Raw genomic sequence first — 115,343 nt, 5'->3', positions numbered from 1 at the left:
TAAATATAAAACTAGCTCCCATATTCTGGGCCGATCTCCATAATACCCCGAGGTTTTCAGGCGTTTTCCCGTTCTGAATCCCAATCCCAAAAAAACCCTGTTTCAAATTATCTGTTTCCATGAGACAAAAGTAATATTCTTTGAGATTCATCCATAAAATACCTGCTTACAGGTATTGCTAATAATATTTATCAAAAAGAAATTCGATGGTTATTTTACTGTATTTCAAATGTTTGAATTAAATTTAATTTCAATCAACCAATCAATTTCACATGTTTAAAACTAAATTTAAAAATGAGCCATGGGATAATTATGCGCTAAAATTTAGCTTGGCCCTATCCCTGATTTTTCTGGTTTCCTGCAATGACAAGGACTATAAGGAAGTACCGGAACAAAAGACAATGACTAAGAACGATAGCATAAAACGAGGTGAATACCTTGTAGAAACTATTGGATGTCGCGACTGCCATTCTCCAAAATCATTCACCGAAAGAGGTCTCGAAGAGATCCCTGAACTGGCTTTGAGTGGTTATCATACCGGGGATAGCCTACCTAAAATTAATTCTGAAGCATTACAAAATGGATGGATGTTATTCAACGGTGACCTTACAGCGGCTGTGGGTCCTTGGGGAGTTTCTTTTGCAGCCAACATTACCTCAGACGATACCGGAATAGGAAACTGGACTCCAGAACGCTTTAAAACCGCAATGAGAGAAGGGAAGTTAAAAGGAGATAAAGGTGGGCGAATGATCCTACCACCAATGCCCTGGCAAAATTTTGGTAAACTATCTGATGAAGATCTGGAATCTATGTTCAAATACCTGAAAAGTACCAAGCCTATCGAGAATGCGGTACCGGCTCCCATTCCTCCGAACAAACTCGATAGTTTAAAAACAGCTTAAAAATGAATCCCGCCAAAAAGCGGGATCTATTTTTACTTCACACTGAAGGTTTTCAGAAAGCCTTTACTTTGAGGGTCGGGAATTTCTGAAATAAGCACATAATTACCTGGTCTTAGTTCTGCGGTAAAATAACCAGTTCCTCCCTCGGCCATTTCCTGCATTCCTCCTATAAATCTAAAGCCTTCTGGCGCCGGAGTCTGCAAACCATTGGGATCTGCCCAGTTCATCCAGCTGTTCAATTTTGAAAGGTCGGCACCTTCATCTACCCATACCAGGTGAACATCGTGCATCACGAAATTCTCATGAACCTTTTGTTCTCCAAATTCCACTTTGAAGATCTTTTCCCCGGGAGAAACATTATCGTTGAAAGTGATGCCTTCATTGGCCGCAATGTTTATAGTATAATCTGCAGTTATACCTACATCGGTACTATCTGCCTGGGTAACTTTAATTTCTTTCGCCATTCCCTGAGTATTGTGAAAAACTCCATTGGCCATTTTCACATAGCACTCAATGATATACGTTCCCGGTTCAAGATAGAAGGTAGACTGCGCTGTGCTTTTTGCTGAAATAAGGCCAACCCCACCGGTGAATTCAACTTTCTGAAACCATTCTGGTAATTTACCAAACGCAACATTGGCTTTTTCAAACTCACCTGCGTTGATCATATCCATACCTTCCTGAAAGGGTGGTCCTATCTCCTTTTCTGCATCTTCAATACCTTTTCCTTCAGGGTATTTATCAAAAAGGATAAAATGTGTCTCATTGGAATTATTGCGATATTTCACAGTTTTCCATCCTGAGGTCCATTCGTCTTTGGTCTTGAATTCCATAGCATTTGTTACTACGGTAATAACATCTGAAGTCTTTTCCTTATCCTGCTTTTTAGTATCGGTAACTTCTTCTTTCTCCTCCCCATCTTTTCTCTTCCCATCCTGGCAGGCGAAGATCATGAAACTAAAAATTAATAAAAAAATTACCCGGGCAAATACTGAAGTGAATCTCCTGATTTTCATATATATAGAAATTGAATGATTGATTTAAAATTTATCAGGGCTTACTCTAAATTCTTAAATTTTCACAAGAACACCAAGAATTAGCAAAGAATATTAAAAATATAAACCCCTAAAACTTAATTAATTGTCAAAAATCTAAACAAGTTTCAAAATAGCTGCTTAATTAGATTTCAGTTTATTAAATTTAAGATTCTGGTTATTCATGAATTACATAAAATAGAACTCATATGCTGGAAAAGAGCAGAATTGTTATTGAAAATATAGAACCTGAAGTTAACTGTGGGGAATATCCCATAAAAAGAGTGGTGAATGAGATCGTTCAGGTAAGTGCAGACATATTTGGAGATGGCCATGATATTATTCAGGCTTCCGTTTTTTATAAGCACAATAAACAAAGAAGCTGGAACGAATCTAGAATGCTCCCAACCGTAAATGATAGCTGGAGTGGTCACTTTAACGTAGAAAAGCAGGGAGATTATGAATATTACCTTCAGGGTTGGGAAGATCACGGATTAAACTGGCGCCACGGTATTGTAAAAAAGATCGAGGATGGCCAGCATGTAAATTCTGAATTACTGGAAGGAGCAGAATTGCTGAAGCCTATTCTTAAAAAATGTACGAAATCTGAAGCTGAACTGGTTAAACGTGCTATCTCAACTTTTCAGAATAAAGAAGAATATGACGAAGCGGTCAATATTTGTGTTAATCAGGACCTGGAAAATATATTTATAAATTATCCTATAAAGGCTGTTCCCTATGAAACTAAAAAATTACCGGTTTATGTAGACCGTAAAAAAGCACGATTCAGTACCTGGTATGAATTTTTTCCACGCTCTGCTTCACCTGAAGAAAACAAGCATGGAACTTTTAAAGATTGCGAAAACATACTTCCAAGAATCGCAGAAATGGGGTTCGATGTTCTTTACTTCCCTCCAGTCCATCCAATTGGAGAGGTAAATAGAAAAGGAAAGAACAATGCGACAGATGCCGCACCAGGTGACGTTGGGTCACCCTGGGGCATAGGTTCAGAAAAAGGTGGCCATACAGATCTTCATCCGGAATTGGGAGACCTAAAGGATTTTAAATCGCTTGTAGACCGGGCGAAGGATCTGGACATAGAGATCGCCATGGACTTTGCTTTACAGGCCGCACCAGACCACCCTTATGTGAAACAACATCCAAAATGGTTTAAGTGGCGACCAGATGGTAGTATTCAGTATGCTGAAAATCCACCAAAGAAGTATCAGGACATTCTCCCCATTCATTTTGAATCTGACGAGTGGAAGAAAATGTGGTCTGAGTTCCGGGATATAGTATTATACTGGATAGAAGAGGTAGGAATAAATATTTTCAGGGTAGATAATCCGCACACCAAACCCTTCTATTTCTGGGGTTGGCTTATAGCTGAAGTAAAGAAAAAACATCCTGATACACTCTTCCTTTCTGAAGCCTTTACCCGGCCTAAGATCATGGAGCAACTTGCCAAACAGGGCTTTACCCAATCTTATACCTATTTCACCTGGCGAACTAATAAACATGAATTAACGGAATATGTAAATGAACTTACAAAGACCGACCTGAAAGAATATTTTAGACCTAACTTCTGGCCTAATACTCCAGATATTAATCCTTTTCATCTACAGGGAGCCAATGAATCTCTGTATATGATAAGATATTTCCTGGCCGCTACTTTAAGTTCTAATACCGGTATTTATGGGCCTGTTTTCGAATTTATGATCTCAGATGCCGTTCCTGGAAAAGAAGAATATCATGATTCTGAAAAATACCAGATAAGGCATTGGGACTGGAAGGCAGAGAATAAATTAATGCGCGTGATCACCAGGATAAACCAGGCCAGAAGATCAAATCCCTCCCTGCAGCAAACCAATAACATCCAGTTTTGCGAGATCCATGACGATGGCATGATGGCCTATTACAAATTTGATGAGGCCAGGGAGAATAATACGCTTATGGTGCTAAGCCTGGATCCATACAATTTTAAACAAGCCTCGGTAAAAGTCCCACGACACGAACTGGGACTCGATTTTGGACAATCTATCACTGTAGAAGACCTTATAACTGGCAATTCTTACCATTGGGACCAGGAATGGTGCTATGTAGAATTGCATCCGGGTATGCCATTCCACCTATTCCGAATTCATAAAAATTAAGAGTATGAACAAAAAGGCTAAACCAGAGATCAACACTTCAGACTTTCAATTTAAATGCACCTGGGAAGATGCATTTGAAGACCAGGAATTCATCAAGACCTTCAGCACTGAAATTCTTGAGGATTATATTCTGAAAAAACGCTGGTATGCCGGAAAGTCAAGCACTCTAAAATATATCGAGGTCGTAGATCACGGTAAACTGAGTTCAGAAAAAAATACCTTTTACGGGGTTTTAATAGAGATCAACTTTAGTGAAGCTTTTTTTCAGGATTACTTTATTCCTTTAAGTTTTATCCCCGATTCCAAAGACAAACTGGAAACGAATACCGTCATTGCTCCGGTTACCTTTAAGGGAGAAGAAGGATATCTCATAGATGCACTGCATATTGAAGATTTTAGACACCTGGTGTTTGATAAGATCATGGCCTACACTTCAGACCAGGAAGACGATAAGGTCATTTTTCACAGATCTGAAACTGTAAAACCGGTGAAATATAAATCTTCCAAATTCATGGGAGGCGAACAAAGCAACACCTCGATCATCTACAATGAAAAATTTGTGATGAAATTCTTCAGGAGGATCTATACCAGTAAAAACCCAGATTATGAAATTAGCCGTTTCTTAACTGAAAAAAGTAATTTTAAGAATACTCCGGCCTACGTGGGAAGTATCAACCTGGCCCTGGTCAATGGAGATACCATAACTCTTTCGTTAATGCAGGACTTGCTGGAAAACGAGGGAGATGCCTGGAAATATATGCTGCAGGAATTAAAGTCGGTTTTTTCCAATATTGAAAAGAAAAAGATCAAGGTTAACAACCTGCCCGATATTTCTCTTTATCAAAGACAACCTATAAATACGATCCCGCCAGAAATCATTGATTTCGCAGGTCTCAATATTTTTCTGAAGGTTTCCAAACTGGCGCTGAGAACCGCTGAAATGCATATAGCACTGGGAAGCGACATGCAGGACACTGCATTCACACCCACAAAATATAATGGTGATTATGCGGTATGGTTAAAGAACAGGCTTATCTATATGTTCCAAAACAGGCTCAATACCATCGAAAATAACATGCATAAGCTGGATGGTGAGGCGCTCAAACTGGCGAACGACTTCCTGGATAAGAAAAAAGAGATCAGGGAACATTTTCTGAATTTCGACTGGACCAAAATGAAAAGTGAACGCATCAGGATACACGGTGATTACCATCTGGGACAGGTCCTTGTAGATCATGATGATTTTTATTTACTGGATTTTGAGGGTGAACCAGAAAGCACTATTCAGGATAGAAAAGTAAAGCAACCACCATTAAAGGATGTTGCAGGTATGTTTAGATCTTTCCATTATGCTATTTATTCCACGATTTTTAATAACACTGGCAGCTTTTCTACCTCACAGGACGAAATGTTCAAGGCTGGGGAAGTTTTGTATAAGTATATGATTGGTGTATTTATGGAAACCTATGTAGATAAGGTACAAACCGAAAATCTTAACATTGGTTATAAACAGGAAATAGAATTTTTACTGGATTATTGCCTTCTGGAAAAGGCGGTATATGAATTAGGCTATGAATTGAATTCCAGGCCGCGCTGGACCATCATTCCCTTAAGAGGAATAGCCAGCATTTTAAAGAACAAGAAAAACTAAAACCAACTATGAAAAAAGAAGTACAGGTACACTCTTTATTTTCAGATTTCGATATATCATTATTCAGAGCAGGAAAGCATTATAGACTCTATGAAAAATTTGGCGCTCATATCATGGAAGTCAATGGTGAAAAAGGTGTTTATTTTGCCGTTTGGGCACCTACGGCCAAATCTGTTTCTGTCATTGGAGATTTTAATTTCTGGCTCGAGGGAGAGCATCCATTAAATGTCCGCTGGGATGAAAGCGGTATTTGGGAAGGTTTTATCCCAGGTGTAGAAAAAGGAGCGAAATATAAATACAAGATACATTCTAATAACAGCGATATGAAGCTGGAAAAAGCAGATCCTTACGCTTTAAAATGTGAGCATCCGCCAAATACCGCATCTATCGTTTGGGACCTGGATTATAAATGGAAAGACAAAAAATATCTTTCTACCAGGAAAGATAAGAATTCACTGGACAGCCCATATTCTGTATATGAAGTTCATTTAGGATCCTGGAGAAAGAATATGCATGAGCACCGGTCTTTAACTTATAGCGAAATGGCAGACGAGCTGGTTTCGTATGTTAAAGAACTTGGTTTTACTCACGTAGAATTTATGCCAATTATGGAATATCCATATGATCCTTCATGGGGCTATCAGCTTACCGGATATTTTGCTCCTACCTCCAGATTTGGAACACCTCAGGAATTCATGGAATTAATGGACGCTTTTCATAAGGCTGGAATTGGAGTGATCCTGGATTGGGTGCCTTCACATTTCCCGGAAGATAAACATGGTCTCGGCTTTTTTGATGGTTCTCACTTATATGAGCACCCAGACCCTCGCAAAGGATATCATCCAGACTGGAAAAGTCTCATCTTTAACTACGGAAGAAATGAAGTTCGCTCCTTCCTTATAAGTAATGCCGTTTTCTGGTTGGATAAATATCATGTAGATGGCCTTAGAGTAGATGCTGTTGCCTCAATGTTATATTTAGACTATTCCAGAGAAGATGGCGAATGGGAGCCTAATGAACACGGAGGTCGTGAAAACCTTGATGCCATTAGTTTTGTAAGAGATCTTAATACTGAGGTTTATAAAAGTTTTGAAGGGGTGCAAACCATTGCTGAAGAGTCCACATCTTTTCCTATGGTATCCAGACCTGTAGACCTTGGAGGACTTGGTTTCGGGATGAAATGGATGATGGGCTGGATGCACGATACTCTTGAATATTTTAAAAAAGACCCTATTTACCGGCAATATCATCATAATGATATTAGCTTTAGTATGACCTATACTTTTACTGAAAATTTTGCTCTTCCCTTAAGTCACGATGAAGTTGTCTACGGAAAGAAATCTTTATTGGGAAGAATGCCGGGAGATGAATGGCAGAGATTCGCCAATTTAAGGTTGTTATATTCCTATATGTTCACTCATCCGGGTGCGAAATTACTCTTCATGGGAGCCGAAATCGGGCAATATGAAGAATGGAACTACAATACGAGTCTGGACTGGCATCTCTTGGAATACGAACCTCATCAGGGAATCAAAAAATTACTTACAGATCTCAACAAACTTTATAAAAGCAAACCGGCTCTATATGAAAAGCAATTTTCAGCGGAAGGATTTGAATGGATCGCGTATGATGACAGTCAAAATTCGGTCTTGAGCTATTTGAGAAAGGGAAATGATGCAAAAGATACTTTGGTAATCGTGTGTAATTTCACTCCTACCATACTAAAAGATTACAGGATCGGATTGCCATCTAAAGGAAAGCTCAAAGAAGTTTTCAATTCAGACGATAAGAAATACTGGGGCTCCGGCTTAAAGAACAAATCCATAAAAACTGAAGAAATTTCCGCCCACGGAAAAGATCATTCTACAGAAATTTCCATTCCGCCATTAGGCACTGTTGTTTTTGAAATTTTATGAACAACTAAATAAAAATTCAGTAGAATAAGCTTCTTTTGTATTTTTCAATAAAGATTGTAAGGCTATGATTACCAATACAGAACTAGAACATAAAGGGAATTTGTATCCCACCGCATTGTTATCTTACGAATACGACCAGGACACCATTGATTTTATTACTAAAAATGGGGTTCGCCTCCATATTAGGGTGCTACGTGATAACATGCTTAGATTAAGATATTCCACTACCGGAATTTTTGAAGATGACTTTTCTTATGCCGTAGATGAAAATCACCCTCACGGTTTTAATCAGCTTAAAGTTGAAGAAACCGAAACTCATATTGTGATCACTACAGAAAAATTCATTTGTAAAGTTGCCCGAGATGACATTCGTGTTGGAATGTATGACCTGAACGGAAAACCTATCCTTGAGGATGAACTTGGTTTCCACTGGGAAGAGAGTTTTGAATTTGGAGGCAATTTTGTAAAAATGAGCAAGTCTTCGAGGGACCAGGAGAACTTCTTCGGTCTAGGAGATAAACCCACCAACTTTAACCTTAAGGGAAAAAGACTAAGCCTGTGGAATACAGATCAATATGCTTATGGAAAGGATACTACCGAGCTTTACAAGGCGGTGCCTTTCTACATGGGCTTGCACAGCAATGTGTCTTATGGGATCTTCTTCGATAATACTTTTAAAACACATTTCGACTTTTGTGCTGAAAGAAGACATGTTACCAGTTTCTGGGCAGATGGTGGCGAAATGAATTATTATTTCATTTACGGACCACAAATGAATGATGTTCTTACTACCTACACAGATCTTACCGGTAAACCAGAGTTACCGCCTATGTGGGCACTTGGATTTCATCAATGTAAATGGAGTTATTATCCTGAAAGTAAAGTAAAAGAGATCACCTCAAAATTCAGGGAATTGAATTTTCCTTGTGATGCGATCTATTTGGATATCGATTATATGGACGGTTTCAGATGTTTCACCTGGAACAAAGAATATTTTCCAGACCCAAAAAGAATGGTGGCAGAGCTGGAAGAAGATGGCTTTAAAACAGTAGCCATTATAGATCCTGGAATCAAAATAGACCTTAGCTATGATATTTTCAAGGAAGCCCTGGAGAAAAATTATTTCTGCCGAAGAGCTGACGGTCCCTATATGCGCGGAAAAGTATGGCCGGGAGAATGTTATTTCCCAGACTTTACCAATCCCGAAGTAAGAGAATGGTGGAGTGGTTTATATCGTGAATTAATTGGCGATATAGGCGTAAAAGGTGTCTGGAATGATATGAACGAGCCGGCAGTAATGGAAGTACCAGGAAAAACTTTCCCTCTTGATGTACGCCATGATTACGACGGGCATAGATGTAGTCACCGTAAAGCTCACAATATCTACGGAATGCAAATGGCGCGGGCTACTTATGAAGGAGTTAAGAAATACAATTTCCCAAAAAGACCATTCATCATTACCCGTGCAAATTATTCTGGAGGACAGCGATATACTTCTACATGGACGGGAGATAATGTGGCTACCTGGGAACACCTTTGGCTTGCAAACGTGCAGATACAGAGATTATGTATGAGCGGAATGAGTTTCTCAGGATCTGATATTGGCGGTTTTGCAGAACAACCCTCGGGAGAACTTTATGCTAGATGGCTACAGTTGGGAATCTTCCATCCATTTTGCCGTGTACACTCTTCAGGTGATCACGGGGAACAGGAACCATGGTTCTTTGGGGAAGAAGTTCTGGACATTGCCAGGAAATTTGTGGAATTGAGGTACCAATTATTACCATACCTCTATACAGCATTCCATAATTATGTTCAGGAAGGTATGCCAATATTGAAACCTCTGGTTTATTTTGACCAGGAAGATGTACAGACACATTACAGATCTGATGAATTTATATTCGGAAATCAGATCCTGGTTTGCCCAGTGCAGGAACCAAATGTACAGGGACGACGAATGTATATCCCTAGAGGAAAATGGTATAACTTCTGGAACGATAAACTCATTGTTGGTGGAAAAGAAATGTGGGTGGACGCTCCTTTGGATATCATCCCTATTTATATAAAGGAAGGTGCCGTTATTCCAAAATATCCGGTTCAGCAATATGTAGATCAGATTAAAATGGAACAAATGACGCTGGACCTATATTATAAACTCGGAAAGGAAAATTCAGAGTTTTATGAAGATGCTCATGATGGATATGAATATCGTCAGAATGTATATAGCCTGCGTACTTTTAAGATGACCGGGAAGGAAGATGAGATCATTTTACAGCAACATAAGAGTGGAAAATATTCAGCTCCTTATACCAGCTTTAAATTGAAATTACACGGTCTTCCTTTTAAGATCAAGAAAGTATTCTATGAAAATGAAGAAGTACCACTGGAGAACCTTCATTTTAATGCCGAAGAAAATTCTATGATCATAGACAAAGAATTTAGTGAACTCCACCTGGTAGGATAATCCAGGTCTCATTCTTAATATAATTAGCCTGTCTGGAAATGATCCAGACAGGCTAATTTTTGTCAGGGCAATTGGTATTAAGATCCTTTCTCTACAGATTCACTTATGCTATGTCCATAGAATTTTTTCAGTGAACTATCGAAAATTTTCGGGCTGGAGAAACCAGATTTATAGGCTATTTCCATCACATTCATATCTGTGTGCTCCATAAGGTCCCTCGCGTAATTCAGTCTTGTGAATTCCATAAAATCTTGCGGTGAAAGATCCACCAGGCTTTTAAGTTTCATAAACAAAGTATTACTGGTAATCCCCTGGGCAGCGCTTAGATCGTGCACCGTAAAATTCTCGTTATTGATATTCTGAATAATAACATCATTCAGGCCGTGAATGAATTTCTTATCACTCTCTGTTCTGAATTCAGGCTGGGAATGTTCCTTATAAGACTTCACGTAAGAATTCCTGAGGTCCCGTTGCCAGATAAGTATTTTCGAGATCTTTTCCAGCAGATCAATAATATCCACAGGCTTTCTAATAACTTCGGTCATTTCATCTAACTGCAAATCATTAATTTGCTGATCTTCATCTGCTACCAGGAAGATATTAATATGGTTAAGACCGATATTCCTTTTTATCATCTTTGAAAGCTGAAAAGCATTCATTTCGGGCAAAATGGTTGCAGCAATAATTATATCTGGAAATATCATTCCTGCTTTCTCCAGCCCTTCTTCAGCACTGGTCGCCTGATAGATCTGGCAATATTCACCAATTCCTCTTACCAGGAGTTCCCTATTCCTGGTTTCGCTTTCAATGATTAGGATCTTGCTTTCGCCTAGATGAGTAAGACCAGAAGGAATTTCGAACTTTTCCCTGGGCTTCGATGTTTCAGCCTTTAAAATAGCAGCCGCTCTTTCCGGCACTTTACGATAATCTTCTTTTCTGTTCTTCAGTACGACCGTAAAGGTAGAACCTTCATTTTTTTCGGTTTCATAGCTAAAGCTTCCACCTGCTTTATTAATGAGATCCTTTGCTTTAAGAATATACCGTAATCCGCCTTTATCCCTAAATCCTGGGGATGATCCTAAAGGCTTTTTCTTTTCCAGGATCCTAAGATCGCTTTCAGGAATTCCCCTTCCATTATCGGTTATCTGTAACTTTAGATCTCCAATACTTGTTCCTATAAGATTGATGATAATTTTACCGTTCTTTAGAGAATAACCGGCGCTGCCAGAGATAAGACTAAGCATGATTTTATCGAGCATTTCCATGTTATAATAAAAACCTTCCTCTCCCCATTGATCGTTAATGATCACTTCAAGGTCCTTTAGATTATATACCGGCTCAATTTCTTTTATCAAATTGGGTAGATGGGTCTTTAAATGGATCTTCGAAATTTCGTAAACCGAACCCTGATAATTGAAGTTCAGGATCTGATTGAAAAGATCATCAAACCTGGCGGCATATCGCTGCAGGTCTTCATTGCTTCCCTGTTCAGCTTCGGAAGAAATCTTACTAAGAGATTTTACCGCGCTTTCCACAGGCTTCTTAAACTCTTTTTGGAGCTGATCGCGCAATTCTGCCCTCGCCGCCAGTTCAGCATTCTTTGACCTTTTAATAAAAACCACCACAAAGATCACTACCATTGCCAGCACGCTAATCCCCATGAAAAGGTAAACGCTACTGATAGTCCCTCCTACTGCGGCTACCTGGATATTCAAAGTTTCAGGTTTTGTCCAGGCAGAACCATCCAGTTTCGCCTTTACCTTGAAGGTATAAGTCCCGGGTGCAAGATTAGAATAATTGGCATAGGTTATAGATGAGGGTTTACTCCAGTCATTTTCAAGGCCCTCCAGCTTCCAGGAATATTGAATATCTCCAGGAGCAAGATGGGAATATCCCGCGAAACTGATCCTGAAACCGGTGTTTTCATCAAGTTCTACTTCATTGGCTTTAGCCAGGTCTATATTCGATTTTCCGGAGTCTTTATTTTTTGGAAGAAAGAGTGACCTAATCTGAAGGCGAGGCTTGAGATCCTGCTGAGCAAGCATGGTTTTAGGCTTGAAGATGTTCACTCCTCTGGTACTTCCCAATACCAATGAACCATCGTCAAGTCTGGTAAAATCAGTAGTAAGTTCGGAGGTTGACAAACCGTTTAATTCGGAATAAACCTTAATAATATCATTCCCTGGTTCATAATAAACCATCCCTTCGTCTGAGGAAATCCAGTATCCCATATCTTCATTTATAGCTATTCCACCGATATTATTGGATGGAAGACCACTAGCTTCATTTATGATTTCAACTTCTTCAGTTTTAAAATCATAAGATATTAGTCCGGATCCTTTTGTGGCAAAGAGCCCAATACCTTTCTGGGTGATCTTCAAATCGTTCATTGCATAATACATCATCCCTTGACTAGCAGAAAGTTTTTCAATATCGGTTAACCTTCCCGTATTAGGATCTAAAGAGTGTACGCCAGAACCGGTAGCAAGAATTATCTTCCTTGGTCCAAGTTCTGCGATGGCCTGGACATTATTTACCGGATAATTCTTTATCTGGTTATTTGGTGCGATCCTGGAGATATAGCCCTCCTCCCCTCCAACCCAGATATTATTTCCGGAATCAACGAAAAGTGCATTAGCCGAGCTCACTTTTATCTTATAAAGCGCCTCCTCGGAATAATGCGCCCTTAAAAGGGTATGAATATTAATTTTATAAACACCGTCATTAGCCGTAGAAACCCACATATGCTCATCCACAGCTGCCAGGTTTGTGATCTCATCGGGTTCATTCAAATGTTTTTTATAATTCAGATTTTGAATATGCTGCCAGCGATCTGTTCTGGTGTCCCAAATACTTAAACCTTTGGCAGTTCCAAACCAAACTTTAGCATTTGAATCCCTTTCTACAGCAGTCACGTAATTATCTCCAAGACTTGAATATCTATTTGGATCGTTTTTAAGTTTTTCCACGACCATACCTGAATAATTACTCAAAAACAGACCTTCTTTAGCAACTATCCATAATAGATTTTGTTCATTCAGAAAGACTTCGTAAACATTTTCCGGATAAATTGATCCATCCTCAAGCAATTTCAGCTCCTTATCCAACCTTATGATTCCAGTACCTTTGGTTGCAATAAGAACCTCATCATCAAAACTTGTAATATCTGTGATCTCATTCTGTGAAATAGAATAAGGTATCGAGTAAACCTTTTGAATGTTCTTTAGATCAGCATCGATCTTGTATAGACCCTTGTTGGTCGTACCAATCAGCAGAATATTCTCCAGAGCCAGCAGGCTGCTTATCTGAAGATCCTTATGATACCTAAGATCTATTTTATTGAATTTTCCAGAGCGCCTGTCAATGGTCAGGATTCCGTTTGGTCCGGCAAATACGATCTTGTTATCGAATAAGGCGATATCGTTTGCCAGCGTATTTTCAGAAAGGAATCTGGAAAGTCCGAAATCATTTTTATTTGAATCGATGTTCAGCTTAAAAACACCGTTTTCTGCAGCGATCCATAACTGCTTTCCTGGGTCTTCTTTCATGGAGTATACCCTCCCGGTGATATCACTTACAAACTCAAAATGATTTTTGTCTGGTTGAAAAATTGCGATCCCACGGTTTCCGTAAAGCCAGGTTTTATTCTCAGAATCGGTATAGGTAGCTATGTATTCATTGCCGATCTCCCGAGGTACTCTCCGGAACTTGTTGTAATCTTCAACCTCCACAGAATTATATCTCGTGATCTTCATCGGAGTGGTAATCCAGAGATTATTCCCTAAATCCTGTTGAATTTGTACCACTTCTGCTTTTGAAAAAGGCTCAATAGCCTTAACCCTTTGAACTAAATTTGTATTCTGCCCGATAAGCTTACCGGTAATCCCTAAAATGATCATAAAGGAAAACAGAGTCCTGAATATAATATACCCCAAATCTCAAATTTTAAACAGTGAAAACATTGATAATTTAGGAAATAAGAGTTTTATAAACCTCTGCCATTTAGAATTTTAGAGCATATTTATTAAAATGATATTAACAAATTAAAGAAGGAATTTTCAGACAAAAACTGATAAGAATAATAAAAAAAGGCTAACCAAAATATACAAACGCATATCAAGTTAGCCTCCGTGTAATCGTTTTACCGATTAACAACATATAAATTTACGAAGTAAAATTTTTAGATCCAATGCGTTTTTAAAACCTGACGAAAAATACAGGAAAACCCCCATAAAATTTAATCCTTCTTATTCCGGTCACTATTTACCATCCTATGAACTATTAACATTAAACCCAGACAAACCAAGCCAAATACAATGATTATTACTGTTCCGAGAGTCCAGTTGACCAGTGGAATGATGAGTTGTGGAGACATTTTTTTATGATTTAGAAGTTAGTATTGGAGTATGACATTCAAACTGAGAAGAAACATTCTCGGTTTGTTGTTTTGGAGACAGATATGGGATATCCAGACCCATTCCTCTTAAAATAAACATGATTGCAATAATTCCTACAAAAACAGGAATTGCTTTGCGTATATATCTGCGAGTTTTCAGAGAAATAAAATTTCCTATCCAGATGGCGCTAGTCATTAAGGGGATAGTTCCCAGACCAAAAAGCATCATATACAAGCTACCTTCGAAGGCATTTCCCGAAGCTATTGCTCCGAACACCGCCATGTATACGAGACCACAGGGAAGAAAGCCGTTTAAGAACCCCACGGTAAAGAACGTATCGGGACGTTTTTTTCTAAGTTCCCGGCCCAGGCTATTCTTTAATTTGCCGATCATTCTTAAACCTGAGCTGGAAAAATTAAAGTAATTCTTAGAGTTTGGGATCAGGACCAGTATTAGCATGATCACTCCGGTGATGATTGAAAGTTGCTGTTGGAGTCCGAAAAGAGATAAACCCTTTCCTACGATTCCGAAAGCCAAACCAATGATCGAATAAGAGAAGATCCTACCTGAATGATACAAAAGGATCTGCAAGAGTCTTTTACCTTTATGATCCCTGTCCAGCGGTAATAAAAAAGCTATAGGCCCGCACATCCCTATGCAATGGAAACTTCCCAACAATCCGAATATGAGTGCCGATAGTAACATCTAGTGGTTGATCTCTTTTTTGAAAAGGAATTCCTTTCCTTCTTGTTTCCAGTTCACACTTACGTTCCATCTGCCTCCTACCAGTTTTTCTGAAGGAACAGCAAACGTTTTAGATTCAATCTCTGAAAATGGTATACTAAAGTCCAGTAGTTTGTTGGAAGGCCTGTAAAAATTCACCTGTCCCTCCAAGGCTTCCAGGTCTAATTCTTCCGGAAAATGAATAAGGATCCCGGAATTTTTATTTTCAAGAGTGATCTTTTCATCCATTCCCAGGGCATTACGCTCTGCGTCAATATCCTGCTGGTATTGTAATTCTGCCTTATAATAATCTTCCACTACCAAGTCATGATCAAATTCTTTACTGCTTATCATCGTAACCACGAAATACATGATAAAGGAAATGAAAGCGACCATCCCGATTACCAAACCTGTTCCCCAATTGATCTTCATAATTTCTATTTTTTAGTTCTATTTATCTTTTCAATTTTCAATACCCTTTGCTTATATCTAATTATAACTTCTGGGTCCTAGAAAAGTAGTTCCGGTTGTTTCTATTAGACGGTCACCGCTATATACCGCGATCTTCACTTTATCTTTATCATCATTTAAAACCGACTTGTTTATCTCTATAAAAAGTGTTCCTTCAGCAAGTCCGTTTGCTGGCACATTGATATGTTCTTTTACAGTATTAATCGTTCCATTATGAGATATCAGCCTGAATTGAACATCTTCGTAACCTATAGAGGTCTTATTGATAAGTTTATAGGTATATACATTACTTATCATGTTGTTCTCCTTGTGTTCATAAAGCTGTCCGGGCAATCTCAAAATATTAGCTTCGATATCACTTCTTAGAAAAAGCATACCCGTAAGCACCGATACCAGGATAAAAAGTACCGAGGCGTAACCTTTAAGCCTTGGTGTGAACCTGAATTTTGCTTTCTTCTCAATATTCTCCTCACTGGCATATCTTATTAGACCTCGCGGAAGGTCTACCGCATCCATCATATTATTGCAAGCATCTATACAGGCGGTGCAATTCACACATTCCAGCTGGGTCCCATTCCTTATGTCAATCCCGGTAGGACAAACCTGCACGCACTGGAAACAGTCAATACAATCTCCCTTGCCCGTATCTTCGCGATCCTCATTTTTCCTGAATTTAGCTCTACCTTTTTCTTTCTCTCCCCGTTTATGATCATAGGCTACAACTATAGACTTTGTATCCAGCAGAACTCCCTGTAACCTTCCGTAAGGACAGGCGATAATACACACCTGCTCCCTGAACCAGGCAAAAACGAAATAGAAAACACCGGTAAAGATCAAAAGTGAAATGAGGGTACTTAAGTGCGCCAGCGGACCATCCTGTATATATAGCAACAACCTGTCGCTACCTATTAGATAAGCCAGGAATACGTTAGCGATAAGGAAGGAAATCACAAAGAATACGAACCATTTAAGTCCCTTTTTCCTGATTTTTTCGCCATTCCAGGGCTGTTTATCCAGCCTTATCTGTTTCCCCCGGTCACCTTCTATCCAGTATTCGATTCTGCGGAAAACCATTTCCATAAAAATGGTTTGAGGGCATATCCAGCCGCAGAATATCCGACCAAAAGCAACCGTGAATAGAACCACAAAAACTACCCCTATCAACATCATTAATACGAACAGGTAAAAATCCTGTGGCCAGAAGATCTTCCCGAAGATATGGAACCTGCGTTCCAGCACATTGAACATTAAGAACTGGTTCCCGTTGATCTTAATAAAAGGAGCTGAAAAAAGTATCGCCAGCAGGATATAGCTTACCCATTTGCGATATTTATATAATATCCCATCAGGTTTTTTAGGATACACCCAGGAACGTTTACCTTCTGAAGTAACTGTTCCTATACTATCCCTGAATCTTTCGTTCTCCTGCTTTTCCAAAATCGAATCTTTTCGTATTAAACTCTATTCATTATTTTGCCACGGGCATTCGCAGTACTGAAATAAATCTTCAATTATTCTCAACTATTCCAGGATATTTTCTGATTTATAGTCCATTTCGATCTCTACCGAGCTGGTATCTGTCATTTCTACCTCCACCTCATCTACCCGGGCATCAGGATCTACCCAAAGTTCTCCCTGGGGTTCCTTAGGATCGGCTGGAGTAGTTCCATGCAGGCTAAGCACATAACTGGCCACCTGGGCGATCTCTTCAGGATTAAGATCTGTTTTCCAGGCCACCATCCCTTTGCCGGCACGGCCACCTTCAGAAATTGTATTGAAGACATTTTTAATTCCTCCACCAAGGATCCAGTAAGAGTCAGTTAGGTTAGGTCCAATACCTCCACCCCCATCTATTTTATGGCAGGCAGCACAGTTTCCAGAGAAAAGTGCTTTACCTGAATTAATATCAGCTTCTCCGGTAAGTAATTCGACGGTATTAGCATCTATAAGACCTTTTGCGTTCTTTTTGTATTCTTCTACTGCCGCTCTCGCTTCAGCTACTTCCATTAGATATTCTTCCTTTTGGGTAGATCCATCAAAAATGTGATACCTGGCAAGGTAGATTCCGGCGAAAATGATCGTTGCATAGAAACCGTAAAGCCACCACGGCGGGAGATTATTATCAAGCTCTTTGATCCCGTCATAATTATGATCCAGGATGATCTCTTCCTCTCTTTCTATAGGTTTTTTGTCAAGTAACTTATCATAGGTCTCTTTGAACCAGGAAAAACTCTTTTTCCTTTTTAAGGCAATTGCTTTATCATACTCTGCCCTGGCCTCCGGCTTTAAAGACATATACAATGTTCTTTCAAGGGCCGCTACAGAAACCTCGATCGCAATTCCAATTAAAAGGATCACTCCCAAAATGAGCCATATTATAGGATAGGCTTCAAAAATATTTTGATCGCCTGTTTCCAGAGTTGCGTTAGCAAGGATAATAGCAAGAGCAAGAATTCCTGTGATTCTTAATGCTGAAAATAGTTTTTTCATCTGTTTATATTTTGTTGTTAGGTCAGATGTAATTCGCCAAAATTTATTTCGATGAAATCCGAAATTAGGTCATGGCTTACTTTATGATCTGCTATCGTTTAGTATAGAATCCATTTCAATATTATCATCAAGTTCCAGGGGGAGATCACTCACTTTTTTTATGTATTCTTTTTTGGCAGTGAACACCCAGAAAAAAAGAGCTGCGAAAAAAATGAAAAATATCAATAAGGAAATGATAGGATAGATCTCCACCCCTTCTATACTTTCTAATGGACCTTTTACGAATTTCAACATGGTCTCAGGTTTTAGTTAGTTGATACTTGTTTTAAATCTTCGGCCTTGATATCTGTTCCCAGTCGCTGCAGATAAGCGATAAGAGCTACAATCTCACGATCTCGCATTTCTGTAAATTCCAGTCCGTTCTCTTCAGCATACTTTTTATCTGCCTCATAACTGGAAACAAAATCCGGATCGGCATATAGATTCTGCTCTATCTGAGTTCCCTGCTGCGTCATTAATTCCTGAGCTTTTTCTATTTCCTCATCGCTATAAGGCACTCCCAGGGTCTGCATTGCCCTCATTTTATCTTCTGTGTCAGATTTATCAAGTTCATTTTGAACTATCCAGGGATAGGATGGCATTATTGAACCTGAAGAAGTGCTCTGCGGATCATACATATGGTTCAAATGCCAGTTATCTGAATATTTCTGCCCCACACGATGCAGGTCGGGACCGGTTCTTTTACTTCCCCAAAGGAATGGGAAATCATACCTGTATTCTCCGGCTTTGGAATATTCGCCATAGCGCTCCACTTCACTTCTAAAAGGCCTTACCATTTGTGAATGACAGGATACACAACCTTCCCTGATGTAGATATCCCTTCCTTCCAGTTCCAGCGGGGTATATGGTTTTACACTAGAAATAACAGGAACATATTCGTCTACCATTAAAGATGGTATGATCTGTACCATTCCTCCAATTAAAATTGCGATCGTAGCGAAAATGGTAAGTTTTACCGGTCTTCTTTCCAACCAGCTATGGTATGCTTCACCAGCTGTTCTTTTAGTGGTCACCGGTTGCAAGGCAGCAGCTTCAGCTAATTCGTCTTCGACGCTGCTACCCTGGCGAGCGGTTCTTACAATGTTATAAAGCATTACAAATGCACCAAGAATATAAAGGCTACCACCTATGGCACGCATCCAGTACATTGGGATGATCTCTGATACTGTTTCCAGAAAGTTCCCGTAGGTAAGAGTTCCGTCAGGATTGAATTGTTTCCACATAGAGGCCTGCACAAATCCAGCGACATACATAGGCAACGCATAGATGATGATCCCCAGTGTTCCCATCCAGAAATGGGTGTTGGCTAATTTTACAGACCATAATTTGGTCTTGAACAACCTTGGTACCAGCCAGTAGACCATACCAAAGGTCATAAAACCATTCCAGGCAAGAGCTCCTACGTGAACGTGCGCAATGATCCAGTCACTAAAGTGCGCAATGGCATTCACATTTTTAAGCGAAAGCATAGGGCCTTCAAAAGTTGCCATTCCATAACCAGTAATAGCAACTACCATAAATTTAAGAACTGGGTCTACCCTTACTTTATCCCAGGCTCCACGCAGTGTTAGCAGCCCGTTGATCATTCCTCCCCAAGATGGGAACAGCAGCATTACAGAAAAGGCAACCCCAAGGTTTTGCGCCCAGTCTGGCAAAGAGGTATATAATAAGTGGTGTGGCCCTGCCCAGATATATATAAAAATGAGCGACCAGAAGTGTATTATAGAAAGCCTGTATGAGTAAACAGGTCTGTTGGCAGCTTTCGGTACAAAATAGTACATAAGACCTAAGAACGGCGTGGTTAAGAAGAATGCTACCGCATTATGCCCATACCACCATTGTACCAGAGCATCCTGAACCCCCGAGTAGAATGAATAACTCTTTAATGCAGATACAGGAATTTCAATATTATTTACAATATGAAGTACAGCAACGGTTACGAATGTGGCCAGGTAAAACCAGATAGCCACGTAGAGATGTCGCTGTCTTCTCTTGATCATGGTCCCGATAAGGTTCGCTCCAAACGCTACCCAGATGATAGCAATAGCAATATCGAAAGGCCATTCTAATTCCGCATACTCTTTTGAGGAGGTGAATCCAAGCGGCAAGGTAATGGCAGCACCCACTATGATAAGTTGCCAGCCCCAGAAATTGATATTACTCAAGGCATCGCTCCACATTCGTGCCTTTAATAGCCGTTGAGTGGAATAATATACCCCGGCAAAAATTGCGTTACCTACGAAAGCGAAGATAACGGCGTTGGTGTGCAAAGGGCGAAGTCGGCCAAAACTTAACCATGAAATACCTTCGGTCACACCAGGGAATATAAACATAAAAGCGAGCAGTAGTCCCACGCTCATACCAATAATGCCCCAGAACATGGTGGCAATGATAAATTTCTTTACGATCTTATTATCGTAATAAAATTGCTGTACTTCCATAATTATTCAGATTTCACTTTATTGAGAGGTTGTTTGTTTTCGGAATCTGGTTTTACCAATTCATCATCGAAGAGCATTCTTACCGAAGGGGTATAAACATCATCATACTGCCCCTTTTTTACGGAAACAATAAAGGCTATAAAGAAAATGATAGCGACTATCACACTTATGGCCAGTAACAGGTAAATAATGCTCATTTTGCTCGATTATGGGTGTAAAAGTATCTTGAGGGTCGCATGTAAAAAATGACCATTGTCAGATTTAAGACCTTGTTTTAATTTTTCAGCTTTTTTGAAAGAAATTGTGTGGCCAGGGTGGTGAAGATCACAATGCTGATAGAGCTTAATGGCATAAGAATCGCGGCAACAACCGGCATTAGGTTTCCTGATACGGCAAATGCCAGCCCAATTAAATTATAACAAAGAGATAGCAGGAAGCTCAGTTTTATCACCTTTATAGATCTTTCTGAAAGTTTGAAAAAGCTCCCCAGGTCTCTGAATCGTTTTGCATCCAGAATACCATCACATGCAGGAGAAAAAACATTGATATCTTCAGAAATAACGATACCAACATCGCTTTGAGCCAGGGCTCCCGCATCGTTAAGGCCGTCACCAACCATCATTATCTTATTTCCCTGTTTTTGAAGATCTTTGATGAACCGAAGTTTATCTCCTGGTTTCTGATCAAAATACATCTTGGTGCCTTCTGGCACCAGGCGACTTAATCTTTCACGCTCCCCGTCATTATCTCCGGAAAGTATGATCAATTGCCTGTCTACAGAAAGTTCTTTGAATAGTTCTGAAAGTCCTTCCCTGTAAGAATTATGAAAGCTGAAACATCCTTTATACTGATTATTAGAACTTATATGTACTGAAGTTTTCTCGTTCTTTTTCTCTGCAGGCCGTTCCGGCACCAGGATCTCAGATCTATTCATAAAAGTGGAAGAACCTATCTTCAAATTAAGATCCCTGTAACTGGTTTCCAGTCCCAGGCCTGTATGCTCGGTAAAATCTTCAGGAGTAGAAATATTGTTCTTATCGAGAATATTGTAAAGTGACCTACTCAGCGGATGATTAGAAGCACGGAGGCTACCTCCCAGAAGGTTTTTTTCTTCTTCGGTCAATTCCAGGCCTTCATATTCGATCTTGCTTTTGTCATTCGCGGTAATGGTTCCCGTCTTATCAAAAACCACAGTATCTATATTAGCGGTTTGCTCTATAATATTAGTATCCTTGAGATACAGGTGATTTTTACCGAAAATGCGCAGCATATTACCCAAAGTAAAAGGCGCTGCCAAGGCAATTGCACAGGGACATGCAATAATGAGTACAGCGGTGAAGACGTTCCAGGCTTTGGAAGCATCATAGAACATCCAGAAGATGGCCGAAAGAATTGCTATTCCTAATACGGCATAAGTAAACCGTTTACTGATCTGGTTAGTAAGATTCTGAAAAGCGGAATTCTTATCCTTGCTAAAAACCTCATCGCTCCATAATTGGGTAAGATAGCTTTGCTTCACGGGTTTTAAGGCTTCGATCTCGATAATACCACCCTGCTGCCTGCCACCTGAAAATAATTTATCTCCACTCACTTTTTCCACAGGCTCTGCTTCACCGGTAACAAAACTGTAATCTATACTGGCATTTCCCTTTATCAAAATGGCGTCCATGGGAATGAGTTCTTCATTCCTTATAATGATCCGGTCGCCTTTCTGGATCTTATAAACCTGTATTTGTTCTTCCGTAATTTTTCCGGCTTCAGTAGATACACGGGTCACGGCAATAGGAAAATAGGATTTATAATCCCTCTCAAATGACAGGAAGGAATAGGTTTTCTGCTGGAAAAATTTTCCGAGTAAAAGGAAGAAAACGAGTCCGCTAAGGCTATCATAAAATCCGGTTCCTAAATCCAAAACAATTTCTGCAGTACTTCTTAGAAAAAGGACCAGGATTCCCAGCGCTATAGGCACATCTATATTAAGGATACCCGACCTTAAACCTTTATAGGCCGAAGTAAAATAATCCCTTCCTGAATAAAATACCACCGGCAGGGAAAAGCTGAACATTAGCCAGCGAAACAAATGTTTGAATTGATCTAGCCAGAATTCATTTATTTCGAAATATTCCGGAAATGACAGGAACATGATATTCCCAAAGGCAAAACCCGCTACTCCTAATTTATAGATAAGGCTTCGGTCTACATCAGATTCCTTTTCTTCATAGTGATCCAAAGAAATATTTGGTTCGTAGCCAATACGGCTAAGTAAAAGCACAAGGTCCTTCAGGCTTATCTCTTCAGAAGAAAAACTCAACCTGATCTTCTTTTTAGGGAAATCTACCTGCGAGCTTTTTATTCCTTTGTGTAGTTTATGGAGGTTCTCCAGGATCCAGATACAGGAACTACAATGAATAGAAGGTATATCGAAAGATACTATCTGGGTATTTCCATGGTCAAACTCGAGTAATTTCTCAATGATCTCCTTATTCTGCAGGTAATCATATTTGCCTTCCCTGATCTTAGGAGATATCCCCGGGGTTTTTTCGAGATCATAATAATAGGTAAGGTCGTTACTGTTCAATATTTCAAAAACGGTTTTGCAACCCGAGCAGCAAAAGGTCTTTTCTGAATATAATATTGTCTCGTCCTGGCATTCTTCGCCGCAATGAAAACATAGTTCCATATCTATAAATAACTATAAGGACACAAAACTGAGCATTTGATGTTTTTGAAAATATGACCACGGTTAGGGAATGCTTTTTTTCTAAACTAAAACGTTATCGCGGATTACGGCCTTTTCAAAATTTTACAAAAGCTGATATTCATCATTATTTCCCTTGCATTCGTAGTGCAACTTTGTACTGATTAAAAAATGCAATCGATATGAAACCTTACAGAAATTTATGGATGTTAACAGCAGTACTTCTTCTAAGCTTTGGAATTAATGCTCAATCCTACAAACTGAATAATGAAGCTTCTAATCTTATTATAGATGGTACTTCTAATATTCACGACTGGACGATCGAAGCCGAAAATACCGGCGGAATCCTGATCACTGAATTCGATGACAAGAAACTGGAAGACATCGAAAAACTGGAATTCACTGTGAAAGCTAAAAGCCTGATGAGCGGTAAAAGCGGAATGGATAAAAACACTTATGCTGCTCTTAATACAGATGAATATGAGAACATCACTTATAAATTGAAAAAGGTGAATGGCATCAATAAGATCTCTGAAGACAATTTCGAAGTAAAAACCACCGGAAGTTTAATGATAGCCGGAACAACAAAAGATATAAATCTCAATTTCAAACTAAAAAACAATAATAATGAACTGGTTCTAACCGGTGAACATAAAATTAACATGACCGATTATGGAGTGGAAGCTCCAACCGCAATGTTCGGCACCATTAAAACCGGTGAAGATGTGGTGGTAAAATTTGAATCTCACTTTAAAAAATAACCTCAACCTTAAAATTAATAACGATGAAAACTATTACGCAAATACTCAGTCTAGCCCTCATTACAATTATGGCGCTGCCGACAATGGCCCAAAACAAAAGAGACCTGGATAATTATAGAAATCCAGATCAAAGAGGGATCAGCCAGTTCGAGGCACCTAAGGACACTGTAAGCACCTATGATGGTGTACATGTTAGAGTTGGTGGTGCTTCCACCATCCAATTCCAGGCATTAGATCACGAAAATTCAGGTAATGAAGCCACTCCAGAACTAATTGAAATAGGAGAGAACTTTAACCTTGCTACAGCCAACCTTGATCTTGATGTAGTTCTTTATGATGGGGTAAGAATGCACCTTAGAACCTATCTTTCTTCTCAACACCACCCTGAAGCCTGGGTAAAAGGAGGATATATTCAAATTGATAAACTGGATTTCATCAGCGAAGGTTTTGCTGAAGATCTAATGGATAATCTTAGAATCAAGATTGGTCACATGGAGGTTAACTATGGTGATGCTCACTTTAGAAGAACCGATAACGCGATGTCTTTGTATAACCCATTCGTTGGAAACTACCTGATGGATAGTTTCACTACAGAAGTTGGTGCTGAGCTTTACTACTTCAATAATGGATGGTTAGGTATGTTAGGAGTGACCAATGGTAAATTAAACCAGTCTGTTGAAAATCCAGATACTACCAGCCCTTCATTCTTAGCTAAAGCAGGATATGACAATTATATATCTGAAGATCTTAGATTTAGATTAACTGGTTCTATTTATCATACCGCTCAAACTGCAAGTGCATACCTTTATAGTGGAGACCGTTCTGGATCTAGATACTATTCTATCTTCACTGATATTGATGGAAACGGTGACGGATTTAGAGCAGGAAGAATCAACCCGAACCTGAGAAATGAGATGACCTCTTTCATGATCAACCCATTCCTTCAGTTTGGCGGACTAGAATTCTTCGGAATCTATGAAAGAGCTAAAGGTAAAGCTGCTGCAGAAGCTGATGAAAGAACCTGGAACCACTATGCCGCAGAGCTTATCTATAGATTTGGTGGCGATGACGATCTTTATATAGGAGGACGTTATAGCCTTGCAGAAGGTGAACTACAAAGCGGAGATGACGTAGACATTAACCGATTCCAGCTTGGTGCAGGATGGTTCATGACCAAGAACATCCTTATGAAATTGGAATATGTGAACCAGAAATACAATGATTACCCAGTAACCGATATACATAACGACGGAAAATTTAATGGATTAATGGTTGAGGCCGCTATTAGTTTCTAGTGTTTGAATGATGATTTTCGGGCGGAGTCTCAAGTATAAATACTTAAGAAACTCTGCCCGAATTATTTTCTAACCTTCTCAATTTTCAGGATCATGAAACGACTTTTAATAATATCCGGATTATTATTTTACTCCCTAATCCTAAATGCTCAAAAGGATTTCGAAAAAGAGAATATTACGATATTAACAGACAGTGAATTGATCATTGCTGGAAAAACCAACGTGAATAAGTTTGATTGTAAATTTGATATTGATCTTATAAACCATGAAAGAATAATTAAATACATCGAAGATGATGGTTTTATTAACTTCCATAACCTGCAACTTAATTTACTTACAAAAGGATTCGACTGCGGTCATAAAAGAATGAATTCAGATTTCCAGGATCTCCTAATGTGTGAAAAGTATCCTGAGATCGTTATAGAATTAGATAGAATAGAATTCGTTTCCCGTGAATTCGTAAAGGCATTTATCACCGTCCATCTCGCCGGAATGACCAATTCTTATAATCTACCTGTTCAAATTAGCAATGATCGTTTTAGTGGTAAATTCGAAATGAACATACGTGATTTTGGACTGGAGCCACCAACCAAAGCATTAGGACTTATTGAAGTTGACGAAGAAATAGAAGTTCAGTTCAATCTTAAGATCTCCCGTTAGTTTAAGTCTTTGAATTTGATTAAATTCTTAGGCTTTGAAAAATGATAATAAAGAAATAAAAAATCCTATGAAAAGTTTGAAAATTGTCTCTCCGCAGGAAGCTGTAAGCCAGGTGAAATCTAACCAACGAGTTTTCCTTCAGGGAGCTGCAATGACACCGAATGTTCTTATAGACGCACTTTGTAACCGATATAAGGAATTAAAGAAAGTTGAACTTATTCAAATTCACACCGAAGGAAAAGCCCTTTATACCCAGCCACCTTACCAGGATTCTTTCATGACCAACAGTTGTTTTGTTGGGACCAATGTAAGAAATGCGGTAAACTCAAATTTTGGTGCTTATATCCCGATTTTCTTAAGTGAGATCCATGTACTTTTCAGAAGGAATATCCTTCCTCTTGATTTTGCTTTTATTCAGGTTTCCCCACCAGACAAGCATGGTTATTGCTCGCTTGGGGTTTCTGTAGACATCACTCTTCCTGCGATCCAAAATGCGAAAAAAGTGATCGCCCAGATCAACCCGAATGTTCCCAGAACTCATGGCGACGGTGTAATTCATATTGACAAGATAGATGCCGCAATAGAAGTAGACCAGCCTATACATGCCCATCATTTAAGTGAACCTACCGAAATTGAAAAACAAATAGGAAAACATGTAGCTGAATTAGTAGAAGACGGCGCTACCCTGCAAATGGGAATTGGCGGTATCCCTAACGTGGTGCTAAATAATCTTACCAACCATAAACGACTGGGTATTCATACCGAAATGTTCTCTGACGGAATTTTACCTCTTATAGAAAAAGGAGTAATTACCGGTGAGGAAAAAGAAGTAAAAACCGGGAAACTGGTAACCTGCTTTGCGGTAGGCTCACCAAAATTATATGATTTTGTAGACGACAATCCATTAGTTCATTTCAAAGAAGCAGCTTATACTAACGATACTTCTATCATCAGGAAAAACCCTAAGGTTACCGCGATAAACTCGGCTATAGAGATAGACCTTACCGGCCAGGTTTGTGCAGACACTATTGGGAAGATCCAGTACTCGGGTGTAGGTGGACAGATGGACTTCATACGAGGTGCCTCGCTTTCTGAAGGCGGAAAAGCGATCATCGCCATGCCTTCGGTAACCAAGAACGGAGTTTCTAAGATCGTTCCTTATTTAAAAGAAGGTGCTGGGGTGACCACCACGCGTGCTCACGTGCATTATATCGCTACTGAATACGGAGTAGTTAATCTCTTCGGAAAGAATCTTAAACAGCGTGCAGAGGCTCTTATTTCGATCTCTCACCCAGATCACCGTGAAGAACTTTCACGGCAGGCTTTTGAAAGGCTTAACGCCTAAAAACCGTATCCTTTTAAAAGTTTACTTAAACTGAATAACAGAAACCTGCTTGAAACAATCTTCAAGCAGGTTTTTTGCTTTTACTGAGATTGGTCATATTTCAAAAACATCTCCCTTGGTAAATTTGATCTGTAATTAAAAAAATAGAAGAGATGAACATTTATCAAAAACAACTTTCGGAATTTAGTCGTGATTATTACGCGGGAGCTTCTACAGGAATTTTAGTTTCCAGCTGCCTTGGTGCTATCGCCGCAATGTTGATCCTAATGAATGGACATGGTGTTGCCGAAATGATCCAGCTTGGATTGGTCGTAGTGGTTTGTATGTGGTTCAATGCCTCTGTGCTGGCTCAGCTAAAATCTAAATTCGTATTTAATTCCCTTATCATTAGTATACTTGTTAGCACTACTTTTATACTTATCAATATTCTATAACCTGTTATGAGAGACCTTGAAAACCGTGACGACATCAATAAACTTGTAAAAAGCTTTTATAGCAAGGTCAGGAAGAATGAAGAGATAGGTTACTTTTTCAATAACAGTATCCAGGATTGGGATATGCATTTAGAGAAGCTCACCGATTTTTGGGAAAGTAACCTTTTTTTCACAGGCAGTTTCAAAGGTAATCCCGCCATGGCGCATGTGAAAGTGGATCAGGAACATGATCACAGTATTACCGAATATCATTTTGGTATCTGGATGAACCTCTGGTTTCAAACCATCGACGAACTTTTTGAAGGTGAAATGGCCCAGCGCTTAAAGAACAATGCCCGTAAGATGTCCACACATCTTTTTTTAAGGATCTACCAGGGCAGGCAGGTAAAATTGTAATTTCCTGTTATTTCTGAAAATCCGCTCTGGTTATTTAGACTTCTATTCTTTCTGAATATTTTCACCTCGAAGCAAATTCGATATCGTTCCTTACTCAAGAATATCATTTTACCAAAGGAGGTCCTGAAATAATTTCAGAATGACCATAGTCATTAAATTATGGGGAATAATCTGCTGAAGTTGATCCTGAAAGACAACCTATATTTCTCAATAAAATCCATTAAGATAAATTTACCCGTGGTAGACAAAAATGGGAATCTCCACATTCATATGAGCAGAGAAACCATATTCGGTATGTAGCAACCTGTCACAAATGCTCAGGTTTTTTCCAATGATAAAGATGATATCAAACTGTTTCTGAATATCCTTGAAAAGTTCCCTTGTAAATGGAACCGGTGTTTTGAAAGGGACCTTATCATTAATCGCATCAGGATATTCAATATCCCCATCCTTTATTTCCAAAAGAGTAAATTCTGAGGTTTTTAAATAATCTAAATTATCCAGGATTCTATTCTTTTCATCGATAGACAGGATCGCCTGATCTATGGGGAAAACCGCTTTTTTTAAATTCTGGTAAGTACATCCTGTTGGTACCGCGATGATATTGCATTTGATTTTTCTCACAATATCATAGGCATGATCGCCTAAAATTGGGTGAAAGTGTTCATCCTGGCTTACCGCCCCAATGAATATCAGGTCTATCTTTTTATCTACGAGCGCTTTTCTAACCGCCCCTATCAAATTTTCAGACGAAAGTATCGTATGAAATTTATGCTTTTTATTCCGGGTATATTTTTTCAGCGTCTTCACTCCGTCCTGAAGCTGGCTAAGGGTGCCAACCAGTTCAGATTCCAGATTTTCACTGGCAGACCTATTGAAATTAAAATTGTGGATATTCAATAGATAAAAGTTCGCCCCTGTTTTCTGAAGAAAATCGACGGCATATCTACCTGCGTTTCCGGAAGTTTCTGAAAAATCGGTTAGAATTAAAACGTTCATGGATAATCACTTAATACAACGAAATTAGGTGAAGTATCCAACCGAAAAAATGATGAAAATCAGTTCTTATAAATTAATGAAAAACGTAGGCTACCTGATTCTTTTAAGTGCATCTGAATCGAGCAATTTAATATTGCGTCCTTCGATCTCGATAAGCCCTTCTTTTTTAAATTCTGAAAGAGTTCTGATAAGGCTTTCTGGTGCCATTCCTGCAACACCGGCAAGATCTGCCCTGGAAATCCTAATGCTTTTTAGTGGATGTTTCTTGATCCTTTCAGCAAAAAGCAGAATAGTATTGGCGGTTTTTTTCTTAACTGAACCGTAAGCCATTTCCATTAAATGTTGTTTTAATTCGGAAAGGTTATTATTCAGAACTTCTACCAGTTGCATGGCGATCCTGGAATTCTCTGAAAGTATTTTTTGAAATTCTTCCCTGGACATCGCATAAAGCTGGGTATCTTCCATAGCGGTAGCATAATCTTCATAAGAGGACTGGGGATCATTGGCGTGATTTCCAAAGAAATCATCTTCCTTATATAGCTCGGTAATTAGTTCCTTACCCTGGTTATCCATTCTATGTGCCTTCACCACTCCCCTTTTGATCAGGTAGAAGAAATTGGCGTGTTTATCTTTTTCATATATAGCCTCCCCCTTTTTGAAATATTGAAGTTCCTGTTGGCTAAAAACTTCCCGAAGATCTGCAAGGTCCTTAAGTTTATCCTCCTTTTTGGGAGTATTTTCTTCTTTTCTATAGGATCTAAGAATGGCTACTTTAGCCAGGCGACTTTCGATCGCGCTCAATAATTCTTCCTCCTCAAAGGGTTTGGTAAGATAATCGTCTGCCCCAAGGTCCATTCCTTTGCGAATATCCTTATGCTCGGTCTTTGCCGATAGAAAAATAAAAGGAATATTCAGGGTTTCGGGATTCTTGCTAAGAGCCTCCAGAACGCTATAACCGTCAAGTTCGGGCATCATGATATCGCAAACAATAATATCTGGCACTTCCTTCTTTGCTTTTTCAATTCCCAACTTACCATTGGAAGCCGTGATCACATCGTAATCTGAAAGTTCCAGCAATTCTGCAGTATTCTCTCTTACCGTTACATCATCTTCGATTAGCAATAATTTCTTCATAAGGCTATCTAAAATTAGTTTCCCGATTTTATGATTTATCTATAGGCACTTTTACCGTAAAAGTGGTGCCTTTATTCTCTTCACTTTCAAAATTGATAGTTCCCCCGAGGTTTTCTAAATGCGTTTTTGCAATATTCAACCCAATCCCGGTTCCCTGATCCAAAAGGGCGTTTTCTGCCCTGAAGTATCTTTCAAAGATATGTTTTTGATCTTTCTCTGGTATACCTCTACCCTGATCTTCAACCACAAATTCTATTAATTCTCCTTCAAAATTTACGCTGAATTTTATGAGCGTGTTTTCAGGGGAATATTTTATGGCATTTCCCAATAGGTTAGAGAGAATTAACTCCAGGATCTTTTCATCCATATATAGCTCAATATCTTCAATATCTTTGGGATATGCTATTTCCTGTCCATCCTTCAGAGTGATATTGGCATTGTAGATCACCTCATTAATGAGCCTTCTAAGGCGAAAATGTGAAAATTTATATTGCCCTCTTCCACTATCAAGACGTTCGATAGAAAGAAAATCATTCAGAATATTATTTAAATAATGAACTTTATTGCGAATGGTAATTAAATGCTTTTCCCTTTTTTCCTGGTGTTCTTCCTTTTTATATTTTTCAGCCAGGGTTGCCGAAGTCAATATCCCACTCAAGGGAGTTTTAAATTCATGGGAAACAAGGGAAAGAAATTTGGTCTTCAATTCACTTAGCTCCTTCTCCTTTTGGAGGGCATCTTTGATCTTTTTTTCAGCTTTCTTTCTCTTGGTGATCTCTTCTTCCAGTTCGAGGTTCAAATTCTGCAAATTTTCAACACTCTCTCTCAACTCCTGGGTTCTTATCTTGATCTTGTCTTCCAGCCGGTTATTAAGTTCTTCTATCTGCCTTTGAGTCGCCTTTCTAACGGTAATATCTATTATCAAGGACATCACATAATCCTTACCATTCATCTTAAACGGGTTAAGACCAGCCTCTACCGGAAATAAAGATCCGCCCTTTTTAACCCCGTGGAGGTCACGACCATGTCCCATCTGGCGCTTTTCACTATGCTCCAGAAATTTATTAAAATGATTATGATGACTATGGTGATATTTTTTCGGAATAAGCAAATCGAGATGCTGATGAATAAGTTCACCCTTTTCATACCCAAACATATGCTCTGCCGCAGTATTAGCTGCCACCACAACCTGATCTGAATTTACCACTATGATACCCTCTGATGCAGATTGAAATAAAAGGTTGAAGGCATCTTTATTATCTAAAAAGGAATCTCGCAAATCAAGTTTTGTTTAATAGCAACTAAAGGTAAAATCTTTTTTAGAAAAAACATGAATTAAGAAAGATTTAGTCACCCATTCCGGGAGAATGATCTTCATATCTATCTTCAAAAGTTTTATCTGTATGATAATCGTCTGTAAGTACCTTATAGACCGTGAAAATTAGCAAAAGCTGGCCGAAACACATGATATAGAAAAGCAGGCCGAATGGAAAATTGAAGAAAGCGAGCACAGATAATATTACCAGCACCACGCTTGTAAAAATTAGCAACCCAATCCCTATAATCTTCATTTTTTCTTTATAATTTACATAGAAGAAATTCAAATCACTCTTAAGAATTCGCTAAAAAACTAATCTACATATCTTTAAATTAATGATTTCTATCATGTTTTTAAAAAGCAACTAATCATAGCTTTGAAATAGAATCTAAAACCTAGATCATGAAAACTATCCTTGTTCCCGTAGATTTTTCAGAACATTCTGAATATGCCCTCGAAGTAGCTGCCAGCATCGCAAAAAAACAAGATGCTGAAATTATTGTAGTCCATATGATGGGACTCAATGAATCTTACCTAACCAGAGATGAGCAACAGGAAGTTTTTAATGCCATATACTTTATGAAACTTACCAAGCAGCGCTTTGATAAGTTTCTAAAAAAGGATTATTTGAAAGGTATTGATGTTACCCAAGCTGTAAAAACGCATAAGCTATTCAATGAGATAAATGAAGTTGCCGGAGAATATGAAGCAGACTTGATTGTGATGGGTTCTCACGGAGCTGCCGGAGTTAAGGAAGTTTTCATTGGTTCCAATACCGAAAAGGTGGTTAGAACTTCAAATATACCTGTACTTGTTATCAAAGAAAGAATTCCCAACTTCAAGATTGAAAAAGCAGTCTTTGTTACAGATTTTGAGCTGGACACCCTTAACTCATTCATGAAGGCCAGAAGTTTCTTCAAGGTTTTTAATGTGGTTCCGAGAGTACTTTTCATAAATATTCCAGAGAAATTTTTGAGCACCAATGAAATGAAATTGAAGGCCTACAACTTTCTGATAGATGTAGGAATGGATAATAAAAAATTCCAGGACGATATTGTCTTTTATAACGATTATACCGCCGAGAAAGGAATCTTCAATTACTGTAATGAGGAAAATATAGATGCCATAGCCATTCCTACACACGGCAGGAAAGGTCTGGGCCATTTCTTTTACGGCAGTATAGGAGAAGATGTTGCCAATCATGCGAATATTCCGGTAGTTACATTTAAGATCTAATCTCCGATCTTATAAATAGATTATCGGGGGGAACTTTAAATTTAAGCGCTATGAGAATCCTGTTCATGGTGATGCTGTTTCTTCATCTGCTAATCCATTTAATTGGGTTCGCAAAGGCAAATCAATGGATGGATACGGCTTCTGGGACCAAAATGATTTCCCAAACCCAGGGAATTCTCTGGTTACTGGTTTCTATTCTGTTATTAGTAACTATTATCCTTTTCATTTTAAGAAAACCCGCCTGGATCCTGTTATCCATTCCCGTGGTCATAACCTCGCAAATTCTAATTATTCTTAACTGGGACGAGGCTAAATATGGAACTATTTTCAATTTAATCATCTTGATTGTTCTCATTTTCTCTGTAGCTGGCTGGAAATTTGAAAATAAATACAAAGAAGATAAGGTCCAGGCTATTCTATCTAATCCCGGCAATAACGAGATCATTTCAAAAAAAGACCTGGAACATCTCCCGGTGATCGTTCAAAATTATATCGTTTATTCAGGTTTTGTAGGTAAACCTAAAATTGAGAATTTCCAATTAAGCTTTACCGGAGAAATGAGGGAGCAGAATAAGAAGTGGTTCAAATTCAGGTCTGAACAATTGAATATCATAAGATCTCCAGCAAGGTATTTCTTCATGAAAGCCATTTTTAAAGGTATTCCTACGAAGGGTTATCATAGATATGATGGAATAACTGCAAGAATGACCATTAAACCGTTTTCAATTTTTAAGGTTATCGATATTCAAACCAGCGAACTCCTGATCTCTGAAATGGTCACCTGGCTCAATGATCTCTGCATTTTTTCACCCGGAGCACTAATCGACAAGAAATTCGCCTGGGAAGAAATTGGAGAAAATACAGTGAAGGTGAAATTTGGCAGTAAGGGAAAAGAAGTTTCTGCAGTTCTCGAGATCAATGAAAAAGGACAGCTTATCAACTTCTTTTCGAATGACAGATACTCTGTAGATCACAACAAGCAATATATGTTCTCCACACCTGTTGGAGGTTATCAAAATTTCAACGGGTATAGATTAGCAAGTTACGGGGAAGCCATATGGCATTATCCGGAAGCCGATTTCGTATATGGAAAATTTGAATTGAAGAAGGCCAAATATAACCTGCACGCTTAGACTTAAAAAGTATTAAGCGCGATCCTGACCATTTCATTTAATTTATTTTCCCTTACTTCTGAAGAAACCTCCTCTCCATTTACCAGTGAATCTGAAATTGTAAGTATAGACAAGGCTTTTACTCCGAATTTTGCTGCCAGGGTATACATTCCGGCAGTTTCCATTTCCGCACAAAGCACACCATGATCAGCCCATTTTTTGTAATAATCAGGATCGTCGTCATAGAAGATATCTGATGAAAGTACATTTCCGGCCCTAAAATCGATTTTGTGCTCTCTGGCATATTCCACAGCCTTCATCAATAGATCGAAATCTGCTGTTGGAGCATAATCGGCTCCATTAAAACGATCCCTGTTTACCGATGAATTTGTAGATGCAGACATGGCAATAACGATATCCATTAAATTCAAGTCTGGTTGAAATGCTCCGGCACTCCCAACCCTAATTAGGGTTTTCACACCATATTCTTTTATTAGTTCGTGACAATAGATCATCGCAGAAGGAATACCCATGCCGGTACCCTGAACAGATACCTTTTTACCTTCAAAAGTACCGGTATACCCCAGCATCCCCCGAACATCATTATAACAAACACTATTTTCAAAGAATGTTTCTGCAATCCATTTAGCCCTTAAAGGGTCGCCGGGAAGAAGTACAGTTTCTGCAATGTCCCCTTTTTTTGCTTCAATATGAATACTCATGATGCTGGATTATTTATTCGAAATAATTTTAATACCTGAAGAAGTTCCGATGCGGGAAACGCCAAGGTCTATATATTTACTGGCAGTTTCAGCGTCTCTGATGCCACCAGATGCTTTGATCTTCACCTTGTCTTTAACCACTTTCTTCATGATCTCGATATCCTTTAAACTGGCGCCCCGACTTCCAAAACCAGTAGAGGTCTTCACATACTCAGCACCGGCCTGCATCACCAGTTCTGTGGCTTTGGCAATCTCCTTATCGGTTAAATAACAGGTTTCTATGATGACCTTAAGAATTTTATTACCGATCGCTTTTTTAATTTCCTGAATTTCAGATCTAACCTCATCATACTTTCCATCTTTAAAAAAACCAATATTAATGACCATATCTATCTCCTTTGCCCCATCTGAAACTGCGGTTCGTGCTTCCTGAATTTTTGCAGGCCTTGAAGAGGCTCCTAACGGAAAACCTATAGTAGCTGCAAGCTTTACCGATGAATCTTTTAGAAAATCCTTTGCAAGAGAAACATAACTGCTATTAACACAAACCGCATAAAACCCATGCTCTTTTGCCTCTTCGCACAAGTTCCTGATCTCGGCCTCTGTGGCTGTTGCAGCCAATAAGGTATGATCTATATAATCCTTCAATTGTAACATATATTTAGTTTCTGATAATTAAAAATAGGGCTTTAAATCAAAAGGTTTCTAACGCCTTAAAAATATGGTCTTGTGATCCTTTTAAAAATGACCAAAATCACACAAATTGGGATTCGGTATTTTATTAATATATTATCCAGGGTAAAGATTATAAACTGGAACCAAATTTATTTATCTTGTTCAGGTTTTGGCGAAATACCTAAAACATTTGCATTTTTCAGCACTAATTTATCATATAATCTTTACCTTCCAGAAATACTGTAAAATATGGATAAACAATGATTCTTTATGAGAGTGAATTTCTTCAGATCAATTTTGAAGAAGAAAATAATTGCTTTGTTCAATTTTGGAAAAAATCACCAAAATGCTATTCTAAATTAAAAGATGAGTTTTTAGAATTCATTGAACTTTATAAGAAATATTGCCCAGAAAAAACACTTTGGCTTCAACAGAATTTTCAGTTACCAATCAATTTAGAAACCCATAGGTGGATAGAAGAAAATGTGAATATCCCAGGTGTAAATTATGGAAATGAAAAAGTTGCTTTTGTAGTGGGTAAGGATGTTCTCGTACACTTAAGCGTTATGAACTATTTCGAAGAAGATAATTCTGTTATTCATCCTCTTCATTTTGCGACGGAAAAAGAGGCCAGACAATGGTTAAATGGCCAAAAAGACAATTGTAAGAACAGTACCAGCATCAAGATCCTTTTTGAAGGAGTTGATGCAGAAGGAAATTCGATTATAAAGATCAAAAGACCTTCCAAGGATATTACAAGTACACTGTTATCTATAGGTCACGTGATCGATGAAAACAATTTCATAAAATCTAATATTTCCAAATATTCCAGGCTTACCAAAAGAGAAAAAGAGATCATGGTCATTTTCTCAAAGGGATTCCGCCAGCAAGAAGTAGCCGACCAATTATTTATTTCTATCGAAACCTTGAGAACACATTGGAAAAACATCAAAAAGAAACTAGACATCAAGTCTATTGCAGATGTAAGCAAATATGTGAATGCTTTTGATATGAAATAAGATCAGATCACCTATAAAATTATAAAAAAGCCGCTTCCTTTTAAACGGTCATTGAAAATAATTTGGTTTCAGGTTTATTCCTTTGCAGTCTTCTATCGAAAGCCATACAAATATTCCTTACAAATGGTCTACCCTTTTCGGTTACCACCAGATAGTTGCTATCTATTTCTATAAGTCCGTCTTTTTGCATTTCCCTTAAACCTATCAACACATCTGGCAGATCTGTAAAGAATTCATTACGAGTATACCAGGAAGTCTTGAATTTACACATGAGATTAAGAATATGTTTTCTAATTACAAGATCTTCCTCTGTAAGTATATGCCCCCGGAACACCGGGAAGATTCCGTCATATACTAATTTTTCATATTCTTCCACTCCCTTCACATTCTGAGCGAAGCCATACCAGCTGTCACTAATTGCTGAAACTCCCAGGCCAATCATCGCCTGCGTTTTGGAACTGGTATACCCCATAAAATTGCGATGTATGGTTTTATTTTCCACAGACCTGAACAAGCTATCAGATCTTAAAGCAAAATGGTCCATACCAATTTCTACATAACCTGCTTCCAGCAACATCTGCTTTCCGGTTTCGTATTGTTCTCTTTTTTCCTCTGCCCCAGGAAGATCTTCATCTTTAAAACCTCTCTGACCATTTCCTTTGATCCATGGAACATGGGCATAGCTATAAAAGGCTATTCGATCTGGCATTAATTCCATGGTCCTCTCTATAGTATGAACAATATCTTCTTTAGTTTGAAAAGGAAGTCCGAAAATGATATCATGGCCTACTGAAGAAAATCCTGCTTTCCGGGCATTATCAGTGGCCGATTTTACATTTTCAAAAGGTTGAATCCGATGTATGGCGTGCTGTACTTTTGTATTATAATCCTGTACACCATAACTTACCCTGCTAAAGCCAAGGCTAGCCAGGGTTTCAAGATGCTCTTTAGTTGTATTATTGGGATGTCCTTCAAAGCTCAATTCGGCATCCTCAGACTTACGAGCTAGGCTAAATATTCCATTGATAAGCAAACTAAGGTTTTCCGCAGAAAAGAAAGTTGGAGTACCTCCACCAATATGAAGTTCTTTTATTACCGGCCTTTTTCCTAATAGATCACAGTACATTTCCCATTCCCTTACAACAGAGCGTATATAAGGAATTTCAACGCCATGATTTTTGGTGATCCTTTTGTTACAACCACAAAAAGTACAAAGGCTTTCACAAAAAGGTAAATGAATATATAAGCTTATTCCTTCAGAAGCATTGCTCTCATTAAAACTTCTGGCAATTGAAGATTTCCATTCTTTTAAAGAAAACTGCTTATCGTCCCAATAGGGAACTGTTGGATAACTAGTGTATCGTGGACCGGGAATATTATATTTCCCGATCAATTTTGAAGGCAACATATTCTTGATTTTAGGGTCAAAAATATAATGCGCCTTTTTAAAGAATAATGACGATTGTCAGCTTAAGATAGGATTTAGAAATTAAAGTTCTAGCTTTTCCAGTTCTACCATTCCCGTGCCGGTAACAGATACAGAGATCCAGAGTTCATTTTCTCCTGCTTTAAGATTGGAGATCTCCAGGTTATCTAAGGAGCCAATTAAATGAACACCTTCTTTGGCTTCCAGCTTATTTTCCAATTTTTCATTAAGAGATCCTAGCTTTTCTTCTATTTGAGGCATGAAATTGAAATTCATTTTCTTTTTAAGCTTGTCATACATCCATTTATTCAAAACAGTTTCCAGTAATTGATCTGCCAACCAGTTTTTGGTCTTACCGTCTATCTCATAATCCTTTAATGAAATATGCTGATTTTCGCGGTCCAGTTCCAGGGCTGCATGGAAATATATCTTTACCTGTTTGTTTTTGAAAAGGCTGGTTAAGGTTTGGAGATCAATTTCCAGACAAAGATCATAGTCTTCGGCTTCGCTCTTGCTTATAGCAACATCAAGAACCTGGGCATAATTAGACGTTTTACCGTTAGAGCTCTCCTTGCTAATTATTTCTCCTACTAATTTCTGTCTGAGATATTTATCCAGAACCGAGTATCCTATAATAACCGGAACAGTGATATTAATATTCTGACTGTTCAATTCATCCTTCATATACATAAATCAGCATTTTTTAAATTAAAAGCTAGTTATCATGATTTGTATGATTCTTCAGCTTTATATTCAAATATCCAAACACTAAATTAATTACCACTACAAAAACGGTAAAAATTAATAGAGGAAGAAATAAACCAAATCCGGCGAAGCAACCTGCAGCCGCACTGCACCAGATAGTTGCAGCCGTGGCAAGACCCTCCACTTTTTTTCCTTCTTCTCCATGCAGAATGACGCCGGCTCCCAGAAAGCCGACTCCAACCACTACCTGACCAACAATCCTGGTCATGTCTGTTCCGGCAGCTTCACTAAATAGCAGGGATATTACAATGAACCCACTGGCTCCAAGGGATACAAGCATGTTCGTTTTCAAACCTGCAGGTTTACCTTTGAACTGTCTCTCCAAACCCATAAGTAAACCTGCAAAGGCGGCGGCACCAATTTTTAAAAGAAACTCATAAATATCAATTTCCATCGAAGAATCATTTAACTAAAGCTAGCAAAAACAATTCATATTTGTTTAATTATCTGAATTTCAATTATTGAAGTGAATTATATGAAAGCAAAAACCTTTCAGCGAACTGAAAGGTTTTGAAGGTTAATCCAAGCACGGAATTATAGGTTGAGAATAAATTATTTCTACCCTACATTGAAATAATTTAATTAACTCCGTGAATACGAATTAACAAAAGCTAATTTAGTAATAGATAGAACACAAAGAAATACCCATAAAGGGGTATTTTTCAATCTAAAATCCCGTCTTTTTTTACGATTATCTTACTAATTATAAGTTTTAACTGTATTAATCTTAAAATAATTTGTCTGTATAGACAGACAACTAAAAATTGAATATGTAAAGTTTTATTTACTTTTTGTAAAGCAAACCATTCATATTTAAATAAATTTATAATGTTTGTAAAAGAAACTTTACATTAATTTTTTTAGTATGAAAACACAACCTCAAAATTGGGCCAGAGATTGCAGAAAAAATACATTGAATCTTGCCATATGGACCGGGGCATGGGTAATTTCCATGGCGATCGTAACCTTCGGTCCTTTGTTCCTCTGGCAAGAAAATCCCACGAACACTTTAATTGGTATTCTCGTCAACCTTGGAATAGGAATTGGAGTCATCTATGCCAATAAAAAACATTTAAATTCGCTGGATGAGCTACAACGTAAGATACAGTTAGAAGCAATGAGTATTACCCTTGGTGTGGCAGTAATTTTTGGGTTAAGCTATTCTTTACTTGACACCACAAATTTGATAGGATATGACGCAGAAATATCTCACCTGGTAATTCTTATAGGCTTAACCTATTTGGCTGGTATTATTATCGGAAATTTAAGATACAGATGAAGAACAAGATCAAAGTCTTACGTGCGGAGTTCGATCTAACACAAGCACAGTTAGCAGATAAATTGGCCGTTTCCAGGCAGACGATCAATGCTATTGAAAAAGGTAAGTTTGATCCCAGTTTACCACTGGCATTTAAGATCTCTAAACTTTTCAGAAAACCTATAGAAGAAATATTTGAGGAAGAGAAATGAAAAAGGGGGCGACTCCCTACAATATCGCACCCCTTTATTCTTTAACTAAATTCTATAACAAATATATTCCTATAGAGTTAATAGAATTGACTCTATGAAGAAAAATATTAGCATTATACATTAAAATAAAACAATTGTTAAAATACTACTGCTTAACACATTACGAGACTATTTCTCAATTGCAGTATGATTATTACTACAAAATATCTATTAGAGATTAAAGGGATAAATCTACAGCCAAAACAAGTGCAAAAAATATGCTCCATAAACACTGAATCCCGCCAGAATTCGATTTTAACATTATTCTTAATTGGTCATTAAACCTTTATTAAATAACTACCCATTAACAGGCTTTGGTAATAGTATCTTCTACATTGGCACTAAACCAAAAAATCAATTATTATGAAAAATTTAAATAGTTACTTAAGTAAAATAGGTCTATTGGCCTTATTTATTACAATAGTAAGTTGCGGACCTGGAAAAGCTGGTGATGCAGACACCCTGATGCAAGACGCCACAGAGGCAAAAGCTGCGATGATTCAGGCAGATGCTAATGTAGCAGAGCTATTTACTAATTCTGCAGGTTATGCTATTTTCCCGAATGTTGGAAAAGGAGCTTATGTTATTGGAGGCGCTTCTGGAAACGGAATAGTTTATGAAAACGGCCAAAACGTTGGTTACGCTAACCTGAAACAAGTAGATGTAGGACTTCAGGTAGGTGGTAAAGCTTATAGAGAAGTTCTTTTCTTCAAGAATCAAGAAGACCTTGAAGATTTTAAAAGAGGTGAATATGAACTTTCTGCAAACGCCTCAGCTGTCGCAATTGAAAAAGGAAAATCCAAGACGGTAACCTTTCAGGATGGTGTGGCTGTAGTTACAATGCCAAAAGCAGGAGCAATGGTAGGAGTATCTGTTGCCGGACAAAGATTTGGATACACAGAAATGTAATTCTTTCAAATAAAGAATTAAAAAGCCACTCTTTCGAGTGGCTTTTTTTATAAACTTCATTTTACCTGAACAGATTAAACCTCTTTTAATACAAGCCAAATCGTATATGCCAGATAAGTAGTCAATAGAACTAAGGCTTCCCACCTATCTAACTTCTTTTTCTTACCTGTAAACATAAAGATGATTAGAAATACTGTTCCACCTAATAAAATATAAACGTCTGTATTAAAAACTGGATCATAAACCAAAGGTTTTACCATGGCACTACATCCCAGTATCAGTAAAATGTTGAAAATATTAGAACCTACAATGTTACCTACGGCGATATCTGCATTCTTTTTAATACCTGCCATGACCGAGGTCGCAAGTTCTGGCAGGGAAGTCCCGGCCGCAACAATGGTTAGACCAATTATCTTTTCACTTACGCCAAAGTAACCGGCAATGTTTGAAGCGCTATCTACCACTAGTTTTCCACCCAATACCAAACCAATAAGCCCGATAAATATAAGTCCGGCTATTTTTAAATTGGAAATATCCTGGGGTACACTAATACTCTCCTCTGGTTTATTGCTCAGTTGTTTTTTGATATAAATTAGAAATGCCAGAAAAAGGGCGAAAAGTATTACCCCGTCGAACCTGGTTAAAACAGACTCACTGGAAATAAAATTATTGGCAAGAAAAAATAAGATAAGTGTAGCCACTAAGGAAATAGGAATCTCCTTTCTAATCGTGTTTCTCTGAACCACCAATGGACTAATTAAACCGGTAACGCCCAGAATAAGGAATAAATTGAAATTATTACTTCCAATCACATTCCCAAAGACCAACTCTTCCCTCTCTTCGAAAGCTGCTACAGTATTCACAATTAGTTCTGGTGCCGAGGTACCAAAAGCTACTATGGTTAATCCAATAATAAGGTCTGGAACATTCCTGGCTCTAGCCAGACTTGAGGCTCCATTTATAAGCCAGTCTGCTCCTTTGATCAATAATACAAAACCAACAATTAAGAGTAAAATTTGAAACAACATCTATTAGTAATTAAATCGCTTTACTTATCAGTAAAATATACTGTAGGGAGTAATGATTTACTGGAATGAATTGCAAAGCTAATGTATACAAGAACTTTGTTAAATAAACGATAATAAAATTAATTTTGAAAATAATAAAGTGGCTTAAACAGCCACTTAACAGGCTAAAGGTCAGGGATAAAAATTATTTTTCATACAATGTAAAAGTGATTTGATTTTGAATTACATTTGACCCGTTTAACAATTAATATTTCATTATAAAATGAAAAAATCCTTAATGACTGTTGCGGCTTTAGCGATGGTTTTAACTTTTAGCTCTTGCAAAGAAACTACTGAACAAACAACAGAGGAAACTTTAGAAGAAGCTACAGAAATCGAAGCTACTGAAGAAACAATTCCTGCTGAAGAAGTAGAAATGGAAGTAGTAAATGATTCAACCAGTGAAGTTGATATGACAGAGATTACACCGGCCGAAAATCCAGAATCTGATAAAGAATAATCTTTAAGTATATCATCCCGATACTAAATAACTAACCGTGGCCAATGCCACGGTTTTTTTGTGATAATTTTTCTGTCCAAATAGATCTAAAAAAGATTTCGAAAATGGTCAAAACCGATCTAAAATAAAAAAGCCACTCGATTTGAGTGGCTTTGAATTTAGTAGCGGGAACTGGACTCGAACCAGTGACCTTCGGGTTATGAGCCCGACGAGCTACCTACTGCTCTATCCCGCGATATTGGACGGCAAATATAATATCATTTTTAGGATTACACCAAACTTTTTTGATAAAAATTTTAATGGGAAATCCAATGAATTGCTTCGAGCCTGTCCTTCAGCTCAAAAGACTCCACTTTAGTACTAACAAATATGTCATTCACGTCCATAACACCCCTGATCCATGTGAGATCTGTTACTACCGCCATCTTATTAATCTGGTGAGAATTTTGAAATTTGAATTGAAGGTCTTTCAAAAGTAACTTTAAAGGCACCTCATTACCTGGCATAATTTCACAAAAGAGGTTTATGTTATCATGCTCTTCCAGTTTCTTCTCTATACGGGAGTGAAATTCCTGAATATATTCTTTGGTGACATCCTTATCTACCATAATGCCAACTATATGGCCCGCAAGTTCAAAACTTTTTATCATAACTACAATTAGCTTTAATCTAAAAGTAGCATTTATTTTGGGTTTTCCCTAAAAAAGCCTTGATTACTGCTCTATGTCAGACGCTTGGAATTCAATGAGTTCACCATCTTCAAAGGCAACCCTGAATTCGATAGGGCGGCAGCAGACCTCGCAATCCTCTATATAGGTTTGCTGAGAGACAGATGGATCTAAAAGTACCGAGATCTCTTCCCAGCAATAAGGACATTGAAAAAAATGTTCGAACATAAACTATAACTCTACATTCAATAACTGCCCCGTCAATTGAAGCACCTGCAGCTCGGCTAGTTTAGCGTCATATTTAGCGAGATTCAGACTTGTTCGTGCATCCAGAAGATTTATCTGCGCCTGCCTGAACTCGATCGAGGTGATCCTACCAAGCTTATACTGCTCCTGAGACCGGTTAAAGTTATCGAGGTTAGTATCTACATTTTGCTGTTGTACCTTCAAAATATAAAGTTTATTGCGATAATTACCCAACGCATTGGCAATATCTCTTTTTACCTCGCTTTCAATTTGTTGTTTTCTTATTTCCTGGCTTTGATACCTGATCTTGGAATTCTGAATTAGTACATTGGTTCTACCACTATCAAAAATATCCCATCTAAGGCTTACTCCAGCAGCGAAACCATCGGCTGTAGTAGTAGATCCGGGAAAGAAGGCCGTAGCGGCACTTCTATTCCGATTCCATCCGTAGGAACCCGTTAAGTCCACAGTTGGAAGATATCCGCTTTTACTAATCTTGATATCATAATCGCTAATCTCAAGATTCTGTTCTATTTGAAGTAGCGAAACATTGTTTATTTCAGCTTCGTCCACAAAACTCTCCAATTCGAGTTCTGAAACAAAATTTACCGTGGTATCAACCTGAAACTGATTATCATTGATTTCCCTGTTCAACAAAACATTAAGATCCCTCTTTGTATTTCTCAATTGTTGTTCAGTTTCAATCAACGCGATACTATCGTTATTCACATCTACTCTGGCATTCAAAACCACCAGATTATTCGCCTGTCCGTACTCGAACTGATATTGCGCCCGCGTGACCCGGTTCTGGGATATTTCCAGAGTTTCTTCAAGAACGTCAATATTTTCAGATAATCGTGCTACTTCATAATACACGCTCATGATCTGTAAGATGCTATTCTCCACTGTTTCCCTGGCATCTAGCTGGGAAAGGTCATATTGTTCCTTAAGGCTCTTATAATTATAATACCGGCCAAGACCATCAAAAAGGGTATACCCCAAATTTATAGAGGCATTATACCTGTTGCTTTCTATTCCCTGCTGATCAACTATATCTCCATTTTCAGGCTCGGTTATCCTGTCATTCAGATCATAGTTGGCACCGGCCAAACCGGTAAGTGTTGGCAGGTATCCGGAATTCCAGATACTCTGGTTATTATCTGCGATCTCTACCTCATTATTCGCGAGTCTAATTCCGAAATTTTCTTCCAGTGCCCTGGCAATTACTTCTTCTTTGGTTAACACTTGCTCCTGAGACCATACAGAACCGAAAGTGAGAATAGTAAGAATGAGGAGTGATCTATGTAGTACTTTCATGCGCTGCTTCTTCTTTTTTCTCTTTTATAGCTCTTTCCATATCTTCTTTAGAAGGTCTTTCCCCTGTTTTAAGCCATCTTCCCCCTACTTTAATGCTGTTCGTTATTGAGATCAACAAGGGTAATAATAACAGGGTTAAAATAGTTGCTATTGCGATACCATATGAAATCGAGATCGCCATTGGTTTAAGGAACTGTGCCTGCCTGCTCTTTTCCAGTAGTAACGGAGCCAAACCGGCTATAGTGGTCAGGGATGTTAAAAATATAGCTCTGAATCTCGACTTTCCGGCTTCAAATAAAGCTTTTTTAAAGTCCATGCCTTCCCGCAGATAACTGTTATATTTTCCTATTAACACCAGGCCGTCATTTACCATGATTCCTACTAGCGCGATGATCCCCAATGCCGAAAGCACATTGATTGGAAAATCATGTAACCAGTGTCCCCAGGCTACGCCAATAATACTGAAAGGAATCATAATCATTAATAACAATGGCTGACTGTAACTTCTGAATGTGAAAGCAATGGTCGCATAAATAAGGAAAAGGATGACCGGAATCACTGCCGCGGCAGAGCTCGATAGCTTTGAAGCCTCCCTGTTCTGTCCTTCATAGGATACACTAATACTAGGATATTTCTCAAGAATTGGCGGCATCACATTCGCCTTGATGTCTTCCAGGATCTCTGTAGAACTACCATTAGGATCTTCCATATCTGCAGAAACCCTGATCTCACGCATTCCGTCGAGGTGACTTATAGACTCAGTCCCTCTTACTATCTCGTAATCTGCGATCTCATCGAAAGGAACTCTTTCCCCGGAAGGGGTTACCAATCTCAATTCGTCAAGATCATTAATAGAAGACCTGTTTTCAAGATCATATCTAACCCAGACTCTTATTTCATCCTGTCCACGCTGAAACCTTTGTGCCTGGGCACCGAAGAATCCGTTTCTTATCTGGCGCATAACTTCTCCCAGGTCTAAACCAAGAGCATAAGCATTATCTTTTAATTGTACATTGATCTCCTTGATCCCTTGTGGGTCGTTATCTGTTACATCTTTAAGCAAGGAATTATTTTCGAAATTCTCTTTTAATTCTTCCTTTGCTGCTTCCAATTCACTAAGGTTATTTCCCAACAGCGATACTGAAACCGGAGAACCTCCAAAATTACCTCCTGAACCAAAGGTGAGGTTTTCAACCCCGAAGACCGGACCTACTTCGTCCCTTATGGCATTTGTGATCTCTGGTGAACCAAAGTCACGTTCTTCCCCGGGCAAAAGGTTCACCTGCAATGATGCCTTATTGTTACCAGGCCCTACCCGTTTTATAATATTTTCAACAACCTGCTTATTGCCGGTTTGATTTTCGGTATATTCTTCATTCACTCTCCAGGCGGCAGCTTCAACCATAGAAATTATAGAATCGGTCCTTGCCGGGTTTACACCTTCAGGCATTAAAAGATCTATACTTACCCTGTCACTGGCAATACTCGGGAATAAGGTTACCCTTATCCAGTTTCCACCAATAGCGCCTATGGTTAATACAAGTACCACTATCAAAATACAAAGCGACAATACCTGCTGGTTAAGTACAAACTTAAGTGTAGGACTGTAAACCCTGTCTCGCATATAAGCCATGGCTCGATCACCATACTTATTTATCACCTTCATTTTCGCGAAGAACTTCGCCAAACCTTTTTTAGGCTGTCCATTAGGCTCAGGTCTCCTCAAAGCCTTTGAATGAGCAATATGAGCCGGCAGAATAATTAGAGCCTCAATTAATGAGATCACCAGGGTTAAAATAACTACGGTAGAAACTTCCCCGAAAAATTCCCCTATCCGGCTGTCCAGAAATAGGAAAGTTGAAAAAGCAAGAACAGTGGTTATGATCGCAGAAAGTATTGGCGGAACTACCTCCATAGTTCCATCCATTGCAGCCCTAATGGGGCTTTTACCCATTTCTGAATGCTGAAAGATATTTTCTGAGATCACAATTCCATCATCTACCAGGATCCCGATTACAATGATCATCCCAAATAGAGAAAGCACATTTATGGTCACCCCCAGAGAACCTGCAAATATGAACATTCCCAGGAATGCAATTGGAAGTCCGAAAGCTACCCAGAAAGCCAGTCTGATGTTCAGAAAAAGTGAAAGAAAGAACAGCACCAGTAACATTCCCATGATCCCGTTCTCAACCAGTAGTTGCGTACGCTGATTTAAAGTAATAGACTGGTCATTCACCACGTTCAACTGAACATTGCTATTCTTCTGGTTAAAAGTTTCTACATACTCATTGATCTTCTCAGCCGTAGCCAATAGATCCTCGCTACTGGTATTACTAACCCCGATATTAACCGCTACATTACCATTAAAATAGAGTGCGTTAGGAGTTTCTGAGAACTGATCTTTAACAGTCGCGATCTCACCAAGTCTTACGATCTCACCAGTAGAACTTGATTTTAGCACAATATCATTGAGGGCATCGGCATAATACGCCCTGTTGTTAGCACGTATCAGGTAATCTTCAGCATCTGTTTTAATCGTACCACCTGTAGAAAGTATATTCGAATTTCTAACTGCCTGCGCTACCTCTTCAAAAGTTAAGTTATATCCTAGAAGATCATTCTGGCTTACTGCGATCTCGATCTCCTCCTCCGGAAACCCAGAAATACTTATCTGTGAAACTCCGTCAAGCAGCCTCAGATCGTTCTCAATTTGCTGACTTATTTCTTTTAAGTTGGCTAATGGAACATTTTCTCCACTCACCGCAAAATTGATGGTTTCCCTGATAAACTCCTGCTTAGAAACCACCAGTGGTTCCATACCACCGGGAAAAGTTGGAACACGGTCTACCGCATTCTTCACTTCGGTAAGCATGGCATCTATATTCTCACCCCTTTCGATCTCAACAGTAATAGAACCTCCACTTTCACGTGCAACCGAGGTTACCCGGTCTATTCCTTCAAGCCCCTTTAAGTTATCTTCGATCTTAAGAATGATACCTTCTTCTATTTCTTCTGGAGCAGAACCTGGATAGGCAATATTAATATTTATGACCCTGGAATCCTGAAGGGGAAAAAATGAAGATTTCATATTCATGATCCCGATGATCCCAAAGATCACAAAGGCCATGATCACGATATTAACCGCAACCCCGAATTTTATAAAGTAATTGATTAACTTTCTCAAGACTGTTCCTTTTTAAGCAGATCCTTCTGACCTTCGATCTTTACCAGCATCCCTGAATATGCACCCGGAACGTTAGCAGAAAGAATCTTTGTGCCGTCTTCAAGCCCTTTGATCACAACCGTGTTATTTGTAAAATAGACCGGGTCAATATCCACAAGATTTAGAGTACTGTCTCTTACCACAAAAACCTTTGATCTGTCAACTAAAAGCTCTCTGGGTATCTCTATCGCGTTCTTTTCTTCCTTTGCATCTACATGAGCTTCCAGGTACATACCCTCGCTTAAATCTGGGTTTTCGATTTTGATGAACACACGAATACTTTGAGTTTCCTGGTTTACCTTACCGTTGATACGGCTCACCGTTCCGTCAAAAGTTTTTGTGCCTTCAAGATTCTGAAGTTCCACAGACTTCCCTATCTCCAGAACATCGCTAAATTTTTTAGCGATAGAAACCTCAAGTTCATAAACACTCGGATCTATATATTCTCCCAGTTTCTGTCCTGGACGAATCAGGGTTCCTTTGTTCACCAAAGCTTCGGTAAGAATCCCATCGTATGGGGCAATAATGGTATATTTTGAAAGCCTTTCTTCAAGGTTTTTTACATTATAATAAGCTGATACTATTCCGCGACCCGTAATAAAATATTGCTCTTGCTGAGTTTTAGTTTCAGGCAACGGTGGAACCGGTTTATCCATATTGAAACTATTCAGGTAGGCTTCCCATTTCTTAAAAGCTTCTGGATAATCCAGCCTTAGATCTGGCATTATGGAAGTAATATTATTATAGAGTTCACTTTTGGCAGATTGCACGCTGGCGCCATATTCTTCGGAATCTATACTCAGCAACACCTGTCCTTTTCTGAATTCCTGCCCTGGCCTGAAATCTTTACTGCTATACCTGAAAATACCCTGTACTTCTGAAAAAAGCTCTAGCCTGTGCAGCGCGGTGATATTTCCGTTGGCCGGTACTACGATTGGGACGGTCGTATTTTTAACGGTATCTATAAAGACGCTTTTCACAGTTTTATTAACCGGGGGCTTTTCCTTTACATTACTGTCTATAATTAATTTTGCGCCAAAAATTGCGGCCACAACGAGCACCACACCAAGTGCCGAAAGAATGATCTTGCGTTTATCCATAACAGTACTAGGACTAGAAGGAGTCCCTATGGTTTAATTAAAATGAAATTTTTTATTAACTGATCTGTTCGAGGTCGAGTTGGAGTACCTCCCATTCAGCCATTAGTTTCTCCAGCTTCTTTTTTGAAACGTTGTAATTATTGAGAAAATCTGGCTTGATCACCGTTGCCTCATAATTATCGGCAAGCTGTTTGTCCTTCGCTTTAAGTTCCTTTTCCAGCTTAGTGATCTTAGCCTCGGTCTTGCTAAGCCTGTTCTTTATTCTCTTAAGCTCTTTCTGATCTGTAAAGGACCTTTTTTCTGTGCTTTCTTCTTTCTTCTTCGTGGTCTTTACTTTATCACTTTTTTCAACAGCCCTCATATCGAGAAGCTTTCTCTGGTCAAGATAATAATCTATATCCCCAAGATATTCCCTGATCTTGTGATTTCTAAATTCATAGACCCTGCTGGTTAGATTTTGAAGAAAATCCCTGTCGTGAGAAACAATGATTAAAGTTCCTTCGAAATTCTTTAAAGCATCCTTAAGGACATTCTTGGATTTAATATCAAGGTGGTTGGTAGGCTCATCCATCACCATCACGTTGAAAGGCTCCAGCAACATTTTACACAGGGCAAGCCTGTTACGCTCACCACCGGAAAGTACCTTAACTTTTTTCTCTACTTCATCTCCACGGAATAAAAAGGCTCCAAGCATATCTCTAACCTTGGTCCTGTTCTTTTCGTTAGAGGCATCTTCCATGGTTTGAAGCACGGTTTTTTCTCCGTCCAGATATTCCGCCTGATTCTGCGCGAAATAACCAATTTGCACATTATGACCAAGCTTCAATTTCCCCTCGTGTTTGATCTCTCCAATTATGATCTTCGCCAGGGTTGTTTTTCCTTGACCGTTCTGCCCTACAAAAGCAATTTTACTTTGACGTTCGATCAAAAGATTTACATCTTTTAAAACTTTCTTATCACCGTAAGATTTTTCAAGATGTTCGGCCTCTATTACCACTTTCCCCGGGTTTACTGAAACAGGGAAATTCACCGACATCACCGCATTATCATCCTCATCTACCTCAATACGATCTATCTTATCAAGTTTCTTGATAAGCGATTGTGCCATGGAAGCCTTACTGGCCTTAGCACGGAATTTATCAATAAGTTTTTCGGTATTTTCTATTTCCTTTTGCTGGTTCTTCTGTGCGGCAAGTTGCTGCTCCCTTAATTCTTTTCTGAATTCAATAAATTCAGAATAAGGTTTTCTATAATCATAAATACTCCCCAGAGAGATTTCGATACTTCGGTTGGTCACGTTGTTAAGAAACATCTTATCGTGAGAAACCAGCATTACGCATCCCTGGTAATTATTCAGAAAACTTTCCAGCCAGATGATACTCTCTATATCAAGGTGGTTGGTAGGCTCATCCAGCAATAGAATATCATTATTCTGAAGAAGAAGTTTTGCAAGTTCGATCCTCATTCTCCAACCTCCGGAAAACGTTTCGGTTAACCTGTCAAAATCCTCCCTTTCAAAACCAAGACCCTGAAGAACTTTTTCGGTCTCTCCTTCATAGTTATACCCTCCAATGATCTCATATTGATGAGTAACCTCACTTAGATCCTCAATAAGTTGAGAATATGAGTCGCTTTCATAATCAGTTCGGGTAGCTAGCTGCTCATTGATCTTCTCCATTTTCCCCTCGAGCATTTTAATTTCCTCAAAGGCCTGGTGAGCTTCATCTATTACAGTCCTTCCATGTTCGAAATCAAGATCCTGTTTTAAAAAACCAATTCTTAACTCCTTGTCTTTTGCGATCTGCCCGGTATCATACTCCTGGTCTCCTGAAATGATCTTCAATAAAGTAGATTTCCCTGCACCATTTTTTCCAATAAGACCGACCCTGTCCCCGGCACCAAGCCGGAAACTAACCTCTTTAAAAAGATATTCCCCTTGAAAAGAAACTGAAAGATTATGAATATTAAGCATTAAAGCGTATTTTTTGCAAAGATGCTTAATTTTGTCATGCAAAAAAAATAAGATGAGCTTACTAAAGGGTACAAAGATTTATAGCATACTCACAGGCACATGTCCAGTATGCCAGGAAGAGAGCATGTACATTGAAAAAAATCCTTATAAGCTTAATAAGGTTTTAAAGATGCATGAAAGATGTTCCAATTGCAATACAAAATATAAGATAGAACCTTCCTTCTTTTACGGAGCTATGTATGTAAGTTATGCAGTTGGTATCGCATTTTCTGTAGCCGCTTTTATTATTGCTTATCTATTTTTCAATGCTACTTTGCTCGCATCATTTTTTGCCATCGTAGGAACTTTGGTAATTTTCATGCCGGTGATCATGCGATTATCCAGGAATATCTGGATCAATCTTTTCTTAAGCTATAAAAAAACTGCTGGCAGCAATTAATTAGACAAGAAGTGTTTTTTGGTGAATCGAGCCAGGTCAATCTCGGCATCGAGCTCGGTGGAGTTTTCAATGAAATCCATTAATGCTTTAGACATATTTGGCGCTATGAGCACCCCTCTGCTTCCAAAACCGTTACAACAATACATATTAGCAATTTCTGGATGCAGTCCCACTAGAGGCTTTCTATCTGCAACAGCGGGACGAATTCCCGCTTCCTGGTCTACCACATCAAAATCACATTTGATTATCCCCTTCAAGTCTTTCACTAATCGTTCCCTTGCTTTTGCGGTCGTCTCAGGTGTTTTATCCAGATGATCGTAGGTTGCTCCCGCTTTATAGAGATTATTCCCCAAAGGCATTAGAAAGACAGATGCTTTAACGGCAAAATCAAGCTTTAGTTCTTCGGAATAAATTGTAATATACTCTCCTTTATTGCCACGTAATGGCAAATAATTGAACCAGGGATTTTTTTTCAAGCCGAAACCTTCACAAAAGATGACCTTTTTGGCTTTTAGCCCATTATAAACAAAACATTCGTCTTGAATCTCAAGATTGGAATAATCAAAACTTTCAATTCTCAGCCTATCGTCATCTTTCAAATGTTGCCGATAACTATCCAAAAGGTTGCCTGTATCAATATTCCCGGTATGAAGAACCTTGCCAAGAGAATATTCAGCAATAAGATTAGGATTATCATTACGTTTCAATTCTGGATCCAAAAACCTGGAAAGGTTGGGTTTGTCTGAAGCGATGAACCAGTCATTCTGTTCCTCAGCAGAATGGAACCGACGATATATATTCCAATGATGAATAAGTTTCACATGGAGCTTCTGCTCTAGTTTTTCATAAAAAGGAATCGCGGTTTTCATCTGTTCAGCTGCATTCCAGGCTGGGGTAAAGCGCTTTAAAATGACCGGATTAAAAATTCCGCCCGCAACATAAGAGGAGCTTTGGGAATTATCTTCAAAAACCAGAAAACTCTTATCTCTTTTTTCCAATTCCTCAGCAACCGCAAGACCGCTTAAACCAAGACCAACAATAATATAATCCAACATGGGCTAAAGATATTAAGGTAAATGACCATTTTCAAAAATGAGCATAAAAAAAAAGCGCCTGAAAAAGGCGCTTTAAATATTATTCTATCTGAAGAGTTAGTAACTCCACATGTCCTGTTCAAAGTTTCTGATCTGTTCTTTGATACGTTGAGATTCCAGTAATTGCATAAATGCGTTATCTGCAATGTATTCATCGATCTCACGATCTCCCTGAACGTTATCTTCCTTATAGATCACTCCATCAAAACGTCTCGAATTCAAGAGATGATCGAAAGAAATAACCTGAGAGGTATTGTTCCCGGTAAATACTTTGGCATCATGAAGAACTTGTCTTGCATCTGGATACCAAACCCAGAATAATTCTACAAGGTCTGTTTGTCCAGAATCGATAAAGTTCACATCTGGAGCTACCGGAGCGATCCCTAAAAGACGATATTTCAATTCAGCTAAACGCTTATCAAAGTACCATAATCCACGGATATGATATTCGGCAATATCTGCTGAACCAAGGTCACGACGATCTATAAATTGCTCGTCTACCTGCTCACCAGCATTGTACTGCTCTATACCAAGATCTGTAGTATCAATTTTGGAAAGAGTCGCTCTGATATCCTTCAAAGTTCTTTTTTCCTGAAAATAAGAATCTGCATAAATATTCTCGATCTTTCCCTGTTTGATCGCACTTACCAGAACGTCATAAAGAGATCTTCTGTTTGATCCAATGTTATTGGTATCTATAGGATAATAAAGCGGAAAATTCACTCTTTCATCAAGGTCAATAATTTCCCAGGTCCCTTTAGACCATAGGATATCACGATCCCCAACGTAACCATATTCTAATGGCTTATCCTCTTCATCTACCATTGCCTGAGCTTCCGACTTTTTCCCGATATCTTCAGGCTTGTCGGCGTTCAGGATGTTTGCCTGACCGAAAGAAGAGACACCCACCATCATCACAAAACCATATACAAAAAATTCTTTCAAGCTCATTTTTTAATAAATTTTAGTTCGTAAGCTCAATCACTACAGGAGCAACTTTCTTAAGCTTATAGCTAGAGTTTCCTGCAAGTGAAGCTGAAATATCATAAATCTGAACTGACTCACCTCTACCGGCACGTCTTAAAGCCGCTTTAGCTCTATCGTCTAACCTGCTACCATTCACAATAATAGTTGGTTGTCCAGGTACTTTAAATTTGAATCCGGTAACATTAAGATTAAGATCGAAATCGAAATCTGGTAAACTAGCGCCAACAGTAGCGATCTCAAGACTGTTTCTTTGCATAGAAACAGAACCATCTTCACCACGAATAGTACCTACCGGTCTCGGAATATCTTTTACCCTAAAGGTCTTCTTATCTGAAACGGTCTTACCACCAGGAAGCGTACCACTTACACTAATGGTTACTTCTCTAGCCTGAAGCGTAGTTACATCCATAAGATAACTTCCAGCACCACCAGACTGTCTTAGACCAGGAGCATTCGCGCTTACGCTGCTTACCCCAGGAATAGAGATCGTCATTGGGTTTTGAACTCCACGATACACCACATTCATTTTATCTGCAGAAATTACAGCTGAATTAGGTAATGGAATTACGTTGTAAGAATCAGATATATCAATGCTCTTTAAAGTATCATTTTCCATGTACTCAAGCTTACCAGTGATCTTCTGCTCACCTACATTCCCTGCTGGAAAGTCAAGAACTACCTGACCATCTTTTAGGGTTTTTACTTCTTTTCCGTTAACAATAACGTTCTCGAATTGCAAAGTATTGTCAAAACGACCAAGAACTACTTTACCAGTAAAATTCTCACCGCTAAAGAAAGCAGGTTTGTCTGGAATAACTATAGCCTCATAATTCTTAAGAGAAACATCACTCTGTAATTGACCAGAAAGCATAGAAGAAAGTATCTCACTTTCGGTACTCTTTACGTCAGCCTGCATTTGAGTTAACTGAGTTATAGAAGCAACCAATGGAAATCCTTCAAAACGGTACTTTAACCATGGTACTTTCGCTCCTTCAACATTTTCAGGATCTGTAGCAAATTCCTTCTGAACATTTACTTTTTGAGCAATCGTATTATATCCATTATTCAGGATCTCAGAAACTCCACTTCTGTAAGCCTCTATTTGAGCAAGAAACTCCTCCCCTTTTGGAGAGATTCTACCACTCTGGAAGAACATTTCATCCATAACGGTAGACTGGTCCATTGTCTCATAATCCTTAGGGTCATTTACAGAAGCTTTTAATTCTTCTTTAATGCCTTCGATATATTGTGTAAAGTTTGAGGACAATTCATGAATTCTATCCGCATCTTTTTTAATGCTGGTATACTTTGCAGGCTGTTCCTCAACCTTAGTAGCAAGACCAGCCATTAGAGCTGAATTCCTTTCGGTATAATTCTCAGCGGTCTTATCTAGTTTTTCATTCATCAGTCCAAAAGCGGTAAGAACCTCTTTGGACATATTTAATGCCATCATGGCGATGAAAACCAGGTACATTAGGTTAATCATCTTCTGCCTTGGCGATTGTTTTCCGGATGCCATGTCTAATTAGTTGTTTTTAAATTAATATAACAGCTTAATTGAAAAATTATCAATTAGACTCTAACTTTTCCGTTCATCGCGGTCAACATTCCACCATAAACATTATTTAATGACTCCATGTTATCTGCAAGGGAATCCATCTGGGCTTTAAGCCTACCAGCATTCTCAGCAACTTCCTGATTAACTTCAGCTTGTTTAGCAGCAGATTCAACCTGAGCTTTATAAATATTATTTAAAGTTTCCATTTGTGCAGCTGCAACGCTCAATTCTTCACTGTATTTCTTTTGAGAAGCCATAGAATCTACGGTAGGGGCGATACCTTTAGCGGCTCCTTCAAAGTTCTTAATACTCTCTCCTAAAGACGCCATAAGGTTTGCATCTAGTTTAGCTTCTTTAAGCATTGCGTCAAGTTTTTTAGAAAGCATACCTTCAGCTTCTTTTTCTTCAGCAACTACTGCAGTTCTATTTCTTCCAGGTCCTCCAGCTAATTCTGGATATACTAAAGACCAGTCTAATTCGTCATCTACCGGCTCAAATGCTGAATATGCGAATACCAAGGCTTCTACGATAAGTCCAGCGATAAGCATTGGATTACCACCCGGCCAGTGCATGATTTTAAAAAGGGCACCTAGAATAACTATAGATGCTCCCAGACCATACACCATATTGGTCACTTTTTTTGTTGATCTTGAATTTGCCATAACTCTAATGTTTAGATTTTCTTAGTTGATTTTATTGATAGGTTTAAGTTCCAATTTTTATTATGGATTTTTTTGATTCAAAGTAACATCGGTTCCAAGATAATCCTGAACTGTTCTAAATCCAATGTAACTTCTCGCTGAGTCCATATACTCATAATCCCTTGAACTTACTTGCAGGAAGTAAGCTACGTCTTTCCATGATCCTCCACGAACCACTTTTCTACGATCTTCAGGGTTATTCACTGTTGGGTTCATTGTAGACATATACTCATAAGATCCCGGATCGTATGAAGAATCTACCCATTCTGCTACGTTACCTGCCATGTTATATAATCCGTAATCATTAGGATCATAAGATTTAGCTTCTACAGTATAAAGAGCCTGATCTGCTGCATAGTCACCACGCAATGGCTTAAAGTTCGCCATAAAACATCCACGATCATTAAGGGTATAAGGTCCACCCCAAGGGTAAGATGCTCCTTCAAGACCACCTCTGGCGGCATATTCCCACTCACCTTCTGTAGGTAATCTGTAGGTTGGAACATTCTCATCACCTTTTTCACGACGGAAGTCGTTATGATATTTTGTTCTCCATTGAGTAAATGCTCTTGCCTGTTTCCAGGAAACACCTACTACTGGATAATCATCGAATGCGCTATGCCAGAAGTAATCATTATGCATAGGCTCGTTGTAAGAATAGTTAAAATCTTTGATCCAAACAGTAGTATCTGGATAGATCGCTACTTCTTCTTTTTTAATAAAATCGCTACGATCACCATTTTTTCTTGCTGCCGCCTGAATATCCATGTAAGTATACTTGAATTTCAGTTTTTTAACATCAATAGTACGCTGACCATTGTAAACCTCATCCATAGGAATGTACATAGAGTCCATCACCTCTGCATAATAAACATCAGGATAATCTTCGGTATCCCAGATAATATCAACGTCGGTGTTTAGCTTTCTATTTTCGTAATCATCAGTTGGACCACCCTGACCATAAGTGTTCAGCATGTATTCCTGATATGGAGTAAGATTATCTGGATCGGAATCTGCAAAAGCAAATTCTCCAATTCCATCATCTCCGGGAACAGCACCCTGAAGTTCAGCCATAATAGCCAAATTAACCCGAACGATCGAGTCTCTTACATCTTCAACAAACTGCCTGTACTCTGAATTTGTGATTTCTGTTTCGTCCATGTAAAAGGAGCGAACAGTAACTGTTTTTGGCGGTGCATTCTTTTGACCGGCAATATCATCATCAGATTTACCCATAATGAATGCGCCTCCAGGAATCAATGTCATACCATAAGGCTTCTCCGGATTCCACTTCTTCCCCTCCGCACCTACAAGCTGTCCACGATCACCTCCACCACAGCTAGAAAGCAAGGCCAGAACAGCAATGAGCGAAATATACTTCTTCATAATTATCTTAGGTTAAGACATTTTGATTTACGGCAGTAAACCTATCTAATTATTTTTTAAAAAACAATATTTCAGATAAAAATACAGTAAATCAGAATAATGTCTGATATATTTTTTTTAGACTTCGTTTTTTCTTTTTGCTTTATACCAGCGTTCCGGGATCACCTGATTGCACGCTTCTAGATAATCTTCTTCGCTGCAAGGTAATAACGTATGCCTTTTTAATTTAGTATTCACATTCGATAAAAATGGAATTTCTATCCACCACCGGCCACTCACAGGGCTTTTAAAAAAAACAAGCACCTCATCATCGATAGGAACCTGATATTTAATAAACTCTTTTTTGGCAGAAATAGTATTTTCATTTGTACGATAATTCACACCTTCGATAAAATACCAGATAATTTGGGCAATCAGCATATTGGCCAGATCTCCTAATTTATCCTGATATTCATAAATCCCAAATGACGATACCTTATCGCTGATACCTGCATATCTGGAAAGCGCGCAGATCTCCCGCCCATTAAATCCATTAGGCGAATTGAAATACGCAGAGTTCATTGAGCCCGAATCAACCGCTCCAAGGTCCAGACCTACCAGATTGGCACTTCTGAAAATAGGCTCCATCAAGGCAATATCTGAAGTTACCTCTCCTAACCGATAAGCCTCGAAAAATAACCTTTCCATCAATTCAATTTCATCCTGCGAATTAAAATAGGTTTGATATCCAACAGCAGAATAATTAAATAAATTATAAGGTTGATCAACTACGATTTTTCCTACATAAGATTGATTGGAAATCATTTTTTCAGCGTCACCCAGGTCAAATCTTTTATCAATATTAACCAGGTTAACCATTTGATCCAAATTATCATAAGCTCTGTACTGAGCATAGATCAGATCCTGGCCTCCACCAAGAATGATTGGTACTATATCTTGCTTTATAAGACTTTCAACGAGATTCTGAACAGCAAAATAAGTATCTTCTACAGTTGCGCCGGGTTCAATATCTCCTAAATCTGCAAGTTTTAACTTCCAGTTTCCAGGAAATAAGCTATAAAACTGCCTTCTTAAGTGAAAGAAATCAGGTGCATTTTCAGGTCTAACCGCTCTTCTATTCTCACGAACTGCAAAGATAGCTACATTAACGCCTTCCATTTCGGGAATTCCCGATCTCTCGGTATGAAGTCGAATATTAGCACCTATGGTTTGAGGATTTAAACTCTTGATCTCATCCAGCAATTCATCATTTACCGGACTAAGAAAATCGAACTCCATACTTTATTTCTTTTTCGTGGTTTTCTTTTTGGTCGTTTTCTTCTTTGCTGCAGGCTTCTTCTTTTTCTTGGTATTCTTCTCGATGATCTCCTTCACCTCCTCCAAAGTAAGTTCTTCAGCCTTTGTGGTTTTTGGCAATTCAACCTTCGTTTTACCTTTTATAACATTGAATCTGCCCCATCTGGCCTTCTCCACTCTTATACCTTCTTCTTCCCAGTGATGAATAAGTTTTTCCCGCTCTTTACGCAACTTATCCTCGATAAGTTCCTCAATATCGTTATCTGAAAGATTGTCGAAATCATATTTTTTGTTCACGTTTATGAACATATTGTTCCACTTCAAATATGGTCCAAATCTTCCTACACCTTTTTGAACAGGCATTTCCTTATATTCATAGATAGGAGCATCTGCCTTCTCTTTCTCTTTAATAAGCTCCATAGCTCGATCAAAATCGACATTTAACGGATCCTCTCCTTTCTCTAATGAAACGAAGGTTTTTCCGAATCTTACATATGGACCGTATCTTCCGTTATTCACCTCAACATTTTCGCCTTTATATTCTCCTAATTTCTTAGGTAACTGAAACAGATCCATCGCTTCCTCATAAGTAAGGGTTTCCATACTCTGGTCTGGACTCAGGCTGGCAAATTTTGGTTTTTCGTCATCTTCTACGCTACCAATTTGAACCATCGGCCCAAATTTCCCTAATCTTACACTTACCGGTTTTCCACTCTCGGGATCCTCTCCTAAGATTCTCTCTCCTACTTCCCTGTCGGCATTTTTAGCAACATCCTGAACATGCGGATGGAAATCCTTGTAGAATTCCTTCATCATCGCTGTCCACTCTTCATTCCCTTCGGCGATATTATCAAAGCTTTCCTCTACTTTTGCAGTGAAATTATAGTCTAAGATATTTGAGAAGTGATTTACAAGAAAATCATTTACCACCATCCCGGTGGCAGTAGGCACCATCTTACCTTTGTCACTACCAACGGTTTCGGTTAAAGTTTTCTCAGAAAGCTTGTCATTTTTAAGTTCGAACTGAACATAATCTCTCTCGGTTCCATCTACAGAACCCTTTTCTATATAATTTCTACTCTGTATAGTTGAAATTGTTGGAGCATATGTTGACGGTCTACCAATCCCCAATTCTTCAAGTTTTTTAACTAAAGAAGCTTCGGTATATCTATAAGGTGGCCTGGTAAATCTTTCGGTAGCCGTTATGTATTCATTATTAAGAGGCTGACTCACTTTTAAGGCAGGCAGCATTCCGCTTTGCTCTTCATCTTCCTCATCGCTTCCTTCAAGGTAAACCTTTAGAAAACCATCAAATTTCAACACCTCTCCGTTAGCAGTAAAATGATTATCATGTTTATCTGCCTCGATCTTTACATTAGTTCTTTCCAATTGAGCGTCGCTCATTTGAGATGCGATCGCTCTCTTCCAGATAAGCTCGTATAATCTCTGTTGATCTCTATCTGCTGAAATACTATGCTTGGCAAAATTCGTAGGACGAATTGCCTCGTGAGCTTCCTGAGCCCCTTTAGTCTTTCCTTTGAACTGACGGGTTTTCGAATATTTATCGCCGTAAGCCTTTAGGATTTCTTCCTTAGCTCCTTTTCTAGCGTCTTCAGAAAGGTTTACACTATCTGTTCTCATATAAGTAATATGACCGGCTTCATATAAACGCTGAGCCATGGTCATGGTCTTACTTACCGAGAAATAAAGTTTTCTCGCAGCTTCCTGCTGTAAAGTTGAAGTGGTAAACGGTGGCGCCGGATTCTTCTTGGCTGGTTTTGTTGTAAGATCTGCAACCTTGAAGTTTGCACCTATATTCTCTTTAAGAAACTTTTCAGCTTCCTCTTTTGTATCAAAATTCTTCGGGATCTTCGCTTTAAATGTTTTACCGTCTTCGGTAGAAAATTCAGCATCTATTCTATAAGAAGCCTGTGGATTAAAATCCTGGATCTCACGTTCCCGCTCAACAATTAGTCTAACCGCAACAGATTGCACCCGTCCTGCAGAAAGACCTCCCTTCACCTTTCTCCATAAAACCGGAGAAAGCTCATAACCAACCAACCTGTCTAAAACTCTCCTGGCCTGTTGAGCATTTACCAGATTATAATCTATAGATCTTGGATTGTCTATCGCACGAAGAATAGCAGATTTTGTGATCTCGTGAAAAACAATACGTTTGGTCTTATCTTTATCAAGCTTCAGCTCCTCTGCCAAATGCCAGGCAATAGCTTCTCCCTCACGGTCTTCATCACTCGCCAGCCAGACCATTTCTGCATCCTTAGCAAGCCCTTTTAATTTGCGAACAACATCCTTCTTATCTTTAGATACAATATATTTAGGCGTGAAATCTCCCTCGGTGTCTACACCAATCTCCTTGGTAGGCAAATCTGCGATATGCCCAAAACTGGAAGCGACCTTATAGTCCTTTCCAAGAAACTTTTCTATAGTTTTAGCCTTCGCAGGAGACTCAACAATCACTAAATTCTTAGCCATAAATTTGTCGGTTTGTAAGTGCAAAAGTATATCAAATTTTTCTTCTGCCCGTTAAACTTGCTTTAAAACCAAAGAACGATGCCTTGAAAACCCCGAATTTGATACTATTCAGGGATTCAAAATAAATTAAGGAAGTAAGATTTTAATTACCCGTTAAAGATTATTCTGTATAAAAAAATATGGAAGAGGCTCCCTGCAGTTCGTATTTAAGATCTGGAGAAATATTTCCGGAAACCGAAGTTGCATCGTTGAAGGCAAGTATTCTACCATTATTATTTAGCGCTTCTGCAACAAAGATGACATTATAATTAGAGTCATAAACCACGTTCACAGGGTTTCCTAATAAAGTATTACTCCCTGAAATTCTTAACTGATCATCACTAACGATAAAACCTCCATTCACCGTATTTGAAAATTTTTCATCGAAATTCTGAATAATATGTAATCCACCATCTGAACTCGATTCTGGTTCACCTATATCGGAAAGCACCATGGTCCCGTTATCATAATCTAAACCATGAGAACGCACCAAGCCCTGGATCGCGACGATCTTATCTGCAGTAACAATACGATTCATCATATTTGAATTTAGAAAATTGCGATAAACTGCCAGTTTATTGGTTTCATCCACCGCCAGGTACAAATCATTATTCACGAATTCTATTCCCCAAACCTTAAATTTGGTCTGAACCACATTTCGTAAAATGAAATTATCTGCGGTCTTTCTGTAAATATAAAGTCGACCCTCTGGAGTTGTCTCATCCTCATCAAGATCTGTATTATCTGAAACCACATAAAACTCTCCACTTACCGCAAGATCTCTGGGGTTTTCCAGGTCTTCATCACCAAAAATATGGGTTTCGGGATTTTTTGTTCCGCCATCACCCAGTGAACTTATGTCTTCATAAGACTCCAAACGATTTGCAGATCTTGAGACTATTGTAAAGGCATCTTCATTTGAAGAGAAAAAAATCCCTTCTGAATCTGAAGATGAATTCGCATATTTTGTAACAATCCCGGTATTAATATCATACCTATTTACATCACCATTATGAGAAGTAGCATATAAATGGGCAATTTGAGAAGTGATCACTCTTCTATTCTGGTCATCATCACTACTACAGGAAGCAACTATTAACAATATAAGTACAGGAAGAAATAATTCTGATCTTTTCAAAACCTTAAATTTTTCACGAATATATAACGCAAACTTTCAATATGGTCTGTGAGCGTTAAATATCTGTTATTTGAAATTATCTTAACGCAAAAATCTATCCGTATTGTTCATATTATCTCAAAAGCGATCAATATGAGCAATAAAAACAAAGTAGCTGTGATCACAGGAGCAAGCAGCGGAATTGGTGAGGCGATCGCCAGAAAATTATCCTCAGAAAATTATGTAGTAGTTCTGGCCAGCAGGAGCCTGGAGAAACTAAAAGAAATACAGAAAGATCTTAAGGGTGAGAGTATGGTTGTGGAACTGGACGTTACCAGCACAGAAAGCGTGAGTAAAGCCTTCAACGAAATCTCCGAAAAATACAGTAGCATCGATATCCTTATAAATTCAGCAGGTATCATGCCTCTTACCTATCTCAAGAACAGACACCTTGACGAATGGCTTAACACGATTGAAGTGAATGTAAAAGGAGTGTTGCGTTGTATTTATTCAGCCCTCCCACATATGGAAAAGCAAAAAGGCGGGCATATTGTAAACATCGCTTCTGTAGATGGAAAAGAGATCTTTGCCGGAGGAGCTGTATATGGCGCATCGAAGGCGGCGGTAATAGAATTATCTAAAGCTATGAGAATGGAACTTTCTCCAGAATACAATATTAGAGTAACTGCTATTGAACCTGGAACGGTAGAAACCGATCTTAGAAATGATATAACAGATAAAGAATTACTGGACGACAAGGACTATGGAGGAGATGAGTCTAAACTTAAACCAGAAAATATTGCAGATGCAGTTTTCTATGCGATCTCACAGCCAGATTCTGTAAATGTGAATGAATTATTAGTAAAGCCAACGGGAAAATCCTGAATTGGTAGATACAAAAAATTAGAAAAGAATATTATGAATTTAGGACATGTATTAAAATTAGCAGGAAAATTTGTAGCCCGGGGATTTATCTTCAAAGCGGGTAAGAAAGCGGCTTTAAAAGGTGGAAAAGTTGGGATTGGAGCAGCCTCATTACTTGCAGGTGGCTATATGGCATATTCTCTTTTGCAGAAAAGAGAAGAAAAGATGAAATCTAAAAAACGCATCGCCAAAGCAAAAAAAGCGAACAAAGAAACAATTATAGTATAGTTGCTTAATTTAAAATACTGAAAGGTCAATACTAAAATTTGGGCTTTCAGATCTATTTAGCAGGCCTAAAAGTATTATTCTTTATCTTGACATTTAAACTTTCAAGATGAAGCAAATTTTACTTTACGGCCTGTTATTTTTTATGTCACAACTAACATTCGCACAGGAACCAGATTGTGCCTGCTGCTCTGATCAGCATTATCAATTCGATTTTTGGGTTGGCGACTGGGAAGTCTTCAATGAGAACGGAGATAAAATTGGAGAAAACCTTGTGAAAAAGCTAGAAGATAATTGTATCCTGAACGAAAACTGGGAAGCAGAAAACGGCAGCAGCGGCAAGAGTTATAATTACTATGATCCTTCAGATAAAACCTGGAATCAGCTATGGATAACCAACACCGGTAATATTTTAAAATTGAAGGGCAAAGCCAGTAAGAATCAAATGATATTGAAAAGCGAACTCAAAGAAGGAAAACAAGGAGAATATATTAATCAGATCACCTGGACAAAAAACGCAGATGGCAGTGTAACCCAGCACTGGGAGATACTTGATGCCAAGGGCAATTTCCTAAATAATGCCTTTAAAGGAGTTTACAGAAAAAAGCAGGATAATTAATTACTGAAGATACTATCTGAATCTGCACTTAAACTCTCAATTTCATCAGAGTCATCTTTCGTGAAATTTGAGATCCCCTTTTTTAGCCACTTATAATATTCATCGGCATCGGGTTCATAGGAAGAAGGTGAAATCAAAGACTCCTCTTCATGATTTATAAGTACGTAGTACGGCTGAGCATTCGCTTTATACCGGCTAATTTGAAAGTCACTCCATTTGTTCCCGATACTTTCTATTTCCTTGCCTGTAGTTTCTGAAACATACTGTTCAGACTCAGGTAATTTTCTTTTATCATCCACATATAGGGAAATCAGAACAACATCATTTTTCAGGATATCCAGTACCTGAGGCTCGCTCCAAACCCTTTCCTCCATCTTCCGGCAATTCACACAAGCATGTCCCGTAAAATCGATCAATACAGGAAGATCATTTTCTTTGGCATAGGCAAGACCGTCCTCATAATCGTGAAAAGACACAATATCATGCGGCCCATATTCGGCACCTTCAGGTAATCCCTGCTTATTAGAAGTAATCCCGGCATTAGAAGCTCCAATCCCATCAGGTGATTCGCTATACTGTAATGGCGGCGGAAAACCACTGATCAGTTTTAAGGGTGCTCCCCAAAGCCCGGGGATCAGGTAAATAGTAAAAATCAAAGCTACCAGCCCCGTTATTAAACGCCCAACAGAAATATGCTCTTGCTTAGAATCATGAGGTAATCTTATTTTTCCAAATAAATAAAGTGCCAGCATTCCGAAGATCGCGATCCAGATCGCAAGGAATATTTCACGCTCAAGAATATGTAATTGTAAAACCAAATCTGCATTAGAAAGGAATTTAAAAGCCAGGGCTAACTCCAGAAAACCAAGAGTTACCTTAACCGTATTTAGCCATCCACCAGATTTAGGCAGAGTATTGAGCCAGCCTGGAAACGCCGCGAAAAGTCCAAATGGTAGCGCGATAGCCAGTGAAAATCCAAGCATTCCAACAATAGGAGCAATTCCTCCTTTAGAAGCTGCTTCAACCAATAATGTTCCTACGATAGGACCGGTACAGGAAAATGAAACGATCGCTAAGGCCAGGGCCATAAAAAAGATACCTATTAACCCACCTTTATCTGCCTTTGAATCGATCTTTGTTCCCCAACTGCTGGGTAAGACGATCTCAAAAGCTCCCATGAATGAAAAAGCAAAAATCACCAGTAAGATAAAGAAAGCAAGGTTGAACCAAACGTTAGTTGATAAAGCATTCAAAGAATCTGCACCGAAAATGAGCGTTACCAAAGATCCAAGAAGTACGTAAATCACTATGATAGAGATACCGTAAAATATCGCGTTTCTTATCCCGGCCGCCCTGGATTTACTTTGCTTGGTAAAAAAACTTACCGTCATTGGGATCATAGGGAAAACACATGGAGTTAGCAATGCCGCGAAACCTGAAAGAAAAGCTACAATGAAGATTCCCCAGAAAGACCTTTTTTCCTCCGGATTATTTAGAACTATGGCCTCATCTTCCTCAACTGCATCTTCTATAGAGTTATCTGCAGTCTCAGAAGTAATCGCGTTTTCCTTAAGGATAAAATCAAGATCCTTAGAGTCAAAAATACAGGCTTTATCATCGCAAGCCTGATATTCAACTTTAGCATTTATACGTGCCAGGGAAGTATCCATGACCTTGATATTCTGAGTAAAGGTGGCATTATAAGCGAAATAGCTAAGATCCATTTCGAAGACCTTATCAAATTCAGTAATCGCATCGCTTTCTTTGGTATTTCCAACAAGCTCATATTTTTCCCCGGCTTTTTCATAAATAAATACCGTAGGTAAAGCCCCTCCTTCAGGAAGCTCCTGTGAATAAAGGTGCCACTTATCTTCAATATTAGCATTGATCACTAACTGGTATTCATCTTCAGCGATCTTTTTTACCTCCGTATCCCATTGAACCGGATTATGAATTTGAGCCTGAGCTAAAAAACCGGTTAACAGAATCAGGAAGAAGAATCCTTTTTTAAACAAATTGTCTAGCATATTATTGAAATCCTGATGATAATTTTATTCTGAAAATCGCTCAAATTTAAGGAAATTAAAGAGAATTGTTCTTTACTGAAATTCTTATCTCTAGTTAATTCAGTAGAAGCTTTACCTCAATTTTTGTACCTGCATTTTCACAGGAAGAAATATCCATTTCGCCATATGATTCCCGTACCATGTCCTGAACTAACTTTAAACCCAAACCAAACCCCTGTTCGCCCAATGTACCTTTAGTCGCGTTCAATTTGTGTTCCTTGAATTCTGCCAGGGCTTTCTTAGACATTCCAACTCCATTATCAGTAATCACAAAATTCAGATATTTGCCGTTATCGAGATATAGTACATCCAGATCTACCGTGATCTTACCATTAGCGGGAGTAAATTTTATAGCATTAGAGATAAGGTTTCCAAAAACAGATAGAAGTTTTCTGCGGGAAAAAATGAGGTTAGCTTTTTCTGGGTTTATCCTTATCTGAAAATCAATATTTTTTGACCTGGCAGGCAACCTGTATAATTTCAGTAATTTTTCTTTTAATTGCTTAAGATTGATATTTTTCACCTGAACTGGATCATTTTTTAATCCGTTCTTTAAAATATCATTAGTATGTTCCAGGACACTATCCCCTGAATCTTTTATAAGCTTAAAATACTGTTTCATTTCTTCTTTGCTCGAATCTTCGGTTGCAGCTACTTCGGCCAGGCCGGTAATTCCGGTAATAGGTCCACGTATATCATGGGCTACCTGATTCTTGATCTTAACGGCAGTATTGAGAGAGAACAGGGTTTCATCAATTTTTCTTTTAAGCTCCAGTTTATTCACGATCTCAGAAGCCACAAGCCGTAGCATGGCCTTATTCCGGTCACTGATTTCCTTAGAGTTCTTGTCTAGAACACACAATGCACCAATGTTATCCCCAGATTTCAGCGTTAAAGGAATTCCCAGATAATAATTAAACCCGGAATCACCATCTATAAAACCCCTGTCATAATAGACTGGATCCTTATCAAGTTCCTTGATCTCTAAAGGCTCATGAGAGCGTATAGTCCTATCACAAATTGATTCTTCGCGGGGCATTTGCAATAATTTTGAAGAGAATGAAGTAACCGTCCATTGATAGTAGTTATCTATGAGGTTTATTACAGACATCTCTGCCCCGGCAATCATTGCCGCTAATTCTACTAGAGATTTGAATTCCTCCTGTAACTCGTGGTAGTCAAGGTCAAATGCACTCAGGCTTTTTATCCTTTGATATTCAGCCGCATCACTTTCAACAATCTCATTTAACATAGGTAGGTTTTAGGGTGCGTAAATATATTAATTTAAACCACCATTATTGATGAGTTACTTATATGATTCAACCTGTAAATCTCTGGCCGTGATGAATTGAGCAATAATACTAATGGCGTTATACTCCTTAAGCATTATATAGCCTCAATTAGTCTGAAAATTACCATTCAAATAAATAAAGCGGCGGAAGCAATAACAGCATGGAAACGAGAATAAGGATAAGCACTTTGGGAAATGCCCACTTCAACCACTTATCGTAAGGAATGTTTGCGATCGAGAGAACTCCCATGGTTACACCACTGGTAGGGACGATCATATTAGTAAGCCCATCGCCCATTTGAAAGGCGAGCACAGCAATTTCCCTGCTTATTCCCAGCACATCACTCAACGGAGCCATAATAGGCATGGTTAATGCAGCCTGTCCCGAACCCGACGGGATGAAGAAGTTAAGACAGCATTGGAAAAGGAACATCAATTCTGCGGAAATATATTTAGGAGTATCCCCGGCCAATTGAGCAACCGAATTCAAGATCGTATCTATGATGAGCCCTTCTTCGGCAATGATGAGCAAACCTTTGGCTAAACCTATCACCAGGGCAGCCTTCATCATTCCCTGTGCTCCTTCTACAAAGGCTTCAATGGCTTTAGTTGCAGACATTCGGTAAATAACGGCGGAAAGCATTCCCAGACCTATGAAAAGTGCCGCGATCTCATTGATGTACCAGCCAAATTCATTGACTCCGTAGATAAGTAATACCAGGGCAAAAAGCAGGGCAAGAAGGATCATCTTTCTCCTTAAATTAAGTTCAGGCATATCGCCAACAGCCAGTTCTTCCCCGCTTTTGATATTTAGACCCGATAAGATACTTCTCTCGGGGTCTTTTTCAATTTTTAAAGCATAACGATATAAGGCAATTCCAGCTATAAGGGTAAGAATGAACCAAACCACGAGCCTATATTCTATACCTCCAAAAACAGGCACCTGCGCAATACTTTGCGCGATCCCGATAGTAAACGGGTTCGTGATCGCTCCAGCAAAACCTACTCCAGTGCCAATCACAGGAATGGCTGCACCAATTATCGCATCATATCCCAGCGCATTTGCTAGCGGAATGGTAATAAGAACAAACACCAGTATCTCCTCGCTCATCCCAAACGTGGCCCCCGCCAGGGAAAATAAGGCGGTTAGAAAAGGAACTATAAGGCCTTTATATTTTGGATTTTTTTCAGCGAATTTTATAATACTGAAAAGTCCGGCGTTTATCGCGCCGGTCGCATTTAATACCGAAAAAGCTCCTCCTACAAGAAACACAAAACCTATTACAAATGCTGCCGAAATAAAGCCCTTAATTGGGGCGGTTAAAAAAGCACCTACACCTTGCGGATTTGCCTCTACCCTTTCATAAGACCCCGCAACGATCATATCGGTGCCATCGATGGTTTCCCGATCGAACTGACCGGCCGGGATAATCCAGGTGAGCAGAATGAACACAATGGAAATACCCAGGATAATGGCAATGGTATCTGGAAACTTTCTTGGCAAACTCATTATAGATTTCGCTTTTAATTAAAGGGCAAATTTTTCTCCCGGTAAAACAATACTAAGCTGAAGATCTCTAGCTCCGAGTAAACCCTTTTTTGAAATTTTGCTTTTCTTATTGTTCCTAATCACAATAACCTGTGATGCACCAAGAACTCTGGCACTATCCTGCTGAACAAGAATGGCTGTAGATTCATCGATCCCTATGGAAATTTCTTCAGGATTTTCTATAACCGTACTAATTAAACGGTTCATTCTCATTCGCTGAATAAAATGCTGATCTATGATGGCGTTCTCAATAAGACCCAGACCTTCTTTTAATTCGATATTATCTGCTTCAATGGTTCTGAAATCTCCGGTATATTCAGGATGTTTAAATTCATCACCAGTGATCATCTTTTTACTCATCACTGCGGCTCCGGCACTGGTTCCGGCTATAGTAGCGCCATTTTGATAGGCTCTTTTTATGGCATCAGATACCGGGGAATCAAGTACAATATCCATGAACCTGTTCTGGTCACCGCCAGAAATATAGATCAGACCTGCATTAGCCAGCGATTCCAGATGCTCTACATTCTGCCTGTTCTTTTGAAAATTAAATCCTTTTATCTTTTCAGGCTTAATCCCCAATTCGGTAAATTGTTTTGCCGCATAAAAAATAGCTGAATCAGGTTCTATACTAGCCATTGGAAGGATCACTGCATATGTATCATTTTCGAGATCACTCACCTTGATTAGCTCTTTTACAAGTTCCGGGGGGCGCTTTCCTCCTCCGATAATGAACAATTTCCCTTTTGCCTGATTTTTGACCTGGGGAACTTCCTGTTTTTCATCAGAAGCATTTCCTGAACTATCTCCAGAATTACAGGAGATCCAGAACAAGCTCATTATTAACAGCCCGGCGATTTTACCTAATTTCATAATCTTTGTTTTCAAAAGAAAGAAGAGGAAAATTAAACTTTTTCCTCTTCATCCCATACATATATTTTTCGTTCACTTGAGTTGACATATCCGCGGTACATTCCGGCGGAATTATAAGACATAATAGCGTTTCCTTCAGAATCTACAGCAACCAGGCCACCATCACCACCAAGATTACCATGATGCTCGTGGATAGCCTTTTCAGCGGCTTCCTCAAGGGACATTCCGGCAAACTCCATTAAATTGGAAACATAAGAAGCTACGGTAGCCCTCATGAAAAATTCTCCAATTCCCGTACAGGACACGGCACAGGTTTTATTCTGAGCATAAGTTCCGCTGCCAATAATGGCAGAATCCCCTATTCGTCCTTCCATCTTATTGGTCATCCCCCCGGTAGAAGTGGCCGCAGCCAGATTTCCCTTAGAATCCATTGCCACAGCTCCAACGGTACCTTTCTTGAAGTTTGAATGGTCCAGGAAAGTCTCATCTGTATTCATGGCCTTAGCCTGTTTCCACTGTTCCTCTCTAAATGGCGTATCGAACCAGGAATTATCCACAAGGTCGTGTCCATTTTCGGCTGCAAATTTATCTGCATGCTCACCCGAGATCATCACTATATCGTCTCTCTCCATCAGGGTTCTAGCGAAATTTACCGGATTTTTCACCCTGCTGCAATTTGCCAAAGCCCCGGCTTTTAGATTGGATCCATCCATAATGGAAGCCTCAAGCAGATGCTTCCCATTCCTTGAATAAACCGCACCCTTCCCGGCGTTAAAATGCCTGCTGTTCTCCAGAACAACAACCGCTGCACAAACAGCATCTATAGCCGAACCACCTGCTGCCAGGATCTTTTCTCCGGCTTCCAGGCTGGCATTAAGATCTTTTAGAATTAGATCAATATCGCTTGAAGATAGGTTCTCCTTTTCTATAACCCCCGCCCCCCCATGGATACAAAGGGAATATTTATATTTTTTTGTCATTTATTATCGATTGAATATATCTACAGTGTATATGAGCTGCAAATCTAGTCTGTTTTAAAAGTATGCAGTCCCAGGCTGGAAGTATGGCATTAATTCAAACACTTACTCCCAGCTAAGACCACAAAATCAAACACTTATTTTCTAATATCCTGGATTCTGCACCAGGACACCTCCGGATATTGCTATTTCACGCTGCGGGATAGGATATACTGTTCTAAAGGATTCTATTCCCAGAATAGCTTCTGCTCTTTCCAGCCTTACAATATCGAACCAACGATGTCCTTCAAAAGCAAGTTCTCTTGCTCTTTCTTCTAACAATATATCTGTGAAAGACTCAAAATCTGAAGCTTCCTCCAGGGTAACCGGCATAGAAGGCAGCGATCTTGTTCTAACCGTATTAAGGTCTTCCAGGGCAAGTTCAAATTCTCCCATTCTTGCTCTTGCTTCAGCCCTTATCAAATAGACTTCAGAAAGTTTAATAATGATCGTATTCCCATCAACGGTGGCGTCGTTAATCCCATATTTATCTACAAAGACCACACGCCCGTCGTCAAAATAAAGATCACCTCTTGGATCGTCATCATCACTCATTTCGGCATAGAATTCTTCATAACTTGCAGAAACTTCAGGTGGCGAAACAGAGAAATATTCGGTTAGGGTATTCCCATCAGTTTCGGTGAATTCAAGTTCGAAGATAGCTTCAGCAGAACCTTCACTTTCGTAGATATCATTGTAGTTATCATTCAGGTCATAATTAGGGTTTTCTATAGCCAGGCTAGCATATTGCTCGGCTTCCTCATAATTCCCCGCGTATAGATGAACCCTTGCCAGTAGCGCTTCCGCAGTACCTTTTGAAACAAGGAATTTTTCACTGTCATATTCCATCAGGGAAACCGCAGTTTCAAGATCTGAAATGATCTGATCGTAAGAAGCGGCTACGCTAGATCTGCCAATGGTTCTGGCCGTTTCATTGTCTACATACTGAGTGAAAACCGGAACTCCAAATTCAGAGTTCATATCTGTGAATTGACCAAATTGTCTTAGTGCATCAAAAAGACCTAGTGCTCTGAAAAAATGAGCCGCACCTTCAGACTCAGGATCGTCTAACTGCAATTCGTCTACTTTCTCCAGGATAAGGTTACTGGAATTTACCAGGGCGTATGCATCTACCCAGCTGCTTTCCACATAAATACTGGAAGCAGGAATAATGGCATTGTCCAGTTGCGTAAAACGTTCACGGAAACCCGTTGCATCTGCAATTCCACCGGTTAAGGCTTGGGCCATTAAAAATTCTCCTCCATAATAAGTCCCGCTTTGGGCAAGACTATAAAGTCCCGTAACGGCAGATCTCAGAGAGATTCCGTCTGTGATCGCTTCTGTAGAACGAATCTCATCATCCAGTTCTACCTCTAAAATATCGCTACAACCGGTTAGTGAACCGAGAAGTAATGTTATGATTAAAAATTTATTTATTCTTTTCATGATCGTTTTTTAAAATGAAGCATTTAATCCTATTGTGATCGTACGCGCCTGCCCTAGGGTTCCGAAATCTTCCCCCTGAAGGATGTTTAGGTCGGTTTGATTTGAGGTATTTGTGGAAACCTCTGGATCGAATCCTAGATAATCTGTGATAGTAACAAGGTTCTGCCCCTGTACATAAAGATTCAAGCCTGACAGACCTATAGAATCTACAAGATCTGAAGGAAGGTTATAATCCAGTCTAAGCGTTTTAAGCCTTATAAAATCACCATCTTCCAGGAACTGTGTACTAAATCTTTGTAATTGGCCGGCTTCGGTAGAAGGCCTCGGCACATCTGTTTGCTGTCCCGGTTCTCTCCAGTAATTATCATACACTCTCTCACTGATATTTCCGTAAGGAATGCCGCTTCGAGTGAATCCAAAGTTTTCGTAAGCGTGTCTACTCTGGTTAAAGATATTATTTCCGCCGGAAAATTGAATGTTGGCAGTTAAGCTGAATCCTTTATAAGAGAAGTTGTTCTGCCATCCACCAAAATAATCTGGCAAAGCACTGCCTACGATCTGGCGATCATCGAAATCTATTACTCCATCATTATTTACGTCTTCGAACATGGCATCCCCGGTTTGAGGAACTACCCCTTCATATTTTATCAAATAAAGCGTGCTTACTGCCTCCCCTTCTTTCAGGATGTGGTTTCTACCTATGATCTCGCCATCGTTTTGCAGCTTAATAATCTCATTATCCAGGAATGAAAAGTTCACGCCAGTAGTCCAGTTAAAGCCATCGCCCTGGATGACATCTGCATTCAGACTGAATTCGAAACCACTGTTCTCGATCTCCCCGATATTCTGAAAAACAGAACTGAAACCTGTTAACCCAGAAACACCAGCGCTAAGCAGAAGATCTTCGGTTTGCTTTTTAAAATAATCTGCAGTCACATTAATTCTCTGGTCAAATAAACCAAGATCTAAACCAATGTTAAGCTGCTTGGTCTTTTCCCAGCCAAGATCGGAGTTTTCAAGTCTGTTCGGGGCAATTCCAGGTCTACCGTTATAATTGGCATTCAGAGAATAAGTTCCTACCCAATTGGAAGAAATTTCCTGGTTTCCGGTTATACCATAGCTACCTCTTAATTTAAGGTTAGAAACAGATTCAACATCGAAAAAGTCTTCTTCATTCAATCTCCAGGCAACAGACCCGGAAGGGAAATACCCGTACTGATTGTCTTCACCAAAACGAGAAGAACCATCGGCTCTTAAAGTGAAAGCAAATACATATCTGTTATCGAAAGAATAGTTAGCACGTCCAAAAAATGACTGCAAACCAAATTGATTTTTACCAGTAGTACTGTTTATGATCGTGCTGGCAGCAGAAATACTAGTGGTGTTATTGGTAGCAAATCCTACTCCCGCCTGGTCTGAAAATTGAGCCTTGGTTTCCTGCAATGTCCAACCTGCAAGGAGGTCAAGGTCATGTTTATCCCCAAAAGTCTTGTTGTAATTCAGTGTATTCTCCAGCTGCCAGGTAGTTTCTTCGTAAGTGGCGAAAATTGCCTCCCCATCGTCTGATTTATTAGTTCCTGCCGGAACAAAAGACTCTTCTACGAAATTTGAATATTCAGAAGAGAATGCAGATCTGAAAGTCAGGTCTGGAATGATATCCCATTCAACAAAGGCGGAAGCCTGGAAACGCGTACTTTGAGAATCATTGATATATTTTTCAGCGATCAATACCGGGTTTTCCAATGGCCACCAGGTGTTGTAACTAAAAGGGTTGGTAAACTCGCCGTTTTCATCTCTAATTGGCGCTGTTGGATCCCAGCCCTGCGCGTTGATGATCACCCCGTATTCGTCATTTTCGTTAATCGTACGATCATGGTTACTGCGGTTCACAAAAATCGTGGTTCCTATCTTTACTTTATCATTGATACTATGATCAAGATTCAAACGGGTACTCAACCTGTCGAATTCCTGACCTATTTGGATACCTTCCTGCTTGAAGTAATTCCCACTTAAATAGAATCTTGTTTTTTCTGAACCCCCTCGGGCACTTATATCCAGGTTCTGAGTGATCCCTGTTCTGAAGATCTCATCATAAATATTGGTGCTAACTCCATTAGAAGTATCGATCCAGTCGAAATAATCCTCTCCCAAACCGTCAAATTCGGCAGCGGTATTGAAGAATTCTTTAAATCGATTAGGACCAACAAGATCTGGAGTATTGGTAATTTCAGAGAAGCCGGTATAGTAACCCACGTTTACCAGGGTTTTACCGGTCTTTCCTCTTTTGGTGGTAATAAGCACTACCCCATTTGCACCACGCGAACCATAGATTGAGGCCGCTGCAGCATCTTTTAGGATTGTGATAGATTTAATATCGTTCGGGTTAATATCTGCCAGTGGATTCGTTGGCTGAATATTGCTATTCAATGCTGAATTGTTCCTTGAAACCAGAGGCACGCCGTCTACAATAAATAAAGGCTGGCTACTTGCCGAAATAGAAGAAACACCCCTGATATTTACATTTATCGCTGCTCCAGGTGTAGCCGAAGAAGTAGAAATATTCACCCCTGGCGTCTGCCCTTGCAAAGCAGATTCAAAACTCGCGGCCGGGTTCTTCCCGATCTCTTCAGTATTTATGGTCTGGATACTACTACTAATATCCTTTTGCTCCTGGGTACCATAACCTACGATTACGATTTCATCCAGAGATTGGTCTGCAGCGAGACTTATATTATAGGAGTTTGAATCGGTTAATGGGACCATTTTAGATTGGTAACCCACAAAAGAAACTTCCAGCGCCTGAGTTCCCTCAGGTACTTCGATGGAGAAATTACCGTCAAAATCGGAAACAACCCCGATGCTTGAATCAGGAACCAGGATATTGGCACCTAGTAAAGGGTCCCCGGTATCTTCAGCGGTCACTGTACCGGTAATTGTTCTTTGTGCGAATCCGGACGCGCCGCACATAAACATGATTAGATATACTAATAGTTGTTTAGAGAAATTCATTTTAATAATTATTGATTAATACTTGAAATAGTCAATACTCTCAGGTATCCAGGGAAATTAAATTCCATGGTATACTGCTGATAGAAAATCATTAAAAGATGCTCTCTAGCAATCGAAGATGGGCTGAAGTCCTTGTAGCGTAAGGGACTTGCAGGAAATATTTAAATTATATAACCGTATTGAAAACATAGTTATGCAATTAAAGAATAGATAATTATTGAAATACACGTGAAAAGGTCATTCACGGTAAAAGATTCGGAAAAGAAAAAAGGGATAGTCTAGCAATCAAATATCGGCTGAAGCCCCATCAAGGTAAGTGGCTTGCAGTAAAATTGCGATATTTTTAGATTGTTTTTCAAATTAGGCTTTGAATAAAAACTTAGTTAAAAGTATAAAAAATTCTTAAAGAACGAAAAAAAATTGAAAATTTAACCTGCACTAAATCAGGTAGCTCCCTTTTAATAGGAATTATATCAAAAAAAAAAAGCATCCTGAAAGGATGCTTTTCTTGCTCGTCAATATATGGAAATATAGGGTCTAACTACTCATAAGATATATAAAGAGAAGAAAGTTTTCCAATTAAAAACGGGCTTTTTCTGTACTCCATAACCATAACCGTATTTATTTCCAAAGCCAAGATCCACTTGTTGAACATTATTCAAAATAAAATTAATTTTTGGCATTGAACCACTTCTTTTGGCTTCAACAGGGTATGCGATCAAATCTTTATCTGTATGTCCAGCCTTTATTACGTACAAAATTAGGTCTGCATATTTATTAATAAGGAATGTATCTGTTACCAACATGGACGGCGCGGAATCTATTATTATATAATCATAATTCTCTTCCAATTTCTTGAACATGCTTTCTAGCTTTGGCTGCCTTAGTAATTCAGAGGGGTTTGGTGGAATGCTACCCGAAGGCAGGATACTTAGGTTGTTATGAAATTTTGATTTTCCTATTAAGCCTTCAAGGCTGAGATCATCATTAGCAAGGTAATCACTTAATCCTATGTTCTTTTCAGACCTTTCGAGATATTGATGAAGTTTTGGATTGCGGAGATCTGCTCCAACTAATAGAACTTTCTTTTCTGTGTTTGCCAGAGTAATAGACAAATTTAAAGCTGTAAAAGTTTTACCTTCTCCCTTAATTGTTGAAGTTATCAATACTTTTCCGCCTTTATGAACACTTCTAGACTTCAACAATAAGAATTGAAGATTGGTAATAAGAAACCTGAAAGCCTCAGCAAGCATAGACCTGTCATGCTCTGTGATTATCAATTCCTTTTTATCCTTTACTCTGGGTAATTCTCCCACAATTGAAATCTCCCTTGTTAGTTCTTCAAGATCTCCACGTTTCCGGATCTTGTTATCAACCAGGTTTTTAATATATATAATTGAAAACGGTATGAAAAACCCTAGAACGACTGTTCCCAATAATACACTTTTTGATTTTGGAGAAACAATATAGCCTGAACTATATGCGCTATCTACAATTTTGGCCTTTGGAGCAGTAACAGCCAGAGCAAGTGAATTCTCTTCTCTTTTCTGAAGCAGGTATAAATATAATGCCTCCTTTATACTTTGCTGTCTTTCAATACCTCTATACTCCCTCTCCTGAGAAGGTACTGCCAATATTTTTGAACCAATACTTCTCATCTGCCTGGAAACTTCGTTTTGAGAGATCTGGAGATTTTTACTTAACCTTTGCAGACTTTGAAAAATATTAGCTTTGATCTGATCGATATTATTATTTATTCGGATTACCATAGGATTCAACTCAGTTGAACTTTTCATAATCCTATTACGCTCCAGAATCAGGTCATTATATTCCGCTATTTTTTGATTTATAGCATTTTCCTGTATTCCCAGATTTGCAGGAAGTAGTTCAGAATTTGAGCTTGTTGATAGGTAATCTAACATAGCATTGGCCAATTCTATCTGGGTACCTATCTCCTGTCTTTTTTGATTGTACTCGCTGGCAGTTTCTACAAACAATTGAGATTCTGTCTGGATATCTGTTAAGCGATTACTCTCTTTAAATTCCTCTTTTCCTGATTCGACGAATTCCAATTCCCCATTAATTATATCCAGGCGATCATTTATAAAATTGGCCGTATTCCCTGCGATAAGATTCTTATCCTCTATGGCATCTTTATTAAATTCAAAGATCACCTGATCCAGAATATCCTTTGCTTTTTCCATTACAGGATCCTCCAATACCAATTGAATTACATTTGAATTTTCCTTTTCCTGAATAAGCTTAAGGTCACCACGATATTTTGAAGCTACTTCTTCTACTTCTGCAAAATTCATGGTGATATCAGAAAAGGTTTCAATACCGGTCTTTGGCACAAAAACCACATTGGCAAAACCTAGATTTACAGGAGAACCAGGTGTTGAATTAATTACTTCCAAAGTTTTGAGATTAGTGATTTTGAGACGATCTTTTTCGTTTAAAGAGATTTTATAACTACCACCCCAATCCTCAACTTCATCCTTTTTCTTTATTTTTAAAATCTTCAATGAAAAAGGATTTTCTCTATACAATTCAACATCCCTTACCTGGCCTTCCACAAAATAAGTGATATTAATACCTAAGGCTTTCACTACCTCATGCATTAGCCTTCTGGATTTTAAAATGGCTATTTCCTTCTCCAGGTTATTTGTTTTTAATCCAGTTAATCCCAAATCTGGCATTTCAGACCCGCCATTATTACTCGTTTCCTGATTAATGATAATACTTGCAGAAGCACTATAAATTGGGGTGGTATAGCGCAAATAAAAAATACCGCCTACCATTGCGGCACCAATCCCTAACACGAACCAATACCAGTATTTCAGATATTTCTGAAGCTCCTTTCTAAGGTTAAATTTATTAACCGGTGGTCTATATGAATTATTAGAATAGGTCATTTTTTCAATTGGTTACCAAAATAATGGTGGAGATTAGGAAAGACATAATGGCGATATAACTTCCGGCATTATTTAAAACACTCGCAGATTGCCTTTTGGTTCCTTTTGGCTCTACGTATACAACGTCATTTTGCCTAAGATTAAAATAAGGCGAGTTTACCGAATTAAAATCTGTAATATCAAGATAGGTTTTGGTTTTCACCCCGTCAACTTCCCTTATAATCATTACATTTTCTCTTTTTCCGAAAATTGTAAGATCACCGGCGAGACCAAGTGCCTGCGTCAGGCTAATATTATCATCCTGGATTATAAACGTTCCCGGATTTTTCACTTCTCCCAGAACGCTTATCTTAAAATTAAGAACCCGAACGTTTACAATAGCATCCTTCACATATATAGAAATCTCCTCCTTAATTTTCCTCGCCAACTCAAACGTACTCAGCCCTTCAACTTCTACTGTTCCCAGAACGGGAAATTCAATAGTGCCATCTGCATCCACCATATAAGTTTCCAATTCTACATTACCAGAATTATTTTCCTGTGAGATACCGGCTTTGGTAAGATTAAAAGGAAGAGAAGCCTCAGCCTCTGGAGTAGAAACCCTTATGGTTAGCTGATCATTTGGTCTAATTCTTAAGTTGTTATCTATCTCGTAGTTTATAGAATTTTCTTCATTCTGAAAATAAACTATTTCTCCTCTAGAAACACAGGAGGTGAATAACGGAATTGATAAAAATACTAGTAAGAGAACACTAAGAAGTCGGGAGGTTGTCATAATTTTATTCTTTAATTAATAATAATATTTACCTTAAAAAGCCTTTTCTTCTCCTTTAAGGCAGTTGTATATCGTGTAATAAATTATTTTAAAGTCTAAAATGGGGCACCACTTCTCCAGATAAAAAATATCCAGCCTGGTTCGATTTATAATATCCGACTTTTTTACGACTTCTCCTCTATAACCTTTAATTTGAGCTAAACCCGTAATTCCCGGTTTCGCATAATGTCTTACCAGGTATTGATTTACAGACCTGGAATATTCTAAGGTATGGGCTTCCATATGAGGCCGGGGACCAACAACACTCATTTCACCTTTCAGAACATTGATAAACTGAGGTAATTCATCCAGACTTGTTTTTCGCAAGAATTTGCCAATTTTGGTAACTCTGCAGTCATTTTTAACGCACATTTTGCTATTAGCTTCCTTGTTAATATGCATGGACCTGTACTTGTAACACCAAAAGGATTGCTTATTATATCCATGTCTTAACTGCCTGAAAAAAACTGGCCCTTTAGACTCAATTCTCATGACCAGATACAATAGTGGTGTGAGCCAGGAAAGCATAAATACAATCACAAATAATGAAAAGAAAATATCAAAGATCCTTTTTCCGTGTTTTGCATAATTCAGTTCTAAAGGGGAGTTTCTTAAATTCAGGACTGGAATAGTTTCAAATAATTCGGCGTTCATTGCCCTTGAAAAAATCCCTTTATTATCTGGTATTAATTTTAATCTTTTAAAGTTATTATCTGCGAAGAGTATAAGCTGTTTTAGCTCATCTCTTGATAATTCTGAGACCATACAATAAATCTCATCTACTCTATTATCCAGGATGTAGTTATAACATTCGTCAAGCCTTCCCAGATAATCTTTAATAGCCACACATTCATTATTAAAATACCCCAGATAGCGATATCCATAATCTGGCCGGTTGAAAATCTTCCTTATCTTAATAATGTTATTGCCGTAACCAATTATTACCACATTTACATAGTTCCCACCTTTGATTCGATACCATTTTCTAATGTAAAAGAATATCCAGCGATAACCCGCTAGCAATAAAAATATCACGCTTAGCACTAAAATTTGCTGCGTTATATTAAAATTTGTCTTTGTGAAAGAGAATGCAGCAAAATATGCCAGTGTGAAAATAAAATAATGCATTACGAATTTATGGAAGCGAGTAATAAACCTCTCTTTCCTTTCCAGCGAATAAAAACTTAGGATTGTAGCAATTATTAGCCATGACATATTATAAAAGAAAATGGAAAAAATGTTTAAATAAGTTGCAGGAGTCAGATAATACAAGGTCACATTCAGGATCAACAAATGTATCCCGAATGAAATTGGAATGATTAGGTCTGCTCCCTTAATACCTTTTGACACTGACATTTTAACCCTCTTTAAATATTTCTGAAATAAGAACTATGGTTAGCTATACATCTAATTACTTACAGATTCTTTAGATGTAAACAGGTTTCTAAGAAATGAAAGGCTTCTGTAGGGTTCAGTTTTTCTAACCTTTTTTACATTTTTATTTGAATTAATATGAGGACGAATTAACTGTGGATAAACGTATTGAGGAATTTTCCGCCCAATTTTAAAAACCAGGGTTAACGGTCCCATCAATTTATGATCTCTGATGACTTTCATATCTTCAGATGATTTTCTACGTTGAAGTTTAATACAAGTACTCTTGCCTCCAAGCCTCATTTTTACGATCCAGTCATTTAAAAAATGTTTGCTGATCTTTTCATTCTGGAACCAGCGTAGGGAAATATCATAATCACTGGCTATTGAATAGTTTAAGCTGTAAAGGCCATATTTATCATACACTTCCTTCTTAACGTAAATTGTTGGATGCAAGGGTATCCAACCAAAATTCAGATAATTCCTTTTAAAGGATTTGGAAGAATAGATCCTTTTTATTCTACTCGTATCATTTTGACTTACGAACATTCCATTACCATACACCAGATCTGCCTTTGAGTCTTCAAAAGCTTTTACAATCTTATCTATCGTTTCTGGCTCATATAGAAAATCATCTGAATTCAGGATGCCAACGATCTCTCCGGTTGCTTTCTTTATTCCTTTATTATACGCATCAAATATGCCTGAATCTTTTTCAGAAATATAATATGCTATTTCATCCTTGAAGGATTCAATTTTAAGTTGAGTACCGTCGGTACTTCCACCGTCAATGATTATTAGTTCAATATTTCTATAAGTTTGATCTAAAACAGACCTAATACATTCTGTAATAGTATCCGCATTATTAAACACAACTGTAATAATTGAAACTTTCATGATTTTCCCTTTTTAAAAATTTATAAATTCAAATATCCAGCCGCTGATGAATCCACCTGAATATGCTTAGATACAATCTGTATCTTTCGTTTTCTATCGGGGAGCTTGGTGGTAGGGAATTAAATTTGAAATAAGCAGCTATTAAAAAACGCTACATTTCAAGAAGTCAGAATTCTGATTTGAGGTGTGATCAATTTCTAGGTTACCGTTTAATAATTAAACTAAAACTTTGAGAACTATCTTTTGTTTTCAGAATAACAAAATACAATCCGTCTGGATATTGATTTACAGACAAATCAAAAGTATATTCCAGTCCTGCTGTGGCCTTACCTTCTGCTATTAGCATTAGGTAGGTTCCCATCGAGTTGAACAAATTCAATGTATAATCTCTATTCCTGTCTAGAATAAACTTTACCGTAGCACCACCGGAAGTTGGATTAGGATAAACCACAAATTCCTCATTGATTGCTGACTCCTGGGTTTCTTGAGATGAAGCGTTAAGTGCTCCAGATAAAGGTGCTGCCTGGGCGGTATTCGAATATACTGACGACAAATTCCCTTTTACCGCTTTTATGCGATAATATAAAATCCCACCTCCCTTTTTATTATTAAGATTTCTATCTGTATAAGAAATTGTATTGGCAGGAAGGCTTATATAATCAATTCGACCAGAAAAATCTGGTTTTGTTGATCGTTCCAAGATAAATCCATCCTCTGTAAGATCATTATCTTTCCATAGGAGGTAAACTTCACTGTTAGAAATCCACTGAGCAGATAAACTAGAGGGTGCATTTAGATTTTGAGAAGGGGTAACATTAATGGTGATTACATTGGAAGTTGTTACCAAACCAAGATTATCTGTTGCTATGGCCGTTAATAAATAAGTGCCCGCCGTAACATTATTCCATGAAATAGAATACGGGCTGGTTGAATCTATCCCTAAGCTGGTTGAGCCATTGAAAAATTCTACCTGAGCAATACTACCATCTGGATCTGAAGCATTAGCAGTAATATTAATATTAGCTAATGCTGTAAAACTGGAATTATTCGAAGGTGATGTAATAGAAACTACTGGAGATTCATTTCCGCCAGGCTCAGAAACCAGAATATTAACTGTTCCCGATGAGCCTGTAGCACCCTTATCGTCTGTAGCCACTGCTCTTAGTGAATAACTTCCAGTAGGAACATTTGTCCAACTAAGCTCATAAGGGCTCGTTAGATCCTCGCCTAATTTAGTATTCCCATTGAAAAATTCAACTTTAGTGACAAACCCATCTGAATCTGAGGCATTAACCAGCATATCTACTGTCGCAGGTGCGACAAATCCAGTATTATTTGCCGGAGTAATAAAACTTACTACCGGACTATTATTAGCTGGAACAGTTCCCTCGGTAACGGTAAATTTATCAGTGGAAGTAAACTGACCTGAAGGTGATACTACAGAAATTTTGACCGATTTAGGTAATTTACCATTTTGCGGGGGTACTCTTACCTCCATTTGTGTATTGGAAACTGAAATGATTTCAGCAACTGAGGGTCCAAATGAAACCTCTGTTACGCCTCCAAGATTCAATCCATTCAATAGAACAATACTTCCAACTGGACCGGATGATGGAATAAAATTAGTAATAGAAGGCAGCAGTAACTGTACATTTATGGTAATAACATTCGAAGTTCCAGATCCGGCATCATTATCAGTAGCTACCGCAGTCAATGCATAACTACCTGCGGTCACGCCATTCCAGCTCACACTCCAACCATCGCTACCGTCCGAATCAGTTCCCAGCGAATTACTTCCTTCGAAGAATTCTACGCTAGTGACACTACCATCAGCATCTGTCGCACCGGCCGTAATTATGATATCTGCAGGAGCAGTAAAGGTCTCATTATTCAATGGCGAAGTGATCGCTACGGTTGGTAATTGGTTTGGATCTTCGACTGTGATATTGATAATTTCTGAAGTTGTAGCTTCCAGAGTATCATCGGTAGCTACCGCAGTCAAGGCATAATTGCCCACAGTCACGCCATTCCATGTCAGACTCCAACCATCACTGCCGTCGCTGTCGATTCCGAGAGAATTTGTACCCTCAAAAAATTCGACGCTGCTAACACTACCATCGGCATCTGAAGCATCGGCTGTAATGATGATATCTGCAGGAGCAGTAAAGATCTCGTTGTTCAACGGTGAAGTAATGGCTACGTTTGGTAATTGGTTCGGATCTTCGACCGTGATATTGATAATTTCTGAAGTATTAGTTTCAAGGTCATTGTCGGTAGCCACTGCTGTCAGGGCATAACTACCCTCAGTTACTCCATTCCAGGTCACACTCCAACCATCGCTGCCATCTGAATCGGTTCCTAACGAATTACTTCCCTCGAAGAATTCGACGCTGTTAACAGTGCCATCAGCATCTGTAGCATCCGCGGTGATAATAATATCCACCGGAGAAGTAAAGATCTCGTTATTCAATGGGGCAGTGATCGCTACGGTTGGTAACAAATTAGGTGATTCCACCGTGATATTGATAATTTCCGAAGTAGTAGTTTCCAGAGCATCATCGGTAGCTACTGCAGTCAGGGCATAACTGCCTGCGGTCACTCCATTCCAGCTCACACTCCAACCATCGCTACCGTCCGAATCAGTTCCCAGCGAATTACTTCCTCGAAAAATTCGACGCTGTTGACACTACCATCAGCATCTGTAGCATCGGCCGTGATAATGATTTCTGCAGGAGCAGTAAAGATCTCGTTGTTCAACGGCGCGCGGTGATCACTACTGTTGGTAATACATTCGGTGATTCTACACTAATATTAATAATTTCTGAAGTTGTAGTTTCCAGGTCATTGTCGGTAGCCACTGCAGTCAAGGCATAACTACCTGCAGTCACTCCATTCCAGTTCACACTCCAGCCATCGCTGCCGTCTAAGTCAGTTCCTAAAGAATTACTTCCTTCGAAGAATTCGACACTGGTTAAATTGCCATCAGCATCTGTTGCATCCGCGGTGATAATTACATCTGCAGGAGAAGTAAAGATCTCATTGTTCAATGGGGCGGTGATTGCTACGGTTGGTAATACATTCGGTGATTCTACACTAATATTAATAATTTCTGAAGTAGAAGTTCCCAAAGCATTATCAGTAGCTACCGCAGTCAGGGCATAGCTACCAGCAGTCACTCCATTCCAGGTCACACTCCAACCATCGCTACCATCTGAATCGGTTCCTAAAGAATTGCTTCCCTCGAAAAATTCTACGCTGGTGACACTGCCATCAGCATCTGTAGCAGCCGCCGTAAGGATAATATCTGCAGGAGCAGTAAATATCTCATTATTCAATGGTGAGGAGATCGCAACATTCGGCAATTGGTTTGGATCTTCCACCGTGATATTGATAATTTCCGAAGTAGTAGTTTCCAGGTCATTGTCGGTAGCCACCACAGATAAGGCATAACTGCCCGCAGTTACTCCATTCCAGGTCAAACTCCAACCATCGCTGCCGTCGGAATCAGTTCCTAACGAATTGCTTCCCTCGAAGAATTCTACGCTGGTGACAGTGCCATCAGCATCTGTAGCAGCCGCCGTGATAATGATATCTGCAGGAGCAGTAAAGATCTCGTTATTCAATGGCGCGGTGATTGCTACGGTTGGTAATACATTCGGTGATTCTACACTAATATTGATAATTTCTGAAGTAGTACTTTCCAGAGCATTGTCGGTAGCTACCGCAGTCAAAGCATAACTACCCGAGCTCACTCCAATCCAGGTCACACTCCAACCATCGCTACCATCTGAATCAGTTCCTAAAGAATTACTTCCTTCGAAGAATTCGACACTGGTGACACTGCCATCAGCATCTGTCGCATCGACCGTGATAATAATATCCGCCTGAGAAGTAAAGATCTCGTTGTTCAACGGTGAACTAATGGCTACAGTTGGTAATTGGTTTGGATCTTCTACTGTGATATTAATAATTTCTGAAGTTGTAGTTTCCAGGTCATTGTCGGTAGCCACTGCAGTCAAGGCATAACTACCTGCAGTCACTCCATTCCAGTTCACACTCCAGCCATCGCTGCCGTCTAAGTCAGTTCCTAAAGAATTACTTCCTTCGAAGAATTCGACACTGGTGACACTGCCATCAGCATCTGTCGCATCGACCGTGATAATAATATCCGCCTGAGAAGTAAAGATCTCGTTGTTCAACGGTGAACTAATGGCTACAGTTGGTAATTGGTTTGGATCTTCTACTGTGATATTAATAATTTCTGAAGTTGTAGTTTCCAGGTCATTGTCGGTAGCCACTGCAGTCAAGGCATAACTACCTGCAGTCACTCCATTCCAGTTCACACTCCAGCCATCGCTGCCGTCTAAGTCAGTTCCTAAAGAATTACTTCCTTCGAAGAATTCGACACTGGTTAAATTGCCATCAGCATCTGTTGCATCCGCGGTGATAATTACATCTGCAGGAGAAGTAAAGATCTCATTGTTCAATGGGGCGGTGATTGCTACGGTTGGTAATACATTCGGTGATTCTACACTAATATTGATAATTTCTGAAGTAGAAGTTCCCAAAGCATTATCAGTAGCTACCGCAGTCAGGGCATAGCTACCAGCAGTCACTCCATTCCAGGTCACACTCCAACCATCGCTACCATCTGAATCGGTTCCTAAAGAATTGCTTCCCTCGAAAAATTCTACGCTGGTGACACTGCCATCAGCATCTGTTGCATCGGCCGTGATAATAATATCCGCCTGAGAAGTAAAGATCTCGTTGTTCAACGGTGAAGTAATGGCTACAGTTGGTAATTGGTTTGGATCTTCGACCGTGATATTGATAATTTCCGAAGTTGTAGTTTCCAGAGCATCATCAGTAGCCACTGCAGTCAAGGCATAACTACCCGCAGTTACTCCATTCCAGTTCACACTCCAACCATCACTACCGTCCAAATCAGTTCCTAAAGAATTACTTCCCTCGAAGAATTCGACGCTGCTAACACTACCATCAGCATCTGTAGCATCGGCCGTAATGATGATATCTGCAGGAGCAGTAAAGGTCTCATTATTCAATGGCGAAGTGATCGCTACGGTTGGTAATACATTCGGTGATTCTACTGTGATATTGATAATTTCTGAAGTAGTGGTTTCCAAACCATTATCAGTAGCTACCGCAGTCAGGGCATAGCTACCAGCAGTCACTCCATTCCAGGTCACACTCCAACCATCGCTACCATCTGAATCGGTTCCTAAAGAATTGCTTCCCTCGAAAAATTCTACGCTGGTGACACTGCCATCAGCATCTGTAGCATCGGCCGCAAGGATGATATCCGCAGGAGAAGTAAAGATCTCATTATTCAATGGCGCAGTGATCACTGCTGTTGGTGGAGTATTTAATGGTTCAGCAACAGTGATATTTACTATTTCAGAAACTGTGGTGCCATTGAGATCATCTGTTGCAATAGCAGATAATTCATAATTTCCAGGTAATGCTCCAAGCCAGTTAAAACTCCATCCGTCACTGTTATCATTATCTAACCCAACTGAAACTGTCCCTTGAAAAAATTCTACAGAAGTGACCGTGCCGTCCGAGTCTGAAGCTTCTGCTGTTATTAATATATCTGCAGGAGCGATAAAAGAATCATTTTCTATGGGGGAGCTAATAGAAACGGTTGGTAAACTGTTAGGATTGCCTATAGTTTCAAAGACTACATCAACCCAATAATTACTTGCCTGATAACTTAAATTCGGGAAGGTTGGATTTGGTGAATATCTGTAAACACCATTTGGTCCGTTTTCACCATTTGCTATTCCAATTACTGGCCCATTAGATATTTCATTCTCAAGACCCCGATCATCAGAAGAATAATAACCATCACTACTGTGATAAGAAATAATATAGGTATTTCCTGCAACGACCTCAACCGGGTTAGAAAAGTTTGCCTGTTGCCAACCCGATCCTGTTTCATTTTCAAAAACAGTCTGTGCCAGAATTGTACCTGAAGGATCAAATAGCTGACCTATATGTGTACCAGGATCGCCGTTCTGTTTATAAAATCTGACCCCGGTCACTATTCCATCTACCGTGGTACGAAATTTCATCCCTAGTTGTATAGCATTACCATCATTCTTTATACCTGATGAGGGTGCATCTGAATTTGAAAATACAGTACAGGGACAATTTGGATTATTTGAATCTAAAATAACTGAAACAGCTATTTCCGTAGATATGGCAAATGCACCGGTATTATCAATCGCTCTTGCTGTTAAAACATAGTTCCCTGTTCCTACATTAGACCAGTTAAAACTATACGGACTGATAAGGTCTTCCCCTATTTTTATGTTATTACTGAAAAATTCTACTTTAGTTATAGTACCATCTGAATCTGATGCTGTTGCCGTAATATCAATTTCTGCAGGGCTTATAAATTGAGAATTATTTAAAGGTCCAGTAATTTCAACCTCCGGAACTAGATTATTTAATTCATCGGAAACAGTTAAATTTAAAATTTCGGGTGCACTCAAATTTCCGGAATCATCATACGAGCGGACTTGTATGGAAGCTGGCCCAGTAACTGATGGTGTCCAGGCATAAGACCAATCCTGCTTTCCTTCAGCATTTTCCCAAGTTATTCCTCCATCTGTAGAAACCTCAACTGCTACAATTACATTTTGTTCTTCAGTAGAACCGGTAATCAATAATTCAGTATTCACAGGCACAACAGTTTCTTCCGCCGGTGAAGTATATGTAAGTAGAGGTGCTTCTATATCTGTTGATGGTGTTGCCCTAATCATACCGGGTTGTATACTTGCCGGTTGAGCGCCCATATCTGCCAATAAATTAATTGTGGCCTGTTGCATATCAGGACTTGGCGCATCGTCTCCTCTGTCATGATTGCTATCCAGACCCCAGGACCATTGCACAGTACCTGCTCCAAATACAAAGGCTCCACTATTATGCTTATACAGTGAAATATTATGAACTGCACCATCAACCACAGTTCTGGACATTAAAATTCTACCATCAGGATAGAATGAACTATAACTATCCTGTTCTGAATTCCACTCATATCCAATTGTGGCATAGGTAAATGACGCATTTTGGCCTTCATTTAATTCTGCTACACTTGTATTTCTCCAGAACCTTAGATCTTTAAATGATGATGGTACCGTAATGGAAGCATCAGATTCTTCCCAGCTTATTTGTCCGGTTAAGGTATTTTCAGGGCGACAACCATCCAGATCGGGATCTCCGGTCACATAATTACAACCATCTCTCCAGAGGCCTGTCCAGTCATTTGTTGGATCACATTTTCCACCGCAAGTATTCTCACCTCCTGAACCTTCTTTATAACATACTAGGGTGCGATGTGAATTTCCATTGCCATCAATACTGTTTTCCCAGCGTGTTTTCCAGTACACTTCGTTACCGCTAAAAAAAGCCAGACTTGTACCCTGGTCCCTTGCAGATTCCACATAGTTTCTATGAGGACCAGACCAGTATTCATCATGACCAACAGAAAGAAAAACCCTATGATTCTTAATGAGCTCTCCCCTTCGGTCACTATCCACATTCGTGGTATAGGTTACATCAAATCCATTTCTTTCTAACCACCGTAACATTGGATATTCCGCATTGAAGATCCAGTCTTCTTCTGCACCACCTCCACCACCTCCATCACGGGTTAGGAATGGTCTATTATAACTAACCTTGGTTGCTTTACCCCCAGAACCGGTATAAAGGCTTCGACCACCATAGATATTATATGCCTGCCAGGTTGCATCTGAGGTCTGAAAAAATAGATCTGAATTGCTGGAATCATCTCTAACCACAAATAAAATATGACTTGAACCTCCATTTCCACGGGTTAATTTAGCTATATAAATTCCTGAAGTAGCAGTTGCCGGGATATCCCAAATTGCAGATTCTCCCCAGTTACCACAATCCAAAAGACCAGTCTGACTATCTGATATACAATTAGGTTGATTTTGAGGTAAATTAGCTGTTATAGTGGCATCTCCCTGATACCTGGCTCCATTGCCCTGGTAATAACCAAGTCTGTAAATCTTTACACTATAATTATTAGCGTCTGTATCTATTTTAAATCTAGCGGTCTCACCTATATTATAACTAATATCTGTAGCAAAACCCTGAATAGATAGATCACCTGCTCCATCTATGTCCCATTCACTGGGCGGATTCCCTGGCAGTGAATTTTCTACAACTATAGAATTCTGACTAACAGGAATTGTGGTTACACTGATACTTATACTAGATTCGGCTGTCCTTCCCTGGTCATCTGTAGCTACAGCTCTAATCGTATAGTTTCCAGAAGGCACATCACTCCATGAGTAACTCCAGTCTTCAAGAGGGTCTAAATCTTCTCCAAGTTTAGTGGTTCCGTTGAAAAACTCTACTTTAACTACCTGACCATCATCATCAGAAGCCAAGGCGGTAATTTCTATATCTGCCGGTTCGGTAAAATTAGCTCCCTGGGTAGGATTAGTAATATTTACTACTGGAGGTATATTTAATGACATAGGTTCAGTATTAAATATTGCGTCTACCCAATAATTTGAAGCCTCAAAGCTATCTGTTGGAAAAGCCGGCGTATTGCTCAATATATAAACTCCATTAGGTCCATTTTCTCCATTGGCAAGAGCCTTTAATGGACGGTTTTCTTCTGCCTGAACAAAATAAGAATCAGAAACGGAGTAATATCCTTCACTACTATGGTAAGAAACTATATAAGTAGTATTTTGGGTTATTTGAACCGAATTAGAGAATAAAACTTCCTGCCATCCAGAATTTGATTCGTTAGTAAAAGTTGCTTCTGCCAAAAGATTCCCGGAGCTATCATATAGTTGGCCAATATGGGTTCCGGTATGTCCGTTTTGCTTATAAAACCGAACTCCGTTTATATATCCATCAATTTCTGATGAAAACTTCATTCCCAATTGAATTCCTGCTCCTTCATTTAAAAGGCTATTTGGGAAAACAAGATTTTCAAATACTGTGCATGGACAATTAAAATTTGAAGGATCTATCTCTACAGTAATAGAAACTACTTCTGAAAAAGTAATGGAACCTTTATCATCGGTTGCCTTGGCCGTTATAGAATATGTACCATCTTCAACCTGAAGCCATGAAAATGACCAGCCGTTACTGCTATCTATATCTTCTCCAATTTTAGTATTTCCCTCAAAGAATTCTACTTTAACAACATTACCATCGGGATCTGAAGCTTGTGCGCTAATTTCAATGTCTTCAAAAGCTAAAAATGTCGCATTGTTAACGGGCGAATCAATTGAGACAACTGGCGGTTCATTAATTTCGTAGGTAGCAATAAAATTACCAGACTGCGCCTGAAAAATGGCATAGTCTATTCCTTTTATTCTTTCAGTTCTATAGTTCACTGGTACATTATCCAAGTTTAGGCCAACCATGCGCTTTGTCCCTGAAACTAAAGGCAGCATAGCTTCAAGATTCAATGCTCCATTCCCTATCCCCATATTGAAACTGAGGGCACTGCCGTCCCAGATCAGATTCTCAAAGAATGATCCATTTCGGCCATCTAACCAGGTTAATAATTGCTTGGCAGAAATCACCGGGACATTTCTTGATGAAGCCGAGGCTATTATAGCATCAGATCCAGGTGAATAAGTTTCATCTGTGTGCATATTCGCACAAAACACTCCATAATATCCTTTACTCCCCAGCGCATTATCCAGCAATCTATCTATTGTAAATGGATAATTTTGCCCTGATTCATCAGTCATTTGTGTAGCGAGCTGATAAGTATCTATAATTGTTCCATCCAAATCTGCAAAACGCATAGCAAAACCAGAACCGGTAAATAAACCAGGACGATCCTGTACCCAGAATTCTGGCCAGTAATAATAGTTTGCATCCAAACGAATTCCATTATTAGTTTCTGCAATTGGCTGTGAAGCCCAATCACTAAATGCTATACAATGTGTACGGTTAGTCTCTGGCTCAGCAAGACTAGGAAAGAATGACCTGAATTGGGATAATTGAGTCACCAGATTACCTTCTATAGATTGTGCAGTATAATTGTTACAATTAGTATTAAGATGTAATGCAATTTCAAAGCCCTGATCTTCAAAATTTTTCGCTTGTTGTTCGGTGATCGGAGTGTTAGGGTATATATAGGAACTACCTCGTATGGTACGCCAGTCGGCTACTGCCTCTGGACTATTATCTGTGCTCAATTGTAAATATTGATTAAACCGCGCGATGGTCCCTCCACTGGCATGGTCATCTCCGGTCATTACAACGGCAGCCTTTAGCCCCCTAGGCAAATACCAGAAACGGGGCATTGGTTTATTGCTATTTTGAACTATGATGTTAGCTAATAATCGTTGTTGCTCATCAGCCTGCGGAATTTCAACTTTCGATAAATTTACCCAATCTGGATAAAAGAGATCATTAGATCTAATAGGTCTGGCCCCGTCCCTTTCCTGGGCATTCCAGGTAGGGTTACCCTGACGAGTATAAACTACTGAACGGGACAGATCATAAGCGAAAGCGACTGCAACACCACCATTTTCTCCTACGCTATAAGTGGTTACCGCTGGATAAGAAGTTGAAGTGGTGGCAGATGAATATAATGTAGCAAGACTAGTGGCTCCATTCAAATCATATAACCCTGCCTCACTATGAAACTGAATCGTCTCATCTACCAAACCATTCCCGGGACCTGTGGCAGTATTAATTAATAAATAGCTATCTGCCAGTGTGCCACTTAACTTCTGTATTCCTAATAATGGTGCAAGGTTTGAATCTGGTTTAAAGACAATTAAAGTTCCTCCAGCTTCCACCCAATTACCAAGCAATGAAACTTGGGTTGTGCTAAGAGGAATTTCTCCTACAATAATGACATCATAATTACTTAAAACTTCACCAGATATTAATGAAACATCTGATGTTGCATATTCATTAAATCCTTCTGCCAGTAATATTTCTGAGGTATAACTACTGAAGGGATTCGTAGCTGAAGTTAAAACCAAAATAGGACCACCAGGACCTTCAACATTAATATTTATAGTTGATGCTGAAAAAGAGATTGGAAAAAATAATAAAACCAGAAATTTGAATAACATTCTTTTTCCGGATTGGACTGTTAAATAGAACTTTTCCATAGTAACTGAATCTATTTTAAAAATTTATTCTTGAGAAGATTTAGAAGCATCTACTCTTTCGATTTTCGGATTGTATGTCTAGAAAGAAATCTAGAATTTGCAGGGAATAACTGTCAAATGAGATTTAAACAGCACTGATTAGGGCGCTAACCAGGATAAGTAGAGAAAGTTAGTACTTGGAAAATTTGGGATTAACTATAAAAGAAAGGGGGCGGTAGTTATCTAACTTTAATTTTCAGGCATTTATCCTGATTTTCTGTCTACCATTTGTAAGCAACGTCGCCTGGAAGTATTCAATTGTTCTTGCTAAACCTTCTCGCAATTGAATTTTTGGTTCCCAGTTATTAAGATTGGCCTTTGCCTTAGTAGTATCTGGTTGGCGTTGTTTAGGATCATCCTTCGGTAAGCTTTTGAATATTATTCCTGAAGAGGACCCCGTTAAATCAATAATATTTTCAGCTAATTCAAGCATGGTAAATTCATTTTGATTTCCAAGGTTTACAGGCCCTATGAATTCATCTGGAGTATGCATCATTCTTATCATACCTTCCACGAGATCATCAACATATTGAAAAGACCTGGTTTGAGTTCCATCACCAAAAATTGTTAAATCTTCACCGCTCAATGCCTGGACTATAAAATTAGAAACTACCCGGCCGTCATTTGGATTCATATTGGGGCCGTAGGTATTAAAAATCCTAACAATCTTTATGTTTACCTTATTTTGAATATGATAATCCATGAAGAGCGTCTCTGCACAACGTTTACCTTCATCATAACATGATCTTGGACCAATTGGGTTTACATTTCCCCAATAGTATTCCGGCTGTGGATGTATTTCCGGATCTCCATATACCTCACTGGTACTAGCCTGCAATATTTTTGCTTTAACTCTTTTGGCAAGTCCAAGCATATTAATTGCTCCCATCACAGAGGTTTTAATGGTTTTGATGGGATTATATTGATAATGCACGGGAGAAGCCGGACAAGCCAGGTTATAAATCTCATCTACTTCAATAAAATAAGGCATGGTGATATCATGTCGCACCAATTCGAAATAAGGATTATCCAGCAGATGAACTATATTTTTTTTAGCTCCCGTAAAGTAATTATCTAAACATATTACCTCATTCCCTTCCTTAAGCAAACGTTCGCAAAGATGAGATCCTATAAATCCCGCTCCTCCTGTGATTAAAATTCTTTTCATGATCTTAAAATGTTTTGATAGTTTTTAATTCCACCTGACGCTTCTTTCTTTTCATTTCCCTTATTTTAATGGAGATAAGAAATTCATGGTAGGCCATATTAATGCAGTAGATAAAACCTGGGGATCCTTCCAGAAAGCCTAAATTTAAAAAGTAAGCATGAAGAAATCTGAGAAACGGCCATCCCGGAACTTTGATTAACCATGATTTCAGGGCTGGATTTCTAGTGCTGGAGTGTCTATTAAAAATGTTTTTGAAAGGTGGACAATTATCCAGCCTGGCTTCGGCTTCCTGACTTGAATACTTATTATGCCTTTCAATCCATTGAGTCCAACCTTTAGAAAAGCTATAGTGAAGATAAGGCTCTTTTATATATTCCAATTTTCCATCAACCTTACCTTCCTTTTGACCATGGCCGAAATCGGTGAATTCAGCCTTTCCTTTTTTTAAAACTCTAAATTGCCATTTTGGGAAATTATCACAGTGTTTTAACCAGCGTTCTTCCAAGATCATTTTCCAGCAGCAATAAAAACCAACTGTTTCATCATCTGCTTCTGAAATTGACGAAATAAGATCATTTTTGAAATCCGGGGTCACCACCTCATCTGCATCAAGAAAAAGTATCCAATCATATTTTAATTCTAAATTATCAAGGGCATAGTTTCTTTGTGCACCAAAACTTTCAAATTGATGGTTGCTTACTTTTGCATTATATTCTAATGCGATCTCTACAGTTCTGTCCTCACTACCCGAGTCAAGAACATGGACATCATCAGTCCATGTTAATGAATTAAGACACCTTGCCAGGTCAAGCTCTTCGTTTTTGGTAAGAATAACGACAGAAACCATTTTATGATTTTTGAATTAGAAAATTCAGAAAGAACTATTGATAGATTAAAGTTGAATATTCCCGATTGATAGAGGATCTTTAACTTTAAATTCTTTCGAGGTGGATTTACTAGACCCGTTGCTTACAAAATTTCTTTTCTTAATAAATTCAGCAGGATTCCCGCCAACAATGGTCCAGGGATCCACATTCTTAAAAACTGCAGCCCTAGCGCCAATAACAGCACCATCCCTAATGGTCACTCCTGGACCTATAAAAGCATCAGCGGCAACCCATACTTGATCGCCTATTATTATTGGTTTAGTCAATAAGGGGAAATTCGGCAGGTTGTGATCATGGGTTGAAGCACACAAATAAGATTTTTGAGAAATAATTGTCCTATTGCCAATTTTTATTTTTCCCTGATTGTAAATATCTGTAGAGGGACCTACGCTTGAAAAGTCCCCTATTTCCAAATTCCATGGCGCCCAAATCTTAACTGTAGCTCTAACATTAGAGTTCTTGCCAATTACTGCCCCAAAGACCCTAAGGACAATATTTCGCCATTTTCTAAAAACCTCAAGTGTGAAAGGCCTGAAAAATATGAGGTACGATAATTTCCAAAGGGCTCGGAGTAATTTGTTACTCAAGCTAAAACTTGTGGTTTCTACTAAGGTTTGTGCCATTTCTAACTATCTTAAAATAGTACCTCCTGCAGTTTTTTGAAAGACCGGGTTAAGAATTGCCCGGTTGTATAATTATATCTATAACCCAGCATTTCTAAATTTTGATAAGCAGCCAGATTTCTTACTGAATATTCTGTATAATTTTCTTTGTAAAAATTATTTACAAATTTTTTATCCCTGGTTAATTTCCCTCCCATTCTGGCATAAATAACCCAATTTCGACATTTATAAAGTTTAAATTCTCTTACTAGTTCTTTATCAAACTTCGCATCATATAATATTTTTTCAACTATTTGATTGAAATTTATAACGTTCTCGATAAAGACAGGATTCTTTGAGGAGTTAGCGCTATTGGGATGAATTATGTAATTGTAAACCGGGCTATCTACTACCCCAATTCTCATATCATTATTAATAAAAACATGAAGATTTATTAAAAAATCCTCCTGGAGTAAATTTTCTGCTTCGAAATCTAGATTATTTATCAGTTCTCTTTTAAAAAGCCTTCCCCAGACATAGCCTTTTATATCATTATTAAGCAAACTCTTTACAAGTTCAATCTTACTTTGATTTTCAGGTAAAACATTTTTCACAATCCTTTTTTTCCCTTTTACTATGTGGAAATGGTTACCTATTACCAGATTTAAAGATGCTTTGATCATTTCATTTACGAGAATTTCAATCGCATTTAATTCAAGAAAATCATCTGCATCTACATGAAAAATGGATTCGCCTGTGGAGCTTTGCATTCCCAATTTTCTGGTTAAATAGGTTCCTGAGTTTTTTTTATCTATTAAAGTTACGCGGTCATCAACTTCCACATAACTTTTAATTATGGAGGCTGTCTTATCAGTGCTTCCATCATTCAAGACTATAATTTCAAGGTTTCGATAGGTCTGTTGTAGAATACTATTCAAACATCTACCTATATATTTTTCAGCATTATAAGCCGGAATGATAACAGAAACTTTCATTTTTAAATAAATAAATCCTTAAACCCTCGCCTGGTAAACCTGATCTCTTTTATTAAAGAATGCCATCCCTGAACTTTTGTTATCCTGTACGCATTCAACCATTTTCAATGCTGTTTTTTCAATAGAGAACTTATCCCTGTAAACTTTATAGGCATTTAAACTTATTTCCGCTTTGGTCAGATCTGAAAGATTGTACCATTTTTTTAACATTTGGAAAATACCTTCCTCAGTGTCCTTAGAAATAAATCCTCCGTTTCCGGTTTCAATTTCTTTCCAGATATTTATTTGATCGGTTATTAGAACTGGTTTTGTACAGGCCATTGCTTCAACGACGGCTATACCGAAATTCTCCTGATGGCTAGGAAGGATAAATGCCTCAGAGAAATGAAAAGCACCCCATTTTGCCTTCCCTTTTAGCATTCCTGGAAAATGAATACTTGAATGTGTTCCTAATTTTTGAATTTCTTTACCAAAAGGTGTCTCCAGGCCTGGGCCAGCAATTACCATATCTGGAATTTCTTCAACCTCTTTTTTGAGTTTTAGATATGCCTTTATTAATAGGTCCACTCCCTTTTTCGGATGGATTCTGCTGAGGAATAACCAATATGATTTACCCTTTATTTCGGGACATTTCTCTAGAAAAGCTTCTAAAAATTTTATTTTTTTTGAAGGAGGAGCTTGTAGGCCGTAGCCTACATTAAATACTGCTTTTGGATTATAACCTTTAAAGGTTTCCTTGGCTAGTAACAATTCTTGTTCACAGGTGAACAATAACCCATCAGCTCCATTAACTACTCGCTTTTCTATTAATTTCCAGAAAATTAAGTTTCTTAAAGCTTTGAATCTTCTGGTTTTCGATCGTTGAAAATATGGATCTAGCATTCCGTGTGGCATCACGAAAAGTCCAGGAACCTTCTTATTCTTTTTCTTTAAACCTTTCCATAATTTATAAGTACCATAGCTATTATAAAGCCATAAGCCATGAATAATGACAACATTAAAGCTTTCAATGTTTTCTTCTAACCAGCCTTTAAGACCAGCACAATATGCATAAGGTGCTTTAGCGGGACCTATTGCATGTATTTTAAATTTACTGCTATTTATAAAATCCTCCCCTTCGGAATCAAAACTGAGTACCTCATTCTCTATTCCGAACTTTTTCTGCACAGGAATACTATTTCTAATCCCCTCACAGGGACCTCCACTTCTAGGATCCATGGTTGCTATTACTCTCAGAATTCTCATATCTGGTGCATTTGGTGGACCTCTTTATAAATGGATTCAATTTTTTCAAGCGCTATATTTGAATCAAAACGTTTTGCATATTCGATTCCATCGGCAATAAGCTTTTCTCGTTTTTCTAACGGCATGTCTGTAACCTCATGTACAATTTTGGCACAATATCTTGCCCAGGATTTAATTAAATCTAAATCTTTAGGCATCCTTGGAATATAATTGCATGCATTACCTCCAACTTCAGTCATAGGAGCTTCTCCCGTGGTGATAACAGGACATCCGCTTGCCATAGCTTCAGCGATTGGCCATCCGAAACCTTCTTCCAGGGATGGAAATAATAAAAGAAAAGCACCCTGATAACTAAGTCTTAAATATTCATCTGAAATATCTGAAAGGAAAAAAATGGATTTAGAATAATGACTGTTCTCTTTAAGAGCCATTAGTTCTTTAGTTGGTACAGAACCTATCATTAATAGAGGTAAATCTTTAGCAGAGATTTTACGCCAAGCATCATAAATTTCGATTACACCTTTCCTGTTCTTGTAAAATTGATTTCCTCCAACATGTAATATAAAACCTGATCTAAGTTCTAAATTCAACTTCTTCCCGAGCTCCTTTCGAGCTTTTTCAATATTTCCAGGTTTAAAATCTTGATTAAGTCCATTATAAACAACCTTTGATAGTCTCGGCTCGAAGTTTAAAAAACTATGCAGATCCTGCCTTGTCTTTTCTGAAACTGAAATAAAATTTACTCCTTTTTTATAGCCCTTCCTTATCAGTTTTTGGTATAATTTACCTGAAACTTTCGTCGCATTTTCCGGGATCTCACCAAGAGCCGACCTTTGGGCAAGAAAATCATGACAATGTACCACGAACGGCCTTTTTGAAACTAGCGATATCCAGGGACCTAATGCATGGTCTGCAAATACATAAAGGGTGTTAGAGGAACATTTTATAAGTTTCATTTTTACCTCAACCGGAAAGAGAATAAATTGATCTAAATAGCCTAACCATTTCTTCATAAAATCAGGTCCAGGTATTTTATGGAAATATCTTTTTGCCGTCCAAATTTCTACCTCATGATCCTTTTTTCTCATGCCTTCTGCTAACATATTTGCATACCTGGGCATACTCTGTGAGTTTTTAAAATCTGGATGAATAAATATTACGATATGCATAATTTTAACTGAATCTTCTACAAACTAGTAAGACCAATTATCTCGTATCAGGTAACTTTTTCCCTGAAGTAACGCCATCAATGATATCTAAATAACGTTTTGTGACAAGATTCGATTGGTGGTAGGCTAAATGCTGCTTGATCTCATTTCTGTATTCCTCCTCTTTATCTGGATTTCGCAAAATCTCTAATGTCTGTTTAAGAAGATCATCCAAGTCTCCTTTAGTAAATATTATGCCTGCTCTTCCAACCGCTTCAGGAAGTCCTCCACCATCTGAAGCTATGGGCAAACAGCCGCAAGCCATACCTTCTAATGCTACCATTCCAAATGGCTCTTCCCAAATTGAAGGAATAAATATGAACCGGTGGTGGTTTAAACATTTAACCAGATCATCACCTCTTAGGAAACCTTTAAATAGTACATTATCTTTTAACTCCAGGTTCCTTACTAATTCTTCAAGATTTTGCCTTTCTTCCCCTTCTCCTATAATTGTTAAATTTGGCTCAACTCCAAGGTTTTTTTCTACAGATACTGTTTTTTTCAAACTATAGATGGCTCGAATAGCCATATCAGCGCCTTTATCTGAAACCAGTCTACCTAGGAAAACGAAGTCTTTTGTCCTTTTCACTTCCGGCATTACTTTGAATAAGTTCATCCGGTATGGATTCACAATAACCGTAGCAGATGGGAATATCACTTTTCGTAAAGCATGGCTTACTGCTATTACTTTTTTAGCTCGTTTTAACCATAGCACCTTTAGTTTCTCTTGTATCTTATTATTACCATCCTCCTGCGAGATCCAGGTATTTAGTGCTACAATGGATGGCTTTCCAAATATTATTGCCGGCCAGGCTAGCCTGAGACAGGGATTATTTTCAAAAACAATATCTGCCCATGAATGCACTTTTAGAAGTTGAGAATAGCCCGGTGATCTAACAACCTCAAATGGAAATTCTTTTTTAGTTGGATCACGAGACCATGTAAGCACACAAACTTCATGTCCATGTTCCACAAAAGCCTTTGCCAGAATTTCGGAATTAACCTCAATTCCGCCTATAAAAGGATAAAAATTATTAGAAAGCAATAAGATCTTTAATGGCATTTTTAGAAACTAAAATGATGATTAAATTTTAAGACATTAGTATGTTTAATCTTCATTTAGTGAAGCTATTACCAGCCCGCCTATTAGTGCGCTAAAGCCAAGAGCGGTAGGTTGAGCCCATTGGCCCTGTAAAATATTAACTGCTCCAAAACTCATTAACATCCAAGGCAATTTATTTTCCAGCTTTATTGCGGACCAAGATTTTTTCAGCATTTGGATAACTAAACTTCCCCGAATTAGAATAGCTATAACCCCCAGGATAAATCCCATCTCACCAATCAAACGGCCCCACTCACCTTCAGCAATAAGAAATTCACGCCTGCCCAACATCATTTTTGCTCCGGCATTAGTTCCCATTCCTAATCCCAGTCCTGTAAATGAAGCGTTAGCATCGGTTACCGCCATATATAAGCCTCCGAGAAACCTATCTAATAATGTCCCTTCAAGTCCCCCTTCAACTGAACTGGCAACATTAAATCTTTCAACAAATGCGGATGATGCTGTTTCAAAAAAACTGAAATTTCCCAATGCAAAAAAAAGTCCTACACTTGCTATAACCACCGCGATTATGGATTTTATCGTCCTGGGATCCTTACCAACTATCGCAAACATAAAAATGGCCGAAAGAATAATCTCCATCAAAACTCCCCTGCTTATGCTTAATGGAATTGCCGCTAATAGCGCAACACTCGAGATTATCAATATTAATTTATTGACTTTAACCACTCCTAAAGAAGCCCAGAAATAAAAAATGTAGGCTGCCGAAAACCCGTAGAACAAAGACAATCCGTTAGTAAAAGAAAAGGTACCGGGTACTCTATAAAAGCCTGCAGCACCACTGAAACCAGAACCTTGTGTATCGCCTCCAACCCCAATATTGACCCATGCAGATTGCGGGCTGTAGAACTGGATTCCCACTAGAATTGTCATAGCGATTGTGGTCCATAACATTATTCTACCTAGTTCTATTACATCATTTTTATTGAAAATCTTTCCTATTACAAAAATTAAAGGAAAATGAATTGCCATAATTCTAAATCCGTAGATAGCTACAACCAGATTTCCATGTCCCATGATCATCGTAATGGCTAAGGATAAAATAGTAAGTCCCCACATTACGACCACATAATTGTTAGGTCGCCATATATTATTTGTGAAACACTTATATATTAACCAAATGGCTAATGGATCCCTAACTACGAGCAAAGGTTCCGCAAGGCCAGGTAGAATCCATTTTCGAAGAGCTCCTTCAAAAATTAATAACCAGAAATACAACCATACGCCCCTTTTATATAATAAGTCTATATCTGAAGCTACTGTAGGACTATAAGAATAAGAATCAAGAATTCCTGACCTTATTCTATCCAGACTCCCCAGGTTAGGTTTGGTGTATTCTGACATTTAATAATTTTCTCAGTTAAAACTCCTTATTACGGCATCGGCTAGTTCCTTGCCATAGGTATTCCAGGACCTTTTTTTCGCTGTCTCAAGTGCCGCTTTTCCTGCTCTTTCAATAATACCTGGGTTTAAACTGATATGTTCAATAATTTCTTTAATTGCCTTAGTTGATCCAGCTTCTATGATCCACCCGTTTTCTCCGTGGGTTATTAAATCTGGACCTGCGGTACGGTTAGTAGTAATAACCGGGGTTCCCTGCGACATAGCTTCGGTGATAACAAGTCCAAAACCTTCAAATAAACTGGGAAATACCAGTACATCATTTTCTCTCATTAGCTCAAGAACCTTATCATGTGGCAAACTGGAAATCCAATTGTATTTATGAAGTGATTCATTTAAAACCTGGCAATCTGGAACAGATTTTTGACCAACTATCGTTAACTCTACATTTAATCTTAACTCCTCCATTGCTTCAAATAGATAGGCAATGCCTTTCCTTTGAGATAGTCCTCCAACAAAAAGTAGCTTTAATGGTCTATTTTTATTTGGTCTGGAATAGTTTTTAGGTTTACCGACTTCAGGAAAAGCATATGGGACTATTTTCACCGGAGGTAAAGTTCCCGGATATAACTTCAAGGTTTCTGCTGTAAACTTGCTGGCAACAATAATTAAATCTGCCATCTCAATTTCAAGATCTTTTTTTGCAAGTTTTGTATCAGAGTCATTAAATCCTAAAATCGTTTTTGCCCACTCTGGTCTCAAATTCTTTTCTTTCCCCATTAATTCTCTTGCAGCCCTCCAATATCCGATTGGCAGATCATAAACACATTCAAGACCGTTTTCTTTAGCCGCCATAAAGGAGGAAACCGCACCATCTTCATATGCATATATTATATTAGCTTTATTAGAGCCTAACTGATTTATTATATTGGCTACCTTCTTATCCTGAAATTTATAAATAGCATCTACACAAAAAATTCCGTGTTCATGTTCAACCAGAGATTTTAATCCTATTCTTGTTGCTGCAAGTCGACCCAGTTCCATCCAAGGCCAAATATTTGTAATAGGTTTTAACCGGGTATCAAAACGCCTTCTACGGATCTCAGATAATGGACCTATACCTCCCAGTCTATCTACCAAACTACCTGGAAAAGATGCAACAGAAGTATTGAAGTTCAACAGTATATTCTCATTAAGAAAACCATTGGCTGCTGCCCTAACAAATGCATTACCAGTTGGGTGTGATAGAATTAATTTCATTGAATTCTGATTTTAAAATAAAAAGCTAGATAGAGATCTCCTGAAAATTAGTCAGTTGATAATTTTTGAAGGTATATTCTATTACCTCAATATACTTCTGTGCTATTATTGAAGACCGATGTCTCATCAAATGGTTTTCAGCCTGTGACCGATACTGTTCCTGAAGCAATCTATTTCCAATCACATTTTGCATGCAATCATAAAGATGATCCAGATTGCCTCTTTTAAAAATAAGGCCTCCATTTCCTATTGCTTCAGGTAGCCCTCCGCCATCTGAAACTATTGGGATACAACCACATGCCATTCCTTCTAATACAACAACACCGAAAGGCTCTTCCCAGACTGAAGGTACAAGTAAGAATTTATGCTCGTTTAGACAACTTACTAACTGCTCGCCACAAAGAGGTCCAGTAAATTTCACACTGTTATTAAGTTTGAAATTATCTACAAGTTTTTCCAGATATTTCCTTTCAGGACCATCTCCTACCATGGTTAATTTTAGATCTGGTGAATTTTTTTTATCATGAAAAAACTTACTAAAGGCCTTTATGGCAAGTTCTGCTCCTTTATCAGATACCATCCGACCTAGAAAAATAAACTCCTTATCCCTAGATATTTCGGGTTTAATATGAAAAATGTTTTCCCGGTAAGGATTCTGAATAACAACGGATTCTGGAAAACAACGATTCCTTATTGCTGTACTGCAGGAGATAACCTTATTTGCCTTTTTTAACCATTTCAATTTTATTTTATCCTTAAGACTTATACTTCCATTTATTCTGGAAACCCATGTTTGTAAAGAAATCACCGATGGTTTTTTGAAGAATAAACGCGGCCACGAAAGTCTTAAACATGGATTATTTTCAAATACCACGTCTGCCCAGCGATGCTCCTTAAATAGAGTTATGACATTAGGGTCTCTAATTACTTTATAGGGGTAGGTTTTCCCACTATTATCTTTAGACCAGGTGAGTAAATGTACTTTATGGCCTTTTCTTACGAAGGAATTCGCGAGCACCTCAGATATAACTTCTATACCACCTATAAAAGGACTGAAATTATGAGATATAAATAATATTTTAAGTTCCATTTTACAGGCCCTATTTAAATTTTACCATTTTGCTAGAAGGAAGTATTTGATCATCTTTCTACGACTGTAAGCTTTGTCCCTTACCTTTTCAAGGTCTTGATAATAAAGAGCACCAATAGTCCAAAGGGCTACGAACTCTATTCCAAGCCTGAAACTAATTAAATAAGCAGTCAGGTTTTCCAATCTGATCTTTTTGAATTTTCTAAGCAAATACCATCGATTCTTATAAAATCTAACAACCCTGTGTCCAACATTTTGTGGAGTTCCGCTCCCTTTGTGGAAAGCTCTAATTGGCATGATATCTATCTTCCATCCTTTCCTTGAAGCACGCATACATATATCATGGTCAAGCTCAAGCCAATCAAAATTTTCATCGAAAAGTCCAATATCTTCCAGCACCTCTTTTCTAATAACCATGGCACAGGTGAAAACATTGATTTCCTTCGGATTCTTTAAAAATTTCTTTAAGTATAAACGATATAACTGCTGTCCTAATATCAGGCTAAGAGCTCCTGGTTCTGCCTCGAATGAATCTGAAGGCTTCCCTTCTGAATTTTCAGTCTGGAACGTTGCAATTCCTACAGCGGGATTTTGAATAAAATATTCCTTTATCTTTTTAATGTATTTCTCCAGTGGCCACGCATCTGAATCCAGAATCAAAATAAGATCTGTTTTCATTTCTATTAACCCTCTGTTCAAGGATTTGATCAATCCAAGATTACTTGGGTTTTGTATAAAATGAATATGATCAAACTGATTTTCAAAAACCTCTGAGGAACAATCATCTACAATCACAAATTGATCAATTTTTGAATCTGCATGAATTAAGCAGTTCTCAACACAATTTGAAGTGAGTTTCCAGGTATTATAATTGGTTACAAGAATTCCTAGTTTCATAGAATTAAATTTTCTTAGCAAGAATTATTTCTGGAGTTGATAAATCCTATTCAGGCCTTTTTTTACTTGTAGAAGAAAACACAAGAATTTTCCTAATTTCTAACTTCCGCTATTTGATCGAGTTTCGAGATTCTTAGGAATCCGTAGGTAATATGCAGGAGCATCATTACAACATTATTATAAATGTTGAAGTAAAATACTCCTCTAAGACTGGAAACATCGAATATTATGGCTCCGCTTATAATGGCTGCCATACTCAGTGGAATTGAAATTAATGGATTTATAACCCACCCTCGGCTAGTGCATAAATAGAAGTTTGAAACAGCCAGTAGTCCTATAAAATTCCCGATTATTAAAAGAATTATTTCAAAATCAAGGTTTGAATATTCTTCTCCAAGAACCCAAAGCATCTGGGAGGAAAAGATCCACGTACCACTAATAATTAATAATCCTAACAATAAAAGACCTATTTGAATTTGAACAAATCTCTTAAAGATCAATTCTTTATTTTTTGCCAATCTGGAGAATCGTGGAGATATTAATAGCCCGAACATTATTCCGAAGAAGCTTAAAGCCATTGCCAATCTTCCCAATGCGCCTACCTGAGCAACTGCCTGGGTACTTCCGAATATTGAAATCAACCAAACGGTAATCTGTCCTGAAATGCAGAGATAGATAGATTCAGGCATTAATCTTTTCACCATCTCCAGTATTCTTTTACGAACAAGTTTACTGGACTGCTTACTTATTTCAATAAAACTATTTGCTAATTTCCTCAATTCTTTATTAGCCCAGATCTGGGATAAACCATATCCTAGAAGTGCCAAAATCGTATAGGGAAAAAAATACAGGGCTATTAGAATAAATGCCACTCTTATAGCACTTGCGATCATCTGTATCTTTTGAAATCTGGGAATACTTTGATGCAGCTTTGGGATAATCTCCAATAAAGTTCCAGATAAACTCGCAAAAAAAGCTGGTAAAATAGCAAGTGTAATCCCAATGGCTGTCCACCAATCTGCTCCATGATGCCTAAGTAAATAAAGCATTACGGGTATAGATAAAATTACACTAACGGTTGCAAATAATTTTCTTAACTCAAAGCCAGTTGCAATCACCTTACCTAGTTTCTTCTTGTCTTGCCAAACTTTTCCGCCTTCAGCCATTACGCTGGTTTTGATGCCACTGTCTGCAAGGATGATCATATTTGTATAAATAGCCGTTGCGAGAGTGTATAATGCATACTCCTGAGTAGGCAAAAACCTGATGATAAGAATTCCACTAGCAAAACTTATCAACTGAATTAGTGCCTGGGAAGAACCCGTGACCGCGATCAGCCTTCCCCATTCCAGAGGATTTGGAATCCTTAACCCGGTAAATATTTGCATTATGAAAGCCTTCATGCCTTAATGATCCTCAAATTCTCATTCTCTTATGATTTTTAGAAAACATACTTTAATATTAAACCGTTTTAAGCTGAGTTAGTTTTAAGATCGTATCAATAATAAATTTCACATCTTCCTCAATCATAGGCACATATAAGGGTAATAATACAGACCTATCCTGAAGTTTTTCCGAGACCGGCAGATTCACTTTATCTTCCAAATGTTTATAAGCAGTTTCTCTATGCGAATTCATTATCCCTCTTCTTGTAGCTATTTCATTGTCTAACAATTCCTGCATAAACCGGTTTCGATTTATAGGAAAAGATTTTTCGAGATATATGCTATAAGATTGGTAATTACTAAAATATCTCTCCCTTTCTAGAGGAAGGCGTATCCCTTCGATATTCTTTAAAGCTTCATGGTATTTATTAGCTATTTTTCTTCTCTCAGTTACGATCCAATCCAGTTTTTCCAGTTGCTTAATTCCCACGGAAGCCTGGATATCTGTCATCCTGTAATTATATCCAACCTCAATATGATCTTCAAAAATTACTTTTTTTGAATTGTGGCGAACCCTGTCATTGATAGACATCCCATGCTGTCTTAGCAATCTTAATCTATCATAATAATCTTTCCTGCTGGTAGTTATCATTCCACCGTCTCCTGTAGATATTATCTTCCTGGGATGAAACGAAAAACATACCAACTCAGAATGGGAACCGATCTTTTGACCTTTATAGGCTGAACCTACAGCACAAGCCGCATCTTCGATAAGTTTTAAATTATATCTGGAACAGATTTTTTTAATTGCATCAATATCGGCAGGCATTCCTATTTGGTGGACGAGCAGTATAGCTTTAGTATTAGAATTTATACGTTTTTCAACATCAGTTGGATCTAGATTATATTCTTGATTTACCTCGGCAAAAACAGGCGTAGCTCCAACATATTTTATTGAGTTTGCCGTTGCGATATAACTCATGGAAGGACATATAACCTCATCTCCTTCTCCAATCCCTGCAACGATCATGGACAGATGTAGTGCCGTTGTACAATTTGAAACAGCAACTGCATATTTTGCGCCTGTATAGGCAGCAAACTTTTCTTCAAATTCCTGCACTCTAGGCCCCTGGGTGATCCATCCTGTTAGGATGGTATCATAGGCAGCCTGAGCATCTTCTGCCGTCAAATAAGGTTTGGCAATAGGGATCATATTCTACTTTTAATGAGGTTTCTTTCGAAATACCATTTACTTAACTCGCGAAGTCCTTCTTCGAGGGTAACCGTAGGTTCAAAATTTAATTGGTCTTTTGCTCTTGTATTATCTGCAAGCCTCCTGCTAACTGGATTAACAGTACTCTCTTCTCGAAATTCTGGCGTAAGATTAGATTGATTTACTTTTAAGAGGGTTTCAAGTAAGGTCTTAAGACTGGTTTCTTCATTATTACCTACGTTAAAAACCTCATCTGAAACATCTGAAATTAAAGCTGCAACATTTGCTTTGGCAACGTCTCTCACATAGACAAAATCCATAGTTGTACTTCCATCTCCATAAATTAAAGGAGCTTTTTTATCACGTATACAGTCAAGCCAGCGAATCATTACTTCGGTGTATTTACCATCTGTGTCCATTCTTACTCCATATACATTGAAATACCTTAATGCCACATAATCTAATCCATACATATGATGAAAGCTTCTGAATAATTGTTCTCCCCACAATTTTGCAGCACCATAAAAAGTCTGATTGTTATATGGATTATCCGATTCGGGAGTGGGGAAATTTTGTGCAAGCCCATATACCGAGGCACTTGAACTATATATCACTTTTTTAACCTTATGCTTAGCGCATAAGTCGGCAAGATCGAAAGTGGCTCTAAGCATAACTTCAAAACCATTTTCAGGGTTTGCAGCACAAGAATTAATTCGCAATGCTGCCATGTGAAATACATAATCTGAACCGGTGATACATTTCTCTAAGAGATCTTTATCCCGAATATCTCCCTCAATAAATTCAACTATTGGATTTTTAAGAAATGATTCCATATTCTCAAAACTACCCCTAACTAGATTATCCAGGATTATGATTCTTGCGGGTTGCTCCCTAAGTAATTCTTCAACTACATATGAACCGATGAATCCAGCTCCTCCAGTAATAAAAATCTGAGCATTCTTAATTTTATTATACATGAACTTTATTATTTAAACTTAACAGAACGATGCCACTAATGATTAATACAAACCCAAGAAATGATAGAAAAGAAAGTTTATCCTGAAATAAGTAATACCCGACGACTATGGTTAAAATAAAATTTACACCCGTGGCTATTGGGATAATAATTGAAAAACTATTCGTGGACAGAGCTTTAAAAAATGCCAATGCTGAAAGAATTATCAGGATAAAAGCAGCAATAAAGGTGACATTTAGAACCAGCTTTAACCATTCACCAAAAGTTTCCAGGCTTTTACCTTTCAACTGCCATTTGATAAGAGCTGCGCCTGAAACATTCAGAGCAGCATAGAGCATAATATATAATATTGTTTTGCTCATTTAAGTTACGTCTTTAAGTACCCTAACCTTTTTCTTTACTTCTTCTTTAGACCCTTCCTTTATCTCATCTATAATGAAGGCGGGTCTTTTTCTACTGGCATCCAATGTTCTCCATAAATATTCCGCGATAATTCCCAGAGAGATATTAGTGATGCCAAATCCAACCAGCAGTATAGATAAAAGTGCCGGCCACCCACTGGCAAGGTCATCAAATAGCAATTTCCTTAATACAATGATTACCGTCCAGATAATACCCACCATAAAAAAAACAAATCCTATTATTGACACTAGCCTTATCGGGGCGAAGGAAAATGCTACAAATGAATCGATAAGCAGCTTTATCTTCTTTGAAAGCGTCCATTTAGATTTTCCATGTTTTCTTTCCCGTTTGTCATAAGTAATACTGGTTTGTTTAAATCCAAAACTTAAGATCTGGATAAAGACAGATGAATTGCTCTCCAAATTTTTATCAAGGCATTCTTTGACTTTTCTACTGAAAAGAACGACATCGAATCCCTTTTTTGGGAAATTTGCCACTGCATATTTTCTCATTAGCAATGCATATAATAGTGAGAAAAACTTTTCAGGGCCTGCAGAAGCAGATGAATTTCGAAACGCCCAGCATATATCAATTCCCTTATCCTGAACCTGTTCATACATTCTACTTACCAGGGTTAGGGGATCTTGTAAATCTGCATACATGAAAGTAACGAAATCTCCCTCAGCCCTCAGAATTCCTGCCCTCAAAGCCGAATGCGAACCAAAATTCCTGGAAAAGGAAATGATCTTGTAGGAGTAGTGCTTATGAGGAATACTTTTCAGTCTGTTATAAGTATCATCAGTAGAGCCGTCATTCACAAAAATTATTTCAGCTGTGAATCTATTTTCTTTCTGAAAATATTCGTTCAATTGCTCCACAAGGAACAACACGTTTTCCTCTTCATTATAAACCGGGATGACTATGGATACTTGCATAATAAAATGATTAATGCACCTTCAGTCTATTACTCAAATTCAAATCACGAGCTGGATTACCAACCATCTTTGAATTTTCTTCCGTATTCTTTAGAATATTGCTTCCAAGACCAACCAAAGTACCTTTTCCTATAGTTAGTCCATTCTTTATATTAGATCCGCTGCCTATATAAGAATTACTATCAATAGTTGTCCCTCCTGCAACCACTACATTACTACCAAGTAAAGTGTACTCCCCGATATTGGAATCGTGGTGAACTACAGAATTAGGAAGGATACAAACATGATTGCCGATTATTGAATTGCTAGTGAGGACCACCCCTGCCATAATCAAACAATTCATTCCAACCTGAACATTCTTTCCTATTGAGGCGGACGGATGAATTACGGTATAAAATCTGTCCGGATCCTGATTTATCGAAGAAATTATATTTTTACGCTTCATAAAACTTTCCGGCCCACCAGGCACAGCTAAAAGTTTAAATTCAGGAAATCGTTTAAGAATATCCCTTTGAAAAATCTGATAGTGATCTGAATTCTTCCCTAGATCATCATCTATGAATCCAATGAATTCAACTTCATCGTCATTTAAACAATCTAATGCTTCAATCCCATTTCCGTTGAAAGGAAAGATGACCAGTTTCGTTCTATCCATGATTATATGCATTTAAAACATCGATGATATAATCAACATTTTCATCAGATAATTCAGCATACATTGGTAGAGAAAGACAATGTTCCGCTAGATATTCAGCATTGGGACAATCACCTTTTTTATAACCTAGGTTTTTATATGCTTTTTGAAGGTGACATGGTACAGGATAATGCATACCTGGAAAAATATTATGATCATTCAGGTAACTCATAAGATCCTCGCGGTTTTCTGTAACAATAACAAAAAGATGATATATAGAATCTGCCCAAACCGGTTGTGCCTGAATCCTAATATGAGGATTAACCACACCTTTCCTGTATTCTGCAGCAATTTCTTTTCGGCGTTGATTCCATACAGGTAGGTAATTAAGTTTCACATTAAGAGATGCTGCTTCAAGTCCGCCCATCCTCATATTATACCCTACTTCATCATGATAATATCGTTCTACACAACCATGATTTCTTAGACTTTTAAGAGCATTATAATAATTCTCATTATTAGTAGTTATTCCACCAGCTTCACCGCAAGCTCCAAGATTCTTCCCTGGATAAAAACTAAAGCAAGCCATTTCTCCAAAGCCGCCTACCGGAATATTCTTATAATTTGCACCCTGCGCCTGGGCCGCATCTTCTATCATAAAAAGGTTATGATTTTTACAGATCTCATCGATAGCTTCCAGATTGAAAGGTTGCCCATACAAATGGACTCCGATAATAGCTTTAGTTCGGGAAGTGATTTTTTCCTCAATTTTTGATGGGTCTATCTGCCAGGTGTCTGAAGTGCAATCAACAAATACCGGTGTAGCTCCGGCATAAGAAACGCCCCAGGCAGTAGCTATAAATGTATTTGCAGGAACGATCACTTCATCTCCTGGGCCAATCCCCAGAGCAATGATGGCCAGTTGTAATGCTGAGGTACCGTTATTAACCCCTATGGCAAATTCTGTATGACAGAATTCTGCAAACTTATTTTCAAACTTTTCAACAAAGTAACCTCCAGAAAATGCAGTATTTTCATAAACCTGGTCAAATGCTTCAAACACCTGCGCTTTGATCTGTTGATGCTGTCCTCTTAAATCTAGAAAAGGAATCTGCTGCTTAACGATTGATTTATACATATCAGACAAGTTTTCTTTCCAAATATTTAATAACCCTAGCTGGGTTTCCTGCAACAATAGCATTATCTGGCACATCTTTGGTTACTACAGATCCTGCTCCAATAATTGCCTTTTTTCCAATCGTAATTCCGCAAAGAATAGTAGCACTGGATCCTATAGAGGCTCCTTCCTTTACCAGTGTTTCTTCACAATTCCAATCTGTTTCAGTTTGCGGAGTGCCATCCTCATTGGTCGCCCTAGGAAACTTGTCGTTTATGAAGGTAACGTTATGGCCTATAAAAACCCGATCGGCAATTCTAACTCCTTCACAAATGAAGGTATGGCTGGAAATTTTACAATACTTTCCGATGCTCGCTCCCTTCTGGATTTCCACAAAGGTCCCAATTTTAGATCCATCATCTATACTACAGCCATAAGCATTAACGAAACTAAAGATCTTAACGTTTTCCCCTACACGAACGTTATTTAGAATTTGGAAATCCTCATTTTTTGAAATAGTCTTCATAATGTCTAATAATTAAGCGCTATAAACAGCTGGGGTAGAAAGATTTTTAATGATCACTTCCTGCCCCCGGTTTTTAATGGAAGAAGTTGAAGCCTCCAGAATCTTAACGACTTCAAGACCCAAACAAGATGATGACTGGGGTTGTTTTCCTTCCTTGATACAACTAATAAAATCGTTAGCCATATTAAGAAGAGCCTCTGTGGTACTTACTTTAGGAACTTGAATATCACCGGTTCTATAATCTACCAGTACTTGTTGTCTTTCTTCATCATTATAATAAGTATATCCTGTATCATAAACCTTAATTTTCTCGGTGTTTTCAAGATCATTATAAAGAATCATCTTTTCATCACCTCCAATTAGCATCATTCTTACTTTTACCGGACTAGTCCAGGAACAATTAAAATGTGCAATAAGTCCTGATGGGAAGTTCACGGTGAGATACGCAATATTTTCTATACCATTACACGTATGGGTGATCCCACGTGCATTAACGCTGTATGGTGTTTCATCTACCAAATAACTAAGGATTGAAAGATCATGTGGAGCAAGATCCCAGAGTACATTGATATCAGATTGGAACAATCCCAAATTGATCCTAGTAGAATCAAGGTACTTGATATTACCCAGCTCATTCCTATCTATCAATTCACGCATTTTCTGTACTGCACCAGTATATAGAAAAGTATGATCAACCATTAGCAACAAGCCTTTTTGTTCTGCTATATTCATTAGAATTTCAGCCTCCTTTACAGAAGCAGTCATAGGCTTTTCCAATAACACATGCTTCCCCTGCATTAGTGCTTTTTTTGCCAGTTGAAAATGTGTGCATACCGAAGTGGCTATCACTATCGCATCAATTTTTGGGTCTTTGATAATATCATCTCCATCTAACACACCTTCAATAACCGGAAATAATTTTTTCAATTGATCTAATCTTGCCGGTCTTGCATCAGCCACAGATTTAACTATACAGTCATTGGCGGCATAAAAATTCCTAACCAGATTAGGTCCCCAATAACCGTAGCCTATTATTCCTACATTTATCATTCTATGAAATTTTTAAATTAATTTCCTTTATTCAGGGATTAATTCCGTGAATCTTTTATTGATCACAACTTTTTAATTAGAAAGAGATTTGGGAATCAAAAAGGAAAATTGTGAACCCTATTCTGCAATAAGATTTTCCAGGTTAAATATTAGAAATTGAATTGATCCCGACTGATTTTTGAAATGGCAGGTTCAGGTTTACTATTCAATTTCTTTTCATAATTGGTAGGCTTTCGGGAAAAAAGGATAAAGGAATTATTCGTTTTATCGCCCATCAGGTAATGTAAAATAATTTCTTTATTTCGGTTTATAGTCGCATTCTGGAACTGATTGTTATCCTTTTTCATAACTAAATCGTCAGAGTAAACTAATCCTGAATTTCCTATTTGTTTTACAAGATCATTATCGACCTCATTTTCAGCAAAAATTGCATAATCCATTTTTGAGAGCAATTCAACGAATTTATCTTCAGGCGCATATTTATTTTCACTTATCCAATTGCCCTCGGCATCATATTCATATTTCACATAGGGACTGTATAATTGCCAGTCAAGTGAACGACCTGCGAAATAGAATTCGTAGTTGAAGCCAAGAAAAACTTTATATTCTCCTGGTCCTATAGATGAATTAGCAATCTCAAATATTCTTTCCTGATGTGATGCTGAATCACTTCCGTTAGCCATTACGGTCTTAAAAATTAGCGAAACTGCTACCGCCCACATTACTAAAACAAATAATCCGAAATTGCTTAACCTCTTAAGCAAAATATTTTTGAAATTCAGATATAAACCGCTTGAAAGTACCATAAAATATGGTAAAAGATAAAGAGCCCTTAACTCATAAACTAAAGTGGCGAAAATTGTTGCAATGGTTAACAAGGTAGCAATTAATAAACCTTTCTCCCTTTTTGAAAAAACCGCAAGAATGGCCAGGATTGGAAAAAAAATACTCAGGGTTTTTATATAAGCCTTTATCAATTTTAGCCAAACCTGATAATCAAACAAAGCCAGTAATTTTGTCGAGCTTCCTTCAGTTGAATTAATATTCCTGGTGATCATTGTAAACATATCCCTGAAAATCGTAACCAAGCTTTCCCAGATTGGTATTAATAGGACTACTCCAACTATAAAAGCTCCAAGAGAGAAAAATCCGAGCTTTCTAAAAAAAAGTCTCCATGAGAAAAAAGATTTTTTATAAGCATTTACCTGCTTCTGATTCAAAAGCTCTAAAAAAATTAAGGGATATAAGAAAACAGCAGATGGCCATATTAAACCAGCAATAATTGCGAGCCCTCCGGCAATCATTATATTAATTTTCAGGTTTTTTTGAGACACACTTCTTAGAATCCAACAAGAAGCAAAACAAAGAGCCATTACCCAACTATCCATTCTTCCGATTCTCTGAGAAAGCACAAATAATGGATCAATTAATAATGCTAGGCTTAGCATATAAGTGGCATAAAGAGGCACATTTCTGGATTTCAGCCATCCAAAAGCCATTGTCGCTGCCAACATACCACCAATCAATGCAGCTATTCGAGATCCTAATCCATATTGACCTCCAAGATGATAACTCATTTCGGCGATAAGCGGACCTAGATATGACCAAATTAGAATTGGTTTCTCTTCTGCAATTTGCCAGGTGAGAGCCCAGGTACTGTCAGGATGCAAAATCAACCTCCCATAATCAATAATTTGAACCTGGTCTTTATATATTAAAAATAAGTCATCAAGGGTAATTAGTTGAATTAGAAAAACGATTAAGATTGTAAAAATCCACATCAACCAACTATAACCGTAAACCCAACCCGATTTTTTATTATTAATATTTATAAAAATGTCGGAAGTCATGATTTTAATATCAGGGATTTTCTGGTTGAGAAAAAATTAATAACCAATCGGATTTGATTGAACACTAATAATGTCCTTATACATCCGTTCAATACCTTCCTTCAAATTAACAGTTGAGCTCCACCCCAGGTCGTTCAATTTTGAACTGTCTGTGACCTTCCTCAACGTCCCGTCTTTTTTAGAATTATTAAAATATAGTTCTCCTTTAAAACCCACCGTTTTCTTGATAAGTTCAGCGAGATCTTTGATTGATATTTCTTTTCCAGTCCCTATATTAATGTGCGAATTCCTTATTTCATTAATATTCATTGAAGAAATAATATCCATAAAATCTATTCTTTCCATCAGGAAAACACACGCATCGGCCATATCCTCACTCCATAGAAATTCTCTTAAGGGTGTACCTGTACCCCAGATTTCCACCCTCACCTGGCCATTTTTTAACTTTATTCCATAATTTTCCAGAGATCTGATAATTTCATCATTACTTGTCTCTTGATTCTTTATTCCATTCAAAGGCATTTCTCGTAGATGAATATGTAGAGCTTCCCAATCATTTTTTTCCAGAAGTTTACCTATATACATCTTCCTGAGTAGAGCGGGTAAAACATGGGATTTTTCAAGATCAAAATTATCACCAGGACCGTACAAATTAGTAGGCATCGCTGAAATAAAATTTGTACCGTATTGAAGATTATAAGATTCACACATTTTCATCCCGGCTATTTTTGCGATAGCATAGGGTTCATTGGTATATTCTAGGCTACCGGTAAGAAGATATTCTTCCTTAATAGGTTGAGGACAGTCTTTAGGATAAATACAGGTACTCCCCAGGAACATCAGTTTTTTAACACCATTAAGGTAACTCTGATGAATCACATTAGTTTGTATCATTAGGTTTTCATAAAGAAAATCGGCCCTGTATTTATTGTTGGCAACAATACCACCCAC

93 protein-coding genes and 1 tRNA gene (2 of these 94 only partly in view) are annotated in these 115,343 nt (G+C 38.4%); 22 read left to right on the top strand and 72 right to left on the bottom strand.

The annotated features are described in order from the left end of the window. Nucleotides 1-121 carry the start of an RNA methyltransferase gene (locus G3I01_RS07005; RefSeq protein WP_219552275.1) on the bottom strand. It extends 344 nt beyond the left edge of the window, so only the first 121 of its 465 coding nucleotides appear in the window; the start codon lies at nucleotides 119-121; its stop codon lies off the left edge, out of view. Between the two features lie 151 nt (nucleotides 122-272). On the opposite strand from G3I01_RS07005, the gene G3I01_RS07000 reads away from it, so the two are divergent. Further along, nucleotides 273-902, top strand: coding sequence for a diheme cytochrome c-553 (locus tag G3I01_RS07000; protein ID WP_219552273.1), 630 nt, complete (start codon nucleotides 273-275; stop codon nucleotides 900-902). Between the two features lie 32 nt (nucleotides 903-934). Here the strand turns inward: G3I01_RS07000 and G3I01_RS06995 are convergent, their stop codons facing one another. Next, entirely contained in the window at nucleotides 935-1,918 is a 984-nt protein-coding gene (locus G3I01_RS06995; RefSeq protein ID WP_219552270.1) for a hypothetical protein, read from the bottom strand. Between the two features lie 227 nt (nucleotides 1,919-2,145). Between G3I01_RS06995 and G3I01_RS06990 the strand changes: the two genes are divergently transcribed. The 4 genes from G3I01_RS06990 (at nucleotide 2,146) to G3I01_RS06975 (ending at nucleotide 10,120) form a co-directional block, all read left to right on the top strand. Beyond that, complete coding sequence (locus G3I01_RS06990) at nucleotides 2,146-4,089, top strand: alpha-1,4-glucan--maltose-1-phosphate maltosyltransferase (protein WP_219552268.1); 1,944 nt, start codon at nucleotides 2,146-2,148, stop codon at nucleotides 4,087-4,089. 4 nt (nucleotides 4,090-4,093) lie between these two features. Further along, complete coding sequence (locus G3I01_RS06985; RefSeq protein WP_219552267.1) at nucleotides 4,094-5,740, top strand: trehalose synthase; 1,647 nt, start codon at nucleotides 4,094-4,096, stop codon at nucleotides 5,738-5,740. 8 nt (nucleotides 5,741-5,748) lie between these two features. Continuing rightward, nucleotides 5,749-7,656 carry a 1,4-alpha-glucan branching protein GlgB gene (gene glgB / locus G3I01_RS06980; RefSeq protein ID WP_219552265.1) on the top strand — a complete coding sequence of 636 codons (1,908 nt, stop codon included), beginning with the start codon at nucleotides 5,749-5,751 and terminating at the stop codon, nucleotides 7,654-7,656. Between the two features lie 64 nt (nucleotides 7,657-7,720). Then, complete coding sequence (locus G3I01_RS06975; protein ID WP_219552263.1) at nucleotides 7,721-10,120, top strand: glycoside hydrolase family 31 protein; 2,400 nt, start codon at nucleotides 7,721-7,723, stop codon at nucleotides 10,118-10,120. A gap of 77 nt (nucleotides 10,121-10,197) precedes the next feature. On the opposite strand, the gene G3I01_RS06970 is transcribed toward G3I01_RS06975, so the two are convergent. The 9 genes from G3I01_RS06970 to G3I01_RS06930 form a co-directional block, all read right to left on the bottom strand. Beyond that, nucleotides 10,198-14,055: a triple tyrosine motif-containing protein gene (locus tag G3I01_RS06970; protein WP_219552262.1), complete on the bottom strand. Its 3,858-nt coding sequence runs from the start codon at nucleotides 14,053-14,055 to the stop codon at nucleotides 10,198-10,200. A gap of 444 nt (nucleotides 14,056-14,499) precedes the next feature. After that, entirely contained in the window at nucleotides 14,500-15,222 is a 723-nt protein-coding gene (locus G3I01_RS06965) for a sulfite exporter TauE/SafE family protein (RefSeq protein WP_219552261.1), read from the bottom strand. Then, entirely contained in the window at nucleotides 15,223-15,672 is a 450-nt protein-coding gene (locus G3I01_RS06960; RefSeq protein WP_219552260.1) for a FixH family protein, read from the bottom strand. It abuts the gene before it with no gap. A 57-nt stretch (nucleotides 15,673-15,729) separates the two neighbouring features. After that, entirely contained in the window at nucleotides 15,730-17,148 is a 1,419-nt protein-coding gene (ccoG, locus tag G3I01_RS06955) for a cytochrome c oxidase accessory protein CcoG (RefSeq protein ID WP_219552258.1), read from the bottom strand. 84 nt (nucleotides 17,149-17,232) lie between these two features. Then, complete coding sequence (locus G3I01_RS06950; protein WP_219552257.1) at nucleotides 17,233-18,201, bottom strand: cbb3-type cytochrome c oxidase N-terminal domain-containing protein; 969 nt, start codon at nucleotides 18,199-18,201, stop codon at nucleotides 17,233-17,235. Between the two features lie 81 nt (nucleotides 18,202-18,282). Continuing rightward, entirely contained in the window at nucleotides 18,283-18,495 is a 213-nt protein-coding gene (locus tag G3I01_RS06945; protein ID WP_219552256.1) for a CcoQ/FixQ family Cbb3-type cytochrome c oxidase assembly chaperone, read from the bottom strand. Nucleotides 18,496-18,506: 11 nt separating this feature from the next. Beyond that, nucleotides 18,507-20,702, bottom strand: coding sequence for a cytochrome-c oxidase, cbb3-type subunit I (gene ccoN / locus G3I01_RS06940; RefSeq protein WP_219552255.1), 2,196 nt, complete (start codon nucleotides 20,700-20,702; stop codon nucleotides 18,507-18,509). A 2-nt stretch (nucleotides 20,703-20,704) separates the two neighbouring features. After that, a complete protein-coding gene (gene ccoS / locus G3I01_RS06935) occupies nucleotides 20,705-20,899 on the bottom strand; it encodes a cbb3-type cytochrome oxidase assembly protein CcoS (RefSeq protein ID WP_219552254.1) in 195 nt (64 codons plus the stop codon). Nucleotides 20,900-20,976: 77 nt separating this feature from the next. Further along, entirely contained in the window at nucleotides 20,977-23,382 is a 2,406-nt protein-coding gene (locus G3I01_RS06930) for a heavy metal translocating P-type ATPase metal-binding domain-containing protein (protein ID WP_219552252.1), read from the bottom strand. Nucleotides 23,383-23,582: 200 nt separating this feature from the next. Between G3I01_RS06930 and G3I01_RS06925 the strand changes: the two genes are divergently transcribed. The 6 genes from G3I01_RS06925 (at nucleotide 23,583) to G3I01_RS06900 (ending at nucleotide 28,291) form a co-directional block, all read left to right on the top strand. Then, entirely contained in the window at nucleotides 23,583-24,161 is a 579-nt protein-coding gene (locus tag G3I01_RS06925) for a YceI family protein (protein WP_219552251.1), read from the top strand. Between the two features lie 23 nt (nucleotides 24,162-24,184). After that, nucleotides 24,185-25,456 carry a hypothetical protein gene (locus G3I01_RS06920; RefSeq protein ID WP_219552250.1) on the top strand — a complete coding sequence of 424 codons (1,272 nt, stop codon included), beginning with the start codon at nucleotides 24,185-24,187 and terminating at the stop codon, nucleotides 25,454-25,456. Nucleotides 25,457-25,549: 93 nt separating this feature from the next. Then, the gene (locus tag G3I01_RS06915) at nucleotides 25,550-26,116 is read left to right on the top strand and encodes a YceI family protein (protein ID WP_219552249.1); all 567 of its coding nucleotides are present in this window, start codon (nucleotides 25,550-25,552) and stop codon (nucleotides 26,114-26,116) included. Between the two features lie 67 nt (nucleotides 26,117-26,183). Continuing rightward, complete coding sequence (locus tag G3I01_RS06910; protein ID WP_219552248.1) at nucleotides 26,184-27,461, top strand: acetyl-CoA hydrolase/transferase C-terminal domain-containing protein; 1,278 nt, start codon at nucleotides 26,184-26,186, stop codon at nucleotides 27,459-27,461. A 152-nt stretch (nucleotides 27,462-27,613) separates the two neighbouring features. After that, nucleotides 27,614-27,895, top strand: a complete 282-nt coding sequence (locus tag G3I01_RS06905) for a hypothetical protein (protein WP_219552246.1) — start codon at nucleotides 27,614-27,616, stop codon at nucleotides 27,893-27,895. 6 nt (nucleotides 27,896-27,901) lie between these two features. After that, complete coding sequence (locus tag G3I01_RS06900; RefSeq protein WP_219552245.1) at nucleotides 27,902-28,291, top strand: group III truncated hemoglobin; 390 nt, start codon at nucleotides 27,902-27,904, stop codon at nucleotides 28,289-28,291. A gap of 231 nt (nucleotides 28,292-28,522) precedes the next feature. Here the strand turns inward: G3I01_RS06900 and G3I01_RS06895 are convergent, their stop codons facing one another. The 4 genes from G3I01_RS06895 to G3I01_RS06880 form a co-directional block, all read right to left on the bottom strand. After that, complete coding sequence (locus tag G3I01_RS06895; RefSeq protein ID WP_219552244.1) at nucleotides 28,523-29,290, bottom strand: universal stress protein; 768 nt, start codon at nucleotides 29,288-29,290, stop codon at nucleotides 28,523-28,525. Between the two features lie 90 nt (nucleotides 29,291-29,380). Continuing rightward, nucleotides 29,381-30,424, bottom strand: coding sequence for a response regulator (locus tag G3I01_RS06890; protein WP_219552243.1), 1,044 nt, complete (start codon nucleotides 30,422-30,424; stop codon nucleotides 29,381-29,383). 28 nt (nucleotides 30,425-30,452) lie between these two features. Then, the gene (locus G3I01_RS06885) at nucleotides 30,453-31,703 is read right to left on the bottom strand and encodes a PAS domain-containing sensor histidine kinase (protein ID WP_219552241.1); all 1,251 of its coding nucleotides are present in this window, start codon (nucleotides 31,701-31,703) and stop codon (nucleotides 30,453-30,455) included. Between the two features lie 67 nt (nucleotides 31,704-31,770). Next, nucleotides 31,771-31,995: a hypothetical protein gene (locus G3I01_RS06880; protein ID WP_219552240.1), complete on the bottom strand. Its 225-nt coding sequence runs from the start codon at nucleotides 31,993-31,995 to the stop codon at nucleotides 31,771-31,773. A 149-nt stretch (nucleotides 31,996-32,144) separates the two neighbouring features. Between G3I01_RS06880 and G3I01_RS06875 the strand changes: the two genes are divergently transcribed. Both G3I01_RS06875 and G3I01_RS06870 read left to right on the top strand, forming a co-directional pair. Then, a complete protein-coding gene (locus tag G3I01_RS06875) occupies nucleotides 32,145-32,978 on the top strand; it encodes a universal stress protein (RefSeq protein WP_219552239.1) in 834 nt (277 codons plus the stop codon). A 50-nt stretch (nucleotides 32,979-33,028) separates the two neighbouring features. Then, on the top strand, nucleotides 33,029-34,111 hold the full coding sequence (locus G3I01_RS06870) for a DUF6544 family protein (RefSeq protein ID WP_219552238.1): 1,083 nt from the start codon (nucleotides 33,029-33,031) through the stop codon (nucleotides 34,109-34,111). 2 nt (nucleotides 34,112-34,113) lie between these two features. Here G3I01_RS06870 and deoD read toward each other — a convergent pair whose 3' ends face one another. Further along, nucleotides 34,114-34,812: a purine-nucleoside phosphorylase gene (gene deoD, locus G3I01_RS06865; RefSeq protein ID WP_219552236.1), complete on the bottom strand. Its 699-nt coding sequence runs from the start codon at nucleotides 34,810-34,812 to the stop codon at nucleotides 34,114-34,116. Between the two features lie 9 nt (nucleotides 34,813-34,821). Then, entirely contained in the window at nucleotides 34,822-35,469 is a 648-nt protein-coding gene (gene deoC, locus G3I01_RS06860) for a deoxyribose-phosphate aldolase (RefSeq protein ID WP_219552235.1), read from the bottom strand. 278 nt (nucleotides 35,470-35,747) lie between these two features. Between deoC and G3I01_RS06855 the strand changes: the two genes are divergently transcribed. After that, complete coding sequence (locus G3I01_RS06855) at nucleotides 35,748-36,506, top strand: LuxR C-terminal-related transcriptional regulator (protein ID WP_219552234.1); 759 nt, start codon at nucleotides 35,748-35,750, stop codon at nucleotides 36,504-36,506. Nucleotides 36,507-36,546: 40 nt separating this feature from the next. Here the strand turns inward: G3I01_RS06855 and hemN are convergent, their stop codons facing one another. From hemN to G3I01_RS06840, 3 genes are all read right to left on the bottom strand, one after another. Further along, nucleotides 36,547-37,911: an oxygen-independent coproporphyrinogen III oxidase gene (gene hemN, locus G3I01_RS06850; RefSeq protein WP_219552785.1), complete on the bottom strand. Its 1,365-nt coding sequence runs from the start codon at nucleotides 37,909-37,911 to the stop codon at nucleotides 36,547-36,549. Nucleotides 37,912-37,995: 84 nt separating this feature from the next. Then, the gene (locus tag G3I01_RS06845) at nucleotides 37,996-38,622 is read right to left on the bottom strand and encodes a DUF4403 family protein (RefSeq protein WP_219552233.1); all 627 of its coding nucleotides are present in this window, start codon (nucleotides 38,620-38,622) and stop codon (nucleotides 37,996-37,998) included. 25 nt (nucleotides 38,623-38,647) lie between these two features. After that, entirely contained in the window at nucleotides 38,648-39,091 is a 444-nt protein-coding gene (locus G3I01_RS06840; RefSeq protein ID WP_219552232.1) for an MgtC/SapB family protein, read from the bottom strand. Nucleotides 39,092-39,562: 471 nt separating this feature from the next. Here G3I01_RS06840 and G3I01_RS06835 point away from each other — a divergent pair, with 471 nt between their 5' ends. The 3 genes from G3I01_RS06835 to G3I01_RS06825 all read left to right on the top strand — a co-directional run bounded on the left by G3I01_RS06835 (nucleotide 39,563) and on the right by G3I01_RS06825 (nucleotide 41,115). Further along, nucleotides 39,563-39,976 (top strand): hypothetical protein, encoded by a 414-nt coding sequence (locus G3I01_RS06835; RefSeq protein ID WP_219552230.1) that lies wholly within the window; start codon nucleotides 39,563-39,565, stop codon nucleotides 39,974-39,976. Beyond that, complete coding sequence (locus G3I01_RS06830; RefSeq protein ID WP_219552229.1) at nucleotides 39,973-40,167, top strand: helix-turn-helix transcriptional regulator; 195 nt, start codon at nucleotides 39,973-39,975, stop codon at nucleotides 40,165-40,167. Before G3I01_RS06835 ends, G3I01_RS06830 begins: the two co-directional genes overlap by 4 nt. Nucleotides 40,168-40,569: 402 nt before the next feature. Beyond that, complete coding sequence (locus G3I01_RS06825) at nucleotides 40,570-41,115, top strand: lipid-binding SYLF domain-containing protein (protein ID WP_219552228.1); 546 nt, start codon at nucleotides 40,570-40,572, stop codon at nucleotides 41,113-41,115. 74 nt (nucleotides 41,116-41,189) lie between these two features. Here the strand turns inward: G3I01_RS06825 and G3I01_RS06820 are convergent, their stop codons facing one another. Next, nucleotides 41,190-42,143: a calcium/sodium antiporter gene (locus G3I01_RS06820; RefSeq protein WP_219552227.1), complete on the bottom strand. Its 954-nt coding sequence runs from the start codon at nucleotides 42,141-42,143 to the stop codon at nucleotides 41,190-41,192. 262 nt (nucleotides 42,144-42,405) lie between these two features. On the opposite strand from G3I01_RS06820, the gene G3I01_RS06815 reads away from it, so the two are divergent. Beyond that, on the top strand, nucleotides 42,406-42,642 hold the full coding sequence (locus G3I01_RS06815) for a hypothetical protein (RefSeq protein WP_219552226.1): 237 nt from the start codon (nucleotides 42,406-42,408) through the stop codon (nucleotides 42,640-42,642). Between the two features lie 162 nt (nucleotides 42,643-42,804). Here G3I01_RS06815 and G3I01_RS06810 read toward each other — a convergent pair. The 7 genes from G3I01_RS06810 to G3I01_RS06780 all read right to left on the bottom strand — a co-directional run bounded on the left by G3I01_RS06810 (nucleotide 42,805) and on the right by G3I01_RS06780 (nucleotide 51,171). Then, nucleotides 42,805-42,877 (bottom strand) — tRNA-Met (locus tag G3I01_RS06810). A gap of 61 nt (nucleotides 42,878-42,938) precedes the next feature. After that, on the bottom strand, nucleotides 42,939-43,292 hold the full coding sequence (locus G3I01_RS06805) for an STAS/SEC14 domain-containing protein (protein ID WP_219552224.1): 354 nt from the start codon (nucleotides 43,290-43,292) through the stop codon (nucleotides 42,939-42,941). 63 nt (nucleotides 43,293-43,355) lie between these two features. Further along, nucleotides 43,356-43,538, bottom strand: a complete 183-nt coding sequence (locus tag G3I01_RS06800; protein ID WP_219552223.1) for a CPXCG motif-containing cysteine-rich protein — start codon at nucleotides 43,536-43,538, stop codon at nucleotides 43,356-43,358. A 3-nt stretch (nucleotides 43,539-43,541) separates the two neighbouring features. Beyond that, nucleotides 43,542-44,873: a TolC family protein gene (locus G3I01_RS06795; protein ID WP_219552222.1), complete on the bottom strand. Its 1,332-nt coding sequence runs from the start codon at nucleotides 44,871-44,873 to the stop codon at nucleotides 43,542-43,544. Continuing rightward, nucleotides 44,857-48,060, bottom strand: a complete 3,204-nt coding sequence (locus G3I01_RS06790) for an efflux RND transporter permease subunit (protein ID WP_219552221.1) — start codon at nucleotides 48,058-48,060, stop codon at nucleotides 44,857-44,859. Before G3I01_RS06790 ends, G3I01_RS06795 begins: the two co-directional genes overlap by 17 nt. Continuing rightward, nucleotides 48,057-49,199 (bottom strand): efflux RND transporter periplasmic adaptor subunit, encoded by a 1,143-nt coding sequence (locus G3I01_RS06785; RefSeq protein WP_219552220.1) that lies wholly within the window; start codon nucleotides 49,197-49,199, stop codon nucleotides 48,057-48,059. The genes G3I01_RS06790 and G3I01_RS06785 overlap by 4 nt, the downstream gene beginning before the upstream one ends. Before the next feature lie 55 nt (nucleotides 49,200-49,254). Beyond that, complete coding sequence (locus tag G3I01_RS06780; protein ID WP_219552218.1) at nucleotides 49,255-51,171, bottom strand: ABC-F family ATP-binding cassette domain-containing protein; 1,917 nt, start codon at nucleotides 51,169-51,171, stop codon at nucleotides 49,255-49,257. Nucleotides 51,172-51,223: 52 nt separating this feature from the next. Between G3I01_RS06780 and G3I01_RS06775 the strand changes: the two genes are divergently transcribed. Next, entirely contained in the window at nucleotides 51,224-51,610 is a 387-nt protein-coding gene (locus G3I01_RS06775) for a DUF983 domain-containing protein (protein WP_219552217.1), read from the top strand. Here G3I01_RS06775 and G3I01_RS06770 read toward each other — a convergent pair. The 8 genes from G3I01_RS06770 to G3I01_RS06735 all read right to left on the bottom strand — a co-directional run bounded on the left by G3I01_RS06770 (nucleotide 51,607) and on the right by G3I01_RS06735 (nucleotide 62,302). Continuing rightward, nucleotides 51,607-52,665, bottom strand: a complete 1,059-nt coding sequence (locus G3I01_RS06770; RefSeq protein WP_219552216.1) for an FAD-dependent oxidoreductase — start codon at nucleotides 52,663-52,665, stop codon at nucleotides 51,607-51,609. The two genes, G3I01_RS06775 and G3I01_RS06770, sit on opposite strands and share 4 nt — an antisense overlap. A 96-nt stretch (nucleotides 52,666-52,761) precedes the next feature. Continuing rightward, nucleotides 52,762-53,655 carry a gliding motility protein GldN gene (gene gldN / locus G3I01_RS06765; RefSeq protein WP_219552214.1) on the bottom strand — a complete coding sequence of 298 codons (894 nt, stop codon included), beginning with the start codon at nucleotides 53,653-53,655 and terminating at the stop codon, nucleotides 52,762-52,764. A 13-nt stretch (nucleotides 53,656-53,668) separates the two neighbouring features. Further along, entirely contained in the window at nucleotides 53,669-55,210 is a 1,542-nt protein-coding gene (gene gldM / locus G3I01_RS06760; RefSeq protein ID WP_219552213.1) for a gliding motility protein GldM, read from the bottom strand. 53 nt (nucleotides 55,211-55,263) lie between these two features. Beyond that, nucleotides 55,264-55,911, bottom strand: a complete 648-nt coding sequence (gene gldL, locus G3I01_RS06755) for a gliding motility protein GldL (RefSeq protein WP_219552212.1) — start codon at nucleotides 55,909-55,911, stop codon at nucleotides 55,264-55,266. A gap of 60 nt (nucleotides 55,912-55,971) precedes the next feature. Continuing rightward, the gene (gldK, locus tag G3I01_RS06750) at nucleotides 55,972-57,336 is read right to left on the bottom strand and encodes a gliding motility lipoprotein GldK (RefSeq protein WP_219552211.1); all 1,365 of its coding nucleotides are present in this window, start codon (nucleotides 57,334-57,336) and stop codon (nucleotides 55,972-55,974) included. Nucleotides 57,337-57,453: 117 nt separating this feature from the next. Next, nucleotides 57,454-58,614, bottom strand: coding sequence for a formimidoylglutamase (locus tag G3I01_RS06745; protein WP_219552209.1), 1,161 nt, complete (start codon nucleotides 58,612-58,614; stop codon nucleotides 57,454-57,456). Nucleotides 58,615-58,617: 3 nt separating this feature from the next. Next, nucleotides 58,618-61,125 carry a type I DNA topoisomerase gene (topA, locus tag G3I01_RS06740; RefSeq protein WP_219552208.1) on the bottom strand — a complete coding sequence of 836 codons (2,508 nt, stop codon included), beginning with the start codon at nucleotides 61,123-61,125 and terminating at the stop codon, nucleotides 58,618-58,620. 160 nt (nucleotides 61,126-61,285) lie between these two features. Beyond that, nucleotides 61,286-62,302 (bottom strand): hypothetical protein, encoded by a 1,017-nt coding sequence (locus G3I01_RS06735; protein ID WP_219552207.1) that lies wholly within the window; start codon nucleotides 62,300-62,302, stop codon nucleotides 61,286-61,288. A 132-nt stretch (nucleotides 62,303-62,434) separates the two neighbouring features. On the opposite strand from G3I01_RS06735, the gene G3I01_RS06730 reads away from it, so the two are divergent. The 3 genes from G3I01_RS06730 (at nucleotide 62,435) to G3I01_RS06720 (ending at nucleotide 64,049) form a co-directional block, all read left to right on the top strand. Beyond that, on the top strand, nucleotides 62,435-63,166 hold the full coding sequence (locus G3I01_RS06730) for an SDR family oxidoreductase (RefSeq protein ID WP_219552206.1): 732 nt from the start codon (nucleotides 62,435-62,437) through the stop codon (nucleotides 63,164-63,166). A gap of 33 nt (nucleotides 63,167-63,199) precedes the next feature. Next, entirely contained in the window at nucleotides 63,200-63,433 is a 234-nt protein-coding gene (locus tag G3I01_RS06725) for a hypothetical protein (protein WP_219552204.1), read from the top strand. Nucleotides 63,434-63,539: 106 nt separating this feature from the next. Beyond that, nucleotides 63,540-64,049, top strand: a complete 510-nt coding sequence (locus tag G3I01_RS06720; RefSeq protein ID WP_219552203.1) for a hypothetical protein — start codon at nucleotides 63,540-63,542, stop codon at nucleotides 64,047-64,049. Here G3I01_RS06720 and G3I01_RS06715 read toward each other — a convergent pair. The 36 genes from G3I01_RS06715 to G3I01_RS06540 form a co-directional block, all read right to left on the bottom strand. Continuing rightward, nucleotides 64,046-66,076 carry a thioredoxin family protein gene (locus G3I01_RS06715; protein WP_219552202.1) on the bottom strand — a complete coding sequence of 677 codons (2,031 nt, stop codon included), beginning with the start codon at nucleotides 66,074-66,076 and terminating at the stop codon, nucleotides 64,046-64,048. The genes G3I01_RS06720 and G3I01_RS06715 overlap by 4 nt on opposite strands. Before the next feature lie 94 nt (nucleotides 66,077-66,170). Then, on the bottom strand, nucleotides 66,171-67,367 hold the full coding sequence (locus G3I01_RS06710) for a GAF domain-containing sensor histidine kinase (protein ID WP_219552201.1): 1,197 nt from the start codon (nucleotides 67,365-67,367) through the stop codon (nucleotides 66,171-66,173). A 160-nt stretch (nucleotides 67,368-67,527) separates the two neighbouring features. Then, entirely contained in the window at nucleotides 67,528-68,916 is a 1,389-nt protein-coding gene (locus G3I01_RS06705) for a Na+/H+ antiporter NhaC family protein (RefSeq protein WP_219552199.1), read from the bottom strand. An 18-nt stretch (nucleotides 68,917-68,934) separates the two neighbouring features. Beyond that, nucleotides 68,935-69,828 carry a cyanophycinase gene (locus tag G3I01_RS06700; RefSeq protein WP_257710815.1) on the bottom strand — a complete coding sequence of 298 codons (894 nt, stop codon included), beginning with the start codon at nucleotides 69,826-69,828 and terminating at the stop codon, nucleotides 68,935-68,937. A gap of 32 nt (nucleotides 69,829-69,860) precedes the next feature. Further along, complete coding sequence (locus G3I01_RS06695; protein ID WP_219552198.1) at nucleotides 69,861-70,808, bottom strand: isoaspartyl peptidase/L-asparaginase; 948 nt, start codon at nucleotides 70,806-70,808, stop codon at nucleotides 69,861-69,863. Between the two features lie 141 nt (nucleotides 70,809-70,949). After that, entirely contained in the window at nucleotides 70,950-72,290 is a 1,341-nt protein-coding gene (locus G3I01_RS06690; RefSeq protein ID WP_219552197.1) for a RagB/SusD family nutrient uptake outer membrane protein, read from the bottom strand. Nucleotides 72,291-72,299: 9 nt separating this feature from the next. Next, a complete protein-coding gene (locus G3I01_RS06685) occupies nucleotides 72,300-75,299 on the bottom strand; it encodes a TonB-dependent receptor (protein ID WP_219552196.1) in 3,000 nt (999 codons plus the stop codon). A gap of 545 nt (nucleotides 75,300-75,844) precedes the next feature. Continuing rightward, a complete protein-coding gene (locus G3I01_RS06680; RefSeq protein WP_219552195.1) occupies nucleotides 75,845-78,214 on the bottom strand; it encodes a polysaccharide biosynthesis tyrosine autokinase in 2,370 nt (789 codons plus the stop codon). 4 nt (nucleotides 78,215-78,218) lie between these two features. Next, nucleotides 78,219-78,989 (bottom strand): polysaccharide biosynthesis/export family protein, encoded by a 771-nt coding sequence (locus G3I01_RS06675; RefSeq protein ID WP_219552194.1) that lies wholly within the window; start codon nucleotides 78,987-78,989, stop codon nucleotides 78,219-78,221. A gap of 33 nt (nucleotides 78,990-79,022) precedes the next feature. Continuing rightward, nucleotides 79,023-80,384, bottom strand: coding sequence for an exopolysaccharide biosynthesis polyprenyl glycosylphosphotransferase (locus tag G3I01_RS06670; protein ID WP_257710813.1), 1,362 nt, complete (start codon nucleotides 80,382-80,384; stop codon nucleotides 79,023-79,025). 51 nt (nucleotides 80,385-80,435) lie between these two features. After that, on the bottom strand, nucleotides 80,436-81,299 hold the full coding sequence (locus G3I01_RS06665) for a glycosyltransferase family 2 protein (RefSeq protein ID WP_219552192.1): 864 nt from the start codon (nucleotides 81,297-81,299) through the stop codon (nucleotides 80,436-80,438). 202 nt (nucleotides 81,300-81,501) lie between these two features. Beyond that, a complete protein-coding gene (locus G3I01_RS06660; protein WP_219552191.1) occupies nucleotides 81,502-83,913 on the bottom strand; it encodes an Ig-like domain-containing protein in 2,412 nt (803 codons plus the stop codon). Further along, complete coding sequence (locus G3I01_RS06655) at nucleotides 83,910-84,056, bottom strand: Ig-like domain-containing protein (protein ID WP_219552190.1); 147 nt, start codon at nucleotides 84,054-84,056, stop codon at nucleotides 83,910-83,912. The genes G3I01_RS06660 and G3I01_RS06655 overlap by 4 nt, the downstream gene beginning before the upstream one ends. Continuing rightward, nucleotides 84,053-92,413 (bottom strand): Ig-like domain-containing protein, encoded by an 8,361-nt coding sequence (locus tag G3I01_RS06650; RefSeq protein WP_219552189.1) that lies wholly within the window; start codon nucleotides 92,411-92,413, stop codon nucleotides 84,053-84,055. The genes G3I01_RS06655 and G3I01_RS06650 overlap by 4 nt, the downstream gene beginning before the upstream one ends. 274 nt (nucleotides 92,414-92,687) lie before the next feature. After that, on the bottom strand, nucleotides 92,688-93,659 hold the full coding sequence (locus G3I01_RS06645) for a UDP-glucuronic acid decarboxylase family protein (RefSeq protein ID WP_219552188.1): 972 nt from the start codon (nucleotides 93,657-93,659) through the stop codon (nucleotides 92,688-92,690). A gap of 4 nt (nucleotides 93,660-93,663) precedes the next feature. Beyond that, nucleotides 93,664-94,506 carry a glycosyltransferase family 2 protein gene (locus G3I01_RS06640; RefSeq protein ID WP_219552186.1) on the bottom strand — a complete coding sequence of 281 codons (843 nt, stop codon included), beginning with the start codon at nucleotides 94,504-94,506 and terminating at the stop codon, nucleotides 93,664-93,666. Nucleotides 94,507-94,551: 45 nt separating this feature from the next. After that, nucleotides 94,552-95,169, bottom strand: coding sequence for a putative colanic acid biosynthesis acetyltransferase (locus G3I01_RS06635; protein ID WP_219552185.1), 618 nt, complete (start codon nucleotides 95,167-95,169; stop codon nucleotides 94,552-94,554). An 11-nt stretch (nucleotides 95,170-95,180) separates the two neighbouring features. Continuing rightward, entirely contained in the window at nucleotides 95,181-96,143 is a 963-nt protein-coding gene (locus G3I01_RS06630) for a glycosyltransferase family 2 protein (RefSeq protein WP_219552184.1), read from the bottom strand. 18 nt (nucleotides 96,144-96,161) lie between these two features. Then, nucleotides 96,162-97,388, bottom strand: a complete 1,227-nt coding sequence (locus G3I01_RS06625) for a glycosyltransferase (protein ID WP_257710811.1) — start codon at nucleotides 97,386-97,388, stop codon at nucleotides 96,162-96,164. Beyond that, nucleotides 97,385-98,557 carry a glycosyltransferase family 1 protein gene (locus tag G3I01_RS06620; protein WP_219552183.1) on the bottom strand — a complete coding sequence of 391 codons (1,173 nt, stop codon included), beginning with the start codon at nucleotides 98,555-98,557 and terminating at the stop codon, nucleotides 97,385-97,387. Before G3I01_RS06620 ends, G3I01_RS06625 begins: the two co-directional genes overlap by 4 nt. 37 nt (nucleotides 98,558-98,594) lie before the next feature. Beyond that, entirely contained in the window at nucleotides 98,595-99,659 is a 1,065-nt protein-coding gene (locus tag G3I01_RS06615) for a glycosyltransferase family 4 protein (protein ID WP_219552181.1), read from the bottom strand. Between the two features lie 45 nt (nucleotides 99,660-99,704). Further along, on the bottom strand, nucleotides 99,705-101,060 hold the full coding sequence (locus tag G3I01_RS06610) for a hypothetical protein (protein ID WP_257710809.1): 1,356 nt from the start codon (nucleotides 101,058-101,060) through the stop codon (nucleotides 99,705-99,707). A 12-nt stretch (nucleotides 101,061-101,072) separates the two neighbouring features. Further along, nucleotides 101,073-102,317 carry a glycosyltransferase family 4 protein gene (locus tag G3I01_RS06605; protein ID WP_219552179.1) on the bottom strand — a complete coding sequence of 415 codons (1,245 nt, stop codon included), beginning with the start codon at nucleotides 102,315-102,317 and terminating at the stop codon, nucleotides 101,073-101,075. 25 nt (nucleotides 102,318-102,342) lie between these two features. Continuing rightward, nucleotides 102,343-103,407 carry a glycosyltransferase family 4 protein gene (locus G3I01_RS06600; protein WP_219552177.1) on the bottom strand — a complete coding sequence of 355 codons (1,065 nt, stop codon included), beginning with the start codon at nucleotides 103,405-103,407 and terminating at the stop codon, nucleotides 102,343-102,345. 21 nt (nucleotides 103,408-103,428) lie between these two features. Then, nucleotides 103,429-104,304, bottom strand: coding sequence for a glycosyltransferase (locus tag G3I01_RS06595; RefSeq protein ID WP_219552175.1), 876 nt, complete (start codon nucleotides 104,302-104,304; stop codon nucleotides 103,429-103,431). Between the two features lie 92 nt (nucleotides 104,305-104,396). Beyond that, nucleotides 104,397-105,707 carry a polysaccharide biosynthesis protein gene (locus G3I01_RS06590; RefSeq protein WP_219552173.1) on the bottom strand — a complete coding sequence of 437 codons (1,311 nt, stop codon included), beginning with the start codon at nucleotides 105,705-105,707 and terminating at the stop codon, nucleotides 104,397-104,399. Nucleotides 105,708-105,765: 58 nt separating this feature from the next. Next, the gene (locus tag G3I01_RS06585; RefSeq protein ID WP_219552171.1) at nucleotides 105,766-106,902 is read right to left on the bottom strand and encodes a DegT/DnrJ/EryC1/StrS family aminotransferase; all 1,137 of its coding nucleotides are present in this window, start codon (nucleotides 106,900-106,902) and stop codon (nucleotides 105,766-105,768) included. Next, a complete protein-coding gene (locus G3I01_RS06580; RefSeq protein WP_219552169.1) occupies nucleotides 106,899-107,879 on the bottom strand; it encodes an NAD-dependent epimerase/dehydratase family protein in 981 nt (326 codons plus the stop codon). The genes G3I01_RS06585 and G3I01_RS06580 overlap by 4 nt, the downstream gene beginning before the upstream one ends. After that, nucleotides 107,872-108,240, bottom strand: a complete 369-nt coding sequence (locus tag G3I01_RS06575; RefSeq protein ID WP_219552167.1) for a hypothetical protein — start codon at nucleotides 108,238-108,240, stop codon at nucleotides 107,872-107,874. Before G3I01_RS06575 ends, G3I01_RS06580 begins: the two co-directional genes overlap by 8 nt. Beyond that, nucleotides 108,241-109,215 carry a glycosyltransferase gene (locus tag G3I01_RS06570; RefSeq protein WP_257710807.1) on the bottom strand — a complete coding sequence of 325 codons (975 nt, stop codon included), beginning with the start codon at nucleotides 109,213-109,215 and terminating at the stop codon, nucleotides 108,241-108,243. Between the two features lie 10 nt (nucleotides 109,216-109,225). Further along, nucleotides 109,226-109,870, bottom strand: a complete 645-nt coding sequence (locus tag G3I01_RS06565) for an acetyltransferase (RefSeq protein WP_219552165.1) — start codon at nucleotides 109,868-109,870, stop codon at nucleotides 109,226-109,228. Continuing rightward, nucleotides 109,863-110,987 (bottom strand): DegT/DnrJ/EryC1/StrS family aminotransferase, encoded by a 1,125-nt coding sequence (locus G3I01_RS06560; RefSeq protein WP_219552163.1) that lies wholly within the window; start codon nucleotides 110,985-110,987, stop codon nucleotides 109,863-109,865. Before G3I01_RS06560 ends, G3I01_RS06565 begins: the two co-directional genes overlap by 8 nt. A 1-nt stretch (nucleotide 110,988) precedes the next feature. Next, nucleotides 110,989-111,492, bottom strand: a complete 504-nt coding sequence (locus G3I01_RS06555; RefSeq protein WP_219552161.1) for an acyltransferase — start codon at nucleotides 111,490-111,492, stop codon at nucleotides 110,989-110,991. Nucleotides 111,493-111,504: 12 nt separating this feature from the next. After that, a complete protein-coding gene (locus G3I01_RS06550; RefSeq protein WP_219552159.1) occupies nucleotides 111,505-112,542 on the bottom strand; it encodes a Gfo/Idh/MocA family oxidoreductase in 1,038 nt (345 codons plus the stop codon). A 149-nt stretch (nucleotides 112,543-112,691) separates the two neighbouring features. Then, the gene (locus tag G3I01_RS06545; RefSeq protein ID WP_219552157.1) at nucleotides 112,692-114,218 is read right to left on the bottom strand and encodes a hypothetical protein; all 1,527 of its coding nucleotides are present in this window, start codon (nucleotides 114,216-114,218) and stop codon (nucleotides 112,692-112,694) included. Between the two features lie 210 nt (nucleotides 114,219-114,428). Then, on the bottom strand, nucleotides 114,429-115,343 hold the 3' portion of the coding sequence (locus tag G3I01_RS06540; protein ID WP_219552155.1) for a GDP-L-fucose synthase. 198 nt of this gene lie beyond the right edge of the window; only the last 915 of its 1,113 coding nucleotides appear in the window; the start codon falls outside the window, past its right edge; the stop codon is at nucleotides 114,429-114,431.

This window comes from Gramella sp. MT6 (genome assembly GCF_019357415.1).
In the GTDB taxonomy this organism is placed as follows: Bacteria; Bacteroidota; Bacteroidia; order Flavobacteriales; family Flavobacteriaceae; genus Christiangramia.
Note: the sequence above shows the minus strand (reverse complement) of the source record. Positions and strands in the feature narration are given on the sequence as shown.

Coding starts and splice junctions, on each gene's coding strand:
- G3I01_RS06775 (WP_219552217.1), top strand. CDS start 51,224: ATGAGCTTACTAAAGGGTACAAAGATTTATAGCATACTCACAGGCACA.
- gldM (WP_219552213.1), bottom strand. CDS start 55,210: ATGGCATCCGGAAAACAATCGCCAAGGCAGAAGATGATTAACCTAATG.
- G3I01_RS06715 (WP_219552202.1), bottom strand. CDS start 66,076: ATGCTAGACAATTTGTTTAAAAAAGGATTCTTCTTCCTGATTCTGTTA.
- deoC (WP_219552235.1), bottom strand. CDS start 35,469: ATGTTACAATTGAAGGATTATATAGATCATACCTTATTGGCTGCAACA.
- G3I01_RS06845 (WP_219552233.1), bottom strand. CDS start 38,622: ATGTATATGAAGGATGAATTGAACAGTCAGAATATTAATATCACTGTT.
- G3I01_RS06920 (WP_219552250.1), top strand. CDS start 24,185: ATGAAAACTATTACGCAAATACTCAGTCTAGCCCTCATTACAATTATG.
- G3I01_RS07000 (WP_219552273.1), top strand. CDS start 273: ATGTTTAAAACTAAATTTAAAAATGAGCCATGGGATAATTATGCGCTA.
- gldK (WP_219552211.1), bottom strand. CDS start 57,336: ATGAAGAAGTATATTTCGCTCATTGCTGTTCTGGCCTTGCTTTCTAGC.
- G3I01_RS06870 (WP_219552238.1), top strand. CDS start 33,029: ATGAGAATCCTGTTCATGGTGATGCTGTTTCTTCATCTGCTAATCCAT.
- G3I01_RS06820 (WP_219552227.1), bottom strand. CDS start 42,143: ATGTTGTTTCAAATTTTACTCTTAATTGTTGGTTTTGTATTATTGATC.
- G3I01_RS06985 (WP_219552267.1), top strand. CDS start 4,094: ATGAACAAAAAGGCTAAACCAGAGATCAACACTTCAGACTTTCAATTT.
- G3I01_RS06575 (WP_219552167.1), bottom strand. CDS start 108,240: ATGAGCAAAACAATATTATATATTATGCTCTATGCTGCTCTGAATGTT.
- G3I01_RS06825 (WP_219552228.1), top strand. CDS start 40,570: ATGAAAAATTTAAATAGTTACTTAAGTAAAATAGGTCTATTGGCCTTA.
- G3I01_RS06680 (WP_219552195.1), bottom strand. CDS start 78,214: ATGACCTATTCTAATAATTCATATAGACCACCGGTTAATAAATTTAAC.
- G3I01_RS06700 (WP_257710815.1), bottom strand. CDS start 69,828: ATGAAATTAGGTAAAATCGCCGGGCTGTTAATAATGAGCTTGTTCTGG.
- G3I01_RS06595 (WP_219552175.1), bottom strand. CDS start 104,304: ATGAAACTAGGAATTCTTGTAACCAATTATAATACCTGGAAACTCACT.
- G3I01_RS06890 (WP_219552243.1), bottom strand. CDS start 30,424: ATGAAGAAATTATTGCTAATCGAAGATGATGTAACGGTAAGAGAGAAT.
- G3I01_RS06905 (WP_219552246.1), top strand. CDS start 27,614: ATGAACATTTATCAAAAACAACTTTCGGAATTTAGTCGTGATTATTAC.
- G3I01_RS06815 (WP_219552226.1), top strand. CDS start 42,406: ATGAAAAAATCCTTAATGACTGTTGCGGCTTTAGCGATGGTTTTAACT.
- G3I01_RS06620 (WP_219552183.1), bottom strand. CDS start 98,557: ATGCATATCGTAATATTTATTCATCCAGATTTTAAAAACTCACAGAGT.
- ccoS (WP_219552254.1), bottom strand. CDS start 20,899: ATGAGCATTATTTACCTGTTACTGGCCATAAGTGTGATAGTCGCTATC.
- G3I01_RS06630 (WP_219552184.1), bottom strand. CDS start 96,143: ATGAAAGTTTCTGTTATCATTCCGGCTTATAATGCTGAAAAATATATA.
- G3I01_RS06745 (WP_219552209.1), bottom strand. CDS start 58,614: ATGGAGTTCGATTTTCTTAGTCCGGTAAATGATGAATTGCTGGATGAG.
- G3I01_RS06560 (WP_219552163.1), bottom strand. CDS start 110,987: ATGTATAAATCAATCGTTAAGCAGCAGATTCCTTTTCTAGATTTAAGA.
- G3I01_RS06590 (WP_219552173.1), bottom strand. CDS start 105,707: ATGAAGGCTTTCATAATGCAAATATTTACCGGGTTAAGGATTCCAAAT.
- deoD (WP_219552236.1), bottom strand. CDS start 34,812: ATGAGTATTCATATTGAAGCAAAAAAAGGGGACATTGCAGAAACTGTA.
- G3I01_RS06565 (WP_219552165.1), bottom strand. CDS start 109,870: ATGGATAGAACGAAACTGGTCATCTTTCCTTTCAACGGAAATGGGATT.
- ccoN (WP_219552255.1), bottom strand. CDS start 20,702: ATGGAAGTACAGCAATTTTATTACGATAATAAGATCGTAAAGAAATTT.
- G3I01_RS06780 (WP_219552218.1), bottom strand. CDS start 51,171: ATGCTTAATATTCATAATCTTTCAGTTTCTTTTCAAGGGGAATATCTT.
- G3I01_RS06555 (WP_219552161.1), bottom strand. CDS start 111,492: ATGAAGACTATTTCAAAAAATGAGGATTTCCAAATTCTAAATAACGTT.
- G3I01_RS06800 (WP_219552223.1), bottom strand. CDS start 43,538: ATGTTCGAACATTTTTTTCAATGTCCTTATTGCTGGGAAGAGATCTCG.
- G3I01_RS06770 (WP_219552216.1), bottom strand. CDS start 52,665: ATGTTGGATTATATTATTGTTGGTCTTGGTTTAAGCGGTCTTGCGGTT.
- glgB (WP_219552265.1), top strand. CDS start 5,749: ATGAAAAAAGAAGTACAGGTACACTCTTTATTTTCAGATTTCGATATA.
- G3I01_RS06895 (WP_219552244.1), bottom strand. CDS start 29,290: ATGAACGTTTTAATTCTAACCGATTTTTCAGAAACTTCCGGAAACGCA.
- G3I01_RS06685 (WP_219552196.1), bottom strand. CDS start 75,299: ATGAATTTCTCTAAACAACTATTAGTATATCTAATCATGTTTATGTGC.
- G3I01_RS06585 (WP_219552171.1), bottom strand. CDS start 106,902: ATGATCCCTATTGCCAAACCTTATTTGACGGCAGAAGATGCTCAGGCT.
- G3I01_RS06795 (WP_219552222.1), bottom strand. CDS start 44,873: ATGAAAGTACTACATAGATCACTCCTCATTCTTACTATTCTCACTTTC.
- G3I01_RS06725 (WP_219552204.1), top strand. CDS start 63,200: ATGAATTTAGGACATGTATTAAAATTAGCAGGAAAATTTGTAGCCCGG.
- G3I01_RS06670 (WP_257710813.1), bottom strand. CDS start 80,384: ATGTCAGTGTCAAAAGGTATTAAGGGAGCAGACCTAATCATTCCAATT.
- G3I01_RS06675 (WP_219552194.1), bottom strand. CDS start 78,989: ATGACAACCTCCCGACTTCTTAGTGTTCTCTTACTAGTATTTTTATCA.
- G3I01_RS06570 (WP_257710807.1), bottom strand. CDS start 109,215: ATGCAAGTATCCATAGTCATCCCGGTTTATAATGAAGAGGAAAACGTG.
- G3I01_RS06960 (WP_219552260.1), bottom strand. CDS start 15,672: ATGAAGATCAATTGGGGAACAGGTTTGGTAATCGGGATGGTCGCTTTC.
- G3I01_RS06785 (WP_219552220.1), bottom strand. CDS start 49,199: ATGGATAAACGCAAGATCATTCTTTCGGCACTTGGTGTGGTGCTCGTT.
- G3I01_RS06690 (WP_219552197.1), bottom strand. CDS start 72,290: ATGAAAAGAATAAATAAATTTTTAATCATAACATTACTTCTCGGTTCA.
- G3I01_RS06950 (WP_219552257.1), bottom strand. CDS start 18,201: ATGAAAAAACTATTTTCAGCATTAAGAATCACAGGAATTCTTGCTCTT.
- G3I01_RS06975 (WP_219552263.1), top strand. CDS start 7,721: ATGATTACCAATACAGAACTAGAACATAAAGGGAATTTGTATCCCACC.
- G3I01_RS06720 (WP_219552203.1), top strand. CDS start 63,540: ATGAAGCAAATTTTACTTTACGGCCTGTTATTTTTTATGTCACAACTA.
- G3I01_RS06855 (WP_219552234.1), top strand. CDS start 35,748: ATGATTCTTTATGAGAGTGAATTTCTTCAGATCAATTTTGAAGAAGAA.
- G3I01_RS06550 (WP_219552159.1), bottom strand. CDS start 112,542: ATGATAAATGTAGGAATAATAGGCTACGGTTATTGGGGACCTAATCTG.
- G3I01_RS06990 (WP_219552268.1), top strand. CDS start 2,146: ATGCTGGAAAAGAGCAGAATTGTTATTGAAAATATAGAACCTGAAGTT.
- G3I01_RS06880 (WP_219552240.1), bottom strand. CDS start 31,995: ATGAAGATTATAGGGATTGGGTTGCTAATTTTTACAAGCGTGGTGCTG.
- G3I01_RS06900 (WP_219552245.1), top strand. CDS start 27,902: ATGAGAGACCTTGAAAACCGTGACGACATCAATAAACTTGTAAAAAGC.
- G3I01_RS06665 (WP_219552192.1), bottom strand. CDS start 81,299: ATGAAAGTTTCAATTATTACAGTTGTGTTTAATAATGCGGATACTATT.
- G3I01_RS06875 (WP_219552239.1), top strand. CDS start 32,145: ATGAAAACTATCCTTGTTCCCGTAGATTTTTCAGAACATTCTGAATAT.
- G3I01_RS06645 (WP_219552188.1), bottom strand. CDS start 93,659: ATGAAAAGAATTTTAATCACAGGAGGAGCGGGATTTATAGGATCTCAT.
- G3I01_RS06615 (WP_219552181.1), bottom strand. CDS start 99,659: ATGCCATTAAAGATCTTATTGCTTTCTAATAATTTTTATCCTTTTATA.
- topA (WP_219552208.1), bottom strand. CDS start 61,125: ATGGCTAAGAATTTAGTGATTGTTGAGTCTCCTGCGAAGGCTAAAACT.
- G3I01_RS06710 (WP_219552201.1), bottom strand. CDS start 67,367: ATGTTAAATGAGATTGTTGAAAGTGATGCGGCTGAATATCAAAGGATA.
- G3I01_RS06640 (WP_219552186.1), bottom strand. CDS start 94,506: ATGGTTTCTGTCGTTATTCTTACCAAAAACGAAGAGCTTGACCTGGCA.
- G3I01_RS06910 (WP_219552248.1), top strand. CDS start 26,184: ATGAAAAGTTTGAAAATTGTCTCTCCGCAGGAAGCTGTAAGCCAGGTG.
- G3I01_RS06965 (WP_219552261.1), bottom strand. CDS start 15,222: ATGTTACTATCGGCACTCATATTCGGATTGTTGGGAAGTTTCCATTGC.
- G3I01_RS06835 (WP_219552230.1), top strand. CDS start 39,563: ATGAAAACACAACCTCAAAATTGGGCCAGAGATTGCAGAAAAAATACA.
- gldN (WP_219552214.1), bottom strand. CDS start 53,655: ATGAGCTTGAAAGAATTTTTTGTATATGGTTTTGTGATGATGGTGGGT.
- gldL (WP_219552212.1), bottom strand. CDS start 55,911: ATGGCAAATTCAAGATCAACAAAAAAAGTGACCAATATGGTGTATGGT.
- G3I01_RS06610 (WP_257710809.1), bottom strand. CDS start 101,060: ATGTCAGAATACACCAAACCTAACCTGGGGAGTCTGGATAGAATAAGG.
- G3I01_RS06925 (WP_219552251.1), top strand. CDS start 23,583: ATGAAACCTTACAGAAATTTATGGATGTTAACAGCAGTACTTCTTCTA.
- G3I01_RS06625 (WP_257710811.1), bottom strand. CDS start 97,388: ATGAGAATTCTGAGAGTAATAGCAACCATGGATCCTAGAAGTGGAGGT.
- G3I01_RS06805 (WP_219552224.1), bottom strand. CDS start 43,292: ATGATAAAAAGTTTTGAACTTGCGGGCCATATAGTTGGCATTATGGTA.
- G3I01_RS06580 (WP_219552169.1), bottom strand. CDS start 107,879: ATGTATAATAAAATTAAGAATGCTCAGATTTTTATTACTGGAGGAGCT.
- G3I01_RS06605 (WP_219552179.1), bottom strand. CDS start 102,317: ATGAAATTAATTCTATCACACCCAACTGGTAATGCATTTGTTAGGGCA.
- G3I01_RS06600 (WP_219552177.1), bottom strand. CDS start 103,407: ATGGAACTTAAAATATTATTTATATCTCATAATTTCAGTCCTTTTATA.
- G3I01_RS06650 (WP_219552189.1), bottom strand. CDS start 92,413: ATGTTATTCAAATTTCTGGTTTTATTATTTTTTCCAATCTCTTTTTCA.
- G3I01_RS06840 (WP_219552232.1), bottom strand. CDS start 39,091: ATGGAAATTGATATTTATGAGTTTCTTTTAAAAATTGGTGCCGCCGCC.
- G3I01_RS06915 (WP_219552249.1), top strand. CDS start 25,550: ATGAAACGACTTTTAATAATATCCGGATTATTATTTTACTCCCTAATC.
- G3I01_RS06930 (WP_219552252.1), bottom strand. CDS start 23,382: ATGGAACTATGTTTTCATTGCGGCGAAGAATGCCAGGACGAGACAATA.
- G3I01_RS06945 (WP_219552256.1), bottom strand. CDS start 18,495: ATGTTGAAATTCGTAAAAGGTCCATTAGAAAGTATAGAAGGGGTGGAG.
- G3I01_RS06830 (WP_219552229.1), top strand. CDS start 39,973: ATGAAGAACAAGATCAAAGTCTTACGTGCGGAGTTCGATCTAACACAA.
- G3I01_RS06635 (WP_219552185.1), bottom strand. CDS start 95,169: ATGGCACAAACCTTAGTAGAAACCACAAGTTTTAGCTTGAGTAACAAA.
- G3I01_RS06730 (WP_219552206.1), top strand. CDS start 62,435: ATGAGCAATAAAAACAAAGTAGCTGTGATCACAGGAGCAAGCAGCGGA.
- G3I01_RS06705 (WP_219552199.1), bottom strand. CDS start 68,916: ATGAGTTTGCCAAGAAAGTTTCCAGATACCATTGCCATTATCCTGGGT.
- G3I01_RS06995 (WP_219552270.1), bottom strand. CDS start 1,918: ATGAAAATCAGGAGATTCACTTCAGTATTTGCCCGGGTAATTTTTTTA.
- G3I01_RS06695 (WP_219552198.1), bottom strand. CDS start 70,808: ATGACAAAAAAATATAAATATTCCCTTTGTATCCATGGGGGGGCGGGG.